Raw genomic sequence first — 89,584 nt, 5'->3', positions numbered from 1 at the left:
CCGCCGACGTTCCGGCCCAGAGAGGACTTCCATCTTAAAATTGCTACTAGTCATATTACCAACATTACTCCTACCCACTTAGCTAAGTGGGGGAGCATGTCCGGGCCTTTCGGGGGCTAATTCAAACTGTTGGAATAACCATTCTGCGGGTCAAGCGTGCGTTGAAAGAAGGAACGTAGGTCTGGTAATGGCCTGTTGACCACCGCAGACAACGTCGAATTGAAAAAACTAAACACTCCCATCTGGCGCTATCGCCAACTGCCTAATTGCGACAAGAGCCGCCTCTTCCAATCCGCGCAACTCGTCATGTGGAATGCGGCGCGGCCCTATCAGTACAATCAATCCTTCAATTTGGGAGGTGATCAAAGCAGCTCGCAACTTTCGAGCACGGATGGGAAGCTCCGAGTTCACGCCGGCCAGCATTCCCTCGATCCAAGCACGCATTTTTGCGTAGAAAACGTCCAACATCCGCATCACCGTATCGCTACGGCTGGATATTGCCCACATCTCCTGAAGGAGAGCATTTGTGCGAGGCCGCTTGTTTTCCTCAATCATGTAGCGGACGGAATATTCAAAGATTTCGATGTGATCGGTCAGGCGCTCAGGCACTCGTCGTTGAAATCCCTCATCCCAGCGATCAAATATATAGACGGCGAGCTGCTCCATCAGGAGCTCTTTAGTCGGGAAATAATAGGTGACGTTTCCAACTGTTATTCCGCATCGCTTTGCGAGCGTGCGAAACGATAGTTCGGCAAAGCCCTCTTCCACCAGGATGTTCTTCGCCTCCTCAAGGATGGCGCGCACACGTGCGTTTCCCTTGCCGGTCGTCGCCAACGCTGTTCCCGTCGTTGGCTCATTCGACTGATGAGTTTCTTCCATTGGATCCGGCCTCCCTCGGCCCGCTTTCCAAGTAGAACCGCATGCGGCTCCGCCGACTTTACCTTGGACATAAGTCCTAAAACAATTTTCGACGCAACGGAAGCACGAAAGAGCGGCAGTTGGGGCTCATGATCAGGAAGGTCCAGCAAGCAAGCGATATGACCATTGGCTAGCATACCCACTACGGAACCTCACTAAGTAATTTTTGTACGATCGTCCTATTGTTATTCTAACGTTCCTGTCCTACGTTGCGCCCCGCCCCTTGGCCGAACGCCACCATCTACCAAGCAGGCCGGCTTATCAGCACAAGCCCGAAACCAACAAACAGACAAAGTGAGACACCGATGACAATCCGCAAACTCGACAACGCCCTTACATGCGAGATCACCGATCTGAAGCTACCCGACATCAAAGCCTTCATGTCGGATCTTCTGACTTCAGAAAATAAGGGTGCGCCCATCACCTGCGGCCTTTTCAAGCAAGAGGCCGGAGAACCTTGTCCCTATACGTACGACGCGGAAGAGTTCAAAATTCTCCTCGAAGGTGAATTGTCGGTAACAAACGACCGCGGCGAGACCTACGATATGAAGCCGGGCGATATCCTATTCTTTGGCAAGGGCGAGAAAGTGAAGTTCTCATCCAAGTCAAAGGGATTGGCCTTCTACGTCGCGCAGCGCTGAACATCCAAGCACGGAGGTTACCGGTAGGCAGAACATCAGATCGATGTACTTGGCCGCCGGAACAACCAAGGCCAAATTCAATGTCCACCGTGGGCGACGCTGACGGTGGATTTGTATCAAAATCGTGGAATTGCAGTAGACAAGCCAATTCCAGGCCTCCCGGCCGTCGGCAGCAGAACAGCCATAAGATCTGGCAGAGTTCGAAACCAACTCGGCAGGCTCTCTGGTCCGCTCCGACACTAACAGATACTCGAATTCATGCCTGTGCAGACCGGAGCAGGGTCACACAGGTTTGATAGTCGCCGAGAACTGGCGCAGCTTCGGGCCGCGGCTGCTGCGTCGGCGAAACCGCCGACCGAGTTGGCGGCAGTTCTCTCTGACCTCCGAGAGCTTCTTTTGCTGGCTGTGCGCACACGTTTTGTAACCGGAATGGCATGCGCCGCATGCGGTCAATCATACGTCCTCCGAAAAAAACTCTTGACTGGCAGCGAAAAAGATATCTCATACATGTAATACGTTATTTGTTATAACACAGACGAGGCGTAATCGTGCAGCCTTCCCTTATTCTTCGAGTTGTCACGCATCTCATCCTCGCCATCTGTAGCCTGGCGATACTCTTGCCGCTCCTCTGGGTGCTTCGTACCTCGTTTGCCGACAAGGTAGTCGCTTACCAATTGCCGCCCGCCCTGTTTTTCACGCCGACGCTCGACAACTACAGGACGATAATACTCGAGATGAATTTTGGGGCCTTCTTCCTGAACAGTCTCATTATCGCGTTAACATCCACGTTGCTTGCAGTCCTCATCGGTGCCCTCGCCGCCTACGCGATGGACCGCTACAAAGCCGGCGGCAAGGCAATGCCGATCGTCATTCTGGCCACCCAGATGATGCCGCCCATCGTGTTGGTCATCCCTTTCTTTCTAATTTTCAAGAATATCGGGCTGACTGATTCCCGAACCGGCCTGATCGTCACCTATCTCGCCTTCAACCTGCCATACGTCGTCTGGTTGATGATGAGCTTCATGAAGCGCGTCCCACGCGAGTTAGACGAGGCAGCGTTGATTGATGGTTGCACGCCATTGACGGCATTCATACGCATCATTGTCCCAGCTCTTCTTCCAGGTATCGGAGCCGCCACGGTTTTGAGCTTCGTGCTGAGCTGGAATGAATTTCTGTTCGCTCTGATGCTGACAGGAAACGAGTCTAAAACCCTCCCTGTCGCGATATCAAGCTTGGTCACCCAGCAAGGTACGGCGATCGGGGCGGTCAGCGCGGCAACTATCCTTGCCATGCTGCCAATGGCGATCCTGTATTTCGCCATGCGCCGTTTCCTCGTCGCAGGGCTAAACCTTGGAGCGGTCAAAGGCTGACCGGCAAACGACCGTAACCATCCACTACTCAACCAGTACTAAGGAGATCGAAGCATGCCCCGACAGCTCAGAACTATGCTTGGCGTGATGGCCGCCTCGCTGCTTGCCGCCTCGACCGCACTTGCCGATCCCGCGGCCGTCTGTAAAGGCAAGACCTTGAACCTGTTGCTCGAGACGGTTCCTGATAGCACTGCGCTGATGAAGATCGGTCCGGAATTCGAAGCACTGTCGGGCGCCAAGATCAACATCGAGGCAGTAAACTACTCGCTTATGCATGAAAAGCTTGTGCCCAGTCTGACTGCTTCGACCGGCACTTACGACGTACTGGCAGTTGACAGCTATTGGACCGGTGAGTTTGTCACTGCCAAGTGGATCCAGCCACTCGATGACCGTATTGCCGCCGACAAGGTCGACACCTCCGTCTACTATCCGGCACTCATGGAGATAAACGGTAAGGTCAAGGGCACCACCTACATGCTGCCATTCTGGCACTACGCGATGGGCATGCTGTACCGTAAGGATATCGTCGAGGACTCTAAGTTCCAGGCCGCATATAAGGAGAAGTTCGGGCGTGACTGGCGATTGCCAGAAACCCTCGAGGAATATGCCGACGTGGCGGAATGGGCGGGCAAATTCACCGGTAAAGCAGGTGTGGCGATGGCGGGCCAGCGCGCCGATCCCGTGGTGATGGAAGCCACCAATTATCTCTTCTCGCTTGGAGGGGATTTCTACAACCGTCAGACCTGGGTCCCATCGCTGAACTCTCCAGAGGCTATAGAGGCCGTAAAGATCTACGCAGAGCTCCTAGCCAAGGCTGCTCAGCCCGGCGCTCTGGGCGCAAACTTCGACGATGTCGCCAATGCGCTGAAGCAGGACAAAGCAGTCTTCGCGATCACCTATCTATTCTTGATGCCCACGTTGCAGGATCCAAAAGAGTCAAAGGTGGTGGACAAGGTGGCGTTTGCACGCATGCCGGGTAAGGATAGCCTACTTGGCGCCTGGGGTTGGGCCATCCCGACGAATGCTGCAAATCCCGATTGCTCTTGGGAATTTATGAAGTGGGTCGAGTCTAAAGACATTGCGATGAAGCGCGCAATGGCAGGTGGGCAAGCGACGCAGGCCTGGATCTATCAAGATCCGGAATATCTGAAGCGTTGGCCGCAAATGGCCGCAGTGGGCGATGCGCTCGCCCACGCGAAGGGTCTGCCAGTGATGTCGCGCGCGACCCAACTGGTTGAAGTCTTTGCGGAGGTCATGGGCGACGTTCTCGCAAACGGTACAGATCCGGCGACTGCGATCGCCAACGCAGAGGATAAGTTTGCCGGTCTTACCAAGGGGGACCCACTGTTGAAGTGATCGCCCAGACAATGTCCTGCGGCCGGTTAAATCAGCCGGCCGCAGCGTTGATCCCATCGTGTACGGACCCATTAGCATGACAAGCATTAGCCGAACCGCTGCGACACCTTCGCGTTCCGCCCAATCGCGCAAAACGGACGGATATTCGTTCGCATTCTACAAACTATTGTTCATGATGCCGACAATTATCGTTCTAGCCTGCGTAGTTGCCGGGCCACTTATCTATTCCTTCTGGCTCAGCCTGCATGAATATGTGATCACCTACGGGCTCGGTGACCTAGTCTGGCTCCACAACTATGCTGTCATTTTGAGTGAGGATTTCGCAAGCGTATCATGGACGACGATGAAGCTGACGGCAATCGTCGTCTGTCTAGAATTCCTGATCGCTTTGAGTTTGGCACTTCTGCTAAATCAGTCTTGGCTGAAGTTCCGCGAACTGTATCTCACTGTCCTTATGCTTCCGATTCTCATGACGCCAGTCGCCGTGGCGCTCATGTTTCGCCTGATGTTCAACCCTAATCTTGGGATCATCAACTGGATTATTTCCGTCGTCGGAATTCCTCAACAGGGTTGGTTCGGCGATCCTCATCTTGCGTTAGCAACCGTCGTGCTGGTCGATATCTGGACCGAAACTTCGCTCATGCTCATCATGCTCTATGCAGGTCTCAAGTCGCTGCCGCAAGATCCGGTAGAGGCTGCGCGTATCGATGGTGCAAATGCGTTTCAGATTCTTCGCCACGTCACCTTGCCCATGCTGAAACCGGTCATCCTTGTCACCCTGATGATCCGTATGATCACAGCTCTGAAGAGCTATGACCTGATCTATATGCTCACGCAGGGTGGTCCCGGCAAGGTAACTGAGACTATTAGCTTTTATGCCTATCGTCTCGGGTTTCGGTTCCTGGACATCGGGCAGGCGGCAGCAGTTTCATTCATCCTACTCACTGCAGTAATCGTCCTGACCGTCGTTCTTCTGCGTGTCATGCGGGAGAATTGACATGACGCAGAACCGGCCACCGCGTTGGAAGCGTATGCTGGAGTGGGACAAGCGCCCCCTCCGGCTCGACAGTTTCTCAGAGGAAAGTCCGGAGGATGGATTCGCGGTTCTCCATTCGCCGTTCGATCCCGCTCCGGGGCTCAAGGTCGGACCCAAGGGCGATGTTCTCGAGATGGATGGTCGGAAGGCAGCGGATTTCGATATTCTCGACGCCTTCATCGCTGCCCACCACATCGATGTTTCCGTGGCCAAGGAAGCTATGGAACTCGACAGCACGCTTGTGGCACGGATGTTAGTAGACGTTAACGTATCACGGACGGAGCTTGAACGTCTGGCGCGAGGGATGACCCCTGCCAAACTGGCTGAAGTAGTAGGTAAGCTGTCGGCACTCGAGGTGACATTTGCCTATTCCAAGATGCGCCAGAGGCACAGCCCCGGAAACCAGGCGCACGTCACCAACGCTAAGGATGATCCGCTGCAACTCGCAGCCGATTCCGCCATTGCCGTGGCACTAGGCTTCGACGAAATCGAAACCACGATGCGAGTGGCGGGCAATGCTTGGGCCAACGCACTCGCCTGCACGGTGGGTGCGGCAGTCGGACGTGGCAGCACTCTCTTTCAATGCTCGATCGAGGAAGCAGAAGAGCTCAAGATCGGGCTGGCCGGCCTTGCTACATATGCCGAAACCGTTTCAGTCTACGGCAGTGAACGATCCTTTGTCGACGGTGACGACACGCCTTGGTCGAAAACCTTCCTGACCGCGGCCTACGCATCTAGGGGCATCAAGGCGCGCTGCACATCGGGAGCTGGCGCAGAACTGCTAATGGGCTATCATGAACAACGTTCAGTGCTGTATCTGGAGGCGCGCTGTTTGTGCCTCCAGCGAGCCATGGGCGTACAGGGGACCCAGAACGGCGGCATAGACGGCGCGCCACTAACGGCATCAATGCCAGGTGGCGTGCGCGAGTTGATGGCGGAAAACCTTCTCGCAGTATGGCTCGGACTGGAGTGCGCCTCCGGCAACGATACGAGGACGTCAGAGTCGGAAATCCGCATCGGGGCCAAGATAACCCCCTATTTGCTTGCTGGATCGGACCTTATTACCTCCGGGTTCGGCTCAATTCGCGCCTACGATAACTCCTTTAATCCGTCGTTGTTCAATGCAGAGGAAATGGAAGATTACCTCGTCCTGCAACGCGACTTCGAGGTAGATGGCGGGCTCGCCCCGCTAGAAGAAGAGAAGGCGTTGCACGCACGAAGCCAGGCCGTTGAAGCACTTGCGGATGTCCTCGATGAGCTCGGCCTCGCCACGGCCGATGCAGACATGAAGAATAGCGTCATCTTCGCTTCCGGCTCAGAGGACACGGAGACCTTTACTCCCAGGCGCACCCTTCAAATTAGTCGAGATATCGCTGCTCGCGGCCTGACAGCGCTCGATGTCGTGAAAGCGCTGGCCCTGCGCGGCCGCCGCGACATGGCCGAAAACCTGATGAGCATGTTGCGCCAACGCATAAGCGGAGACTATCTCCAGACCTCAGCTGTCGTTCGCGATGGCAGGGTCATCAGTGCGGTAAATGAGCCAAACAACTATTCCGGGCCTGGCACCGGCTACCGGATGAACCAGCCGCGCTGGGACCGTGTCAAGGCGGTTCGTGGCACTATCAATCGCAGCCACGTCTTGGCGGCGGAGGGAAATCACGAGCCCCCGACGGGTTCGGCGCAACTTTACTCAATCGGAATTGCTGCAAAGGGCGAGGATCCACACGAGGTCGTCATAGGCATTTCGCCAGCTTTCGGTGATCGACTGCATTGTACGACTGCGGGACACGCCGTCAGCGAAGTCTTAGATGCATTGACGAAGGGTGTGCTGGAAGGTGGCGGAATGCCGCGTGTGGTTCGGATCCGCCACACGGCAGACACATCCTTTCTGGGCCTGAGTGCTGCCCATCTGGCAGGTTCTGGTTATGGTATAGGCGTTCAGGCCAAGGGCACCGCGATCATCCACCAAATGGACCGGCTGCCGCACATGAACTTGGAGCTATTCTCCAACGCGCCATTAGTATCGCTGGAGCAATATCGCGCCATGGGCCGTAATGCCGGGCGCATGACCTGGGGCGAGACGCCCGAGCCGATTATCGTGACCAATAACGGGCAGGCGCTCGGCGCGCGCTTCCACCCGCGTGTCGCGTTGCTCTACGCCATCGAAACGGAAATGACCGAACCCGGCGCCGAGCCGGAAGAGATGTTCTTCGCCAGTCCGGAGCGGAATGCATGAGTTCAGATGCTCGCAATCTCTACCCCCTCTCCGAAAAGGCGCCTCATCTGGTACGTAGCAAAACGGGGCTCAGACTTGAGGATTTCACTGTCGACGCCGTGCTGGAAGGCCGGGTCGGCGCACAGGATTTGGCGATCTCGCCCGCAGTGCTGCGACTGCAGGCTGATATCGCACGCGCGACGGGCCGCGACCGTCTCGCCGAGAATTTCGAGCGCGCCGCGGAGTTGGTCGCCGTGCCGCAGGAGACGCTCCTCAATACCTATGAACTGCTGCGCCCCGGCCGCGCGAGATCCGCCGAGGAACTGCGTGCGCAAGCCGCGCTGATGCGGCGCGACTATGGCGCAACCCGGATCGCCGCCATGATCGAGGAGGCCGCCGACGTGTGCGAACGACGCGGTCTTTTCACAAAAAGATTCTAGCAAAGGGAATACAAATGGCCCAGGTGGAAGTGGTTCGGCTCGTCAAAAACTTTGGCTCTGTCGATATTATTCGCGACCTTGATTTGAGGATCGCTAACGGGGAATTCGTCGTGCTAGTTGGCCCTTCCGGCTGCGGCAAGACAACGCTACTGCGCATGATAGCCGGGCTGGAAGCTACTACGGCGGGCGAGATCCGCATTGGCGAGCGCGCGGTGACGCACCTTTCGCCGCGCGACCGTGATATCGCGATGGTCTTCCAGTCCTATGCCCTCTACCCGCATATGACCGCAGCCGAGAACATGAGCTTCAGCTTGAAACTTGCGAAGGTTTCGCAGTCGGAAATCAACGACCAGGTGAACCGCGCGGCGAAAATGTTGCATATCGACCACCTGCTTTCGCGCAAGCCGCGGGAACTGTCGGGCGGGCAGCGCCAGCGCGTCGCCATGGGCCGCGCGATGGTGCGCCAGCCCGCAGTCTATCTCTTCGACGAACCGCTGTCCAACCTAGATGCACAGCTTCGCACCTCGATGCGCGCCGAGATCAAGCGGATGCATCTGGAAGAGAAGCAGACGGTGATCTACGTCACCCACGATCAGATCGAAGCCATGACGCTCGCCGACCGTATCGTCGCCATGCGCGCCGGCAGGATCGAGCAGATCGGCTCACCGGACGATCTCTACAATCGCCCCGCCAACACCTTCATCGCCAAATTCATCGGCTCGCCGGCCATGAACCTACTTCCAGCTACGGTCGGGGACGGTGTGATTACCGTGCCGAAAGGCGCCTCCTTCCCGCTGCCGCCGGCATTCGCTCACCTGAAGGGCGAGCGCGGCCGCCAAGTCCTGCTCGGCGTGCGACCGGAGGCGTTCTACTTGGAAGCACGCAGCCCCGACTGGCCGTCATTTGCCATCACCGCGTCGCTAATCGAACCCTGCGGCGCCGAAGTCTACGTCATCGGCGACGTTGCCGGCCAAGAGGTCACTTTACGCCTACAGCCCGGCACGGCGCCGGAGCGCGGTCAGGTGCGCCGCTTCCATGTGGATGCCGGAGCCGTGCACCTGTTCGACGCGAAAACTGAGAGCAGCCTACGTCAAGGAGGCACCCCATGAGCTACACGCTTCTAAGCGGCAAGACCGCGCTCGTCACGGCAGCCGGATCTGGGATCGGCCGGCAATCCGCCCATATCCTTGCCGCCAACGGTTGCTTCGTGATGGCGACCGACCGCGAAGCCGAACTGGCAGAGGAAACCACGGAGGCTATCCGCGCCGCCGGCGGGTTTTCCGCATCGTCGGCGATGGATGTGGCGGACGAAGCCGAGGTGACCGAAGTCTTTGCCAAGCTCGTGCGCGAGCACGGCGCGCTGAACATCTTGCACAATCACGCGGGCATCCAGATCGGCGGGTCACTGGAGCAGATCAATACCGCCGACATGCGCAAGAGCTACGAGATCAATGTAGTCGCGCAGTTTGCGGCCTGCAAGGCAGCGCTCCCTCATATGCGAGCGCAGGGCGGCGGAGTGATCCTCAACACCGCGTCGAACGCCGGCGTGTTTCTCGACAAGGGAATGCTTGCTTATATAACCACCAAGTCGGCCGTCATCACCATGACCAAACAGATCGCGCTTGACTACGCCCGCGACGGCATCCGGGTGAATGCGCTTTGCCCCGGCTGGGTCGACACGCCGTTTAACGGGCCATACGAGGCGCAGCTCGGCGGCCGCGCGGCGCTGGAAAAGGTCGTGCGCGACCTGGTGCCAATGGGCCGCTTTGGTCGACCGGAGGAGATCGCAGAAGCCGTGCTCTTTCTGTGTTCGGATCGCTCTTCCTTCATCACCGGCCATGCGCTGGTGGTCGATGGCGGCGAGTGCCTCGCCGGCGGCAGCAACTCTTCGGTTTGACCAAGCAGCCAAGCACAGCAACAAGGATATTGTAGTGTTAATCAATCCCCACCCCGCCGCAGCCGGGCCTTCCGGCGGCCTGCCGCCTTTCTTCGCGACGACAGACCCGGCTCGTACGGCCGAGATCGGAGCAATCACCGAAAGTGCGCTTCTGTCCGTGCCTCCGCCAGGCATCTCGCTGAAAGAAGGCGCCCGCATCGCGGAACTCGTGTTCGGCATTGCCGGCGAGATGCGAATGCTATCCTCCGAGCGGGATTCGAACTTCCAAATCCGTCTTGCGGGCGGCGAGCAAGCTCTCCTGAAGATCACCAATGCCGCGGAGGACCGCGCCGTGACGGCGATGCAGACCGCAGCCCTTGCGCATCTTGCCGCCATTGATCCGGCGTTGCCGGTGCAACGCATCTGCGAGACGCGGGAGGGCAAACCCTGGGAGATCGTAACCGGACCTTCCGGGCAAAAACATGTGGCGCGGCTGTTGACCTTCATCGACGGCACCATGCTGCACGCGGCCAGCCCCGGCCCTGACCTGCACCGCGGCATAGGCGCCCTACTCGCGCGGCTGACCAAAGCACTGCGCGGCTTCTTTCATCCCGCGGCGGGCCATGTGCTGCAATGGGATATCAAACATGCGGGGCGCCTACGCCCTATGCTCGACTCGGTTGAGGACAGCACGCTGCGGGTCCGGCTGATCGCCCTCCTTGACCGCTTCGATGCAGAGATCGCACCGCGCCTGCCACATCTGCGCGCCCAAATCGTCCATAACGATTTCAACCCCCACAACCTCGTGGTGAATGCGACCGAGGCCACGCGGCCGACCGGGATTATCGATTTCGGCGATATGGTGCATACGCCGACGCTTTGTGACCTCGCCGTAGCCTGCTCCTACCACATCACCGACGACACCGAACCGCTGAGCCGGGTCGCCGAGATGGTCACTGGATACTACCGCGTCTTGCCCCTAGAGGAGGAGGAATTCATGCTGCTCCCGGACCTGATCCGGCTGCGCCACATCACCACGCTCGCGATCACGGCATGGCGGGCGCGACGCTATCCCGAAAACGCCGGCTATATTCTGCGCAATGCCGCGGCCTCGCTTCGGGGGTTGGACGTAGTCGACCGCATCGGCCCAAACAAAGCCGCGGAAACTCTGCACGCAGCCGCTCTTTCCGCCAAACCGGAGTAAATTGCCATGACTATGGTCAACGCCTTTGACCCGAAACGCATTTCGAGCCTTGAAGCCGAGGATGCGGCCCTGATCGAGCACCGCAACAAGGTGCTCGGCCCGGCCTATCGTTTGTTCTACGAAGAACCGCTGCACCTTGTGCGCGGCGAAGGAGTCTGGCTCTACGACAACAAGGGCAAGGCCTATCTCGACGCCTATAACAATGTAGCGTCGGTCGGCCATTGTCATCCGAAGGTGATTGAGGCCATCACGCGCCAACTCGGCACACTTAACACCCATACCCGCTATCTGCATGAGGGCGTCGTCGCCTATGCGGACAGGCTGCTCAAGACCATGCCACCAGCGCTCGGCCACACCATGTTCACCTGCACCGGATCGGAAGCCAACGACCTTGCGCTGAGGATCGCGCGCTCGTTCACCGGGCGGCAAGGCGTGATCGTCACCAGTCTCGCCTATCACGGGGTAACGGAGGCGGTCTCAGAGATCTCGCCTTCGCTGGGGGACTTCGTACCACGCGGATCGCGCGTGCGGGTGATCCCGGCACCGAATGCGCTTACAGTTGCGCCCGCCGAGCAGGGCGCAAAACTCGCCGCGGATCTCGCCGCCGCCATCGCCTCGCTGAGGGCCGACCATATAGAGCCGGCCGCCTTCATTGTAGACACGATTTTTTCCAGCGACGGGCTTTATCCCGATCCGGCAGGCTTCCTCAAACCCGCTGTCGATCTCATCCGCGCCGAGGGCGGCGTCTTCATCGCAGATGAAGTGCAGCCCGGCTTCGCACGCACCGGGGACGCCTTCTGGGGCTTCCAGCGCCACGGGTTGGTGCCCGATATGGTGTCCATGGGCAAGCCAATGGGCAACGGCTTTCCAGTCGCGGGCCTGGCTCTTCGGCCGGAGCTCGTCGACGAGTTCGGTGCCAAAGCGCGCTACTTCAATACGTTCGGCGGCAATGCGGTGGCCTGCGCCGCTGGGATGGCAGTGCTCGACGTGATCGAGGAAGAAGGACTGCAGGAAAATGCGCGCATCACCGGCGCTATTCTAAAACAAGGGCTGAAGGAGATCGCCGCGGGCCGCGACGATATTGCCGACGTGCGCGGCACCGGGCTGTTCCTCGCCGTCGAATGCGTGGAAGGCGGTGCGCCCAATGCGCGGCTGGCCGGTCGTGTAGTCAACCACCTGCGGCGTAATGGGGTCCTGATCAGCGCCACCGGGCCGGGGGCAAATATCCTCAAGATTCGCCCTCCTCTGGTCCTACGCCGGACGGAGGCCGAGCGTTTTCTCGAAGCAGCGCAGGAGGCGCTGGCATCATATTGACCACTAAAGATTTCAAGGTCGGCTTTGCAAGGCGCCATCGTCCTGTTTTTCTGGGATTTTTTGACGAAAGCACTCACAGTTCTACAGAAATTGTTCTAGCTTCGGTCAAAACGTAGGAAAGAGAAATCGAATGGAGTTCACACAACTAACGTCAGAGCCGTTGCATGAGCAAGCCTATGCCACGTTGCGCAACGCGCTTCTTACGGGGCGGCTAGCGCCCGGTCAGTCTCTGACGATCCGGGGCCTTGGCGTGAGCCTCGGGATCTCGGCCACGCCGGTGCGCGAGGCGTTGCAAAGGCTGATCGCGGAGGGGGCGCTGGAACTGACCCCGAACCGGGCCATCCAGGTTCCCGTCATGACGCGCAGCCGGTTCATCGAGGTCACTGAAATTCGTCTTCGCCTGGAACGCTTCGCCGCCGAGGCTGCCGCCGCGCGGGCCGACGGCGAGCTGTGCGACAGGCTACAGACCCTCTCGGATCGAATGCATGCGGCTATCGAGAGGGGCTGCTTTCCCGATTACCTAGCGGACAATCAGACCTTCCACTTCCTAATCTACGAGGCATCCGGACTGCCCTATCTCCAGCAGCTGATAGGGCTGTGCTGGCTGAGAACTGGCCCCTGGCTGAACCGACTGGCGCAGGAGGGTCGGTTCCTGGCCATCGCCAACGAGGAGCATGAGCATATGATCGCGGCTCTAAGAAAACAGGACGCCAATGCAGCTTCGGAGGCAACGGCCCGGGACATAAGCGAAGCCGGCTCCGTCCTTATTGAATTGCTACCATCATAGCCCCACTGGCTTTACCGGTACTCTCTTTAACCAAGTCGCCGCGGGTTGAACTCGACCAGCGGCTCTGTCGCCGCGTGCGGCGAAAGCGGATTTAGTTTGTCAACCACGATGCGAGGCGCCGAATTTACACTTCTGTCTTGGCGTCAGGGCCGGCGCATTGTTCTGCAAGCACGCGTGACGACCTGAACGAAGTGTGCGGGCATTTCGTACATCCGACAATGTCCGGCTTCGGATTGACCCATGCCACGTTCCGATCGTCTCCCAAGTACATTCATCTGAGCCGCCTGGATCCTTCCCGCCGACTATTGCTGGCACCGGCGCCGTGTTGCAACATACCTCAGTGGAGAAAATCCGTTCCGCTCCAAGGAGCCGTGTATCCCACGCTTAAGAACCAGTAAGCAGATTGCCCCCTGCTGCGCTACGAGGAATGCGGAGTAACGTGGGGTGCTCAATTTGGTGGACATTCAGGCACAAAAAGGCGGTCAGTCCGTCGATTGGCCGCCGTTTTATCATCTTGCGCGGGACGCCGCCCAGAATATACCAGTCCTTGACGTGTTTCACTATTGAAACCGGGAAATCCGAAATGGCGGACGCTTGGTGTTCTCCGGTCGCCAGTTGCCGGTCAGCCGCGGCGCCTTTAAACAGAAACCGCCCCGGGCATGGGCGCCTGGCAACATCAAGCACCGTTGCTCAAGCAGCTTCCTGCTTGTAGTCGAAGACGCAGTAGTTTTGAAGCCGCTCGGCATCAACCTCGGCGCCCAGACCCGGATCGGTGCTGACTTCGAGGTAGCCATTGCGGATACGATTTTCTGGAGCGTTCTTCAGAACCTGAACATAACCGGTGGATTCTGGCAGGTAGGGATAGATTTCCAATGGCATTGCGTTTGCGCACGCTGCCCATACCTGGAGCGATGCCGCGGTGCAGAGTGTGGAGGCGCAGTTGTGGGGTGAAACGCGTGCGTTGTAGGCTTCCGCCATCGCAGCAATCTGAACAAGTTCGAAGACGCCGCCGCAATTCCCAACGTCCGGCATAACGACATCAATCGCGCCCGTTTCAAGAAGGTTGCGGAAGCCGTTTCGTGTATAGACACGCTCACCAGCAGCGATCGGGAACTTGTAGCGTCCCGCAAGATTCTTCAGTCCTGTGATATTGAACGCGTCGAGTGGCTCTTCGACCCACATGACGTTGAGTTCCTCACAGAGGTCGAGCACCCGGAACAGCTGGTCATTGTTGATGCCGCCCGAGAGGTCGATCATGAGTTCTGCCTGATCACCAACTACTTCCTTGAGAAGCTTGATCCGGTCGATTGCTCTCGTGAGTTCTTCCGGTGAAAGCATGCGCCGCTGGACGTGAGTGAGCGTTCGCCCGGGCTGCTGCGTAGCGAAGGGGTAGCTCTTGAGGATCTTGTAGCCATCCTTCAGAGGCCGTTCCGCCGCCTTTGCCCACTCGACGGCGTCGTTGCAGTGATAGTTCCAACCGTTGGCGTATACCTGGGCCTGGTCAGCAAACTTTCCGCCGAGCAGTTCGTAGACTGGAACGCCCAATGCTTTACCCTTGATGTCCCAGAGAGCTTGATCGATGGCGCTGACCGCCGCGAAGGCGATGGCGCCGCCGCCCTTCGTCCAGAAGGAGTTGTCATAGATTTCGTGATAGACTTGTCGCGGATAGCGCGGATCCTGGCCGATGACGCGCGGCGAGTAGTCGGCGATGGCGCCAGCGGCAGCGCGGGCGCCCAGACCGTAGGCTACAGCTGCTTCGCCCCAGCCCGTGATACCTTCGTCCGTCGTGACTTCAACGAGCACCGGGCGAACACCGCCCGTTGGGATCCGGTATGCCCGGATGTTTGTAACGCGCATGGCTGCATTCCTTCGAAAGGCGGGATTTCGCTCGCCTGACCGCGCACGCGAATTGTGCGAGTTCCTCCGGCGGAGCGGCAATCACCTGATTGCCAACCGATAGTCGGCCAAACCGATCGACGTCGCAAAATCGAAGTTCTGATGACCTTATAAGATTGACTTATGGGCGCGTGCATCGATGAGAAATGTCCCTCGGTGCGAAAAAGAAAGCCCCAACACCCGCCGTTGGCACGGAAGGCGTTGGGGCCTGCGAAAGCGCGCGCATGTGGGCTGGATCTATCGCGCGGTGGTCCCGCCATCAACACTGAGCATCGCGCCAGTTGCGAAAGTCGCATCGACTGCCACAAACACCGCGAATTTGGCAATTTCCTCCGGCGAGGCGAACCTTTTAAGTGGAACCTGCGAGACAGCTCCCTGGCGTACGTCATCCGTCCCGCCGAACCATTTTAGTTCCGACTCCATCATTGGAGTATCGACCGGGCCGGGGCAGACGGAGTTGACGCGAACAATAGGAGCCAGTTCAAGCGCCATTGCCTTCGTCAGGCCCGCCAGTCCGGCTTTGGACGCGCAATAGTGCGCATAGTATTCCAATCCCTTGAACGACAGGTCGGACGCGATGGCTGCGATGCTACCACTACCTCTCTCTCGCATCCGGAGAGCGCATTCGCGCATGATATAGAAAGCCCCGTTCAGGTTGACATCGATGTGTTGTCTCCACAGGCTCGCCGTTAGAGCCTCGAGCCTTGCGGGCGTTATGATGCCTGCCGCATGGACCAGATAGTCAACTCCGCCCAACGCATCCCAAGCGCCCCGAACCGCAAGCGTCGCCTCCTCTTCCTTTCCGACGTCGGCGACGAACCCAATGGCCGCACCGCCAATCTCGGAAGCGACACTATCTAGGGCCTCTTTTCGTCGGCCGATGAGGGCCACACGGGCGCCTCGCGCCGCCAGCGCAACAGCCGTCGCCCTTCCGATGCCAGACGACGCTCCCGTTACGATCGCGGTCTTTCCCTTCAAATCAGACACGGAATCCTCCTAATTTCTGCTGTGCAGTTTCAATGCGCGAGTGCTTCGTGATCCCGTAGCAGCTTCCTGATCTGACCGTGGCAGTGGTCTGAAACCTTGGAACGGGGACGGAATTTTGGTCGGAGAAGGTAGTAGTGTGTCGGCGAGACGTCGGATATCGCCCTACCCTCGACGTGAAGCGTGCCGGAGGTAAGCCTCTGCATTGCCGTCCACGTTATGAAGTCGACGACAGCGACGCTCCCCGTCGTGGCCGCATAGCAAGCCATCGGAAAATAGCTGGAGAACTCGACACGTGGAGGTCGGAGCTTTTCCCGTATCTCCTTTGCAGCCAGGTTGCCTTCATACAGAGTGCATATCTGGTGCCCGATCAGGTCTTCCGTCTTCAGCGTTGACCCGCCCGCACTCAGGAGCCCCCTGGGATAGATGGCGAACGCTGGCACCTGGAATGTCTCGGTCTCAAAGAGACGCGAGTCAGTGGGAATCTCCGATGTGCCTTCGTCGGTGACCGCCAGATCGTGGCGCTGGTTGTCCATCTCGGAAACGATCGTCGCCGCCGACCCGGTCATCAGCCGGAATTCCTGATCCGTCGATGCAATTTCCGAAATGGCGGATGGGATCAGATACATGCCGACGTTGCTGGACGAAATGATGGATATCCGCGGGACAGCGATGGATCCCAATCGGCCGAAGCGATACCGGATATCGCCGAGCTGCTGCATCACCGAACTCACCTGCTCGAAGAGCACCTGTGCCTCAGCACGGGGCGTGATGCGTCCCGCGCGCCTGTCAAAAAGAACGGTTCCCAGCTGATCCTCGAGCGTCGCGATCGTCATGCTGACGGCAGGCTGTGTCCGACCGAGGTTCGTGGCAGCCTTTGAGATGCTTCCAGTGAGCATCACCTGATAGAACGCCTCGATCTGATGATACTTCATCTAGTCTCCCCACTCGACAAGTAGGAGATCCCTGCACCGGAAGCGCCAAGAGGATGAGCGACACAGTGTTCGCCACTGACGTTGAGGGATGCTTTAGCGAGCGCCACCCGTGCGTCGGCTTCATCACGCTTCATCTGAGCGACAAGTGCTGGAAGGCCGTCGAATTTCAGCTCCGGCCTCAGGTACTTTACGAAGGTCACGGTACAAGTCTGTCCGTATAGGTCTCCCGAATAGCTGAACACATAAGTCTCGAGCAACGACAGTCCGTCAGCTGTCACTGTCGGGCGCCTACCGAAGCTCGCGACTCCGTCATGCTCTCGCCCAGCGCCGTCTTTGAACTTCACGGCATAGATCCCGGCGCACAGCTTGCTGCCGCGAGCTAGTTCCATGTTGGCTGTCGGAAATCCGAGTGTCCGTCCAAGCTTGGCACCGTGGATGACCTTCGCTTCAACACGATAGCGGTAGCCCAATAGATCAGAAGCGCGGTCAATGTCTCCCAACGACAGGGCAGTTCTAGCTTGTTCCGAAGTGAAGGCCTCCCCCTCTCTGTCACGAGAGGGATCGATCAGCTTCACAAGCGTTCCGGCTCTTTGGCCGTAGTCACGCAGATAGGCTGGCCCACCCGCCCGTCGGTTGCCAAAGTGGAAGTCGCAGCCGACTGTGATCGCCCGAGGTTTCGTCGTCTCCCACAGCCAGTCGCAGAACTCTCTCGGAGACATTCGCGAGACCGCAGCATCGAACGGGAGCGCGAGCGTCCCGGCGGCGCCCAGCTGCTGGAAGTGCTCTTCCTTCTGCGGAAGGGAACTGAGCTCGAAAAAGCCTTCCGATGGCTGCAGAATATGTTTTGGATGCGGTGAGAAGCAGGCGACGTAATATTGAAGTCGCATGTCGATGGCCAGGTCATGCGCCGCTTGGAGCAATGCCTGGTGACCACGATGAACTCCGTCAAAGTTGCCCAAGGCGATGACGTTTCCAGTCAGCCTGTTCAACGACGAGACGCGACGTTCGGCGACAATTTCCCTGTTGGTCATGGCCCGTTCTCCCAGTATGGCGCCTCGCCAAAAATCTCAGCTAGGTAGTCGATGAATATGCGGACCTTCACAGGCAGGAACTGCCTGCTGGGATAGACCGCTGCTATGGAAATGTCGCCAGCCCCTTCATACTCGGGCAGTACCTGCACAAGCTTGCCGGATCGAATATCCGCACCAACTTCCCAGGTAGATCGTAGAGCAATCCCAATTCCAGACAGCACCGCGGCCCTGACCACTTCGCTGGAATTGGTCGCCAAGCTTGCGCTGGGTCGGTGGATAACCTTGCCGCTATCGCTCGCCATCCGCCAAGGCTCACCGTTGTGCGTGGGAAGACAGCAGTGACCATCCAAATCTTCGAACGCTGCTGGTTCGCCACTGTTCGCGACGTATTTCGGCGATGCGCAGAGGATACGTCGGACAGGTGCCAGCCGCTTTGCGACCAGTGTGGAGTCAGTAAGCTCGCCAATGCGCACGGCCATGTCGAAACCTTCGCCGACGAGATCGCTGAACTCGTCGGTCAGGATCAGGTTCAGAGAGATGGATGGGTATCGGTTGAGGAAGGCAGCCATATGTGGAGCGATGTGCAGGCGGCCAAAAGATGTGGGAGCCGACACCTTCAACGTCCCCTGCGCGAGGTCGACTTGGCCGGATATGAAGCCCTCGGCCTCCTGCAATCCTTCCAAAACCCTCAGGATTCGCTGATAGAAGCCTAGGCCTGCCTCTGTCATTGAAACCTGTCGGGTGGTTCGCTGGAGTAACCTCGTACCCAAGCGGTTCTCAAGACGCATTATTCGCTTCGAGACCACGGCAGGCGAGTAGCCCAATGCGCGCCCCGCGACTGACATGCTGCCCGTCGATGCGACTTTTGCAAAAATCTCGAGATCCCCAAGATTGGTCATGGCTTGCTCCAGCGCTGATCCATCAGATCGGGTCGGCCTCGATCGCGGCCAGTGCTGCGCGGCCAACCTCGATGTCTTGGTCGCCTGTTCCCGAACCCACACCGATGGCTCCCGCGAGCTTGCCGCCGAAGCGTATGGGAAGCCCACCCGGAAGATTGGTAACCCCACCGTTGGAAGCAATTCCTGCAGCGACAGCGAACTCAGGTGTCATCGATCCAGTCGCGTTTCGGATCGATGCGGCTGTTCGCGCTTTCGCACGAGCAGTATGCATGCTGAGGTATTTCGCGCCGTCCATCCGAAGGCTCGCGATCGTTTCGCCACTCGGGTCAACAATGAAGATGCATTGCGGCACCCCCATTTCCTGAGCCTTCTCCACGGCAGCACGCAGAGCCGCAAGCGCTCCGGACTGAGAAAGCGCGACGGTTTCATTGTAGGCTTTAGACACGTATCTTCTCCTGGTTTCGGTTAGTATCCGGCCTTGCCGTCCACGCGGTTTCGCAATGGGCGTCCGGCCAAGTCGTGTTCGACATTCTCTGCAAAGATGGACAGGCAGCGGTCGACGTAGCCGTCCGCGTCATCGCACGAGATGTGCGGAAAGATCATGAGGTTTGGAACATCCCAAAGAGGACTTGTGGCTGGCAGAGGCTCGGGATCGAATACATCGAGCGCAGCGCCACTCAGATGTCCCGCCTCAAGCGCCGCGCAGAGCGCAGCATTGTCGACGACGGGACCGCGGGCAATGTTGAACAGGGATGCTCCCGATTTCATCGAAGCGATCTGCTTCCGGCCGATCAATCCGAAAGTCTGTGGAGTTAGCGGACAACTGACGACCAAGCAGTCTGCGATAGGGAGCACGGATTGGAGGTCACCGACCTCAACCATCTCATTCGCGTCTGGATGCGGCCTCCCGCTCCGGCTAACGCCAACAATCCGCACTCCAAACGGCCGGAGCCGTGACGCAATCGCGCTGCCTAGCTCTCCAAATCCAAGAACGACGACCGTCTTGCTGGAAAGGCACGCCGAAAGCTGATTGTCCCAGCGACGCAAGCGTTGGTTGCGAATATGACGCGGAACGCCTTCACACAGCATCATGACAGTCATCGCGCCGAACGCGCCGCCCTTCTCGGCATGCACTCCACTGCTGTTGGTAAGGAAAGCACCGTTAGGCAACCAGTCCAGCGGCATGTACTTCTCGACGCCAGCGCTGGTGCAGTGCACGAAGCGAAGTGACTGGCCATGTTCCCGGAGGCGTCGCACATCGAAGCCAGAACCAACGAAATAGGACGCCGAACGCAGGACATTCAGGTCCGGCTCCTGTTCAGGATGGATGACGATTTCCGATCGACGTGCATTGGGGCCGAGCGCTCGGGAAACAGCCTCTTTCGAGACGAAGTAAGGGGACTCCGGGGTATGCTTGTTCTCGATGTAAACCAGAAAATCTCGCATTTTCATTCCCTTACGAGTGATCGAGATGATACTTGCAAGCAGTGTGCCAATTGCTGGATTGAAAAATTTCGAAAGGGGATTGCCGTTTCAAAACTTCTATGCCTACCCTAAAGGCGTTCGTAAGCCTTGCAGGAGAGATGGCCCCACGAGGGCCGCGCCGACGGAGCACCCCCCCAGGAAACTCTCAGGCAAAAAGACTGCAGGGTTTGGACAATCTGGAGAGAGACACGGCCTCGCCGCGTCCACCGAAGGGGACCTTCGACACGAAGGAAAAGCTCTCAGGTACCGAGACAGATTGGGGGCAAGGGACTGGCAAGGTCCCGCACCTACTGTTGGAGAGATTATGTCCCATATTGTGGTTTTGGGCGCCGGCATCACCGGCGTAACGACGGCGTATGCCCTTCTGAAACGCGGTCACGATGTGACCGTCATTGAACGACATCGCTATCCGGCGATGGAAACATCTTTCGCGAACGGCGGTCAGCTGTCGGCGAGCAACGCCGAGGTCTGGAATAGTTGGTCGACCGTCGTGAAGGGCATGAAGTGGATGCTCAAAAAGGACGCTCCGCTTCTGATGAATCCATCGCCAAGCTGGCACAAATACTCCTGGATGGGTGAGTTTCTCGGAAGCATCTCCGGGTACAAGGACAACACGATCGCTACCACGAGACTTGCCATCGAGGCGCGCAAGCATATGTTTGCGACGGCTGAGAGCGAAGGCATTGATTTCGATCTCGAAAAGCGCGGAATTCTACACGTCTACTACGACCGCAAGAGCTTCGATGGAGCGCAGAAGGTCAACGAACTTCTGCAGGCCGGGGGCCTCGACCGACGTGCCGTTTCGCCCGCTGAGATCAAGAGCATCGAACCCGCGCTCGTGGGCGATTTCTTCGGTGGCTTCTTCACGCCGTCGGACTCGACTGGCGACATCCACAAGTTTACTCGCGGTCTGGCCGAGGCCTGCGTTCGACAGGGCGCCAAATTCCTGTTTGACGCGGACGTTCAGGACGTAGTCGCAGGCAACCAGGTGACTGTGACGTGGAGGCCTACCGGCGGAGCCGATACCCAGGTTCGCACGCTAAACGCCGACGCAATTGTTGTCTGCGCTGGCGTAGGTAGTCGCAAATTCGCGTCCATGTTGGGCGACCGGGTAAACGTCTATCCGGTAAAAGGATACTCGATCACCGTTCATCTCGACGATCCCGAGAGCCAGAACGGTGCGCCTTGGGTCAGCCTGCTCGATGACCGCGCCAAGATAGTCACCAGCCGACTTGGGCCTGATCGCTTCAGGGTAGCAGGAACAGCCGAATTCAACGGTATCAATCGAGATATCCGGTCTGATCGCACGAAACCGTTGGTTGACTGGGTGCGGATGCTATTCCCCAGCGCATCGACCTCTCGCGTCGTTCCCTGGGCGGGACTACGGCCGATGATGCCAAACATGATGCCGCAGGTTCGAAAAGGCAGTAAGCCTGGTGTGTTCTACAACACAGGTCATGGGCATCTCGGCTGGACATTATCAGCAGCCACCGCTGACCTCCTCTCCGGATTAGTGGACGAATACTCACAAGGGCAACCGCGGAGAGTTGCCTGAGCTACCGGGGCCGGACATTTTGTCCGGCCTTTTTTTTCGTCTCAATCGCGAGTCTCAAATCTCTTGAGATTGATGGACCCGAAGATTCTCAAAGTTGAGACTAGCCAGCCCTACTGAGATTCATTGCGAAAATACGTTAAGTATCTGCTTCTACATTATTTTATAAACTGGCACACCCCTTGCACCGTCGTTTGTGAGGATCGGACAGGCCGATCTCTACAACAGAGGAGACTCTCATGGACCTCGGTCTTTTCATGATGCCGCTTCATGATCAGCGGCGCAATTTCACGGAGCTGTTGAAGCAGGATCGCGAAGCCGTTATTCTCGCCGATCGTCTGAATTTTGCTGAAGTCTGGGTCGGCGAGCATATCACCTGCTCGTGCGAACCGATCGCGGATCCGCTCCAGTTCTTCGGCTCGCTGATCCATGCCACGAAGCAGATCAAGTTTGCCACGGGCGTTCTCAATCTCCCTCAGCATCATCCTGCCCGCCTCGCTGGCCAGATCGCACAGTTCGATCATCTTTCTGAAGGCCGCTTCATCATGGGTGTTGGCCCGGGCGGTCTCGTAACGGACATGGAACTGTTCGGAACGAGCGACAAGAATCGTGCTGAGATGACGACCGAGTCCATCCGCATCATGCATGAGATCTGGTCCAGCAGCCCGCCCTACAACATCAAGGGCAAGTACTGGGACGTAGTGGTCGAAAAGACCCTTATACCGAGCCTCGGGTTCGGCCCGATGCTGAAGCCCTATCAGCAGCCATTCCCGGAACTCGCCATTTCCGTCATGAGCCCATCTTCGAGCAGCGCTCGCCAGGCTGGTGAAAATGGCTGGAGCATTGTTTCAGCGAACTTCACGCCGCTGGCCAACGTCAAGACGCACTGGGAACAGTATGCTGTCGGTTGCGAGAAGGCTGGCCGCCGTCCGGATCGCAACAAGTGGCGTATCGCGCGCTCGATCCTTGTCACGGACTCGGATCAGGAATCGGCTGAATACCTGGCGGACGAGACCTCGTCGTACAACTGGTACTACGAGTACATCGTCGAAGACATGAAGGCATTCAAGCTGCTCGGCGTTCTGAAGCCATCCATGAACACCCTCGACAGCGACATCACGGTCAAGAATTGCCTCGACTGGATGGTGATGTCCGGCTCGCCGAAGACGGTCCTCGACAAGCTCGTGACATTCGTTGACGAGGTCGGTGGTCCTTTCGGCTCCCTCATGATGACGCAGAAGGACTGGGACCGCCCTGCTCTGCACAAGCGTTCGATGGAGCTTCTGGCGACCGAGGTCATGCCCAAGCTGCGCCAGCACGTCTCCACCCTTCAGGCAGCCGAATAATCAAGCGCATCTGATATTGTCACGCGGGAGCGTCCCGCGTGACCAAAAGCAATAAAAATCGTCAAAAACGGGAATAATAGACCAACACAAAACCACTGGGAGCATTGCAATGAGTTCAGATTCTAAAGACCTCTCGAATATTCCGGCAGCACGCACTGCGGACATTCTACGCGACATCAGCTTGGACCGCCGCCACTTCATGTTCGGCACCGCGGCGATCGCAGCGGGCGCTACGCTTGGCGCTTGGACCCCACAAGCCCACGCGGCCGTAGGCGGCAACCTCGAGGTGATGGCCTGGGAAGGCTATACGCTCGAAGGCGAGACTGCAGACTGGCGTAAACAAAACAATCTGACCATGCGCGCCGCAATCATGAGCAACCAGGACGATGTAACCGCCAAGGTGGTTGGAAATAATGCGGTTCGGCTCGACCTGGCCGAATACTCCAACGGCTACAACGCAATCTACAACGAGTTGAAGGTCCTCACAGAACTCGATGTCTCCAAGATCCCGAACTACAATAAGGACGACATTTATCCGCCGTTCTTCCAGGGCAATATGTGGTTCTGGGATGGTAAGCAATGGGCTATGCCATGGGTGTGGGGCGTCGATACGATCATCGTTCGACCAGATCTCGTAAGCGTGCATGTCAGCAGCTATGAGGATCTTCTGCAGCCGGAGTTTGAAGGCAAGCTGGCGTTCGTAGACAATCCGCTTACCACTTGGCCGCAAATCGCGAAAGTCACTGGCTACAAGGACAAGTTCCCCAATCTGACCAAGGACGAGCTTGCCGATTGCTTCGAAAAGCTCAAACCTTATCGCGACCAGTGCAAGGTCTTTGCCTCATCGAACGGAGACATTATTTCGCTATTTGCATCCGGCGAAATTGCTGCTTGCTTCTGCGTCTGGGCGGCGGTGCCGCTTGAAACCATCAAGCAGGGTGTCAAGACACAGGCGATTATGCCCAAGGAAGGCGCAGCGGTGTGGGCCGACGCTTGGTTCATTCCGAAGACTGCCGAGAATATCGAATCCGCGCACGCGTTTATCAACGAGGCACTCAGCCCTGAGATTCAAGCTTCGATCAGCAGGACCGCCGTTGCAAGCTCAGTGTCTAAGAAGGCGCCGGCTTTGATGGACCAGCAAACCCGCGCTCTGTTCGACTATGACAATTTCGACAGCGCCTTCGCAGCTATGAAAATCTACGGTCAGCCCCCGAGAACCTCGGACAAGTATGCCACCTACGACGACTGGCTGCAGGTCTGGTCTGACTTCCGCGCAGGATTTTAATGCCTCCCGGCGGGCGCGATCGTCATCGCGTCCGCTGATAGCTCGCTTGTGGTTGCATCCACTGCCAACCTGCCAATGATACAGTTACAGGACTACGCCCATGGCCGCCGCTGCTGACTATGTCGATAAGACCAACGATGAAAGAACGGGAATGCGTTTGCCATCGATACCGAAGGGAACGGGGCTCGCAGTTGCGCCTCTGATGTTTTTGCTCCTCTTCTTCTTGATCCCGGTCGCGCTGTTGTTCGTGACCAGCTTCTTTACCGCGCGCTCGTTCGTTATCGAACACGTCTGGAACATCGAGAACTACGCAAAAATCTTCGCTGCCCAAGGCTTTTGGCAGGCAACTTGGGTGGGAATGAAGAACGGTTTCTTCACCGCGACGTTCTCAGTCGTTCTAAGCTTTCCCGTTGCATACTACCTCGTATACAAAACCAGGAGCAACGTCGTACTCTATTTGGTGCTGCTCTCCTGGTTCTCCAGTTACCTGGTCCGCGTCTACGCGTGGAGAACGATCCTTGGGACTAACGGCGTGATCAACTCCTTTTTGATGGGCAGCGGCATCATCAGGGAACCGCTGCAGGTAATCCTCTTCAGCCCTTTTGCTTCGATCCTCACGCTCATTCACATCATGCTCCCATTCGCACTCCTGATCCTCGTTTCGTCCCTTCGCGACGTAAAGCAGGAGTACCTGGAAGCAGCGCGTGATCTCGGAGCGAGCGGCCTCGGCGTGCTCTACAAAGTCATCCTGCCGATGTCCTACAAGGGCATCGTGGGATCTTTCATGTTCACCTTCATCCTTGCCGCTGGCGACTACATCACTCCGCAGCTTCTCGGTGGGCGTGAGGGCGTCACGAGCGGCCTGCTTATCGCGAACCAGTTCAGAAGCGCCGGAAACTGGCCTTTGGGTTCTGCGATGGCATTCGTTCTGCTCGCAACCTTTGTGGTTGTCTACGTCGTCTTCACGCAGGCCTTGAAGTTCGCAAAACTTGCGCCCGGTCGGCGCTACCACGGGTGATCGCCATGCTTAGAGCTTACCTCTCACTGTACCTGGTTTTCCTGTTCGCTCCGATCGCGATCATCGTGCTCTTCAGCTTCCACAGCACGCCAGCCTTGACCTTTCCGATCGAAGGCTTGAGCCTGCGTTGGTACGCACAGCTATTCGACAAGCCGGACTTCGTAGCTTCGCTCTGGAACAGCCTAAAAGTCGGCTTCTACACCGCGATCGCTACCACAATACTTGGCACGCTCGCCGCGCTGGCCCTCATTCGTCTGAAAGGCAAGTACAAGCAGGCTTTCGAATTGTTGAACTTCGCGCCAATCGGCCTGCCCGGCCTCTTCCTTGGGATTGCGCTGGTCACCCTCTTCGCTGCGATCAACCTGCCGCGCTCGCTCGTCACCGTCACGATCGCCCATGTTCTCTTCACGTTGCCGTTTTTCGTCGAAACGATGCGGTCGCGGATCAATTACTTCGATCATTCGCTCGAAGAGGCAGCCCGCGACCTCGGGGCATCCCAAATCCAGACCTTCCGGCTGGTCACGATCCCGATCCTTGCACCAACGATCGTTGGCGCCGCAATTCTCACCTTCGCGCTGTCCTTCGACGAGTTCATCATCACCGTCTTCGTCAGCGGAAATGACACTACGCTCCCGCTTTACATCTGGTCGATGATGCGCCGGACAGTCGATCCTTCGATTAACGCGGCCAGCGTCCTTGCACTTGCACTATCGATCGTCGTGCTGGGCGTAGGCGGGCTGACCCTTTGGCTCCAGAGAAAAAGAGCTGTCGCCCTGCGCGACGCCATCTAACAGGGGAACATCAATGTCTCAGAATATCGTCGAACTCACCAACATCACCAAGAAGTGGGGCATCTTCACTGCCCTGGACAACATCAGCCTCAACGTTCGGAAGGGCGAAATCCTTACCCTCCTGGGACCAAGCGGCTGTGGGAAGTCGACGCTCATGCGTATTGCGGCTGGCTTTGAGAGCGCGAGCTCGGGAGAGGTCACCATCGGCGGAAGGAACATGACCGCTGTCCCGCCGGAAAAGCGGCCCGTCAACATGGTTTTCCAGCGCTATGCTCTCTTCCCTCACCTGGACGTCTTCGACAACGTAGCCTTCGGGCTCCGCTTGAAGGGTATCGCGAAGTCAGCGGTCACCGAGCAGGTCAACGCAATGCTGAACCTGGTGCAGCTTCAGGACTTCTCGAACCGTTGGATCGGTGAAATCAGCGGTGGTCAGGCGCAGCGCGTCGCCCTGGCACGTGCGCTCGTGAACCGTCCCTCGGTGCTGCTGCTTGATGAGCCACTGGCGGCGCTCGACCTCAAGATCCGCCATCACATGCTTGAGGAACTCAAGCGCATTCATACCGAGACAGGCACCACCTTCATCTATGTTACGCACGACCAGGACGAGGCCATGATTTTGTCCGACCGCGTCGTTCTAATGAACAAGGGGACTATCGAACAGATCGGCACCCCCGATGAGATGTACGGTGCTCCCAAGACGCTCTTCTGCGCCAAGTTCTTCGGCGAGACCAACCTTCTTGATGGGCGCGTTCAGGATGCGGACGGCAGCGGCGCCGTTCTGTCACTTCCCGTCGGCGCGGCGACAGTGGGTACTCGGGGCCTGCGGTCCGGTTCGGCTGTGCACGTATCCATCCGTCCGGAAGCGATCAACATCTCGGCGGCGACGGGTACTTCGGAAAGCTCCAACGAGGCCGTCGGCAAGGTCGAGGACGTGATGTTTATCGGCAGCCGGGTTGTCTACAAGGTTAGACACGCCGAGGGTACGCTGTTGAAGTGTCAGGAGCCTCGCGCGGCAGCTGGTATCCGCTTCGGCGTCGGCAGCCCAGTTTCTCTCAAGTGGGATCCCGCATCCGTGGTTGTCCTCGCAAGCTGAGCCCAAGAAAGAAGGCGAGAAATTGATGTATGATTATATCGTAGTGGGCGGTGGCTCGGCGGGTTGCACGATAGCCTCGAGACTGAGTGAGAACCCGGACTCAAAGGTACTCCTGCTTGAACAGGGCGACCGCGACTGGAGCCCCTACATCCACTTGCCCGTGACGTACTACAAGACGTCCCAAAGCGACATGCTGACGCGTTATCGCCTGGAGCCACAGGCTTATCAGGGCGGCATCACTCCGGAGTTTGTCCAAGGTCGTGTCCTTGGTGGAGGTAGCTCCGTCAATGCGATGGTCTACATGCGAGGCATCCCGCAAGACTACGACCGCTGGGCCGCTGATGGGTGCGACGGCTGGGCTTACAAGGACGTATTACCCTACTTCAAGAAGGCAGAGTCGAACGAGCGCTTCGCTGGAGAAGCGCACGGTACGGAAGGGCCGCTTTCGGTTTCCGATCAGCGCCACACCCACTATCTGACGAAGGCGTGGGTGCGTGCCGCGCAGGAGCTGGGGATCAATTTCAACCCCGACTTCAATTCCGGCAACCAGGCTGGTGTCGGCTTCTATCAGGTTACGATGAAGGAAGGGCTGCGTTGCAGTGCCGCGAAGGCCTACCTGAAGCCTGCACGGAAGCGGAAGAACCTAACGGTTCAGACGAAGACCAAAGCCCTCCGCATTCTCATCGAAAACAACCGTGCCGTCGGCGTCGAGTACGTTCAGAACGGCAACGTCGTCAAGGCGATGGCAAGTCAGGAAGTTGTTGTGTGCTCGGGAGCGATCGGCTCGCCTCATCTACTGCTCCTGTCAGGCATCGGTCCAGCGGATCACCTTCGTGAGATCGGCGTTGACGTGAAGCACGACCTCCCCGGGGTCGGCCAGAATCTCCAGGACCATTTCGACATGTTCCTGATCTACGAACTGACTGGCGCCCATAGCTACGACAAATACAAGAAGCTCCGGTGGCAGGCCTGGGCGGGCTTACAATATGCACTCTTCCGCAACGGACCCGTCACCTCCAACGTCTGCGAAGGCGGGCTTTGCTGGTACGGTGCAGAAGACGACAAGCTGCCCACCCTGCAGTATCACTTCCTGCCTGGCGCAGGTGTCGAGGAAGGTTCGGATTCGACGCCGAGCGGCAATGGTTGCACCACCAACGTCTACCAGTCGCGGCCAAGATCGCGCGGATTCGTCAAGCTTCGCAGCTCGGATCCGAACGTGTTCCCGGTCGTCAATCCGAACTATCTGGCGGAAGGTATGATGTCGAGGTACTCGCTGAGGGCGTAAGAATCGGACAGGAAATCCTGCAGCAGCAGTCCCTGTCGAAGTACGTCTCGCACCCATATCGTCCCGGCGGCGTGCTGAAGACGAAGCAGGAGCGCATGCAGTTCGTCAGGGAAACGGGCCAAGGCGCCTTGCATCCGTCTGGAGCCTGCAAGATGGGGACAGACAGCATGGCGGTTGTCGATCCGCAATTGCGAGTTCGAGGCATCGACGGTCTCCGCGTCGCGGATACTTCGATCCTGCCGCGCGTCCCCTCGGGAAACCTCAACGCTCCGGCGATCATGGTAGGCGAGCGCGCGTCCGATTTCATCAAGGGCAACAAGGTCTCCATCGAATACCGGATGGCGGGAGAGTAATGTGGAACTCGTCTCGGCTGTCCCGGCGAATATTCCCAGTGAACTCTCATGGTGGCAGCAAGACGTAAGGTCTTCTTTCACGATCAAAAACCTGCCTCCGTTGAGTGGGAACATTGAGGTCGACGTCCTTATCGTCGGTGGCGGTTTCACAGGCATGTGGACCGCCCTCACCCTCAAGAAACGTGAGCCCTCGCTCCGCATTGCCATCGTCGATGCCTATCGGTGCGGCGACGGCGCAAGTGCCCGCAACGGCGGCAATGTGCACGGCTATTGGGGGGCGCTTCCGACATTGCTTCCCATGTACGGAGCGCAGAAATCGCTGGAGGCAGCCGAGCTTGGTACGCTTGCGCAACGAAAGCTCCGACATTTCGCCGAGACGCATGATGTCTGGTGGACCGAAGAGGGCTACCTCCGCGTTGCCACATCAGCAGCCCAACGCAGCAAACTAAACGACTTCATGAAAGTGGCTGAAACACTCGGTTTCCCGTCGAGCGTCAGGCGGCTGTCCAAATCCAACCTCTCGGAACTCTGCAACTCGCCTAGGTTTGAAGAAGGATTGCTTTTTGAGGAGGGGGCGACCGTCCATCCGGCAAGGCTGGCTCATTTTCTGCGAGAAGAAGTGATTTCTGCCGGGGTTCAAGTCTACGAGGATACGCCAGTCCTGCGTGTCAGTAAGGGCGAGCCCTGCCAGGTGAACACCGCTCGTGGGGGCGTAACCGCTCGGGACGTCGTTCTGGCGACCTATACGGGGACGATGTCGGTGCCATCGGTCTACAAGGCGACAACGCTCTTCTCGAGCTTCCCAGTGATGTCGAACGCGAACGAGCTCGAACTCGAACGTCTGAATTATCGCGTCGCCCGGGGCATTGCCGACTTGAGGATGTTCACTCACTACTTCCGAAGGACTCGGGATGGTCGGATCCTGATGGGCTCTGGATCCGGGCCGATCGCCATCGGCGGAAAGCACAGTGCAAGCGACCTGCGCAGCGATCAGCGGAGTGCTGACCGAGCCGCAATCGGCCTTCAGCGCTTCTTCCCGTCAATAGCGAAAGCTGGCATAGCCGCACGATGGGGCTTTCCGATCGAGGTCACCTCGGATCGCCTGCCCTATTTCGGGACGATCTCGGGTTCGCGTATCCATTATGGCTCTGGCTATTCCGGCCATGGTGTCAACGCAACAGTGATCGCTGGCGAATGCCTAGCATCTATCATCTTGCGGACAGCGGATCGATGGTCGACTTCGCCCTTCTGTAAACGCGACCGCCTGCGCTTCCCACCTGAGCCCTTCCGTTTCGTGGGCGGAGCCCTGATCCGGAACGCCATCGTTACCTGTGAGGATGCTCAGGATGCGGGCTTGAGGCAACCGCTGATCGCCCGCGGCATCGCTGATATCCCTCGCATGATCGGTATGCGCATTGGCACACGATAAATAATGTAACCGGAGATAAAATGACCATTCAGCGCTTCGAGCCCAACGGCAAGCGGCTTAGCCACGTACTCGTCAACAACGGCATTGCGTACGTAACCGGACAGGTTCCGACCGACCGCACGCAGGATATTGCTGGCCAGACCCAGCAACTGCTCGACCGTATCGATCACCTTCTTTCCGTGGCAGGGACAGAAAAGTCGAAGATCCTGTTCGCCCAGATTTGGCTCAAGGACATCAAGCGAGATTTCGCCATTATGAACCGGGTTTGGGAGGAATGGGTTCCCGAAGACGCTCTCCCCGCGCGCGCAACTGTGGAGGCCAATCTGGCAGCCGAAGAAATCCTGATCGAAATCGCGCTGACGGCAGCAGTCTAGTCGCACTCAATCCTGATTGTGAGTTGCCCAGGCTGCTCACAATCAGGTCAATCTCGCCCTCTCAGAGGGAAATCACCTTAGTGAAAGATTGTACTGCTTGAGTTTGCGGTACAGGGTTGCCCTGCTAATCCCAAGAGCATCAGCGCAAGCGACAGCATCGCTTCCATGACTGTCTATCGCGGAAAGAATGGCTTCCCGCTCCGCATGACTCGCAGCAGTCTTCGATGAGACCGGGCCTCTTTCTGTCGCATCGCCGTGGACCCGGATTGGCAGGCGGGCGGAAGATGCAGAAGCCTCGGACGCTACCTTCTGCGCTAATTTCGGCGATGGGGCTTCAGTCTGCAAAGGCACAGGCGCCAGCATAAGATCATCGGAACGGATAATCCCGCCCTCTGCGAGCCGAGCTGCACGTGTCAGAACATTCCGAAGTTCGCGGATGTTGCCCGGCCATGGATGCGCGAGAAGGTGAGACATTGCCTTCTCATCGACCGCAACTGGCCCTTCATCCGAGATCTGCTCAAGGAGATTATGGATGATCGTGATGAGGTCCGTGCGTTCCCGCAGAGCTGGCAGGTTAACGATCGTCCCAGCGAGACGATAGAAAAGATCCTGTCGGAACGTTCCCGCGGCGACCTTTTCGTGAAGGTTCTGGTGCGTGGCAGCCACGACCTGCACATCTACTGTCCGCACCTTACCCGAACCGAGAGGCATCACTTCCTGTGTTTCCAGGAAACGCAGCAGCCTCGTCTGCAGTTGAAGCGGCATATCCCCGATTTCATCGAGGAAAAGCGTGCCCTTATCCGCCTCAACGATACGCCCCGCATTGCCCTCCTTGCTCGCGCCGGTGAATGCACCACCACTGTAGCCGAAGAGTTCGCTATCGATGAGCGTGTCCGGAACTGCCGAACAGTTGAATGCCACAAATGGGCCCACGGCCCTTACGCTCTCGTAGTGCAGCGCGCGGGTGAGCGTGTCTTTGCCCACCCCTGTCTCACCAAGCAGAAGAACGTGCAACCCGCACCCGAAAACGCGCTTCAGGATATCGATGTTGCGTTTCATCGACGGGTCGTCGCCGGCGCATTCGGCAAGGGTTGTGATCTTGCGAACTGACTTCGCTTTGATCGACTTGGAAATCGATACCGAGGTCTGAGCCTGAGGAGCTGAAATCGGGCGTTTCAGAGAAACGTCGACAAGCTTGCTGCTGCCGAGTTGGCGCAACTCCCGCAGGGCTTCGCAGAGGTAGTCGATCGTCGGGTTTCCTCGGATCTTTTCAAAAACTCCCCAGATCGATCTCGAGCCGATTGCGGAATCGTCAATCTTGAAGAGGTTCCTGGCATTCTTGGTGGCACCGACAATTCGGAAATCGCTATCGATCGCGAAGATCGTCGGCGACCGCTGCTCGACATTGATCGTCATCGTATAGAACTTCCGATAGAAGTTTCGGAAGTAAGACGTCTCAAGACGATCCGCCGTAATTTGCGCGATTCCAAACACTACGCGATGAGCGAGCTGCGGAAGACCGGGATTTCGCGTGGAGAGGTTGATCACTCCAAGCACGTTTCCGTCCGGTCCGAAGAACGGCGCCGCAGCACAGGCTTGGCCCGTCAGATCGGCATAAAAATGGTCGGTGAGGTAAACGGCGGTAGGGGCTAGGTTCTTGAGAGCGGTGCCGATACCATTTGTACCACCCACCTCCTCAGTCCATACGGCACCAATCCTGTCGCTGCCGCAGTAGAAAGTCGAATCCCGGCTGCGTCGCTCGGAGATGATGACCCCATTTCGATTGGCGATATGTGCGCTGTAACCGCCCCCTTCAATCATCGTCAGGGTAGTTTCCAGCTCGCCGGTGGCCAACGCTATGTCATTGTCAAAGAACTCGCGCTCTGTTCGCATCTCCTTGGACGAGAGATCGATCAAAGTCGGCCGAGATGGATCGAGCTTGTAGTCCTGTAGACAGCGCGCCCACGATTCGGTCCGCCATGAGGCGTCAGATCGATCCGAGCCGGAAAGCACGGCCTTTTCGATAAGACGGAAGTGGTCGTCCGTATCCAGCATTGAAACAAGGCTCCTTATGCAGAAGCCAATTAGCCGGCCAAAACTGACGGCTGTCAAGGAACTGTCACCAGTCTCTCGCAGTCTCATTTCTGAGACTAATTTGAGACTGGCGCCAAGAAATACGACGAAAGTCGCAATAGCCTTTTAAAAACAAACATATGTTCGTCTGGCACGTCAGTTGCACCTCCCTTTTTGACCTCAAAATGCGGGAAATGAAGGAGATTTGCATGGCGTACACGGACACACGGCTCTTCATCGGTGGTGAATGGTGCAGCGCAAGCGATGTCAGGACGCTCGACATCGTAAACCCCTCCAACGGAGAGGTTATCGGCACTGTCGCGCACGCGTCTCGCGCTGACCTGGAGAAGGCAGTTGAGGCCGTAGTGGAAGGATTCAGGGTATGGAGCGCAACATCCGCGTTCGAGCGGTACAAGATCATCCGGAAGGCAGCGTCACTGCTTCGCGATCGTCTTGAGGAGATTGCCCGCCTCCTGACCACCGACGAAGGAAAGCCGTTGGCGGAATCCCGCCTCGAGGTAAATTCCTGCGCGGATCTCCTCGACTGGTTTGCTGAAGAAGGCCGCCGTACCTACGGACGCGCGATTCCCTCCCGCTCGATCGGCGTCCAACAGTTCGCGTTGAAGGAACCGGTTGGTCCCGCCGTTGGCTTCACGCCGTGGAACTTCCCGATGAGCCAGATCGTCCGAAAGCTCGGCCCGGCTATTTCGGCAGGGTGCTCGATAATCATCAAGGGACCCGAGGAAGCACCCGCCGCACCTGCCGCGCTCTTCCGCTGCCTCGACGAGGCCGGAATTCCAGCGGGCGTTGTCAACCTTGTCTTCGGGACTCCTTCTGAAATCTCAGAGTTCCTTGTACCCCATCCGGCAATACGGAAAGTATCGTTCACCGGGTCGGTCGGCGTCGGCAAACATCTCGCCTCACTGGCAGGTCTTCATATGAAGCGGGTAACCATGGAACTCGGTGGCCACGCGCCCGTCATCATCGCGGATGATGCCAATATCGACGCTGCCACAACCGCCCTTATCGGTTCGAAGTTCCGCAACGCGGGACAGGTCTGCATTTCGCCGACACGGTTCCTCATCCAGTCGAAGGTCCACGACCAGTTCGTCGAATCCTTCGTAAGCAAAGCCAAAGCGCTGAAGGTTGCCGACGGACTCGCTGACGGATCCCAGATGGGCCCGCTCATCAACGAGCGCAGAAGAGCCGCTGTCGAGGCGCTCATCGAAGACGCGGTATCGAAGGGTGCAAAGTTGGAGACCGGGGGTGAGCGCATCGGCAACCAAGGCTTCTTCTTCGCGCCGACGGTCTTAACCGGAGTCAACACGGACATGCGTGCAATGAACGAGGAACCCTTTGGTCCGATCGCGCTTGTTCGCTCGTTCTCCGACATCGACGAGGCCCTCGTGGAAGCAAATCGCCTCCCCTTCGGGCTTGGATCCTATGCTTGGACCACCAGCGCCACCACGGCGCGTCGTCTGGCCCACGGCATCCAGGCTGGAATGGTGACGATCAACCATATCGGGCTCGGCCTGCCGGAAACCCCCTACGGCGGCGTGAAGGATTCCGGATACGGTTACGAAGGCGGCAGTGAAGCGTTGGACGCCTATCTCAACACCCGCTTCGTGACCCACGACACCCTGTGAGACGGAGGAGCCAGCCATGATCAGAGCAGACGATTTCCGGGAGGCAATGCAGCGGTTTGCCGGACCAGTCACCGCCATCACCACGATTGAGAACGGCATCCCATCCGGCTTGATGGCAACCGCGGTCTGCAGTCTGTCCGCGGAGCCACCGTCCCTCATCGTCTGCGTCAACAAGACGGCATCGGCTCACGACACTATACTTCGCCAGGGCTTTCTCGGAGTTTCGGTCCTGGCGGATACGCAGATGGCCTTTGCAAACCATTTCGCGCGAGCGAAGGGACCCGACCGCTTCGAAGGAGCGCTCTGGTGCATGCAGGAGACGGGCGCGCCGCTTCTAGCGGATGCCTCTGTTGCGTTCGACTGTCGTATCGCACAGACCCATGATGGCTTCAGCCACACGATCATCGTCGCGCTGATCCATGACATTCTTCTTCCGAACAGCAACGCCGACCGATGCCTTCTCTGGCATCGCAAGGGCTTTGTGAGCCTGACCGCTCAGGAAGCCGAAAACGCTACAGCACAGTAAGGAGGCTACAATGGCTTTTTCAACCATCGAAGATGCGATCGCAGCAGTAGCACGCGGTGAGATGATCATTGTCGTGGACGACGAATCCCGCGAAAATGAAGGTGACCTGGTCATCGCGGGAGACGCAGTGGATCCAGCCGCCATCGCTTTCATGATGAACCATGCTCGTGGCCTCGTCTGCGTGTCACTTCCCGGCGAACGGCTAGACGAGCTGGACATGCCGCTCATGGTTCGAAACAACTCGGAATCGATGAAGACTGCATTCACGGTCTCAGTCGACCTGATGGAAGGGATATCGACAGGCATATCGGCGGCGGACCGTGCCAAGACAATCAGAGCTCTCGTCGATCCCACATCGAAGCCAGATGATTTCGCCCGCCCAGGCCATATCTTCCCTCTGCGCGCAAACCCGAAAGGCGTGCTAGGTCGACCGGGTCACACCGAAGCGGCCGTCGATCTATGCAGGCTCGCTGGCCGCATGCCTTGCGGCGTGATCTGTGAGATCGCCAAGGACGACGGGACGATGGCGCGCGTGCCTGACCTCGAGATCTTTGCAGCGACCCATGGACTGCATCTGGTTACGATCGAAGCTCTTATCGAGTACCGCCGACATGCCGAAAATGTCGTCGAGATCACTGCCAAGTCTGAAATGCCTACCCCGCATGGCAAGTTCGAGGCAATCACTTTCACGGACACGGTCTCGGGTGTTGAACACGTGGCTCTCGTGATGGGCGACCTGTCGCGCGGACCATTTCCTGTACGCATCCACTCTGAATGCCTCACGGGGGAAGCGTTCGGCTCGCTCCGGTGTGACTGTGGGGACCAGCTTGAGATGGCTCTTTCGATCATTGGCGACGAGGGCGTTGGCTGCCTCATATACATGCGGGGGCACGAGGGTCGAGGGATCGGACTTGGCCGGAAGATCGCAGCATACGGACTTCAAGACTCTGGCTTGGATACGGTTCAAGCAAACAAGGCGCTCGGCCTTCCGGCAGATGCGCGCGACTACACCGCTGCAGCGTCACTTCTGACGCAACTGGGCGTCAGTGAGGTCGTTCTTCTCACGAACAACCCGGATAAAGTTGCCGCCATGGAGGAAAGCGGCATTGTCGTGAAGGCACGACGCGGGCTGTTTGCCGCAACGCAGGCCAACAATGTTGCGTATCTGACTACAAAACGAGAGAAGTTCGGACATTTCCTCGAACCCGCTTGGGCGCTGGAAGCTGGCTGATGCTCGGGTGGGAGTGGATGGATCCGCCGGATTGGATGAAGGAAGATGCCGCGGCAATTTCCCGAGACGCACCCCTTCGCCGATTTCGCCGAGCGGTAATTCAGAAGAGTGGTCCGAGCTTGCCGATGATCGGCGGCATGAGAGATGACGGTTTGAAAGTGGCTCGAAACCATGATCCGGAAACAAGAAAGCCACGGAAACCCGTGGCTTTTCTTCACGTGCTGCCCGAACAGTTGGTTCGGATCAACGCCCGTACACTGCACGGCGGATGTCGCCACGCGACAGACCGATATCCTTCAGAGAGGCGTCGCTAAGCTGGGATAGCTGGCGATAGGCCTTACGCATTTGGAAGAAGTCGATAATCTTACTACTCGTTTTCATCACAAACCCCGTTTCGTTTCTGCGCAATTATCTAGCAGAATGCATGTGAAATGAGCAGTCGCTTGCTTGCATGGCTGACCTACGCCAAGCGATGAACTGAGCTCGATCTAGCGCTTATCTCCCCTTGGAACGCCCCGGGCCGTCGAGTGAGCCATTGGTCGTGTCACGCAACTCGGCGAATTTTAGGAGATTTGACCGTTCCCTCACTCAATTGAAACTGGCTGACCAGATCCCGCAATCGGCCCGCTTCCGACGATAGCGACGCCGCAGCTGCGGTCGATTCCTCAACCATCGCCGCATTCTGCTGCGTCGCCTGATCCATCAGGTTCACAGCCGTGTTGATCTCGGCAAGCCCGGTCGACTGCTCGCGCGCTGAGGTGGCGATTGCCTCCATCACTTGGTTGATCTCAGCAACATGGTCACTGATCGACTTGAGCGATGCACCGGTTTCGAGGACCAGCTTCACGCCGTTCTCGACTTCGATGGAGGAGTTCTGGATGAGGCCCTTGATCTCCTTGGCCGCCTGTGCGGCTCGCTGTGCGAGCTCACGCACCTCCTGTGCGACCACGGCAAAACCCTTGCCCGCCTCGCCGGCCCGGGCTGCTTCGACCCCGGCATTCAAGGCCAAGAGGTTCGTCTGGAACGCGATTTCATCGATGGCACCGATGATGTTGGAGATTTGCTGCGAGCTGTCTTCAATACGCCGCATCGCCCGTTCTGCCTCGGACACGACAGCTGCCGACCGCTGGGCGCTGACATTGGCCTCCAAGGCGACTTTGCGCGCCTCATCCGTCCGCTTCGTTGCTGTCGCGACATTCGAGGTAATCTCATCCAGCGCGGCAGCCGTCTCTTCGAGCGAAGCTGCCTGCTGCTCAGTGCGTTTGGAAAGATCCAGAGCGCCCGACGCGATTTCATTGGATCCGTTGTCTATGCTGTGCACCGTTTCCAGGACGGCGCCGATAGTGGCGCCGAGTTGCCTGAGTGACGCATTGAAGTCCTCTCGAAGCGTTTCATAGTCAGCCGCGAACTGTTCCGACAGCTCGAAGGAAATGTCGCCAGCGGCCAGCCGGCGGAGGCCATCGCCCAGAGTTTCTGTCGCTTGGCGCAGTTGATGGGCTTCAAGTTCGGCGCGCTGCTGAGCCGAAGCACGCGCTGCTTCTGCTACGCTGCGATTAGCGGCAGCGTCTTGTTCCAGTCGAACGACGTTGCGCGCATTCTGCCGGAATATTTCGACTGCAGCGGCCATTTCCCCGACTTCATCGGCCCTGCTTGCATAAGGTATATCACTGTCGAGATCTCCCTCCGACAAACGTCCCATCGCGGACGCGATGGTGCGTATCGGTCGGGCAATTCCAGTTATGGCGAATGCAACGCCCATCGCCGCGACCAGCACCGCCAGGAAGGCGATAGCGGACGTCAGCATGAAGGCCGATTTCGCGGAGGAGCCGCTCGCCGCAACAAAACTTTGAGCCTGAGTGAGGATGAAGGCGACCAGTTCCCCGACCCCCTTATTCACCATTTCAGCCTGTGGCTGCATGCTCGCTTTGAAGAAGTCGGTGGCATCCGCTTGCCTACCGTCGCCCCGCAGCCCGATCATCTGCGTGGCCATTGTACGATATTTGTCGAGTTCCAGCTTGATCTGATCGATCAACTGGCGCCCGCGTTCGGTTCGGACACCCTTTTCATAGTCGGCAATCGCCTTGTCGACGGCCGCTGTGGCCGCCTCAATTTCCTGTTTGACCGCTATCTGTTCCTTTGCCGTGCCGTTGAGCAGGTATTTCCCATAGACGAGTTCCAAGCTGAGGAAGTTGCCCTTGATCTCCCGCGCCGTCACCAACCGTTCCATCCAGAAATTACCGATCTGCTCAGCGTTGGCGCTCAGCGTCCAGATGGTACTCAGCGAGACATAAGACAAACCAATTGTGAAAATGCTGATGATCGAGAGCTTGAGAATTAGGGCCTGCTTAATGCTCGGGCGTTTCATGAGGGTCTCCGGACGTGTGTTTGAGACGGCTTGCAGTTCGCTACCAGGATACAAAGTCGCATTAGGGATATAATTTCGGGTTAACTTTAGGTCACTAGTCCTAAAATTGCGTGACTTAATAATCTGGTAACCTTCGCATGAAGTTCGCGCAAACTATCAACCCGAAGTTACTCCATGCTGTGGTTGCACCTGCTCGCGCAGCGTCTGGATGATCCTCTCTTAATGCATGTCTAAATCGGATATCGCGCCAAGCATAACCGCTGAGCCCTGCGCCGACTGGCTAAGGCTCAACGGGGTTGATTTGCGCTCCAGGCCCGGGATGGCCTTCAGAATTTTGAAAGGTGCCTGCTTACTAGTTTCACGAATGCGTCGGGCGTCTCATACATCGGATAATGTCCGGCGTCCGTCAGGACTTCCACCTCGACATTCTCGTACCACGTACCAACCGTCTGCTGTGTCTTCTCGCGGGAAGACCCCGGATCATTTGCGCCGATCACGACGAACACTGGCGTGTTGTTTCCGAGGACTTCACTGGAGAAGTCTGTTCCCGTCCACGACGCCATATAGGCGACCAAAGGACGTTCAGAGGTGCCTGCAAGGCTGGTGTCGCGCAATTCTTCAAGCCACTCGTCTTGCTTCGTGTGGCCCGTGTTCACATCAATGAGCGTCTTGCGGACTTCTGGATCGTTGATGGCGTCCTGAAGTAGCTTTCGCCGCTCCTCCGTAATCTTGGCTCCGGATGCGGGCAGCGCCGCCACCATAAGGACTGATTGCACGTCATCAGCAGCATCGACGGTGAGGCGTTGGACCGTCATCCCCGTCATTGAATGGCCGATCACATGGTATTTCTGCCATCCCAACGCCTTGGCTAGACCTCGAACGTCGCGTGCGACTTCCTCGATAGTGTACTGGCCCTTTTCGTCGAGGCGCTGGCCGTAGCCACGGCAATCCATGAATGCGACGGTGAATTTGCTGCGATCCCACAGCGGAAATGTGGGCGCATACAGCCGATGATCTCCCATCCAGCCATGAAGTGCGATCACCTTTATCGAGCCCTCGCCGATTACACGGCTGGGCTTCACATCGATATTCTCATTCATCTCAGTAGCTTCCTTTTTCATTCTTAGGCTCGTTGGCCTGTTCGGCCATAAGCGAACGAAAGGATCCAACACTTGCGGCCGCCGCGCCTGCGAGAAGCCTCACATCGTTCGACACTGTCACCAGATCGAAGCCCCACTTTGCCGCCTTGGCCGCATATGCCGGCGATCCGCAATGCAGGGCTGCCTTGATGCCGGCGTCGTGCGACGCTCTCAGGATCCGGCTGATTGCGTCGATGATCTCCGGCTCCTCGCGGTCGAAACCCGGAGGGTATTTCTTACCCGTGAGGCCAATCGTTAGATCCGCTGGCCCGATATAGATGCCGTCGAGGCCGGGCGTTGTCGCTATCTCGTCCAGCCGCTCCAGAGCCTGCGCGGTCTCGATCATTGCGAAGCAAACGATCTCTTCGTCGGCTTCACCGAGATAGTTGCCGCCGCCAGTTGAAATCAGCGCGCGCGAGGGGCCGAAACTGCGTATCCCAGTTGGAGGATACCTGACATAGGATACGAGCTGCTCCGCTTCAGCACGGCTGTTGATCATGGGGCACACGACGCCGTATGCGCCAGCATCGAGCGCCTTCATGATATGAACAGGATCGAGCCAAGCTGGCCGGACGAGCGGTGTGACTTCACTTGCCCGCATGGCCTGGAGCATGCCGACAGCTTCCTGATAGTCGACAATGCCGTGCTGGAGATCGATCCCGATGCTGTCGTATCCTTGAGCAGCCATGATTTCTGCAGAGAAGGCGCAGGGTATTGAAAGCCAGCCATTCAGTACGCAACCGCCTTTCGACCAGATTTCCTTGAGTTTGTTGGCCTTCATAGCTTCCGACTCCCGAGAACTCGTCCATACTTCTTCATCACGTCGAGGTCCGGCTCAAAACCGATGCCCGGCTGGTCAGACACCTTGATCATGTCGCCGTTCCGAATTCCCTCGACATCGGCGAGCCACGCATCCGGCTTGACGAAATTGTACTCCAGCGCTTGTACGCCTGGCCGCGCTGCCGCAACCTGCAGCGAAGCGAAGAAACCGGGTCCGAAGTAAGGAGAATGCGGCATCAGCGTCACATCGTGTCGCGCCCCCATATCGATGACTGAAACATACTCGGAAACGCCGCCCACCTTGGTTATGCTCGGTTGCAGGTAGTCGACCGCGCCCGCCGCTAGTGCCTGGCCGAATTGGAAAGACGTGCACCAGTTTTCGCCGGCGGCGATAGGAAGCCCTCGCCCGCGCAACGATTTCAGGGCCGCGAAATCTTCCGGAGGGTAGATTGGCTCTTCGAGCCACGCGAGATCGAGGCTTCGCAGTTCTGCTAAGTTCGTCTCGACGAAATTATGCGACCATGCACAGTTCACGTCCACGCAAATGCTCGTATCGGGACCAGTCGTATTCCGGCAAGCCCTGATGTCCGGAAGCGTTATCTCGTGCAGTTTGATCCTGGTAAACCCGGCGTCGAGCACCTCCTTGGCAGATTGCGCGACCAGGTTCGGTTCCCCGTACCGGACAAGGCTGGCGTAGAAAGGTATCTCCGTCCGACCCCGGCCATCACCGAGAATCTTATGGAGCGGCTTGCGCTCACGCTTTGCGAACAGATCCCAGAGCGCCATATCCACGCTGGAGATCGCAAAGATCGTCACGCCGTAACGTCCGAACATATGCAGCTGCCGCTGGGTGTTGCGGTTCCAAGTGGGAATATCGGTGATGACCTGGCCGATCAGCGAAGGAAAAATCAATCGATCGATAACAGATTTGGTGGCGTCGATCAGCGAATAGCCGAAGCCTTCGCCCCATCCAATGTTGCCAAGTTCGTCCTCAAGTTTGACGAGCGCGAACTCGAGCGTTTGCCACGCCGTCGGCATGATACCGACGCCGGTCCCTCTGAGCTTGAAGGGTATTTCGACGAGGATAACCTCGCCCCAAATAATTTTCACTGATTTTCTCCCCAGGGGTTGGGCAGTTCATTGACTGCGAAATGCCCCCCGACATAAGCCATCTGATCGCGCGGCAACTGATCGCGCCCCTTGAAGCTGGGCGCGTGATTGTCGCGGGCGTCATCTTTGGGGCAGTAGCCGAACGAGCGCGCGTGGCGGTTATTGAACATCGCCTCCGGGCAGTTGGACGCTGCATATACGACCTCGCACCTCACGTTCGGGTGCTCCAGGCCAATATCGATCAACGAAGCCAGATCACGTCCACTCGTCCACATCCGCTCGCGCCTGGCATCGACCACGAGAGGATCGGCATTTCCTATTCGGAGCAGCATTGTGCGGATTCCGAAACGGTGTGCATACATCGCGCAGGCAGCTTCGCCGAATGCCTTGCTCAGCCCATAGAAGCTATCCGGCACAATCGGCAGTTCCTCGTGCACAATAGTGTCCGCCCCAAGCATCCCGACAGCATGGTGGCTGCTTGCGAACACAAGGCGCTCGACAGCATGAATACGGCAGCTCTCCAGTAGATTGAGGACAGCGCGGTAATTGGGATCGAGCGTCTGTTCGAAGTTGAACCCTGGTCCCACCAGACCAGCGAGATGCACGATGCCATCCACATCGTGGGCCGCAAAGTCGCAAAACTCGCGGTCAGCAAGATCTCCGCGGATGCTGATTTCGTCGACGGTAGTCTCGAAATCAGCAATGTCGGTGACCTTCAGCTTGTACCGCTCGCGCAATATGGGTCGGAGCAATCGCCCGACGTTGCCACCCGCTCCCGTGATCAAGATCTTTTTCATGTCGGTCAGTGCAGCAATTGGCGAAGGAACGAACGCGTCCGTGCCTCCTTCGGATTGTCGAAGAACTCCGCGGGCGGCGCCGTCTCGACGATCTTGCCGTCGGCCATGAAGATCACACGATCAGCGACCTGCCGGGCGAAGCCCATTTCGTGCGTTACGCAAATCATCGTCATTCCGCTGTCTGCGAGATTGACCATCACATCCAGCACTTCGCGGATCATCTCTGGATCGAGCGCGGATGTGGGTTCGTCGAAAAGCATGATGCGTGGTTTCATGGCCAGGGATCTGGCGATCGCGACGCGTTGCTGCTGCCCCCCCGACAGTTGCCCTGGATACTTGTGCGCCTGCTCTGGAATCCGAACCTTTTCGAGAAAAGACATCGCGACATCGTTGGCTTCCGCTCGCGCGAGGCCGCGGACAGTCCGAAGCGCAATTGTGCAGTTTTCGAGAATTGTTTTGTGCGGGAAGAGATTGAAGTGTTGAAAAACCATGCCGACCTCGCGGCGAACCGCTTCGATCTTTTTCCGCTCGCGCGTTAACTCGACGCCTTCAACGAGGATCTTCCCCTTCTGGTGCTCTTCGAGATGATTGATGCAGCGGATCATCGTCGATTTCCCGGAACCCGATGGCCCGGCAACGACGACGCGCTCGCCCTCCCCGACTGTGAGATTAATGTCGGTAAGAACCTGGTGCGCGCCATACCACTTGGAGACGTTCTCGAATTCGACGGCACGTTTTCTGTCTGTGGTCGCAACCATGAGACTTCCTTGGATCAAGCTTTTTGAAGGGAAATGGAAGGCTTGCTCACCGGTGTGGCGCGCCGCCTCAAATGTCTGGTCAGGTACCATTCAAGCAGGCCCCAGACTCGTCGGATGGTCTCGACCATGATCAGATAGAGAACCGCTGCCCAGATGTAGACCTGAAAGTCGAACGACCGGGAAAACGCAAGTTTTGTGGCCTGCATCAGCTCGGGGACGGTGATAACACTCGCTAAGGCAGATGCTTTCAGGGAGAGAATCAGTTCGTTCCCAAGAGGGCGAAGCGCCATAATAAGGGCCTGCGGCAGCAGGACATGAAACAACGTCGTGACGCGGCTGAGACCGAGCGAGTTTGCTGCCTCTAGCTGTCCGCGAGGCAGCGAGCTGAGAGCACCACGCAAGATCTCTGCCTGATATGCCGTCGTGTTGAGCGTGAAGGCGAACAGTGCGCACAGATAGGCATCGCGGAAGAACCACCAGAGGCCAAGACTTGTTAGTTCCCCTCGGATCTGTCCCGCGCCGTAGTAGATCAGGAAGATCTGACCAAGCAGAGGCGTTGCACGAAAGAAGACGATGTAGGCTTTCGCGAGATAACGAAAGACCGCAATCTCACCATTACGAAGCAGAGCCAGAGGCAGGGCAAAAACTGCTCCAATCAGAGCTGAAGTCAGTACGAGTTCAAGGGTGACGACCAGGCCCCAAAGGATCTTAGGTCCATAGTTTGCGAGCAACTCGGTGTTCATGTGCGCCTCCTGGCGAAGCCACGATTAGACCGGACTTCAAGCAGGCCGACGATTGACGACGAGATCATCGAGATCACCAGATAGATGAGACAGGCGACGGCATAGAAGAACAACGGCTCCTTCGTATTTGCGACCGCGAGCTGTGTCTGTCGCATCAGGTCAGCAAGCGAAATGATGGAGACAAGCGACGTATCCTTGAGCAGGACGAACCAAAGGTTCCCGAGACCGGGCAGTGACAGCCGCCAGAGCTGAGGAGCGATGATGCTGATGAAGGTACGGGCGCGCGAAAGTCCCAGGGACGCTGCAGCTTCGTGTTGCCCCACTGGGATTGCTCGCATCGCCGCAACGAAAATCTCGGACGCAAAGGCCGAGAACACGATACCGAGCGCGATCATCCCGGCGATAAAGCCGCTGAGTTCGCCGAACGGGGTACCGAAGAGCGAAAGCCATGCCCACTGTATGAACATCCCGCCGCCGTAATAGATGATGAAGAGCGTCAGCAGCTCAGGCAGAGCGCGGAACGTCGTCGCAAAAAGCGTGGCGAGCCTCGCCAGCCAACGGTTCTTGCCGTTGATCAGAAGAGCCAGCCCCAAGCCGAGCAACAAGCCGAAGGGCAAGGTTGCGAGCGCAAGCCTGATCGTCAGCCACACGCCGTCAAGGAGGGACTGTCCCCAGCCTTCCGGGCGAAATGAAAGTAGGTCTAGGAGTTCCACCGTTCCTCCGATCCGTCGAATAGCCCGGCCGGAGATCGGCCGGGCGAACGACTGCAGGTCTTAGAAAATAGAGAACGGGAAGTACTTCGCGTTGATCTTCTCGTACGTGCCATCAGCGCGAATGTCGTCGATCGCCTTCTGGAACTTGTTCTTGAGCTCGGTGTCGTCCTTGCGGATGCCAACACCCTTGCCTTCCCCGAAGATTGGATCACGGAGATCATCGCCGACCAGTTCGCAGCAGGACGCGTCGCTCGACTTTTTCAGCCATGCATCAAGAAGCACCTTGTCCGAGAGAACAAAGTCCAGACGGCCTGCGGCAAGGTCAGCGCTCGCGTCGTCGACCGTCGTGTACGTCTTGATGGTGGAATCCTTGTACTTGGCTTCAAGGAAGTTCTGCTGGGTCGTCGAGCCCTGAACGCCAATTGTCTTTCCCGCAAGTGCAGCGGGCGAGATGTCCGTGACCTTCGCTTCTTTGGTCGTCATGAACTTCGCAGGCGTGTCGTAGTACTTGGTCGTGAAGTCGATCTTCTTCTTGCGTTCGGCCGTGATGTTCATGGACGCAATAATCGCGTCATACTTGTTGGCCATCAGTCCGGGAATCATGCCGTCCCATTCCTGGGTGACGATTTCGCACTTGAGCTTTGCCTTCTCGCAGAGCGCATTGGCAATATCGACGTCGAAGCCGGTGAGTTGGCCGTTTTCGACATAATTGAACGGCGGGTAGACGCCTTCGGTAGCGATTTTGACAGTTTTGTCTTCGGCATGAGCGCCTGCCACGAGCGCAAGTACAATTACCGAGGCGGATGTGAATACGGAGAGTTTCATGTTGGTAGTATCCCCTAAGAGAGTTGTTGATGACTGTGGAATTCTTCCGTCTTTTGTTGTTGCGTAGGCCCGAAGGCCTACGAGTTTGCAGCCAGCACTTCGTCCAGGCCCGACAGGAAAACGTCGGCGTGCTCGGCGGTGAAGGGAAGCGGTGGTCGGATCTTGAGAACGTTGCCCGAAGGGCTTGCAGCGCTGATCAGGATGCGCTTCTCGCGCAGGCCATTCACAACGTTGAGTGAGAGCTTTGCGTCTGGCTTTTTAGATGTCCGATCAGTTACGAATTCCATGGCCAGGAACAGGCCTGCACCGCGAACATCGCCAACGTGCTCGTACTTCTGTTGAAGCTTCTTCATGCCGTCGACCATGTAGTCGCCGATCTTGACCGAGTTCGCCATGAGGTCCTCGTCCTTGATTACGTCTAGGACGGCTTGCGCAGCTGCGATGCTGACAGTGTTTGCACCGAACGTGTTGAAGTAGCGGATATCGTTGCCGAAGCTCTCCAGCACCTCTGGCTTGGCGGCGACCCCGGCGATTGGCATGCCATTGCCCATGGGCTTGCCCATGACGACAAGATCAGGAACGATGCCATGGCGTTGGAAGCCCCACCAATGCGTTCCAGTTCGGCCAAAACCAGGCTGCACCTCATCTGCGATATAGAGGCCGCCCGCTGCCTGGACGACGTCGGCAGTCTTCTTCAGGAAACCCGGAGGGTCAGTCAGGATGCCGTCTGTCGAAAAAATTCCGTCTGCTATGAATGCGGCGAACTTGATGCCATGGCGCGTCATCTTCTTGATGGCGTCCTCGACGCGCTGCGCGAAGACCTCACCAATGTCCTCGCCATTCCCACGGTAGTCGTCTGGAGCTTCGACGACGTAGACATGCTGGCCGATCGGAACGTTGGGTCCCATCGACGGGGAGATTTCGGCGACTGCGGTAGTCAGGCCATGGTAGGCGTTGGCCGTGACAATGATTCCGGTGCCGCCAGTGTAGTAGCGGGCAATGCGGAGTGCGAGATCGACTGCTTCGCTCCCCGTGCACGTGTACATGACGTTGCTGATTTCATCGGGATACGTGGCGAGAAGGTCTTCCGAGTACTTCAAGATGTCTTCGTGCAAATAGCGAGTATGCGTGTTGAGCACCTTCGATTGCTTTGCGATTGCGTCGACTACGCGAGGGTGGCAGTGCCCTACCGAGGGTACGTTGTTGTAAACGTCGAGGAAGGCATTGCCTTCCGGGTCGTAAAGCCAGACCCCCTCTGCGCGAACAACGTGGACCGGATGCTCGTAGAAGAGCTTATAGGAAGGGCCCAGCAGCTTGCGCCGACGAGCGATCAGATTCTGCTCGTCTTGCGTCAGCCTATCCGCAGTAGTCGGATCAAAGCCGTTGATCATGAAGGCTGTTGCCGATGAAGCCGCCATTGGAATTCTCCTATTTGTTAAGGGCTGCGGCGATCGCAGACGTCGCCTGTTCGTTTGAAATGTCGGCCAAGCGATGGAACTGACGCCATGCCTGGGGGGTGTTGCGCAGGATGTATTGGCTGTTTTCCGGAAACCGCACCGCGCGCCATTCAGTGATGATGATCCGCATCGCCATGCGCACGACGACGGATCGAAACAGCAGGTCGATCTCGTGTGGTGTCAGGGCCCGAAGCGCATGGAAACCCTGGACGAATTCGATTGCCGCCTGCAGCGGATCGGTTGCTTCGGTCAACTGGTAGGCGGCAGCGACAGCAACATCGAACAACACGGGCGTCTTGACCATGTCGCCGAAGTCAATGATGCCAGCCACTTGATCCGTGTCATTGGGATCTACGACGATATTGTCGCTGTTCAGATCATTGTGAACTAGCTGGGCCCTTAGAGCAGGAACGTGCGGTTGGATGTCGTTTTCGAACAGAGAAAGCCACGCATATAGCTCGTCTTTGCCGCCGGACGTCGGGAGATCGTCGACCATCCCCTTGAGCGAGAGAACGTTCTTGAGATCCCAGGTGGAAAAGTGGTCCTCGGCCGGGTGACTGAAATCCGCGAGCGCAATTTGTAACCGTGCGAGCATTGTGCCGATGTTGTGTCGCTGAGCTGGCGTCTGCTTCGCTTTCCGCTGTAACAGGCCTTTGGAGAAGGTCACCAGGCGCACGGTGCGAACATCATCTTCCGATATCTGCAGCTGAAATTCAGGCAGCCCTTCAAGCGTTTTCACCACGCGCTGGACAGGCAATTCTGGATCCCGTCCAGCAACATGCATCAGGGCAAGCGTGTGAAGATTTGTGACATCAGGCGCCTCCCCAGGATTTACGACCTTGAGGAGGTACTCATCGCCAGAAGACGTCGCGAGACGGAAGTTGCTGTCCTTCTCACCTGACAGACGATGGGCTTCCGCTACGACGCCATAATAGCCACTCGCGATTGCAACGGCTTCAGCCTCTGAAAGGAGCTGGGAGCGAGCCGTCAGCGCGGGGTTGATCGAAGCAGCTTGCGGAATTGCCATAATTGCGGTCGCCCATATTGATATGCCGATATATTGGTATATAAACATCAAGGACGTCAACTAATTTTTCATCAAAACTTCGAGGAGCTCGATCATGGACCAGGGAGTTGCGCTGTTTCACCCGGAGCAGATGGACCTGCGCCTGTCGAAATCCTCCCAGGTCTACGAGCTTTTGCGTGAGGCAATCATCTCCTTGCGGCTGGCGCCGGACGCGCCGATCCTAGAACGCGAAATCTCAGCGCAGCTGGGTGTGTCCCGGACCCCGCTTAGGGAAGCGATCCTTCAACTCGCTACTGAGAACCTCGTGCGTATCGCCCCCAGCGACGGAACGTTCGTAAACCGAATCATCCCCAGCGAAGTGCTGCAGGGACAACTGGTGCGGGACACAATCGAAATGCGGCTGACCCGTCTGGCGGCAAGGAACTTCGGCGACACGTTCGAGAAGGATTTCGAATTGTCCCTCTTCCGGCAAAGCTCTGCGGCGAAACGCCAGGATGTGGACGAGTTCTTCGCGCTCGATAACGAATTTCACCGTCTCATCTGCCAGTGCGCGGGCTTTCCTGAAGCCTGGCAGACCATCCACGGGGCAACTGGACAGCTCGATCGCTGCCGACGGCTCGCCTTCTCTCTCGAAGCCCACTACTCGGCCGTCTACGACGAGCATGCCGCCATGTACGAGAAGCTCCGGACCCGCGATGAAGACGGGGTCGCCGAGATCTTCCAGGTGCAGCTCGATAGCACCTTCCCCTCAATCGACATTCTGCTTCGTGAGCGTCCCGATGTCGTTGCCGGAGCGGAAGCGGACTTCGATATCGCGCTGATCCGCTAGGGAGCGTGGCACAAACTATCTGAGGAGGTTTTCATGACAGTACCCAGCATCGAACGTATCGATTGCTTCCAGGTTCGATGGCCAATGCCCGAGCCGCTGGCGAATTCCATCAGCGTCTTCCGGGAACGGGCTGCGCTGATTGTGTCGGTGACGGCAGGCGGCAAGACTGGTTGGGGAGAGACATGGGCTCAGCCACTAGCGGCCGAAACCATCATCACGGGAAGCATCGGACCAGCAATTCTAGGTGCAGACGCCTCCGCGCCGCGCGCCATCTGGGACTCGATGATCCGCCTTCTGGGTCGAGACCGCAGCGGGATAACGCACATGGCGATATCGGCGCTTGATATGGCAATTTGGGATGTTGCCGCCCGGATCGAGGATATGAGCCTAGCGCGGCGTCTCGGAGGTGCGGTCCAATCATCCCTGCCGACTTATGCAAGTGGACCATTTCTCAAGACCGGAAGCGATCCCTACGCCGACATGGTTCCCGAGATCGAAGGCTACCTCGCACGCGGATTCAATGCGGTGAAGCTGAGACTTGGCGCCGACTTCAGGTCTGATCTGAAAGTTCTTGAACAGATCCGCATGAGGTTCGGCGATGACCTTCCTGTCATGGTCGACTTCAACCAAGGCCTTACGCGCCTGGACGCCGGTCGCATTTTGGGTGAGTTACCCGCTTTCGGAATTCTCTTCGCCGAGGAGCCACTGCAGCCAGATGACACCGAGGGATATGCGGAACTTGGCACCCGAAGCGCGACGCCTATCGCCGCCGGCGAATCCTTGGCGGGCGTCCGCCGCTTCAAAGACCTGATCGCGGCAAACGCACTGGCTGTCGTGCAGCCGGACGTCGCCCTATGCGGCGGAGTGACCGAGTACATGCGGATCGCCGCGCTGGGTGAGGCCCATGGATTGCCCGTGGTTCCACACGTTTGGAGCACCTCCGTTATTCACGCCACTTCCCTGCAGCTCGCGGCCCTAGCGCCGAAGGGACGGGGTTACGGTTTTCCCATGCCGACTTTCGAAATCGATCCGACACCGAACGCCCTGATGGAGCTAGGTGGAAAGGTTGCGGTGAACTCCGACGGGACGATCGATGTCCCCGACAAGCCGGGCACAGGCCTCGACCTCGACGCGGAGCGTCTCTCACCTTTCACCAAATCCCGCAGCTTCGTCGACCGCCAATAGCCGCTCATAGAAAGAGGAACTCATGGAACTCACCGTAGACAGCAGCACCCGCATTCACTTCCTGATCGGCGATCCTATCGCCCAGGTCATCGGCCCCACTCTCATTTCTCAAAAAATGTCGGACGCTGGCTTCAACGGGGTAATGCTGCCACTTCACGTCTCGAAAACGGACCTCCCGGCGGTCCTTCAAGGTTTCGACGGTATCCAGAACCTGGACAGCGTTCTGATCACCGTGCCGCACAAGATCGCGTGTGTGAGCCATTGCACATCACTCTCGTCTCGGGCCGAGAAGCTCGGTGTCGTCAACATCATGCGAAGGAAGCCGGACGGTACCTGGCATGGCGACAACTTCGACGGCCCGGGTTTCGTCAAGGGACTCGAGAACCATGGCCACGTCGTATCGGGCAAGAAGGTCTACATGGCCGGAGCCGGCGGGGCCGGATCGTCGATAGCTGTCAGCCTTCTCGACGCCGGAGTGGAATCCGTTGCGATCTACGACAAGAACGAGGAAACGCTTGGAAAACTGTGCGAAAGCCTCGATCATTTTTATCCGGGCCGCGTCAAACGCTCGACCCCACAAAGCGTAGGCGGGTATGACATAGTGGTCAACGCAACTTCGATGGGCCTTCGCGTGGGCGATCCCCTCCCGGTCAACCTTGATGGCGTTAGGCCTGGAACACTTGTGGCAGATGTGATCACCAAGCCTGCGGTGACGCCATTCATGGAAGACGCACTTGCGCGCGGGTGCGAGGTGACCTCGGGCACCGACATGCTGGATGGACAGATCGACCTGCTTTTCCGTTTCGTGATTGGCGAAGACATCCCCTGAAAGGGCACTCAGGCAGTCAAATGAGCCAAAACCCCGGCACACCGCGGTGCGCCGGGGTTCGGCTTGATATACTGGTATTTCGAAGTTTCCAGACTATAACTACCGTCAAGATTGACACGACTTCGCAAGGACCACCGCAAGGATGCAGCCCGTATTTAGCGCCGACCAGCTCGACAGCCGATTTTCCAAATCCTCGCAAGTCTACGAACTGCTACGCAATGCGATCATATCGCTGCAATTGCTTCCAGAGAGTGCGCTCAACGAAAAAGACATCTGCGCTCAGCTCGAGATTTCCAGGACGCCGCTCCGCGAAGCCATTCTCCAACTTGCGAAGGAAAACCTGATCAAGATTGTTCCGAGCGACGGAACCTTCGTCAACAGGATCGTATTACGAGAAGTCCTTCAGGGTCAGCTCGTGCGCGATACGCTCGAGATGCGGGTGACACGTCTGGCTGCCAGGAATTTTCAGTCTCAGTTTGAGAAGGAGTTCGAGCTTGCCCTTTTCAAGCAGCGGGCTGCGGCCGAGCGCAAGGAGGTCGACGAGTTCTTCGCACTAGACAACGAGTTTCACCACATCATCTGCCGTTGTGCTGGCTTTGGCGAAGTCTGGCAGACCATTCACTACTCAACTGGGCAACTCGATCGCGTTCGCCGCCAAGCCTTTGCTTTGGAGCAGCAGTTTTTCATGGTCCTCGAGGAGCACGAGCAGATGTATGAGAGCTTGCGAGCCCGCGACGAGGAAGGTATCGCCAAGGTCTTTCAGATTCAGCTCGACAGCACGTTCCCTTCAATCGAGATTTTGCGCCGTGAAAGGCCAGAACTTCTATTGGGCGGAGAGGACTTCAACGTGAGCGACATTCGGTAACGTCCGTCGCTTCGGTGGATTTCGGCGGTCCGGCGCCACACGTTGTTTAGCCAGAATTTCAATCGCCCGCTTCTCGGAAGGTGAAGAGGCGGGCCTATCTTCCCGCCCCCTTCTGCAGGTCACGCTCGATCGAACTCGATAAGCAAGCCGCCTTGCGGTAAACCGAGAGGGCTCGCAATCTCATTGGCAATCGCTTTACGTCCAGCCACTTCATTGAGCGTAAGATGACCGCCTCCAAAGGTCGCCTTGTCGAGAAGGCCTCGAACGAGGTTGGCATCCGTCTATGTGGGAAGCGTTCCGCCTCGCCCATGACAAGCAGGTCTGGGCTCGGGTCCTGCGCTCTTCGGACCGACGTGAACTATTCCGCCATCATCCATTCGGCGATTGAACCGCCCACTGCCGCTATCGTAGAGATCTCGACGGAGGGAACGCCGAAAACGCGACCCGCAATTGTTCCCTGTCTCTGCATTGCAACATGCCCGTCGATGGCCATGCACAGCTCGACGGTCGCCGGATTCGCAAGGACGTCACTATTCCGCCGTAACTCATCATCCGACATTCATCGGGGCATCGCCCGTAGAGCGAAGCGACTAGAGCGTGTCGCAGCTTACGTGATTAAGGATTCCATTGAAGACTGATTCACCTGGCCATGGAAGGAGGGAGGGTTTCACCGCGGTTCGTCAGCAAGATGATGATCCTGCAGCGGTTGTAGGGCTCTGTCGCGCCGGCCACGCAGGTCATGCCCCAGGCGGTGGTAAATTGAGGGCGCATAGCGAGTGGATTGCCGCGCATGTTGCCGGCAATGGCGATGTGACGCTGAACGAATTGTGCGCCGAACTGGCGGGGCGCGGTGTGATGGTCCATCGCGCCCCGATTGGCCGGTTTCTCCAACGGCTTGGGCTGAGCAATCAGAAAAGCCCTGATGGCTACCGAACAACTGCGACCGGAGATCGCGCGCGCCCGTGACCTGTAGATCGAGCGACGCCGACGCTTCTTCAACAAAGCATTAGCTCGGCTCATCTTTATCGACGAGACTTCAACCAGCACCAAACTGACCAAGCGCACTGGATGGTGCCACAAAGGACAGCGTTACCAAACTTCCCCAGTGGCGCCACGTTTAAAGACGCCCCGCCTCGATGATTTGTTTCAGGAATGCGCGCGTCCGTTCCTGTGTCGGCGAACCGAATATTTGTGCCGGTGGTCCGGCCTCGAGGAGCCTGCCTTGCTCTAGAAAAACGACGAGGTTTGAGACTTCTTTTGCAAACTGCATTTCGTGGGTAGCGAGGATCATCGTCATCCCTTCCGTCGCCAGATCACGAAGAATATCGAGAACCTCTGCGACAAGTTCTGGATCGAGTGCAGACGTAATCTCGTCCAACAACAGGGCCTCCGGCTCCATCGCGATCGCACGCACGATCGCAACCCGCTGTTGTTGGCCACCTGATAGCTGGTCCGGGTAATATTTCGCGCGATGCCCCAGATTGACCCGTTCAAGTAACTCTACAGCTCGCGCCCGTGCCTTTTCGCGCGATTGTTTCAGGAGCTTGATCGGCCCGGTGACGATGTTCTCCTCGACAGTCAGGTGTGGGAACAAGTTGAAAGACTGGAACACCATGCCAACTTTGCGACGAAGCTTGTTCAGGTCAACGCCGGGCCCGGAAACAACGTCGTCGTCAACTCGTATTTGTCCATTGTCGATTGGATCCAGTGCGTTCAGGCACCTCAACAGAGTACTCTTTCCTGAACCCGAAGCACCTATCAGAGTGACGACTTGGTGCCGATCGACCTCTAGGTTGATACCTTTCAGAACCTCGTGCTCGCCGTAGCTTTTTCGAAGGTCATCGATTTGGATGAATGCCATTTCAACCTCTCAAGCGCTTGTTGGCCCGCGCTAGTCTCCAATCGACGTAGCGGGTCTGCGGTATGGTGAGGACGACGAACACAATCGCAACGACCGACACCGAGGATAGATTGAAGCTGGAAGAGGCGTAGAATTTCGCCTGGTTGAAGGCATCCAGTGTTCCGATAACATTGACGAGTGACGTGTCCTTCTGGAGGGCGATAAATGCTGACAGGAGCGGCGGGACGACGAGGCGGATGGCCTGAGGCAAGATGAACCATCGGAGCGTTTGAATGTAACTGAAGCCAAGGGAGCGGCTGGCAGACCATTGCGACGGATGAATGGAAGCTATCCCCGAGCGATAGATTTCCGCAACATAGGCGCTGTATGTGAGCGTCAGAGCGATGATTGCGAACCAGTCCGGGGACAGGCTTGCAAGGACAGGCAAGTTGGTCAGAGGCAAACCAAACCCGATAAGATAGAGCACTATGATCGCCGGTACTGCGCGCATAAGGTCGATATAGGCAACAGCCATGAAGCGGATCGGAGCGCCGGCCTTCCCGGGAGCCATGCGTGCCACGGCAAGGACCAACCCGATTACCAGCACCAAAATCTGCGAGATAAGCGCCAGCTTAACGTTGACGGCGAAAGCCTGGAGCACGTCAACAGCGCTTTCGCGCATCAGTTGCCATTGGAGGAAGGTCTGCTGGAGCTTGCCATCATTCTGCAACAGCAGCTGCAAGAAGCAGAAAACGGCAAGTACTGCGAGAGTGAAGCCAAATGCGATCAATGCGTCTTGGCGCGAGGCGGCCGCGGAGGAGCGCGCTGCCAGAACGTCATCGGCGCGCGTCTGACGGCTTGCGCGCAGTGCCAGGGTCATCGACCAACATGCCATAAGCAGTACCAGCGCTCCTGCTGCCATGGCAACGACGATCAGCCATAGGCTGACCGTCTTCAAATCAGGATCCGTGATACCATTCCTGACAGCGCCCCCGAGTGCGGCGATCGTGAACAGTAACACCAGGGAAACTCCGAGCGCGGTGGAGGCAAGCGGCACTGCGCGCGGAGCGGGGCTAAGCCGTGGCATGGGAGATCCTTTTGTTGTCAAGGCAGTTGCCACACTGGCACACTGTTTGGATCTTTCCCGAAGAGCGGGGCGAGATAACTGGCGGACAAGGCGGCAATTGTGCCATCTTTCATCATGTCGCCAATCACATTGTCGATCGCGGCAGAATTTTTCGAGTTCTTCGGTGTGACTGCTCCATAACCCTGTTCGACGTCATACTGGCCTATGACTTCGGCCGCGCCTTTCGTGCCGGCAGTCGCTGAGAGAACCAACGTCGTGTCCGAGATTATCGCATCGACCTGTCCGGCTAGCAGTGCATTCACCAGATCGGGTTGTGTTTGATAGAGCGCGGGCTGCCGGCTCGGCTTCAATGTGTTGATGACCCAGTCCGACCCCATATTGCCTTGAATGACGCCGATGTGCTTCGATCGGATGTTTGATGCCGTGACGTCAGTGCCGGCCTTGACGGCAACACCGAGGTTTGAGTTGAAATAGGGTTGCGAAAAATTGAATATTTGCTTGCGCTTTTCGGTGATCGTCGTTGTAGCAATCGCGACATCGTAGCCTCTGGCGGTTCCGGATATGTACTGGTCCCAAGCAAGATTAAGTAATTTAAGGTTCTTGAGGCCCGCACGGTGAGCGATCTCGGCAGCCATGCAATATTCGAAACCGTCCTGGGTGGAGGCTGGTGACATGCCGTTGTACCAGCCAGGGTTAGGCAGGACCGTGGCGACGATCAAGGTATCCGGCTGGTCGGTGGCAAGGTTCAATGATCCTGCAGACCCCATGGGCGCGCACTTGCCATAGGATGGAGCCGAGCCATCGGCGAGAGCATGGCCGGCGCCTAGGACTGCAATCATCATTGCTACGAGAATCTGCTTATGTTTCATGTGTTCCTCCCATGGAGTTTCTAAGTCAGTGCCGTGAACGTGCTCGATCTCCGGCGGCCAAAAGGAAATGCTCAATCAGCGATCGGAAATCCTGTTTTGAGGCGTTAGGCGCCTCGGGGTGCCATTGCACACCAACCATCCAATGGTCGCCGGCGTTCTCCAGAGCCTCGACAAGGCCGTCGCCGGCCTGCGCGGCGATGGTCAGTCTGTTACCGACCCGGTTCACGGCCTGGTGATGCGCGGACTGAACGGAAATTTGCTTGTCGGCATAGATGCTGGAGAGCCGGGAACCGTCTGCAATCTGCACGAGATGTGAAACCATCACCGAGTTTTCGTCGTTGCCGACATGGATCGTGTCGGAGCCTATGTCCTGGACGAGGTCGCCGCCGCGCAAAACGTTCATCAACTGCATGCCGCGGCAGATCCCAAGAACGGGAATGCCGTGTGCTTGAGCCGATGCCATCAGATCAAGTTCGAACTTGTCCACTTCAACATTCAAGCCGTAGATGGTGTCGGACGTGGCCATCTGTCCGTAACAACTGGGATCAGCGTCGGCCCCTCCAAGCACAAGCAAACCTTGTTTGCCGTCGAGCAGCGCTGCCGCTTTGTTGCCCGGACAGGAAGTTTCCAGAAACGAGCCGTTCGCTCCACATGCGGCGAGCTCGCTAAGGACGTTGTCGGCCAGACACGTCAATGCGGTTTTCAGAGTGTCGCTCGCGCCGGGTGGCATTAAGGAGCCAGCGACGAGAATCTGAAGTGCACCAACGTCGTCAGGCTCCGGGTATGAAAGGGTTGCTTTTGTCATGACCATCCCTACTATCTAAGCAAAATGCTAAACATCTAAACTCTAGAGGTCAAATGAAATTTGTCGACCCGCGCAGTGTCGCTTCTGTTTCGACACCCAGCCTCGTGGCAAAGCGCGTGCACGAAGCGATCGTCAGCGGAGAACTCCGACCCGGCGCCCAGTTGCCGTCCGAAGCGGAAATGGCGCAAGGTTTCGGCATCGCATTGATGACTGTCCGGGCGGCGCTGACGGCATTGCGCGACATGGGCCTGTTGATGACAGTGAGGGGACGACACGGGGGAAATTTCGTCGCAGACGACGTGGGAGACCGCCTGACCGAAGCAGCGAGGAAAGCCCCGCTGGACAAAGTTCTGCTGCGTGACCTCACAGACTGGAGGCGCGCCGTTTCGGGTGAGGCCTGCTTTCTGGCCGCCGAACGATCGACGCCCGATCGCCTATCGCAGATCCGGTCCGCAGAACAGGAGTATAGCTCGTCGGAGGTGCAGTTTCCTGAGCTGCGGTTTGCCGACGTCAGGCTGCATGTCGCCATTGCCGAAGCGTCGGGTTCATCTCGGCTGGTGAGGGCGGAAATGGAGCTTCAAGTTGCTCTGACAGACGTCATACTGTCGACCGATCGCCCCGTTCGAAGCCGCAAACTGGCCTCATATGATCATGGTCCGATAATCCGAGCCATAGAGGCCGGGCAAGCTGCGCAAGCGCGGGAAGCGATGATCCGTCATGCTGAGGACACATTTAACTGGGCTGCACTATTGGTATAATTTGAGCTTGGTCATCCAATTAAAAACGGTCACCGGAGCCGGCCGACGGTGGTTTTCACCGCCGGCCTGCACTCCGTTATCGAGGCGGTGTTCGAGGCTAGAACGGCAACACAGCTTTCCTGCGCTGTGTGCTGATCCAACGCTGGACCGTGAATGCCTCGATGGCGCCCTTGGGGCCCCATTTTCCGCCTCCGCCCGATGCTCCAATTCCAGAGAACGGGCAATGCGGTTCATCGTGGACTGTCGAAGCATTCACATGCACCATTCCGGCATTGATCCGCTCGGCAAGAAGCTCGCCGGCCTGCGCGTCGGCAGTGACAATGGCCGCCGTCAGTCCGTAGTCGCTGTCGTTCGCCAGTTCGATAGCATGTTCCGTGTCATCAGCCGGCACCACACAGGTGACAGGTCCGAAAATCTCCTCGTACCAAATGCGCATCTGCTGCGTGATACCGGTTAGGACGGTCGGCTGATAGAAGGGGGCTCCCGCTTTCCCTCCACAGCATACGACGGCGCCAGCGTCGCGTGCTTCGTCAACCAGTGCCTCGATGCGCTGGAGTTGACGAGCATTGATGATGGGACCAATGACGGAATGGGGATCGTCAGGGGGGCAGGGAGCGAACTTTCCGACCTTGTCAACCAGTCTTCGGACGAACTCGTCGTAGATGGTCTTTGCGACGATAACCCGGTCGGTGGACATGCAGATCTGCCCTTGATGCAGGTAGGAGCCGAAGAATGCCAGATCGACGGCGTGGTCGAGATCGGCGTCTTCCAAAACGACAAGCGAATTCTTGCCCCCGAGTTCGAGCATGACGGGTTTGAACTTGCGAGCGCAGTCGACCGCCAATTGCTGCCCGACATTGGTCGATCCGGTGAAACTGATGCCCGCGACCCTCCTGTCGTTTACGAAGGTGCTTCCCACGTGGGGAGACCCTTCGCGCCCCGTCGTGAGCACGTTGAATACTCCCTGTGGAAAGCCGGCATCCGACAGGAGCTGCGCCAACATCAGTCCGCCTGAAATGGGACTGTCGGCGGATGGTTTGAGAACGATCGTGTTGCCAAGTGCGAGTGCATAGACAAAACCGCGCAAAGAGAGGTAGAGAGGGAAGTTCCATGGGGAAATGACCCCGATGACGCCACGCGGCCGCCGGACGGTGCGATTGATGCGTCCCGGAGCGTTGGAGGGCAGCGTTTCTCCAATCTCTCGTGTCGTCAGCCCAGCCGCCTCACGCAAAGCGACCGGAATGAGCGAGCATTCGTACATCGCTTTTCCAAAGGTTGATCCGGTCTCGGCGATGAGTGCTCGAACAAACTCGTCACGACGCTCAGAGAACAACTCGGCAGCACGGTAAAAGAAGGACGAGCGATCCGTGGGGGATAGTTCCTCCCAGGCCGGCTGGGCAGCAGCGGCCGCGGTGACAGCGCGCTCGATGTCTGCCGGCGTCGCGTCTGCGATCATCGCGATGGTTCGACCGGAGGTGGGATCCTGATCCTCGAAGTACGCGGAACCCGACGGACGTGCCCAGAGGCCATTGATGAACAGCTTCTGTTCAGGCGGCGATGAGTTCTCTTCGATACTTTTCCAATAAAACATTTCGTGCTCCTCCTTTTTGAATAATCGCCCAGCGCGGCTCTGCCGGCGCGACTTCCAAGGGGTTGTCTCACCCCTTGGTTCGACCTCTGTTTGCAGATGCTCAGGCTGCCGCGGCGCTGGAAATCGACCCGTCTGCACGGACACGTTCCAGGACGCTGGAGACTGCTTCGATAGCGCGGTCCGCCTCGCTCTCCGTGATGACGAGAGGCGGAGACATAACCAGCACGTTCTCGTTGGCCATTCTGACGATGACGCCGGACTCTCGCTTGATGACGTCAGGAATTACGTTATCGGGAAGAGGCTGGCCTGTCTTTTTGTCGGCCACAAGTTCAATGGCGATGCCGAGACCAGCATGCCGGATCTCTCCAACGCTAGGAAGATCCTTGATCCGTTGAAGGCCGTCGGAGAAGTATTGCCCCATGACGTTGGCCCGCTCGACAAGCCGTTCCTCCTCGAGAATCCGAAGGTTTTCGAGGGCGATCGCGCAGGCAACCGGATGTCCGCTGTAGGTGTATCCAACCGGGAAGCCATGGCCTTCGCAAACCGCGTCGGCTATCTCGCGGGTCATCAGAACTGCACCGAGCGGAATGTAGCCGCTCGAAATCCCTTTCGCCGTCACCAGGATGTCGGGTTTGACATTGTACTTGTCTGCGCCAAACCACGAGCCGATACGGCCGAAAGCCGTTACGACTTCATCAAGGATCAACAGGATCCCGTTCTTGCGAAGGACCTGTGCGACACGCGGCCAGTAATCGTCGGGCGGGATGACCATGCCACCGACACCCATCACAGGCTCTCCGATCATGGCAGCAATGTTCTTTGAGCCAATTCGGGCGATGGTGGCTTCCAGTTCGGCGATACAGAAATCCGTTGTGGATTGCCCATTATAACGCCACGTCTGGAAGGGCTTGGGAGGAGTGAGATGGTGTACATGTCCGATACCTGGCCCAACGCCGGCCTTCAATCCGTCAAAGCCGGTTGCCGTGCCGCCCCCATAGGCAAGGCCGTGGTAGGCATCGTTGCGAGAGAGGATCCAGGTACGCTCTGGCTCGCCGCGGTGGGCATGGAAAAGCCTCGCGGTCTTGATCGCGGCATCATTGCTCTCCGAACCGCCGGACGTGAAATATACAACATCGAGGCCCGTCGGGCTGAGGGTCGCGAGTTTTGCAGCCAGGGCAATCGCCTTGTCGTTGGAAAACTCCCAGAAGGCGGTTGCATATTCGAGCGTTGACATCTGTTTGGCAGCGGCTTCCGCCATTTCGGGACGCCCATGACCGATCTGGGCCAACCACAGACCGCCCGTCATATCAAGATATTCCCGTCCGGCGACGTCCCACAGGTTGCACCCTTTGCCCTTGACGAAGATGGTTCGGTCCCGCGTCTCCAGCGGCAGAAAGGTATGGATCATGTGCTTGGAATCAAGCTGACGCAGGCGCTCATAGTCACTCATTGTTTTCACTCCCATGTTGAAATTTGCCGCACGTCGGCGAGCGCGACGGGCAATTGCGTTGAGATCTCGTTGGATCATGCTTCAGCGGTGGCCGCTGCGAACGTTTTGTCCAGCCGGTCATACAGTGCCGGATTTGTCCGACGTATGCGCAGCGCGGTCACTACACCTGCCGCGGCGATGACTATGACGAATGCCGGAAACAACGTCACGATCACGCTTTCGCTTCCTGTGAGCAGCGGAAGGTTTCGGGACACCTGTACGAATGCAGCCGTAAGAGCGAGGCCGGCTATCGCAGGAGCAACGAATACACGCAGCGCCGAGTGTTCGCCTGGCAGTTTGGCGAAATACGCAATGATCGAAATCGAGACCAGGACCTGGATCGCGAGAATTCCGATACCCGCGAATGCGACCATCCAGGAGAAGACGACGGCATAGGGATCGGCATTGATCAGCATAAACCCGATCAGGATAGCCGCAACCAAGACTGCCTGAATGCGGCCGGCGACATGGGGCGACGCATGCTTTTGATGGATGCGAGCAAAACCTGCCCACAGGAGACCATCCCGACCGAGAGCAAAGAAATAGCGGTTGAGTGTGTTGTGGAAGGAGAGGAGACAGGCAAAGAAGCTCGTCAGCAGCAACATGTTCATGGCAACGATGGACCAGTCGCCAAGTGTTCCGGCGATAGCACTGAAATAAAATGACTCCATCGATGCGTTCGCCTTGGCGGCGACGCTCGACGCGCCATAATATTGGACTACGGCCCAACTGACGAGCGCGTAGAAGAGGGTGATGATCGTGACGGCCGCAATCGTGGCACGCGGTATCGCCTTGTCAGGATTGGAAGCTTCTTCACCGAAGATTACCGTTGCCTCAAAGCCGATAAAGGCGCTGACCACGAAAACGAGAGTTACACCAATGCCCGGTGAAAAAATGTCGCTTGGCTTCAAGCCTGCCGTCGTCAGTCCCTCGGGACCGCCACCGTGGATTATGACCCCAACCGCAAAGAGGCTCAGGATCAATAGCTCGGCGATCATGCAGAAGCCGAGGAGACGTCCGGAAAATACGATGTGTCGTTGGCCGCACCAGGAAACGATAAGAAGAACTAGGAGTGACCATACCCACCAGGGCACACCGACGCCGAGCGGCGCAAGCGCTGCGTGCGCGAACAGGCCCAGCGAGGCATAAATGCCGATCTGGATTGTGAAATACGTGGCGATGGCGAGAAAGGCGCCGGCCACGCCAAGGGGGCGTCCGAGGCCCCGAGAGATATAAGTATAGAAGCCACCGGCGCTACTGACACTCCTCGCCATCGCAGTGAATCCGGCAGAGAAGATCAGGTAAAGAATCCCGACGAGTAGAAACGCCCCGGGCACGCCGATGTTTCCGAAAGCGAAGGCCGGCGGCGTAGCTCCTACAACCGCAGCCATAGGGGCCGCAGCCGCCACAACGAAAAAGACAATATGCGCCACACCAATTGAATTGGACGCGAGCGAACGCTTCTCAGCGACCGAGCTTCCCATGATAAACCTCCGAAGTTCCCGTTTATGGTTCTATTCTAGGTCTGGAGTTTGGGACTACGCTCCGGTCAGGTCTATTGCGGTTTGTGACAAAATTGCGATAATTTGCGCCAGGGCCCGCGACGGAGGACACGATGTGCCTGAGCTAACGTTGAAAGGTTTGGACCGCAAAAACGCGCTGATCCGCGTCTTTGTCCTGCAGGTTATCATCCAGGGATTGGCTGGCGAGGGCGACCGGCTGAATGCCCTCCTCAAGCGTCACAACCTTTCGGATGCGCGGCTTGGCAATCCTTACGCAACTGTCGATCTCTCTGATTATTTAGCATTCTTCGAAGATGCATCAGCAACCTTGTCGGACCCAGTTCTAGGGGCACGATTGGGAATGAATTTGCGGCCAGGAGACTTTTGGCCGATCGGCCTGATCTTGATGCAGGCTGGGTCAATAGGCTCTGCGCTTGGCCACTTCTGTCGGTACGCGCCGGCCTTCCAGACGGGGTCGAGCTTCTCGTTGCAAAGCTCCGCCGACGGATTGGTATGCAGCTATGATGTGCATAGTGCGCCCTTCGACCAGAACCTGTTCAGGCAAGACAACGAGTTTACACTCGCTTGCATCTGCAGCCAAATACGGACGGCCTTCGACAAAAAGTGGAAGCCTTTGGAGGTCCGCTTTAGACACCTGTCAAACGGTCAAGACCGACTCCTGGAACGTTTGTTTGATGCGCCCGTCTTTTTCGGGCAGACTCACAACTCCATGGTCGTGGATCCCCGGGAAGCCGAACAGCAGCATCGAAAGGAAGATCGGGAGCTGATAAGTATTTTGAACCAGCACCTCGGGACTCTCGTCGTCGCAAGCAATAGCGAGCTTTCCGCAGCCGAGCAGGTTCTGGCACTCATCCATGTGAAACTGGGAATTTCCAGCGTTGCAATCCCTGACCTCGCCAAGGAAATGCGGATGACTGCACGGAGCCTGCAGCGAAGGCTGGAAGAAGAAGGAACGACTGTCCGCGAAATACTGCAGGAGCACAGGAAGCGGATGGCCGAGAATTATCTCAGCAGAGGAGACATGACGATGGACGAGATATCGGTCGCACTCGGCTATGCTGAACCGTTGATATTCGCTCGAGCGTTCAAATCCTGGACCGGGTATAATCCAGTGCGTCCCGGCGGAAGCAGGACGCGATCTTAGCGTCTCGAGTAGCGTAGCGCTTCTTGCCCGCCAATCACAGCTTTTCGACGTTTAATCGCATCTGACGGATCACCCGAAGAAAAACCTCCAGCTCCTCTGGATCGACGCCAGCAATGAGCTGCTCTTCGCGCCTTACGGCTATGGCAAGAATGTTGTCGTGGAGGGTATAGCCCGTTGACGTCAAGCGCCAGTTTCTCCGGCGTGGATCGCTTTCGGATGCTTGGTTGCTTTCCACAAGTCCCTGATCGTTCAGCGTTGTCAGCGCTCGACTGACTGCAGCTTTATCAAGAGACACGAAATCGCAGATTCTCGCCGCTGGAATGTCGGGCTCTGCGGCAAGCATTGACATTGTTCGCCACGCGACAATGCCGACTCCGAATTTTTCAAGGTAGGTGTCAGACGCTTTGCGGGTTAGGGCATTATTGATGGATGACAGGAAGTAGGGAACGTAGGTTTCAAGATCGAGCACTGTCCTGTCGTGAGGCCCCAACTTCACCGGACTTGAAATTCTCGTCTTTCTGCTTTCCAATATCTCTTCGGTCACACGGGTTCCTCTAGGCCAGCCCTCCCAAGCTGAAACCCGCAGCCTTCAGATCATCATAGGTTGGCCCCGGACCAGCTGCGAGAATCTTGCGAGCCTTAATATGCTCGGCCGGATCATTGACGGTCTCGACTGCTATAAGCCTTTCCCGGCGAAAACGAAATGCAGCAATTTTTCCGCCTGATAGGACGGTATGAGTATCGTCGTGAGGCAGCGCAAGTCCCGCAATCTGCAGCTTGCACATTCCCTGGTCGGACCAGAACCATGGTCGACGATCATGAGGAACCGGCCTGCCTAAAATCGACAGTGCAACACTGCGGCCGTGGTCGCTTGCGTTTTGCACCGATTCCAGGCGCAAGTTTCTGCCTTCGCGGGGGCAGTCGAACGACGCGCAGTCGCCGATGGCAAAGATCCCGTCGTCGGATGTCCGCAAATGAGAATCAACACATATTCCAATCGTCGTATCGAGGCCGCACGCGGCGGCCAGTTGGTCATTTGGTTGTGCGCCGGTTGCGATCAGAACTATGTCAGCAGGGATAATCGGGCCGTCACGCAGTTGAACACCAAACACGATCCCTTCGCTTCCAACAATGCGCTCGATTTGAGCGGAGAGGCGTAAATCCACCCCCCGTTGTCGCAGACCGTCCGCCAGAGTTTCGGAGGTAATACCTGAAACCGCTCGCCCAAGACATCGCTCACCTGCTTCCACAACGGTGACTTGATGCCCGAGCCCTGCAAGAGCGGCGGCTGTCTCCATCCCTACAAAACCAGCACCGATCGCAACAATCCGTTTGTGGCAATCAAGCATTGTTCGAAGGCGCGTGGCGTCAGCCACGGTTCGCAGGCTGAGAACGCCGTGCAAATCACCTCCGGGAAGCGCCAGGGTACGAGCGCGGGCGCCTGTGGCAAAGATTAGATGGGTAAATGACAATCGCTTATCTTTGGAGTCAATCACCTCTCGTTCCATGCGATCGACGGCGATTATCGGTCGATCCGGCTCAATCGATATGTGCGACTTTTCCCAGAATCCCGAGGGCCGCAGCGCAAGGATATCCTCGCGACCATCCGACAAATAGGCCTTTGACAGTGGGGGGCGTTGATAAGGCAAACGCCCCTCATCGCCGAGCACGACGATCTCATCGTCAAAGCCTTCGGTGCGAAGGCTAACCGCCGCCTGTACTGCCGCCTGGCCGGCACCGATAATAAGGACACGTCGCTTCATATTTGCATCTCCGGCAGATGGACGATCAGTCCATCCATTTCCTCATTCAAGCGGACCTGACAGGATAGTCGGCTTGTGCTGCGTGGAGCTACGGCGGCACATTCCAGCATGTCGGTTTCGCCGTCTTTGCGGGAGCCCGCGCGCGCAATCCACTCACTATCGACAAAACAATGACAGGTGGCGCACATCATGGATCCACCACATTCGCCAATGATGCCCTCAACGCCGTTCGCCACTGCAACGTGCATGACTGTGTCCCCAGATTGCCCTTCACATTCGATGCGGCGACCGTCGGCGGTTACAAATACAACTACAGGCATGGTCTCCCCCTATGCTGCAAGAAAGCGGACCGGCAACTTGTCCAACGCCCGGATTGCATTGTTCGGTCGCCAGACTGGCGCACCGACCAGCTCTAAAGATCGAACGGCTTTGGCGAGTTCCGATAAAATGGCCTCTCCCTCCGCTCGGGCGACGTTCTGTCCGACACATCCGTGTATTCCGGCGCCAAAGGCCATGTGACCGGTTACCTTGCGCGAAATATCGAAACGCATGGGGTCATCCCAATGGTCGGGATCAGTGTTCGCAGCACCAAGTACACAAAGGACTTTGGTGCCCTCCGCGATCTTAGTACCGGCGACCTCGGTATCCGCAGCAGCCGTTCTACAGAAGGTGTGAACGGGGGACGTCAACCTCAGCGCTTCCTCAAAAACTGCGCGGGCGCGGGACGGGTCTTCGCGAAGAAGAGCATACTGATCCGGATTGTTTGCGAGACACCATAGTGCGTTTCCGATTCCAGTAACGGTGGTGTCCACGCCGGCCGACAACAAGGATCTGACAAGCATGCCCGCTTGTTCTGGTGTGATCTCTCCGGCGTCAGATGCAGCATAGATTGCTTCACCAAAGCCTCCCGGCAAGAGCTTTTCACGGGAGCATTGGTTCGTGATCCAGGGGACTATATCGGCGGCCTTTGCAAGTGCGTCCCGACGCAAGTGGTTGTCAGGTCCAAGGGCATTAAATACCATCGCGCCATAGTCAGTCATTCGTCGAGCATCACGTTCGCGAAGGCCGACGGCGCGCGGGAAAACATCTGTCGGGAAGGCTTCCGCAAGGTCGACGACCGCATCGAACGGGGCGCCACGGTCGAGGAGTCGGCGAATTAAATCCTTAGCCGATCGCGCAAAATCCTCCTTTAGCTGCATAACCGCTTTCGGCGATAGCGCCCGAGCCATCACGGCTCTGGTTAGCGTGTGCGCGGGCGGATCGACCTCAAGAATGATGCTGGGCGGGCGCCATGGCTCGACGAGGCCAAAATCCGTGAGCCCGACGCCGCGCGAACTGACAAATCGCTGCCAGTCGGAGAATATCTCGCGCGTGACGGCAAAGGTACCACTAGCAAGAACCGAGTATTTCGGGATGTAGACGAGGGGCCCTTTTTGCCTCAGTTCGGTATAATATTCGTGCGGGTCCCTTAAAATGTCTTCGTCATAGGGGTCGATATCCCAAAGCGGAATTCCTTTCGGGCATTCAACGGCAGTGTGGCCTTCAACTAGCGGCATGAACTTCCTCCCTGATTTGCAACCTGTCCCTAAGTTGTGCGCGTGCGTGGATGCACTGCACCGGGCGTGCCTCGACAGGCCCGGCAACTTTAAGTGTTTATTCGATGGAACGTCGGCTCTGAACGACCGCCTTCGTCGGCTGTGTCGCCAGAGCAGGAGCCCGAGTCGTTGGCTAGGTGACGACCGCGCAGTCGATGCGGTGGACAACGAATACAAACGCCGACTCTCTCGAACCGCATCGTGCTGTCTCCTCCTGCACGAGTTGCGATCACAACACGATAGTTAAGACATATGAGTTGCGATGTCAACTTAGATGCGGTCGGCGACATGAGGACCTAGTCAGAGCCGGCAACTACGTTCCATCTCGCTTCGCTGAGATCGCGCGCCTTTGAGGCCGACTGCAAACCAGTCCCAGCCTACGCTCCGACAATCGAGAGGCGGCTGCCCAGCTCCGCTGGCCCCGTTGCGCGGGACCGGCGAGACCTACGTCGGTGTCCGTCGGCTAGTGGCTGTTTCTGTATCGTCCCATCGACAAACAAAGAAGTCCGGGCGACTTGCCGCTCATTGTGAAGCGCGATCTCTATGCCGCAAAGCGCTTCTTTTGCCAGGCTTCTGGCTCACCGGCGGGCAGGCCGTCAATGACCAGAGCGATCTGATGGGCTTCACTTTGGACTTCAAAAGGTTCGCAAAGCGTGAAACACGCCCTTTAAGAGGGGAATTGCGGCCAAACCATCTCGCGACAAGCGCGTATCCGCCGCACTCGGTTATGCCGAGGCGACGGTGTCTTCAGGGGATTCCAATCCTGGACAAGCAGTAACCGCTTCATCAGAAGCGCGGTGGGCATCAGCCATGCATTGAAGGCGGGGATGTGGATCCACCCTCAGCTTCGTCCGTTCGACCTGATGCGAGCCGTGGACTCCGGCGTGAAAACAAGGCCATGACTTTTTCCCATCAACTAATGTAGCTGCATATCACAATGCTACATCGGATAGCCTGTCGATTGCCGACCAGATGCGCTTTGCATATCGAGGGTCGAAAAGCGCGTGATATCCTCCTGTATGCCAGAAGACGACGGGGCCTTTCAGCTCGTTCTTCGAAGCCAAATCTATGATCGCCGCGACAGCTTTGCCGCTGTAGACGGGATCGACTAGCACGCCCTCTGTCGTTGCCAATAAGTCGATCGCTTCATATACGCCGGTGGCGGGTAGCCCGTACCCATCGCCGAGATAGGCCTCGGTAATGTTGATATGATCGCGTGTCAGCTCAAGATCTGCGTTTATCAGGCGAGCACCACCGCGGGCGTGCGAAAGATATGTGCCAACCACATCGGGATAAACGTCTTCTGCTACGACAACGCCGCGGATTTCGCTTTCAAAACCATGGAGTGCATTTCCAAGGACTAGCCCGGCGTGGGTTCCGCCCGAGGAACTCGCGTGAACGATTGTCCCGACAGTCCGCCCGTGCTCACGCATTTGTTCGCGCAGTTCGTTGTACGCCAGAGCAAACCCTAGGCAGCTTCGTTCAGAAGCACATCCTATCGGCAGCCGATAGACTCGCTCCCCGGATTGTTCGAGTTCGCGGACAACTGTCTCTGCTTGCCGTGCAAGTTCAAGCCAACTGACATTGCCGACAAATCGAAGGTCCGCGCCCAAGAGGCCATCGAGCATTAGATTGCCAACAGGCTCGTGCGGCTCATCATGAGAAAGGAGCAGCGTGCATTTAAGCCCGAGGACTGCGCTAGCCGCGGCAACTGCACGCGTAGCATTGGAAAGGCGCGAGCCTTCCGCAACCAGGTGCGTTGCGCCGCTCGCCACAGCGTGGGCCAGTTCGACTTCGAGCTTGCGGACCTTGTTGCCGGCGAGACCGACGGAGCCGATGTCGTCCCGCTTGCACCAAACCTCGACACCGATCGCCTCACTGAAGCGTTCGAGATGCTGTACTGGCGATACAAACCCGCGCAGATCAAGGCGAGGCAAACCTTTAAGCGTTTCCAGAGTAGTCATCCAAAATCCTCTACACATCGTCAGATGAGAACCCTATACACAAGGACAGATACTGAAATCCGGACAGTAGATACGTGGCTTCTGACAAAATGACTGGCGGGAATGGCACGGGGAGCGATCAAACGCTTCCGCCGGAGTCGATCGCCATGAAGATCGTACAATTGGCCGAAGTCACCTCTTTCCCGATGGATCGGCACAGCTGGGGTCAATTCGTATACTCCGTCGCAGGCGTCATCGAGCTCACCGTGAAGGGAAGCCGCTACGCGGCACCGCCCGATTTCGGCGTGTGGCTGCCGCCAGAGACCGAACATCTGGCCTGGGCCGGCCACGAGACCTCATACCTCTTGCTAGACATCGAACAGAGACTCTGCGACCGCCTGCCGCGTAAGGCCAGTGTTCTCTCCGTCGGGCCCATCGCCAAAGCGATCCTCCTAGACCTTAAAAGGCGTGGGATAGGCGAGCCTGGAACTGCAGATGATGCCCGGTTGATGCGCGTTCTGGTCGATCAGCTAAGTGTAGGGTCGCATCTCGAGAGCTTCCTGCCTCTGTCGGAAGATCGCGCACTGAAGCAGGTGCTGGAATCCCTCTGTCAGAACCCCGGCGACGGCCGCTCTCTTGAGGAATGGGCAAGCCACGTTCACAGCACGGAACGCACCTTGGCCCGGCGCTGTAAACGCGATCTTGGGATGAGCTTCGTGAAGTGGCGACAGCGGCTTCGCCTCTCCCGGGCAATTGCCATGCTTTCGGACGGCCTTTCCGTTCAAACGGTCGGACACAAGCTGGGTTACAGCACGACCTCGGCATTCATTGCAATGTTCCAGGGGGCGATTGGTGCGACGCCGAACGCATTCCGAGGTAGCTTGCGGGAGGAGGATGAGGGGTTCCGGTGAACCGAGGATGCCATTTTAGGCCGGGCAGTCGACAGGCGTCGTCTTTCGAACCAACAGGGATCAAATGTCGAACGGGGGCCGAAGCCCCCGCGAAATGTCAGAACTTGCCGTTCTGGTTTTTCCATTCTACCTGGGCTGGGATGGTTTCGATCGTATCCCAGTGCTCGGCAATCTTGCCGTTCTCAACCCGGAAGAGGTCGTAGAACGATGTTGCCTTGTCCGCGAATGTGCCTTCGCTGACCGTCAGGACAAAATCGCCCTTGCCGAGCACCTTATGGACCTTGACATACCTCATGGTGACGCCGGCATCGGCCATCGCCTTCAGGGCTACGCCAAGACCAGACAAGCCGTCGCCGATCTGCGGGTTATGTTGTGTGTAGTTGTCGCCGTCGAAATAGCCCGTGAGCTTTTCCATCCGGCCGTTGACCAGAATGTCATCGACGAAGGCTGCAACTAGCGTCTTGTTGGCTTCTGTTTTGTTGAGGTCCCTCGCCTCCGTTGGTCCGTCGATCATCGTGTGGCCGCTGGCATTAGGGCCGGCCGTTTCTTGAAGATTGTCCCAATGTTCGACGATCTTGCCATTTTCGAAGCGGAAGATGTCGAAACCGATCTTCGGTCCGAAGAAATCGTAGTCAGTGTGGGAGAAAACGAAATCGCCGTCCTGGAACACTCGCACAGTATTCACCTTGGCCGCCCCCTTCGGAAGGGCAGCAAGCAGTTCTCCGAAGCCCTTCAAGCCGTCGGCCGCACCAAGATTATGCTGGATGTACTTATCAGAATTGATCACGCCGACGGGCTCGGCCGCACCGGTTTCGATAGCTTTGAGAAGGTCGACGACCTGCTTTTCTTGGTGGGTCATTTGGATCTCCGTTGCATGAGCGGAGATAACCGGCAGGCTAGCTCCGAGGGGGAGGATTGCCGCCATCGCTAGCACGAGGCGGCGTGGGAATGTGGTTTCCATGATATGTAACCATTTCTGTAGCATATAATATGTATCTAACTGTGTTACATATTAATGTAAAGCCGTGCTCGGCGAAAAAACGGATTTCGTTCACCCGGCTGACTTGATGTCTAAAATATCGGTGGCGAGATCAGCGATGGTCGTGCGCGAGAGCTCGTGTTCCATCGCGGTTTCGACCGTGGCAAGACGACCGCGCAGGACCTTGCTGATGTTCCGCCCGACCGGACATTGAGGGTTGGGTTCCTGGTGCAGCGGGAAAAGCGTGAAGTCTTCATCGATTGCCCGATGCACGTCGAGCAACGTGATCGAGGAACCCGAGCGCGCCAGCAATGCCCCGCCCCCGCTTCCCATCTGGGAAATCGTCAACCCTGCCTTGGTCAGTTGGGAAAGGAGCCGCCGGATGACCGTCGGATTGGTGTTCACGCTCGATGCGATTAGCTCTGACGATGCAGGGGACCCCTCCTGAGACTGAAGAAAGGTCAGGATGTGCGTGGCAACTGCAAAGCGCGTATTCATGGGGTCCTCAATGTGTGCCTTATACAGGCACACATTGCATGTGCGCAAGGGAGCTCGCCGATACACGGTCTCGATCAATCTAAGAAGCGACATCTGTCAGGCTGCCAATTCCGCTGCTGAGTTTGAGCGCTCACGCCGCATGAAACAGACCTAGTGGGATTGGTCCCGTCTCCACCTCGGTGGCATCTCGTAGCCGCCGAGCCTGTCATGGAGGAGTTGAGCAAAGCGAAGGGTCGTGCGATCTTCGAGGAAATCGCCGACAATCTGGGCTCCAGCGGGCAGCCCGTCGACGAAACGACGTGTCGGCACGACGGTTGAAGGCAAGTTTGCGACGGTGACGACCCCCGGCCACAGGAGATTATCAAGATAGGGCCGCTTTTCGCCGCTGATCTCAATCGTCCGTGCAAGTTGTTCTACATGATCCGCACCATGATGATCATGTGGAAAGGCAACCGTCGACATGACGGGGCAGATCAGGACATCAAACTCACGGAAGTAGGCCGCCCATTTTCTTCTCATCTGTTCGCGATGCTCAAGATGGCCTTGCCAGGTCCTCAAAGCTTGTGTCGTGGCGGCGGCGATCCACTCCCCGTAAGGGCCGTGATCACCGCCAACTGCCTCTCGTGCTGCGATGCTGGCATCGTAGATCTTCTGTGGCGCGCTTGCGCAAAACTCGCCGAACAGCGTCTTGAAATAAGTACTTTGGGAAGCGGAGGGATCTATATCGGGTCGTGCGGCTCGGACATTCGCACCCAACCTCTTGAGATCTTCTACCAGTCCCTCGATGGTGTCGCCATATCGGGTATCGACGGGGTAGCTTTTTTCGTCGAGCCAAACGGCAACCCGGAAGTCTTCAAGCCGCTGGTGGCGGGTTTCAGGAAGAGGCCAATGATTTGCATCACGCGAGCTGTCCTTGGGCCGTGAAATGACGTTGAACAGAAGTTCGAGATCGTGGGGATCCCGCGCCATCGGTCCCGCAACCAGCATTTCGGCTTTGCGCAGAGAATTCGGACCTGGCGGGACATGACCTTGCACGGGTACCACGCCATAACTTGATTTGTGGCCATAAACGCCGCAGAAGTGCGCCGGGCATCGTATTGACCCTCCGACGTCGCTGCCGATTTCAAGAGGTGTCATGCCCGCGGCAAGCGCGGCCGCGGCTCCGCCTGAAGATCCGCCGGGCGTCCTGGCAAGATCCCAGGGATTGTTGGTCGAGCCATAGATCGCATTGTAGGATTGATGATCACCTGCGCCTTCTGGCACGTTTGACTTACCGAAAATGACGGCGCCGGCCTCGCGAAGGGCGGTGACGACCTCCGAGTCACTCTCTGGCATGTAACCGGATAGATGCGGCAGGCCTCCGGTGACGGGCATGCCAACGACGCTGAAGACGTCCTTGATTGTCATAGGCAGTCCGTGCAGGCTGCCCGTGTCCTCACCACGGCAGCGCGCCTCGTCGGCCAGTCTTGCCTGGTGTCTGGCTCTGTCCTCATCGAAGGCCACGATCGCATTGATTTCGGAATTTACAGCGCACACCTGGTCGAGATGCAAGTCGAGCAATTCGACCGCGCTTATCTGTCCGCTGCGCATTTGCCCTAGCATCTCGGTCGCTGTTTGGAAAACGCCCGATCTGGTCGTTCCGCTGTCTTTGGGATTCACGTTGGGCTCCATTTCGTTTAGAGGGTCAGACGATCAGGAGATCCGTCAGCCGGGGATCTGCCGAAAGCACTGAGGAGTTGCCCGAGATCGCGGGACGGCCATGATCCAGAACTATGACCCGCCTGCAGATGCTCATGGCCAGTTGAGGGTTTTGATCGACGAGAAGCAGCGCTATGCCCTGTTGGGCCGACACCGCGACAAGGACATCGACAAGCAATTCGACGATTGACGGCTGCAATCCCTGGGTCAGTTCGTCGATAATGATCAGCCGGGAGCCCGTCATCAATGCACGTGCAATCGCAACCTGCTGCTGGAGGCCACCAGAAAGCGTCCCAGCGAACTGGTGAGAGCGCAACGCCAAGTCAGGAAAATAAGAGAAGACGTCAAGCGAACAGCGCCGGTATGCGTTCATTCTGGCCAATCGAAGATTCTCGTCGACGGTCAAGCGTGGAAAGACGCCGCGCGTGTCGGGTAGGAAGGTCACGCCTGCCCTGGATAGTGCCGCCGGCGACCGCGGTGGCAGGGGAACTCCGTCAATTGAGATCGTACCGCGGCTTCGATCGGCGAGGCCCATGATCATCCTGAGGAGTGTCGTTTTACCCGTTCCGTTGCGGCCAAGTAGCGCCAGAGTTTCACCTTCGTCCAAGGTAAGCGAAACCTCATTGACGATCTCTATGTCCTTGTAGCCCCCAGAGAGTTCCCTAATGTCGAGCAACATTGTCACCTCTGTCCGAGATAGGAGCGTCGAACGTCGGGATCAGCGGAAACCTGATCCATCGTTCCCTCTTTCAATATGCGGCCCTGATGCAGGCAGATGACCCTGTCTGCGAGCTTCCTCACGAGTTCCATGTCGTGTTCCACGCAAACGATCGCGCATCCGGTCCCCTGTCGCAGCTCTTTCAGATCCTCAACGAGCAGTTCGGATTCATTACGAGCCAGCCCGGCCGCCGGCTCGTCAAGCAGAAGCAAGTCCGGTCGCCTTGCCAAAGCCATGGAGATTTCGAGCATGCGGCGTTCACCGAGGGATAGCTTTCCTACGGGCACGTCTCCGCGCATCTGCTCCAGTCTCCGATAGCGCTCCGGCTGCACGTCGCATGCGCTTCCCTCTTGCCGCGCAAGCGCCATGTGGTCGCCGACAGTGAGTTCTGGAAATAGGCTTGGCACCTGAAATGTGCGTGACAGCCCGACGCGTGCTCTCGTGCTCGAAGACGTTCCAGTCACGTAACTGCCCCTCAGGAGGATTGTGCCGTTGCTCGACGGCAATTGCCCGGAGATGGCATTGAGCATGGTGCTCTTGCCTGCACCGTTCGGTCCGATGATGCACACGATCTCGGAGGACCGGATAGATAAGTCGAGCTTGTTGATGATGGCCGATCCGCCCATACACACAACAAGATCACGCGTCTCAAGACAGATATCAGTTGTGGCTGTGTCCTGAGCCAATCGTGGCTTGCGGAAGTCCGGCGGCTTAATTGGAGCGACATACTCACCTTTTTCGAACAGGCCGACGATACCGCGCGGCATGAAGAGGACGCTGAGCACAAAAAGGACACCGAGAATGAGGAGATAATAGTCCCCGACCGAACCTGCCAGAGCGTCCTGACCGTAGACTGCAACGAGGGCGCCCGCGAAGGGTCCAACCAAGGTTCCTCGGCCACCCAGTGCCACCCAGACTAGCGCCTGCGTCGACAACAGGATGCCGACTCTATCAGGCGTGACGGTGGTGATGAGAGGAGCTGCCATCGCTCCTGCGAGCGTCGCGATAGCGGCGCCGATCACGAAGGCGACAACACGTGTTGAATGGGTGCCGATACCCAGATGTTCGGCCTGCTGCTCGTTGAGCCTGATCGCCGTCAGGCGGTTCCCAAGTCTACGGTCGAAGACGCACATCTTGGTGGCGAGAACTACCAACGTGATCAGCGCAAGCGCACTCCAATAGTATAGATTTGCGTCGCTTGGTGGGGCGACAAACAGACCGTTGCTACCGCCTGTAACGCCAACCCATGTTATGGCTATCTTTTCGGCGAGCAATGCCATGGCCAGTGTCAGCACGGCCATTGTCGATGGGCTGGAAGCGCGCCGCAATCCCGCCCCCCCAATGGCGGCGGCAACGATGCATGAGACCGCGAGCGCCCCGAGAACACCCCAGCCCGCCCAGATGTCTGACTTGGCTGCCAACCCGATGCCATAGGCCCCGCAACCGAAGAAGATCGCCTGCCCGATCGTCACTATACCCGCTCGACCCCATGCGACATCAAGGCCGAAGGCAAACAGACCGTACAGCAGCGCCAAGGCCACCAGTTCGACTTGAAAGGGGCCGACTAAAAAAGGGACCAAGGCAAGCACCGAAGCCCCAAGCACGGCAGTATAGCCCCCGTTGGACATTAGTTTAGGCATCATGGTGACCATTTCATCTACCCGATTGCACACCCCAAACGACCGGCAATAGACTGGTCGAGAATCTCGATGCCGTGGTTCGGGATTGGCTGGCACAATTTACAGCACGTCTCGACCGGTCAGCAGGTCAGCCCAGAGGGCAAAACGCCTGCATTCTCCGCGATCTTCCAGGTTCCCCCCGGCAGGATCTCGCAGACATACATGGGGTAATCGACCCCGCGAGATGCTGGGGCGACCTTGAGCGCACCCTCACTGAGGATCGACCGCACTTCGAGGTTATCAAAGGCTTGGAGGACCTTGGCGGCATCGAATGATCCGGCGCGCTCGATTGCCGCTGCAATGAAGTTCCAGCAGTCGAATGCTGATGACGCGACCGACGGTATAGGTCCCTCGCCATATGCCTCCTTATATTGCCGGACGAACTCAGCGTTGCGTTCGTTGCTGATTTCGGGCGTGTACCTCGCCACTGTGAACTGGCCATCAATGGCACTGCCAAGCGCAGGATAGAATTCGGGCTGCAGCGAAATTCCGGTGACCTTCGTCTTCACCAGAAAGCCGAGACTCTCCGCGGCCTTGATGAAGGCAATCGCATCGCCGCCGACAACGCTGGAAAGCACCACGTCGGGCCCGGCCGCCTTAAGCTTCGATATGACACTGGACCAGTCTCCCGTACCCAAAGGAGCAAACTCTTCTGCCAGGACCGTGCCGCCGGCCGCGGTGAGCTTCGTCTTGGCATAATTCGTATAGTCCCGCGGGAACTGATAGTCGCTGCCCACAAAAGCCCACCTCTTGCCGAAACGACTCGTCATGAAGGGTATGATCGGATCGATCATTTGCGAAACGGTTTCGCCGAGGGGAATCATGCTTCCGCCACAGCTGTCGGCCTTGGTCGCGGCAGTTGCATAGTTGCCCGCTTCCAACTGAACAAAGGGCGTGCGATAAATCGAAGCGATCCCGCGGACGGCAGTTGTCTCGTCGTACGTTACGGTGCCGACGACTAGATCTACCTTTTCTTGCTGGATGAACTTCTTGGCGATCATGCTCGCCATAGATGGCTGGGACTGATTGTCCTGGGTAACCATCTCGACCGGCTTTCCACCCAGTCCTCCAATGGCATTAATCTTGGCCAGCCCGAGTTCCAGCCCACGTCGCATCGCTTCCCCTTCGGGCGAGATCGGACCCGTAAGTGGTGCAATGAAGCCGATCTTTAAAGAGCGGTCTGCCGTGAACCCGCTGGCGAGAGAGGGCCTCGTCCAAGTTCCGTTAACCCCAGCCATCACAGCGGTGCCAACAGCTCCCTTCAATAAGCCGCGCCGCGAGATACTGCTGGACCCAGTCATATCAGATCTTATAAGTTTCATGTCATATTCCCCTTTTTTTTAATTTCAACGTTATGCCGCGCGGCCAGATAGTCACGATGATCACAAGCAACGCCAACAGAATTCCTTCCGCGATCGTCACCTGGAATTGCCATTTGAGGATTATGAGCAGCAATTGAACGATCGCAGCTCCGATGATAGGGCCCTTGATGGACCCTTGACGTGCAATCAGGACGCTAAAGAACGCCGGAGCGATGAAGCTCAACCCCATAGTCGGGGTGATAGAGAGCGTTGGAGCAATCAGAGCACCAGCAAGGAGTGCCATCGCTGATGCGATTGCAAAGACGAGCGTGAACACATGCTGCGGTGCGATGCCCAGAACCGACGCCATCTCGACATTGTCGATGGAGGCCCGGATCCGCAGACCAATGTTTGTCTTGTAGACAAGAAGAATGACAACAATGACTGTCATCAGCATGCCCGCGCTGGCAAACAAACGGTAGAGGGGATAGGTGACACCCAGGATTTCAACCGACGCCGTCACCGGCATGTTGACGCCCTTCTGGGATATGGAGAAGGCGACCGAGACTAGTTGCTGCAGGACAAGCCCTATGCCCCACGTCGCAAGCAAAGTGGCTATGAAGCCCCGGTGATAGACCCATCGCAGCACGAAGCGCTCGAGGATAAAACCGAGGCAGAGGCCGATGAATATAGTGAACCCGAGCGCGGCAACGAACGGCATGTCGCGCATTGCATACATGCAGTATGCACCGACCATGACCATGTCGCCCTGCGCAATGTTGACGATCTTGAGCTCCCCCATGATGAGCCCGAGGCTTAGCGCGATGAGCGCTAGCGCTGAAAACGCCCAAAAAAAATCCAGGATCAACTGAACCAACACGCCTTCGCCCCATCAGCACACACCAGCCTCTTGCGGTGTTCTGAACGCTACCACTCTCGGAAATGACCATCCCCCCCTCGAATGGGGGGGTGCGATGAGGTATGAGGTGGCGTGAGGTAAAATACGTCCGGATCACGGATCTTGTACGGCGGGGTTCTATGTCAGGCACCAGAGCAGGCTAGAGGCGAAGCGGGAGGAATGATGGCGGTGGTTCCCCACATGAAACTGGCGCCGCGGGCGTTGAATTTCGAGGACATGGTGCGCCTCCGGCTGAAGCAGCACCTGACGACAGCGTCCAGCATGCGCGTCACGGTCATCACTGCGCCTGCCGGCTACGGAAAAACAGTCACGTTGCGGCAATGGCGTGAAATTCTACTGGCTCGAGGGGAACGCGTCGCCTGGATCGAGCTCGACCAGCGCGATGATGATCCATCGTCGCTATCGCGCATATTGCAACAATCAGTCATTGGAGAAGGGCTCCCTGCCGACCGGGGGTCCTGGCGCGCCAACCTCGACGCGTCGATCGACGGCATCTCGCATCTGCCAGGACGGGTTTGGCTACTGCTCGACAATCACAGTTTCGACCCTTGCGACGGCGTGGACGAAGTAATTTCTCACCTCATCGATAATGGGCCGGATTGCCTTCGCATCGTAATTTCCGGCCGAAGGCGGCCTCGGATACCGGTTACCAGGCTGCGTATCGCAAACCAGTTGCTCGAACTTTCGCAGGAGCAACTTCGCTACGATCCGGAAGAATCGGCCCGATTTCTGAAGATCGAACTCCCAGCGGACATGGATCTCCTCGACCATGAACTAATCACGGCCATGACGCGTGGCTGGCCCGCCGGCTTGAGGATGACGGTGACTATGCTCGGCCGTTCGAAGCGAGCTAAGGACGCTCTGGCAGCCCTGGCACAATTGCCTGCGGAGTTCGCAGAGTTTTTCGCGGAATGCCTGGCAACAGACCTGACATCTCATCAAGTAGCCCTGCTGGCTCGCACATCCATGCTCGACGAATTGAGCTTACCCTTGTGTCGGGCCGTGGCCGGCGCCGCAGGCATCGAAGATCTCTTTCGCCGGTTGCGATCGGGAGAACTTTTCGCACATTGCGTCGATGAAGGCGGCACCCGATTTCAGCTTCATCCACAGTTTCGCCAGTACTTGCAGACCTATCTGAATGAAAGGCTAAACGAAGACGGAAAGCTACAGAACGCCCGCGCAAGCGCCTGGTTCGCGCAGAACGGGGATTGGCAACTCGCCGTGCAGCACGCCTTCTCCGCCGGAAACACTCTTAAAGCAGTGGAGTGGGCGCGACAATGTGCGCTCGAAGAAGTCGCGAAAGGCAATCTCTCCATGGTTATCGGTTGGCTGGGGCAGATTTCTGTGAGCCAGTTGATGGGGGATGGCGCATTGCTGGCGGCAGCGGGCACGGCTTATGCCCTAAGCCTGAGACTGGACGATGCGAAGTCAATCGCCGGCATGATCGAAAATCTGATTGCCGCGTCACCGTCCGATCCCGATCTCTACGAACTTGCAGACTATCGGAAAAGCCTGTTGATCTTCATCGCATACATGTCAGACGACGGCACGGCGCTACTAGCTCTTGCCGATGAATTCCGCAGTTCCGTGTCGCAGGCCTGGTCTGTCCTCGTGGTGGGCAATGCCACGATTCATGGTCACTTGATCGGCGGCAACATCGCTCTTGCCCGCGGTTCCCTACAGCCGCTGCCCGTCGAAGCCGACCAACCGGCGCTGTCTTTTTCCGTCGTTTGCCGAAGTTGCCTCCTAGCTCTGTGCGACGTGGCCGAGAACAGGCTTGACGAGGCAGAACCTCGGCTCAGACAGGCATATGACTTGGCGCAGAGGGTCGTTGGGATCAATACGGCGCCCGCTGTGCTGGCAGCCAGCCTGCTTTCCTTCGTGCGCTACCAACGTAACGATTTATTCGAAGCGGAATTGCTGCTTTCAGGTCATCTCGATCTCATTGAGCAAACATGCCTTGTTGAAGGTTTGATCGCCTGCTATCTGACTTTGGTACGGATCATGGTATCCCGCGGCGACTGGAAATCGGGATATCAATTGCTTGAGCGCGGCGACGCGTTAGGTCGAAAGCGAGACTGGCTGCGCCTTAGAACCGTTTGCATCGCCGAGCAGATTCGCCTCAACTTGCTTCAATCTCGCGTAACACAGGCGCGTACGCTGATGACGGTTCTCCGGGGCATGATCCAGGCCCGGCCAGCGACCGACAGGTCACCAACATCGTTTGGTTGGCGATTGTTGAGGATGAGTGAAGGCCGACTGCTCGCTGCCGAGAACAAGCCGCACCGCGCGGCAGAGATTTTCGAGCGTCAAATGCATGAGTTTGCATGGGACGAGCAGGCAGGTTTGGAAGCAGGCATCGAATACAGCGTCTCGTTGCTGGCGATGGGCAGGCGTGGTCCAGCGATCGAGGGGATGATCAGTCTCCTGGCGCGAACCGAGCCGGGCGATATCATCCGCCCCTATATCGACAGCGGGGCGGGCGCGATCTTCCTCGTAAAGTCCGCTATCGCCTACTTGCAAAACAACGCCAGCCGGCGGGTTTCGCCTGAATACCTCGACCGACTGGCATCGGCCCTTGCGTTTATAACCGTCGAGCGGCCGCACTCCCACGCTGAGCCGTCGTTGGCACCGGCCCTGACAAAGCGGGAGCGCGAGTTGCTCAATCGCGTGCAGCATGGAATGACCAACAAGGAAATAGCGACCGACCTCGATATCGGCCTGGAGACCGTCAAATGGCATCTAAAGGCCATTTTTAAGAAACTGAAGGTCAGAAATCGAACGGAGGCTGTTTCGGTGATCCAGGCAGGCGTTATTCCCGATCAATAAGAAGATGGGGGATGAGTGCTACTGGTTGGCAGTTGAACGGAATCGAATCGCAAAGCGATAGTCGATGGTTGCTGAAAATTCCGCCTCTTGATGTTCAGTGGAACGATGTGAAGATCCGGCACTTATCCGAGCCTTAGACTATGCCGAGCCGATTCTCTGAAACCCGAGATTTCCGGCAAAGCCGGAAAGTAAGTTCGTCACAATATCCAACCGCCGCTGTTACAATTTAGGCGGAGACCAGCATGACCATGACACCAGCAAGAGCTCAATTCTTTCGCAAGGCATCGACGATTGGCTACATTAGGCGTGCGCGCGATTCCTCATAAAATACCTGCTAGTCAATCACGCCGCGATGGTGCGGACGTCACGTCTAGGTTCAGCGGCCTGAGCGGGTTCGTGGTCGAGAGTGAACTGATTGACCAGTTCGCGCAGCCTGCTGCCTCAGACGACAATGACGCGGCCGCCGCTGTGGATTGCTCGTCCATCGCAGCATTCTGCTGAGTGGACTGGTCCATCTGATTGACGGCCGCATTGATTTCCGCCAGTCCAGTGGACTGTTCACGCGCGGACGTGGCAATTGCGTCCATCAATTGATTCGGCCGCCGATTTGCGGACGGTATAGAGATTGTAGATGCGATCAGCCTTCCGACATTGGTCTGAGCTTGGCGCTACAGCACAAGCATAGTGTTTCGGTTCTTGGAATATGGAGAATGCGGCGGGATGCCTCTCTGCCACCGGTCGTCACTATGCAGAATGGTGAACGCCTCTGACGGCATCGGATCGCGAAACTGTTTGCGCGACGGGAGATTTCCGCTTTCCGTCGGTCTGTTGCGCCCTCCAATCTCGACTTCGCGATGAGCAATGTCGAGCCGCGCTTCTGTCGTCACAAAGGGATGCGAAATCCGTCATCTGATCGCCAGAGCCTCGCGAAATGATCAGCGATGAAGATGGCTGTCCATGTACCAGCAGAAATACGTATGATCGGCCGGTCGCCCTTCGCCGCGAGCCAATCCTCAATCGGTCGGGTCGCGGCTTCCATTGCTTGCACTAGAGCCAGTAGTTCCTCGCCAGCCTGAGTGAGCCGATAGCGATTGGGAGCGCATAGGCAGCGTTCGCTTGGTAGCTTGTTCGAGCGCGAGGACCCGTCGCCCAGCCGTCGCCGCGCTCAAGCCAAGCGCACGTGCCGCGGCCGAAAGTCCGCGGCCATTCGCTACATGATAGGGAATATGGAGATCTTCCTAGCTAAGGTTTTTCATTTCTGAAAAATACCCTTCGAATTTGTTAGCTTTCGTCGTCACCTAAAAAATAGTATTTCAAACTCGAAAATTAAACTTGGCTTGGTCTAAGTATATTTCGCTGCAGGCCCGTAGTAATGGAGGTTCTTATGCTTACACGTACCGAACTTGGGTCACTTTCCGTGTCGAACATGGCGTTCGGTGCGATGTACCTAGGTACGAAGACCAATCACGGAACTTCGATGGCGTTGCTTGACACCTACCTCGCGGCTGGTGGTAATTTTATCGATACTGCGGATAACTATACTTTCTGGGTCGACGGTGGAAAATCCGGCGATAGCGAACGGCTTATCGGCGAGTGGCTCGCCAACCGTGGCGGTCGCGACAAATTGGTTATAGCCACGAAGGTCGGCGCAAGGCCAACGGAAGAAGGTGCGTTTCTCGACAAGGCAGAAGGGCTATCGTATGAAGCTATCATATTGGCAGCGGAGATGTCATTGGAGAATCTCGGCACTGATTATATTGATCTCTACTATGCCCACGTTGATGACCGTACGGTTCCAATTGAGGAAACACTTCGGGCGTTTGATCATCTAGTCAGAGCCGGCAAGGTGCGTGAGATTGCGTGTTCGAACTATACCGCCTGGCGTGTTGAGCAGGCCCGAGCGACGAGCGCGGCTCATGGCTTCGCTTCCTACGTCGCCATCCAGCATCGTCATAGCTTCTTCAAGCCGGCACAGGGGATCAAGCTAGGCCTTGCCGACGCGCTTGGTGAGAGGGGCGGACACGGCGTCGAGAATGTTGTCGGATCGGAATTGATCGACTATGTCGAAGCTCACCCGGGCTTTCGTATTGTTGCCTATTCGCCACTGTTGCAGGGCGGTGTCGCCGACCCGAATCGTCTAGCAAAAAATTATCTCACTGCCGATAACAATAAGCGACGCACCGTTCTCGAAGAAATTGTCGCCGAGACGGGCGCTACGGCAAACCAGATCGTCCTGGCCTGGATGATGGCGACGCGTTCAGCTGTGATCCCACTAGTAGCCGCTTCGAAGCTGAATCAGCTTGAGGAAAACCTGAAAGCATCCAAAGTGATTCTCACTGCGGAGCAGTTGGATAAACTAAATGAAGCCGCATGATCTCTTGCGGGTTGTTAACCCCAGCTTGAGATTTGGGTGCTGAAAAGGCGCTCCGATTTGTTGGAGTGCGGGTTTATGATTCTCAATGTCATGGCCGAAAAGCTGAAGCGCCAGTCGAAGGACGATTTCAAGGGGCGGCAATTCGAAGCATGGCTGATCATTCAGGCGGTGTCGTGGTATCTGCGTTACCCGCTGAGCTATCGTGACCTGGAAGAAAAGTTCAAAGAGCGAGGCTTCGACGTGGATCACAGTTCGATCAATCGCTGGGTTTTGGCTTATGCGCCGATGATCGAAAGGCGGCTGAGACGCTTTCGGAAGCCGCATTGCGGTTCAGTTCGCATTGACGAGACCTATATCAAAATCCGTGGCCAGTGGCGCCAACTTTACCGCGCCATCGACAAATACGGCGATCCAGTGAATTTCCTGCTGACCGCAAAGCGTGATCTCGATACTGCCAAACGCTTCTTCCGCAAGATGTTGAAGGACGAACCGTTGCTTTCACCCGGCAAGATAGGCACCGATGGCACCGAAACATTTCCGCCTGCGATCAGGGATAGCGTCGAGGAAAAGCTGCTCACACCGGACCCGGTCCAATACGTCACCAAGCATTTGCAGCAAGGCATTGAAAGCGACCATTTCCGGGTGCAGAAGCTCATGCCGAAGGTCGGCGACTTCCGAACGTTCGACACTGCAAGGCGGACTATCGCCGGGTTCGAAGCCATGCTGTGGCTGCAGAAGGGCATCGGCTTTTCCGGTGGCTGGACTGTTAACACCAGAATGACGCACGCCTCTTCGGACTTCAAAAAGTTAATAAAGCGTGAAAATGCAGCCCGTTACGGCATAACTGCGCCCGCCGAAAAACTTTGCGACGCGCCCGGGCACGCCTGCATCTAGCAGCCGGCCTCAACGTGCGGGAAGCCGCCGCGCGGGTAAAGATTGGCAAGACCGCGCTCTAAAATGCCTTGAAATCGGAAGGGAAATGAAATGGTGAACCGCGACCGACTGTTCCTGCTGCGTCCGGGCTTCAATGACCCTGCTTATCCAGGCCAGCAGTTTTATTGCTGGCACTGCGCCCTTATGGAGGGTGTCTTGGCCTCCTTCCCGAATTTGGCAAAGAAGCTCGATGTTGAACGCATAGAATGGCTAAGGCCCAGACGAGGCGTGGCCGCCCTTGTAGGAGAGCAAAACCAGTCCTTGCCCTTGCTGGTTTTAGCGGAGGGGGATAATTCGCCTCATCAAACAGGGGTTCACGAGGGGCGCGTGTTCATCGCTGAAAAAGACAAGATCCTTGCCGCGCTATCGGAACGGCACGGCTTTCCGCAACCACATCCATGACCTGCGAAAAGCCGTTCTCACTTCATTCTGAAAAGTCGGACAGATTTACCACTTTCGTGTCGTGACGCCTCATAGCCTGGGACCGTTGCTACCGGCAAAGGGGCATCCATAGTTGTCTGGCGGCTTGAAGGCGATCTAGCGACAGATCCGGTGTGTTGGATACCAAGTTGCACATCCACTCGTCATGAATCAGATCGGACAATCGAGCATCGAACAGGCCATCGACGGCGGCTTGGACGACGACGTTCCTTAGATGGAACGAAAAAAGAATGCAGGCATCGCAGACTGCGACAAGGCGCGATTTGTCCGTTTTCTGGTTCGATATGGACAATGTCCACTTCACCGTTAATTAGCAATTTTCGCGGACAAAACTTGTGGATGCCATCAAACGTCCGTTTGTCGGACAGTCATTTTCCAGTTCGCTGCACCTGAGCAGCGAAGGGCGAAGATCAGAGAATGGCACGAAGAGCATTACTGAGCGATTCATGGTGGCAGCAGGCGCCAAGCATCCCGGATGACGGACCAATCCGACCTCGACCCCATCATGCGGTAGAATAAGGCCTCGAACCGGTTGGGTTTCGCCTGCGTTTTGGCCGCCCTGCGTTATCCGGGGCGGCCGCTTGCGGACAGCGAGGTCCTGTCGCTGGGCATGCTCTGGTTTCTGGCACGGCAGATCGGTGCCGATCATCACTGGAACGCGGGGAAACCGACATACCCGCGCTTTGAGCCATCCTACGCGAAGCCGAGCCCCCTTGCCGCAGTTGGTGCGGATCAACTCGTGCTAGCCTCGACCCACTTCACCCTCCTGAAACCCACGATCCGGGCCGAGTTCGGCGATGCCTTCGGCTTCGTGGACAGCGCAGCAACCGTTACGGCGGAAGTCGCTTCGACCCTGAGGCGCGAGGGCCTAAGTGTACCCGAAGGCGAAGGCGGCTCGACGACGTACCTGTTCACCGGGAATCTGGAACCCACCGCGGTCGTTCCGGTCTCATCCAGAGACGGCCTCTAAGTAATGATGTTAGAGTTGCCGAATACTTCGCTTGAGATCAGCGCGCCGGTTGGAAATACGGAGCGTCAGCAAGGACGAACACTCATGCGACGTTGATACGGCAGACTCTGTCACGGTTCGGGATGGCAAGATACCGCCGACCAGAATGACATCGTCTTGAGCCGTTCGCCCCACGCCATGGCCGCTCCGTCGCCTGCACAAAGAGCGATATATCCATCTGGCCTGATGACGATAAGCGTCGGTTCATCAGATGAAACGCCGAAGACCCTATGGATATCGCTCACGTCTTGAGGGTCGCGTGACGGCACGGCGCGATAGGCCTTATGTTCCGCGGTCCGGTTGGAAAGGATCGAAAATCCCTCCTGCAACAGGTGGCTGTTGAGCCAAATGGCGGTGAAGTGCGTGCCGCGGATCAGATCAAACAGGGAAGCATCATCACCGCCCTCAAGGCGGATGGTCGCACCCGGCGCACGATCTCCCGCCTGAACACGACCCGATGTGCGCCGCTGGTCTACTGCGAGTGCCGATCCCCTATAGTTATGTTCAGTATTGAATATATCCTGCCTGATCCGCTTTTCAGCCAAGTCTGCGCTCTCAAGGTCGATCCCAGTCGCGATCATCTCCTTTGCAAGGACACCGACGACGCCCGCGCCGATGGGGCGACGCTCCTTCTCGTAAGTGTCGAGCAGTGTCGGATCGTCTCCGCCGAACATGGCTGCCAATTTCCATCCGAGATTATAGGCGTCCTGAACACTCAAATTCAGTCCCTGGCCCGGCGACGTTGGAGGCGAGTGAGCCGCATCTCCAACAAGGAATGTCCGCCCGACGCGATAATGGTCGGCAAGTCTCGCACTGGGCACATGGCTCGTGATCCATCGGAGACCTGAGAGGTTAACCCCCGGCCAACCACATCGCTCATCGAAGAGCTTTTGAAGCAGACCCAATGACAGCTCATGCTGCGGCAGGTCGATCGGGATTGGAGCCACAAATTGGAAATATCGACTGTGAGAAAGCGGGCACATCGAAATACGGGCATTGGGCTTGTCCGGCAGAGACCAGTTCATCCAATATCTGTCGCTCAGTCCGTCGGCGAGCACGTCAGCGACAACATATCGTTCCTCACTCATTGTCTCGCCCGAAAAGCGGACGCCGATAGACTTGCGGACAAAACTTCGCGCGCCATCCGCACCGATAAGGTACCGACACGTCACTCTTTCCGCTCCCGATGGGCTGTCCAGAAGCGCATGCACACCTTCCTCACTCTCCAGAAGACGAATGAGCGGTGTGCCATATTCGACACGCACGCCCAGGCTTGCCAATTTTGTGCGCAGAATTTGTTCGAAGCGCCACTGCGGGATCAACAGGGTTTCGGTGAATGGCCGCTCTATGCCTGGATTCTCGATGGTAATACCGAGAAGGTCATAGACACACTTTTCCCACTTCAGGGTGGCTCCCTGGTAACTTTGCCAGCGCGGGAACTGTGACCCGCCTGCGAGAACCTCATCGATCACCCCGATGTCGCAAAGGATTTCCAACGTCCTGGGCTGCAGCCCCTTAGCCCGGGACGCCCGTTGAGGCTCCGCTTCCTTTTCCACGATGCGAACATTGATGGAGCGGCGTGCAAGTTCTATCGCTGCTATCAGTCCGGCGGGACCTGCACCAACAACCAGAACGTCCAGCTCCCTGACGGGACCGAGAGATGTCATGCTTGCCTCTTCCGATGTCGATATTCTATCATCGATAGATGAATGTCCCTATCGTTGATAGAGAGTCAAGGTTGGAATGGCGATAAGGCTCACCAAAGAGGAGATTGTAAGCGCCGCGCTCACGGTGCTGGACGAAGTTGGGATCGATGGCCTCACGACGCGGCGTGTCGCCGACCAGCTCGGGATTCAGTCGCCAACGCTCTATTGGCACTTCAAGAATAAGCGCGCGCTGCTGGATGCGATGGCGTATCGTATGATGGGAGAGGTGGCCAGACCGGACCCGGCCGATTTCCCCGATTGGAGATCGTGGCTGAGAGCCGAGGCTGAGGCGTTTCGAACGGCCCTTGCACGCTATCGCGATGGCGCGAAGGTTCATGCCGGATCGTCACCTGGACCTGAGCAGGTGTCTGACATTGACCATCATATCACGTATTTATGCAACGCTGGCTTTTCGCCGGGAGATGCCGCTCGCGCGCTTTTCGTGCTTGGACGCTTTGTCGTCGGCTGGATGATCGAGGCCCAATCGGGCGAGAGCCGGATGCTCCCCAGAGAGATTTTGGCGCAGGCGCCGTTTCTGGAACGCGCGGTTGCCGAAGTCCCGCAAATCGGAGGTCCTGACACGTTCCTCTGGGCCGTGGACACCTTCATAAAGGGTATGTCTCGGCACCATCCGAACGATCGGCTCTAACCGCGCCGCGATCGACGAGCCGAACGAGGCAGCGATGAGTCGTTACCCGACCCGCTTTCCACCTCCTTCACTGCCACGGCGCCGCCAGTCGCGCTCGCTCGCAGGGCGGCGGCGATCATCCAGGAGACCACCTTCTCCTCATTAGGAAGGCCTCCCGCGCGCGAATCGAAGGATTTCGCCACTGCCTCGATAGCGATCGCGTCACGTGCCAGTACCTCTTCGTCGAGGATTTGTGTCGGGAGAAGGCTGGCGATCTTGACCAGGGCGGAAAGGCGCAAACCCGGCGTGTCGGCTTTGCGGAAGAGCGGCTTTCCGTATTTGCGTAGAAACAGCACGGTTGCTGCTTCGCACGCGATTTATAATTAGACGGTCTTCCAGTTCCAGACGCCTGAGGTGTCGGACCCGCCGAAGGCGGTGTCCATCGCGTCGCGCAGGATCGCGGTGTCTATGCGCTGGCCGCGTTCGAAATGGGGGATAAGACGCGGCGCTGCCGCACGGATGGCCACGACGCTGCGGATGGTGGGGGCAAGCCGAAGCGGCGCGGCCTGAAGGGCCGCGATCGAGGACAGGTCGTTCATCGAGAAAACCTCAAGAAAGAGCGGAAACGGGACGAGCCGTGCGGTGCTCTCTCTCAACCGCTCCGGCTCAAACCCGTCCCGGCCGACCTCTCACTCTCCGGTACGTGGTCGCGTGATGTTTCCGCAGCGAAGCCGAACCTGACTATCGCACTCTGAGCCCACCGGCTGACGATTGGGCGTGCCCCTTTTAACGCGCGCTGGCGACAGGTCATCGGGAGATCGCCTTCCGATCTATCCGTCGGGTGAGGCATCCGCGTTCAGCCCAAGGACAACCCCACCGCCGGCGTGATATGGGCTGCCCGGCGCGCCGGGAGCACCGAGGTGGCCATTCCCGCAGCCACGGTCATGACGGCGACGGCGCTCAACGAGGCCCACGGAATGACGAGCGAGGCCTGGGCGAGGATCGGTTTAATAATGGTCTCGTAGCCGACAAAGGCGAACGCGACGCCTATCGTCGTTCCGAGCATCGTGGCGACGAGCGACAGCAGCATTCCTTCGATCAATAACATCTGCCGCAACTGCCTCCGCGTGAGCCCAAGCGCGCGCAGCAGCGCGTTCTCGCGGGTGCGCTCGAGAACGGAGAGCGCCAGAGCATTGGTGATGCCGATCAACGCCACCGCCACGGAGATCGCGAGGAGGCCGATAACTGACCACGTCAGGATGTTCAGCTGCCGGTCGCCCGCCGCGCGGGCCTGGAGATGATCCTCGATCTGTAGACCCGCGCCATCGGCCAGTCCATCGAGTTCGCCGACGAGCTTCAAGGGATCTTCGCCCTCGGCTGCCCTGATCCAGACGACTTGCGGTTCCGGATTGTTCGTGAGTTGCGCCAGGGTCTCAGGTGCGACCACGCCAGCCTGGCCCCAGCCGCCGAGGAAGACGACTTTCAACACGGCCTGCCGATCACCGATGCGCACCGTGATCCGATCGCCGGGCCGGATGCCCAGCGTCCTTTGGGACGAACGGAAGGCTTCACGGTCGAGCCTGATAGTGCCCGGCTCCGCCTGAGCAAACGTTCCGCTGTCGCGCGCGATCTGAACGGCGGCCGGCGCCGCGACGATGGCGATGGGTGTATCCCAGCCGCTGATCTGTGCTATGGCCCCATACACCGGAACCGCCTGATCGATGCCGGGTGTACGGCGCACCCTGTCGAGTAGATCGGCCGTGGTCGGACGATTGAGCGAGGTCAGCGCGACATCAATGGGAAACCGGGTGTCGCGGTGAGCATCTATCGACGTGCGCCACGTTACCATCCCGGCAACGACCGTGGTCGTTAGACTGACGCCGGTCAGCAGCGCGGCCGTGGTTGTAGCGGTACGCCTCGGATTGCGCACGGCGTTCTCGGTCGCCAACCGACCGATCGGGCCAAGACGCGTGCCAATGAGCCTGATCAAGCCGGGCACGAGGAGGGGGCCAAGGCACAAGACAGCGACGAACGTAGACGCGCCGCCCACGACCATCGACACCCTGTCGCCCTTCGCCATCGCGATCGTGAGCATGGCAAGGCCGGTGATGAGAAGCAGAGCAACAAGTGTCAAATGTTTCCGGCCAACGCCTGTGCGCAGATCTAGCGCGCGATGAGGGCGTAAGCCTTCAATCGGGCTTACGCGACCTACATTTCGGATCGGTAACCAGGAAGCCGTCAACGTCACGACAAGCCCGATAACGAACCCGGCCAGCAACCATGGCACAGGCAGCGCAGGGACGCCCATCGGTGTCAGCGGCGCGAGCACCGGGATGAGGGCGACCAAGCCGTAGCCAAGCCCGACGCCGGCCACAATGCCAGCTGACGATGCAAGTGCACCTACGATGGCGGCTTCGAGCTGGACGGATGTCAGCAGTTGTCGCCGGGTCGCACCGATGCACCGCAGCAGGGCGAAATCACGAACGCGCTGCGCGAAGAGGATGGAAAAGGTGTTGGCGATGACAAAGCTCGATACGAAGACCGCGACGCTGGCGAAGGCCAGCCCCATCAGGGCGAACGCGTCTGTTCCCTTGTTGAGCTTGGCGAGGCTTGCAGTGACGTAGGATTGCGCCGGTATGGCAATCATGCCATCCGGGAGGTGTCCGACGCTCCCACGAATGGCGACGCTGCCAACATGGAAGCTGGCCTCGTCGCGCCAAGCCACATATTGCGGCCAGGTGAC

78 protein-coding genes, 4 pseudogenes and 2 riboswitches (1 of these 84 running past the window's edge) are annotated in these 89,584 nt (G+C 57.7%); of the genes and pseudogenes, 36 read left to right on the top strand and 46 right to left on the bottom strand.

Annotated elements, in window-relative coordinates:
- Positions 1-228: 228 nt before the first annotated feature.
- The gene (locus EFQ99_RS29750) at positions 229-879 is read right to left on the bottom strand and encodes a TetR/AcrR family transcriptional regulator (protein ID WP_126924735.1); all 651 of its coding nucleotides are present in this window, start codon (positions 877-879) and stop codon (positions 229-231) included.
- Positions 880-1,223: 344 nt separating this feature from the next.
- Between EFQ99_RS29750 and EFQ99_RS29745 the strand changes: the two genes are divergently transcribed.
- The 11 genes from EFQ99_RS29745 (at position 1,224) to EFQ99_RS29695 (ending at position 13,157) form a co-directional block, all read left to right on the top strand.
- Positions 1,224-1,559: a cupin domain-containing protein gene (locus tag EFQ99_RS29745; RefSeq protein WP_126924734.1), complete on the top strand. Its 336-nt coding sequence runs from the start codon at positions 1,224-1,226 to the stop codon at positions 1,557-1,559.
- A 548-nt stretch (positions 1,560-2,107) separates the two neighbouring features.
- Positions 2,108-2,929 carry a carbohydrate ABC transporter permease gene (locus EFQ99_RS29740; RefSeq protein ID WP_126924733.1) on the top strand — a complete coding sequence of 274 codons (822 nt, stop codon included), beginning with the start codon at positions 2,108-2,110 and terminating at the stop codon, positions 2,927-2,929.
- 54 nt (positions 2,930-2,983) lie between these two features.
- Positions 2,984-4,285, top strand: coding sequence for an extracellular solute-binding protein (locus tag EFQ99_RS29735; RefSeq protein ID WP_126924732.1), 1,302 nt, complete (start codon positions 2,984-2,986; stop codon positions 4,283-4,285).
- A 76-nt stretch (positions 4,286-4,361) separates the two neighbouring features.
- Positions 4,362-5,282, top strand: coding sequence for a carbohydrate ABC transporter permease (locus EFQ99_RS29730; RefSeq protein WP_126924731.1), 921 nt, complete (start codon positions 4,362-4,364; stop codon positions 5,280-5,282).
- A gap of 1 nt (position 5,283) precedes the next feature.
- Entirely contained in the window at positions 5,284-7,557 is a 2,274-nt protein-coding gene (locus EFQ99_RS29725) for a propanediol/glycerol family dehydratase large subunit (RefSeq protein ID WP_126924730.1), read from the top strand.
- Positions 7,554-7,976 (top strand): diol dehydratase small subunit, encoded by a 423-nt coding sequence (locus EFQ99_RS29720; RefSeq protein WP_126924729.1) that lies wholly within the window; start codon positions 7,554-7,556, stop codon positions 7,974-7,976. The genes EFQ99_RS29725 and EFQ99_RS29720 overlap by 4 nt, the downstream gene beginning before the upstream one ends.
- Positions 7,977-7,990: 14 nt before the next feature.
- The gene (locus tag EFQ99_RS29715) at positions 7,991-9,085 is read left to right on the top strand and encodes an ABC transporter ATP-binding protein (protein ID WP_126924728.1); all 1,095 of its coding nucleotides are present in this window, start codon (positions 7,991-7,993) and stop codon (positions 9,083-9,085) included.
- Positions 9,082-9,873: an SDR family NAD(P)-dependent oxidoreductase gene (locus EFQ99_RS29710; RefSeq protein WP_126924727.1), complete on the top strand. Its 792-nt coding sequence runs from the start codon at positions 9,082-9,084 to the stop codon at positions 9,871-9,873. Before EFQ99_RS29715 ends, EFQ99_RS29710 begins: the two co-directional genes overlap by 4 nt.
- Complete coding sequence (locus EFQ99_RS29705; protein ID WP_126924726.1) at positions 9,830-11,056, top strand: phosphotransferase; 1,227 nt, start codon at positions 9,830-9,832, stop codon at positions 11,054-11,056. Before EFQ99_RS29710 ends, EFQ99_RS29705 begins: the two co-directional genes overlap by 44 nt.
- A gap of 6 nt (positions 11,057-11,062) precedes the next feature.
- Positions 11,063-12,370, top strand: coding sequence for an aspartate aminotransferase family protein (locus tag EFQ99_RS29700; protein WP_126924725.1), 1,308 nt, complete (start codon positions 11,063-11,065; stop codon positions 12,368-12,370).
- 130 nt (positions 12,371-12,500) lie between these two features.
- The gene (locus tag EFQ99_RS29695; RefSeq protein WP_126924724.1) at positions 12,501-13,157 is read left to right on the top strand and encodes a GntR family transcriptional regulator; all 657 of its coding nucleotides are present in this window, start codon (positions 12,501-12,503) and stop codon (positions 13,155-13,157) included.
- Between the two features lie 690 nt (positions 13,158-13,847).
- Here EFQ99_RS29695 and EFQ99_RS29690 read toward each other — a convergent pair.
- The 7 genes from EFQ99_RS29690 to EFQ99_RS29660 all read right to left on the bottom strand — a co-directional run bounded on the left by EFQ99_RS29690 (position 13,848) and on the right by EFQ99_RS29660 (position 20,348).
- Positions 13,848-15,014 (bottom strand): mandelate racemase/muconate lactonizing enzyme family protein, encoded by a 1,167-nt coding sequence (locus EFQ99_RS29690; protein WP_126924723.1) that lies wholly within the window; start codon positions 15,012-15,014, stop codon positions 13,848-13,850.
- A gap of 276 nt (positions 15,015-15,290) precedes the next feature.
- Positions 15,291-16,040, bottom strand: a complete 750-nt coding sequence (locus tag EFQ99_RS29685) for an SDR family NAD(P)-dependent oxidoreductase (protein WP_126924722.1) — start codon at positions 16,038-16,040, stop codon at positions 15,291-15,293.
- A 29-nt stretch (positions 16,041-16,069) separates the two neighbouring features.
- Entirely contained in the window at positions 16,070-16,972 is a 903-nt protein-coding gene (locus EFQ99_RS29680) for a LysR family transcriptional regulator (protein ID WP_126924721.1), read from the bottom strand.
- Positions 16,969-18,003 carry a bifunctional riboflavin kinase/FAD synthetase gene (locus tag EFQ99_RS29675; RefSeq protein WP_126924720.1) on the bottom strand — a complete coding sequence of 345 codons (1,035 nt, stop codon included), beginning with the start codon at positions 18,001-18,003 and terminating at the stop codon, positions 16,969-16,971. Before EFQ99_RS29675 ends, EFQ99_RS29680 begins: the two co-directional genes overlap by 4 nt.
- Positions 18,000-18,902 carry a LysR family transcriptional regulator gene (locus tag EFQ99_RS29670; RefSeq protein ID WP_126924719.1) on the bottom strand — a complete coding sequence of 301 codons (903 nt, stop codon included), beginning with the start codon at positions 18,900-18,902 and terminating at the stop codon, positions 18,000-18,002. Before EFQ99_RS29670 ends, EFQ99_RS29675 begins: the two co-directional genes overlap by 4 nt.
- Before the next feature lie 22 nt (positions 18,903-18,924).
- Positions 18,925-19,347 carry a GlcG/HbpS family heme-binding protein gene (locus tag EFQ99_RS29665; RefSeq protein ID WP_126924718.1) on the bottom strand — a complete coding sequence of 141 codons (423 nt, stop codon included), beginning with the start codon at positions 19,345-19,347 and terminating at the stop codon, positions 18,925-18,927.
- A 20-nt stretch (positions 19,348-19,367) separates the two neighbouring features.
- Positions 19,368-20,348: a D-2-hydroxyacid dehydrogenase gene (locus EFQ99_RS29660; protein ID WP_126924717.1), complete on the bottom strand. Its 981-nt coding sequence runs from the start codon at positions 20,346-20,348 to the stop codon at positions 19,368-19,370.
- A gap of 119 nt (positions 20,349-20,467) precedes the next feature.
- A riboswitch (glycine riboswitch) is annotated at positions 20,468-20,558 on the top strand.
- A gap of 1 nt (position 20,559) precedes the next feature.
- Positions 20,560-20,646, top strand: a riboswitch (glycine riboswitch).
- A 45-nt stretch (positions 20,647-20,691) separates the two neighbouring features.
- Between EFQ99_RS29660 and EFQ99_RS29655 the strand changes: the two genes are divergently transcribed.
- The 9 genes and pseudogenes from EFQ99_RS29655 (at position 20,692) to EFQ99_RS29615 (ending at position 30,913) form a co-directional block, all read left to right on the top strand.
- Positions 20,692-21,942, top strand: coding sequence for a D-amino acid dehydrogenase (locus EFQ99_RS29655; protein WP_126924716.1), 1,251 nt, complete (start codon positions 20,692-20,694; stop codon positions 21,940-21,942).
- Between the two features lie 236 nt (positions 21,943-22,178).
- A complete protein-coding gene (locus EFQ99_RS29650; RefSeq protein ID WP_126924715.1) occupies positions 22,179-23,285 on the top strand; it encodes an LLM class flavin-dependent oxidoreductase in 1,107 nt (368 codons plus the stop codon).
- A gap of 109 nt (positions 23,286-23,394) precedes the next feature.
- Positions 23,395-24,570, top strand: a complete 1,176-nt coding sequence (locus tag EFQ99_RS29645) for an ABC transporter substrate-binding protein (RefSeq protein WP_126924714.1) — start codon at positions 23,395-23,397, stop codon at positions 24,568-24,570.
- A 100-nt stretch (positions 24,571-24,670) separates the two neighbouring features.
- On the top strand, positions 24,671-25,588 hold the full coding sequence (locus EFQ99_RS29640) for an ABC transporter permease (protein ID WP_126924713.1): 918 nt from the start codon (positions 24,671-24,673) through the stop codon (positions 25,586-25,588).
- A gap of 5 nt (positions 25,589-25,593) precedes the next feature.
- A complete protein-coding gene (locus EFQ99_RS29635; RefSeq protein ID WP_126924712.1) occupies positions 25,594-26,379 on the top strand; it encodes an ABC transporter permease in 786 nt (261 codons plus the stop codon).
- A gap of 13 nt (positions 26,380-26,392) precedes the next feature.
- Positions 26,393-27,472 carry an ABC transporter ATP-binding protein gene (locus EFQ99_RS29630; protein ID WP_126924711.1) on the top strand — a complete coding sequence of 360 codons (1,080 nt, stop codon included), beginning with the start codon at positions 26,393-26,395 and terminating at the stop codon, positions 27,470-27,472.
- Positions 27,473-27,497: 25 nt separating this feature from the next.
- A pseudogene (locus tag EFQ99_RS29625) lies at positions 27,498-29,110 on the top strand (GMC family oxidoreductase).
- Position 29,111: 1 nt separating this feature from the next.
- On the top strand, positions 29,112-30,539 hold the full coding sequence (locus tag EFQ99_RS29620) for an NAD(P)/FAD-dependent oxidoreductase (protein WP_126924710.1): 1,428 nt from the start codon (positions 29,112-29,114) through the stop codon (positions 30,537-30,539).
- Between the two features lie 20 nt (positions 30,540-30,559).
- Complete coding sequence (locus EFQ99_RS29615; protein ID WP_126924709.1) at positions 30,560-30,913, top strand: RidA family protein; 354 nt, start codon at positions 30,560-30,562, stop codon at positions 30,911-30,913.
- Positions 30,914-30,985: 72 nt separating this feature from the next.
- Here the strand turns inward: EFQ99_RS29615 and EFQ99_RS29610 are convergent, their stop codons facing one another.
- Complete coding sequence (locus tag EFQ99_RS29610; protein WP_126924708.1) at positions 30,986-32,968, bottom strand: sigma-54-dependent Fis family transcriptional regulator; 1,983 nt, start codon at positions 32,966-32,968, stop codon at positions 30,986-30,988.
- A gap of 227 nt (positions 32,969-33,195) precedes the next feature.
- Between EFQ99_RS29610 and EFQ99_RS29605 the strand changes: the two genes are divergently transcribed.
- From EFQ99_RS29605 to EFQ99_RS29595, 3 genes are read left to right on the top strand one after another with little or no spacing between them, the layout of a single operon-like run.
- Positions 33,196-34,632 (top strand): NAD-dependent succinate-semialdehyde dehydrogenase, encoded by a 1,437-nt coding sequence (locus EFQ99_RS29605; protein WP_126924707.1) that lies wholly within the window; start codon positions 33,196-33,198, stop codon positions 34,630-34,632.
- A gap of 16 nt (positions 34,633-34,648) precedes the next feature.
- Positions 34,649-35,158 (top strand): flavin reductase family protein, encoded by a 510-nt coding sequence (locus tag EFQ99_RS29600; RefSeq protein ID WP_126924706.1) that lies wholly within the window; start codon positions 34,649-34,651, stop codon positions 35,156-35,158.
- Positions 35,159-35,168: 10 nt separating this feature from the next.
- On the top strand, positions 35,169-36,389 hold the full coding sequence (locus EFQ99_RS29595; RefSeq protein ID WP_126924705.1) for a bifunctional 3,4-dihydroxy-2-butanone-4-phosphate synthase/GTP cyclohydrolase II: 1,221 nt from the start codon (positions 35,169-35,171) through the stop codon (positions 36,387-36,389).
- A gap of 243 nt (positions 36,390-36,632) precedes the next feature.
- Here the strand turns inward: EFQ99_RS29595 and EFQ99_RS29590 are convergent, their stop codons facing one another.
- The 12 genes from EFQ99_RS29590 to EFQ99_RS29535 all read right to left on the bottom strand — a co-directional run bounded on the left by EFQ99_RS29590 (position 36,633) and on the right by EFQ99_RS29535 (position 48,103).
- The gene (locus EFQ99_RS29590; RefSeq protein ID WP_126924704.1) at positions 36,633-36,770 is read right to left on the bottom strand and encodes a DUF1127 domain-containing protein; all 138 of its coding nucleotides are present in this window, start codon (positions 36,768-36,770) and stop codon (positions 36,633-36,635) included.
- Between the two features lie 163 nt (positions 36,771-36,933).
- Complete coding sequence (locus EFQ99_RS29585; protein ID WP_126924703.1) at positions 36,934-38,754, bottom strand: HAMP domain-containing methyl-accepting chemotaxis protein; 1,821 nt, start codon at positions 38,752-38,754, stop codon at positions 36,934-36,936.
- Between the two features lie 326 nt (positions 38,755-39,080).
- Positions 39,081-39,875: an alpha/beta fold hydrolase gene (locus EFQ99_RS29580; RefSeq protein ID WP_245441606.1), complete on the bottom strand. Its 795-nt coding sequence runs from the start codon at positions 39,873-39,875 to the stop codon at positions 39,081-39,083.
- A complete protein-coding gene (locus EFQ99_RS29575; RefSeq protein ID WP_126924702.1) occupies positions 39,856-40,674 on the bottom strand; it encodes an HpcH/HpaI aldolase family protein in 819 nt (272 codons plus the stop codon). Before EFQ99_RS29575 ends, EFQ99_RS29580 begins: the two co-directional genes overlap by 20 nt.
- A complete protein-coding gene (locus EFQ99_RS29570; RefSeq protein ID WP_126924701.1) occupies positions 40,671-41,783 on the bottom strand; it encodes a mandelate racemase/muconate lactonizing enzyme family protein in 1,113 nt (370 codons plus the stop codon). The genes EFQ99_RS29575 and EFQ99_RS29570 overlap by 4 nt, the downstream gene beginning before the upstream one ends.
- Positions 41,780-42,580, bottom strand: a complete 801-nt coding sequence (locus tag EFQ99_RS29565; RefSeq protein WP_126924700.1) for an NAD-dependent epimerase/dehydratase family protein — start codon at positions 42,578-42,580, stop codon at positions 41,780-41,782. Before EFQ99_RS29565 ends, EFQ99_RS29570 begins: the two co-directional genes overlap by 4 nt.
- A 5-nt stretch (positions 42,581-42,585) precedes the next feature.
- On the bottom strand, positions 42,586-43,338 hold the full coding sequence (locus tag EFQ99_RS29560) for an amino acid ABC transporter ATP-binding protein (protein ID WP_126924743.1): 753 nt from the start codon (positions 43,336-43,338) through the stop codon (positions 42,586-42,588).
- A 14-nt stretch (positions 43,339-43,352) separates the two neighbouring features.
- Complete coding sequence (locus tag EFQ99_RS29555; RefSeq protein ID WP_126924699.1) at positions 43,353-44,081, bottom strand: ABC transporter permease; 729 nt, start codon at positions 44,079-44,081, stop codon at positions 43,353-43,355.
- Positions 44,078-44,794 carry an ABC transporter permease gene (locus EFQ99_RS29550; protein ID WP_126924698.1) on the bottom strand — a complete coding sequence of 239 codons (717 nt, stop codon included), beginning with the start codon at positions 44,792-44,794 and terminating at the stop codon, positions 44,078-44,080. The genes EFQ99_RS29555 and EFQ99_RS29550 overlap by 4 nt, the downstream gene beginning before the upstream one ends.
- Before the next feature lie 60 nt (positions 44,795-44,854).
- Complete coding sequence (locus EFQ99_RS29545) at positions 44,855-45,619, bottom strand: transporter substrate-binding domain-containing protein (RefSeq protein WP_126924697.1); 765 nt, start codon at positions 45,617-45,619, stop codon at positions 44,855-44,857.
- 77 nt (positions 45,620-45,696) lie between these two features.
- A complete protein-coding gene (locus EFQ99_RS29540; protein ID WP_126924696.1) occupies positions 45,697-47,037 on the bottom strand; it encodes an aspartate aminotransferase family protein in 1,341 nt (446 codons plus the stop codon).
- A 10-nt stretch (positions 47,038-47,047) separates the two neighbouring features.
- A complete protein-coding gene (locus tag EFQ99_RS29535) occupies positions 47,048-48,103 on the bottom strand; it encodes a phosphotransferase (RefSeq protein ID WP_126924695.1) in 1,056 nt (351 codons plus the stop codon).
- A 94-nt stretch (positions 48,104-48,197) separates the two neighbouring features.
- Between EFQ99_RS29535 and EFQ99_RS29530 the strand changes: the two genes are divergently transcribed.
- The 4 genes from EFQ99_RS29530 (at position 48,198) to EFQ99_RS29515 (ending at position 51,811) form a co-directional block, all read left to right on the top strand.
- On the top strand, positions 48,198-48,932 hold the full coding sequence (locus tag EFQ99_RS29530) for a GntR family transcriptional regulator (RefSeq protein ID WP_245441605.1): 735 nt from the start codon (positions 48,198-48,200) through the stop codon (positions 48,930-48,932).
- Positions 48,933-48,965: 33 nt separating this feature from the next.
- A complete protein-coding gene (locus tag EFQ99_RS29525; protein WP_126924694.1) occupies positions 48,966-50,117 on the top strand; it encodes a mandelate racemase/muconate lactonizing enzyme family protein in 1,152 nt (383 codons plus the stop codon).
- 22 nt (positions 50,118-50,139) lie between these two features.
- Positions 50,140-50,946 carry a shikimate dehydrogenase family protein gene (locus tag EFQ99_RS29520; RefSeq protein WP_126924693.1) on the top strand — a complete coding sequence of 269 codons (807 nt, stop codon included), beginning with the start codon at positions 50,140-50,142 and terminating at the stop codon, positions 50,944-50,946.
- Positions 50,947-51,088: 142 nt separating this feature from the next.
- Positions 51,089-51,811 carry a GntR family transcriptional regulator gene (locus tag EFQ99_RS29515; RefSeq protein ID WP_126924692.1) on the top strand — a complete coding sequence of 241 codons (723 nt, stop codon included), beginning with the start codon at positions 51,089-51,091 and terminating at the stop codon, positions 51,809-51,811.
- A 639-nt stretch (positions 51,812-52,450) separates the two neighbouring features.
- On the opposite strand, the gene EFQ99_RS29510 is transcribed toward EFQ99_RS29515, so the two are convergent.
- From EFQ99_RS29510 to EFQ99_RS29490, 5 genes are all read right to left on the bottom strand, one after another.
- Positions 52,451-52,858 carry a hypothetical protein gene (locus EFQ99_RS29510; RefSeq protein ID WP_126924691.1) on the bottom strand — a complete coding sequence of 136 codons (408 nt, stop codon included), beginning with the start codon at positions 52,856-52,858 and terminating at the stop codon, positions 52,451-52,453.
- Between the two features lie 70 nt (positions 52,859-52,928).
- Positions 52,929-53,672 carry an amino acid ABC transporter ATP-binding protein gene (locus tag EFQ99_RS29505; RefSeq protein WP_126924690.1) on the bottom strand — a complete coding sequence of 248 codons (744 nt, stop codon included), beginning with the start codon at positions 53,670-53,672 and terminating at the stop codon, positions 52,929-52,931.
- Between the two features lies 1 nt (position 53,673).
- The gene (locus EFQ99_RS29500) at positions 53,674-54,672 is read right to left on the bottom strand and encodes an amino acid ABC transporter permease (RefSeq protein ID WP_245441604.1); all 999 of its coding nucleotides are present in this window, start codon (positions 54,670-54,672) and stop codon (positions 53,674-53,676) included.
- Between the two features lie 83 nt (positions 54,673-54,755).
- The gene (locus EFQ99_RS29495; protein WP_126924689.1) at positions 54,756-55,607 is read right to left on the bottom strand and encodes an ABC transporter substrate-binding protein; all 852 of its coding nucleotides are present in this window, start codon (positions 55,605-55,607) and stop codon (positions 54,756-54,758) included.
- A 25-nt stretch (positions 55,608-55,632) separates the two neighbouring features.
- Entirely contained in the window at positions 55,633-56,412 is a 780-nt protein-coding gene (locus EFQ99_RS29490) for a gamma-glutamyl-gamma-aminobutyrate hydrolase family protein (protein ID WP_126924688.1), read from the bottom strand.
- Positions 56,413-56,465: 53 nt separating this feature from the next.
- On the opposite strand from EFQ99_RS29490, the gene EFQ99_RS29485 reads away from it, so the two are divergent.
- Positions 56,466-57,170: a FadR/GntR family transcriptional regulator gene (locus EFQ99_RS29485; protein ID WP_126924687.1), complete on the top strand. Its 705-nt coding sequence runs from the start codon at positions 56,466-56,468 to the stop codon at positions 57,168-57,170.
- 97 nt (positions 57,171-57,267) lie between these two features.
- Here EFQ99_RS29485 and EFQ99_RS29480 read toward each other — a convergent pair whose 3' ends face one another.
- The 3 genes from EFQ99_RS29480 to EFQ99_RS29470 all read right to left on the bottom strand — a co-directional run bounded on the left by EFQ99_RS29480 (position 57,268) and on the right by EFQ99_RS29470 (position 61,734).
- Positions 57,268-58,761, bottom strand: coding sequence for an aldehyde dehydrogenase family protein (locus EFQ99_RS29480; protein ID WP_126924686.1), 1,494 nt, complete (start codon positions 58,759-58,761; stop codon positions 57,268-57,270).
- 100 nt (positions 58,762-58,861) lie between these two features.
- A complete protein-coding gene (locus tag EFQ99_RS29475) occupies positions 58,862-60,211 on the bottom strand; it encodes an aminotransferase family protein (RefSeq protein ID WP_126924685.1) in 1,350 nt (449 codons plus the stop codon).
- A gap of 74 nt (positions 60,212-60,285) precedes the next feature.
- Entirely contained in the window at positions 60,286-61,734 is a 1,449-nt protein-coding gene (locus EFQ99_RS29470; protein WP_126924684.1) for an APC family permease, read from the bottom strand.
- Between the two features lie 133 nt (positions 61,735-61,867).
- On the opposite strand from EFQ99_RS29470, the gene EFQ99_RS29465 reads away from it, so the two are divergent.
- Entirely contained in the window at positions 61,868-62,917 is a 1,050-nt protein-coding gene (locus EFQ99_RS29465; protein WP_126924683.1) for an AraC family transcriptional regulator, read from the top strand.
- Between the two features lie 34 nt (positions 62,918-62,951).
- On the opposite strand, the gene EFQ99_RS29460 is transcribed toward EFQ99_RS29465, so the two are convergent.
- The 5 genes from EFQ99_RS29460 to EFQ99_RS29440 form a co-directional block, all read right to left on the bottom strand.
- Positions 62,952-63,461 carry a MarR family winged helix-turn-helix transcriptional regulator gene (locus EFQ99_RS29460; protein WP_126924682.1) on the bottom strand — a complete coding sequence of 170 codons (510 nt, stop codon included), beginning with the start codon at positions 63,459-63,461 and terminating at the stop codon, positions 62,952-62,954.
- 10 nt (positions 63,462-63,471) lie between these two features.
- A complete protein-coding gene (locus EFQ99_RS29455; RefSeq protein WP_126924681.1) occupies positions 63,472-64,680 on the bottom strand; it encodes an NAD(P)/FAD-dependent oxidoreductase in 1,209 nt (402 codons plus the stop codon).
- Complete coding sequence (locus tag EFQ99_RS29450; protein WP_126924680.1) at positions 64,677-65,000, bottom strand: 2Fe-2S iron-sulfur cluster-binding protein; 324 nt, start codon at positions 64,998-65,000, stop codon at positions 64,677-64,679. Before EFQ99_RS29450 ends, EFQ99_RS29455 begins: the two co-directional genes overlap by 4 nt.
- A gap of 9 nt (positions 65,001-65,009) precedes the next feature.
- Positions 65,010-66,236 carry a cytochrome P450 gene (locus EFQ99_RS29445; RefSeq protein WP_126924679.1) on the bottom strand — a complete coding sequence of 409 codons (1,227 nt, stop codon included), beginning with the start codon at positions 66,234-66,236 and terminating at the stop codon, positions 65,010-65,012.
- A gap of 971 nt (positions 66,237-67,207) precedes the next feature.
- Positions 67,208-68,239, bottom strand: a complete 1,032-nt coding sequence (locus tag EFQ99_RS29440) for a 1-aminocyclopropane-1-carboxylate deaminase/D-cysteine desulfhydrase (RefSeq protein ID WP_126924678.1) — start codon at positions 68,237-68,239, stop codon at positions 67,208-67,210.
- A gap of 146 nt (positions 68,240-68,385) precedes the next feature.
- Between EFQ99_RS29440 and EFQ99_RS29435 the strand changes: the two genes are divergently transcribed.
- Positions 68,386-69,129 carry an AraC family transcriptional regulator gene (locus tag EFQ99_RS29435; RefSeq protein WP_245441603.1) on the top strand — a complete coding sequence of 248 codons (744 nt, stop codon included), beginning with the start codon at positions 68,386-68,388 and terminating at the stop codon, positions 69,127-69,129.
- 97 nt (positions 69,130-69,226) lie between these two features.
- Here the strand turns inward: EFQ99_RS29435 and EFQ99_RS29430 are convergent, their stop codons facing one another.
- The 7 genes from EFQ99_RS29430 to EFQ99_RS29400 all read right to left on the bottom strand — a co-directional run bounded on the left by EFQ99_RS29430 (position 69,227) and on the right by EFQ99_RS29400 (position 76,879).
- Positions 69,227-70,090, bottom strand: coding sequence for a nuclear transport factor 2 family protein (locus EFQ99_RS29430; protein ID WP_208722837.1), 864 nt, complete (start codon positions 70,088-70,090; stop codon positions 69,227-69,229).
- Positions 70,091-70,180: 90 nt separating this feature from the next.
- Positions 70,181-70,606 carry an Rrf2 family transcriptional regulator gene (locus EFQ99_RS29425; protein ID WP_126924677.1) on the bottom strand — a complete coding sequence of 142 codons (426 nt, stop codon included), beginning with the start codon at positions 70,604-70,606 and terminating at the stop codon, positions 70,181-70,183.
- A gap of 150 nt (positions 70,607-70,756) precedes the next feature.
- On the bottom strand, positions 70,757-72,265 hold the full coding sequence (locus tag EFQ99_RS29420; protein WP_245441602.1) for an amidase: 1,509 nt from the start codon (positions 72,263-72,265) through the stop codon (positions 70,757-70,759).
- 25 nt (positions 72,266-72,290) lie between these two features.
- A complete protein-coding gene (locus tag EFQ99_RS29415; protein ID WP_126924675.1) occupies positions 72,291-72,983 on the bottom strand; it encodes an ABC transporter ATP-binding protein in 693 nt (230 codons plus the stop codon).
- Between the two features lie 2 nt (positions 72,984-72,985).
- On the bottom strand, positions 72,986-74,674 hold the full coding sequence (locus EFQ99_RS29410; protein WP_126924674.1) for a branched-chain amino acid ABC transporter ATP-binding protein/permease: 1,689 nt from the start codon (positions 74,672-74,674) through the stop codon (positions 72,986-72,988).
- A gap of 107 nt (positions 74,675-74,781) precedes the next feature.
- A complete protein-coding gene (locus EFQ99_RS29405) occupies positions 74,782-76,023 on the bottom strand; it encodes an ABC transporter substrate-binding protein (protein WP_126924673.1) in 1,242 nt (413 codons plus the stop codon).
- Between the two features lies 1 nt (position 76,024).
- Positions 76,025-76,879, bottom strand: a complete 855-nt coding sequence (locus tag EFQ99_RS29400; RefSeq protein WP_164736462.1) for a branched-chain amino acid ABC transporter permease — start codon at positions 76,877-76,879, stop codon at positions 76,025-76,027.
- Positions 76,880-77,083: 204 nt separating this feature from the next.
- On the opposite strand from EFQ99_RS29400, the gene EFQ99_RS29395 reads away from it, so the two are divergent.
- Entirely contained in the window at positions 77,084-79,750 is a 2,667-nt protein-coding gene (locus EFQ99_RS29395; protein WP_164736461.1) for a LuxR C-terminal-related transcriptional regulator, read from the top strand.
- Between the two features lie 342 nt (positions 79,751-80,092).
- Here the strand turns inward: EFQ99_RS29395 and EFQ99_RS29390 are convergent.
- Together EFQ99_RS29390 and EFQ99_RS36340 are read right to left on the bottom strand one after the other, a co-directional pair.
- Positions 80,093-80,346: pseudogene (locus EFQ99_RS29390) on the bottom strand (methyl-accepting chemotaxis protein); the annotation flags it as partial.
- Between the two features lie 417 nt (positions 80,347-80,763).
- Positions 80,764-80,976, bottom strand: coding sequence for a helix-turn-helix domain-containing protein (locus EFQ99_RS36340; protein ID WP_425376293.1), 213 nt, complete (start codon positions 80,974-80,976; stop codon positions 80,764-80,766).
- Positions 80,977-81,134: 158 nt separating this feature from the next.
- On the opposite strand from EFQ99_RS36340, the gene EFQ99_RS29380 reads away from it, so the two are divergent.
- From EFQ99_RS29380 to EFQ99_RS36335, 4 genes and pseudogenes are all read left to right on the top strand, one after another.
- Positions 81,135-82,124 carry an aldo/keto reductase gene (locus tag EFQ99_RS29380; RefSeq protein ID WP_164736460.1) on the top strand — a complete coding sequence of 330 codons (990 nt, stop codon included), beginning with the start codon at positions 81,135-81,137 and terminating at the stop codon, positions 82,122-82,124.
- Between the two features lie 75 nt (positions 82,125-82,199).
- Positions 82,200-82,945 (top strand): annotated as a pseudogene (locus tag EFQ99_RS29375) (IS6 family transposase).
- Positions 82,946-83,111: 166 nt separating this feature from the next.
- Entirely contained in the window at positions 83,112-83,459 is a 348-nt protein-coding gene (locus EFQ99_RS29365) for a DUF3088 domain-containing protein (protein WP_126924738.1), read from the top strand.
- Between the two features lie 571 nt (positions 83,460-84,030).
- Positions 84,031-84,468 carry a hypothetical protein gene (locus EFQ99_RS36335; RefSeq protein WP_126924669.1) on the top strand — a complete coding sequence of 146 codons (438 nt, stop codon included), beginning with the start codon at positions 84,031-84,033 and terminating at the stop codon, positions 84,466-84,468.
- A 110-nt stretch (positions 84,469-84,578) separates the two neighbouring features.
- On the opposite strand, the gene EFQ99_RS29355 is transcribed toward EFQ99_RS36335, so the two are convergent.
- A complete protein-coding gene (locus EFQ99_RS29355; RefSeq protein WP_126924668.1) occupies positions 84,579-86,174 on the bottom strand; it encodes an FAD-dependent oxidoreductase in 1,596 nt (531 codons plus the stop codon).
- A 76-nt stretch (positions 86,175-86,250) separates the two neighbouring features.
- Here EFQ99_RS29355 and EFQ99_RS29350 point away from each other — a divergent pair, with 76 nt between their 5' ends.
- Complete coding sequence (locus EFQ99_RS29350) at positions 86,251-86,862, top strand: TetR/AcrR family transcriptional regulator C-terminal domain-containing protein (protein WP_126924667.1); 612 nt, start codon at positions 86,251-86,253, stop codon at positions 86,860-86,862.
- A gap of 233 nt (positions 86,863-87,095) precedes the next feature.
- Here the strand turns inward: EFQ99_RS29350 and EFQ99_RS35700 are convergent.
- Positions 87,096-87,440, bottom strand: a pseudogene (locus EFQ99_RS35700) (hypothetical protein); the annotation flags it as partial.
- A 257-nt stretch (positions 87,441-87,697) separates the two neighbouring features.
- Positions 87,698-89,584: the 3' portion of an ABC transporter permease gene (locus tag EFQ99_RS29340; RefSeq protein ID WP_126924666.1), read on the bottom strand. 573 nt of this gene lie beyond the right edge of the window; 1,887 of the gene's 2,460 nt are visible here — the last part of the coding sequence; its start codon lies off the right edge, out of view; it ends in the stop codon at positions 87,698-87,700.

Origin of the sequence: Rhizobium vallis (assembly GCF_003985155.1) — a bacterium.
Lineage (GTDB): Bacteria > Pseudomonadota > Alphaproteobacteria > Rhizobiales > Rhizobiaceae > Rhizobium > Rhizobium vallis.
This window is presented reverse-complemented; position numbering and strand designations above follow the sequence as displayed.

Bases quoted from the DNA above. Each gene is read 5' to 3' on its own strand.
- EFQ99_RS29750 (WP_126924735.1), bottom strand. From the start codon at position 879: ATGGAAGAAACTCATCAGTCGAATGAGCCAACGACGGGAACAGCGTTG.
- EFQ99_RS29745 (WP_126924734.1), top strand. From the start codon at position 1,224: ATGACAATCCGCAAACTCGACAACGCCCTTACATGCGAGATCACCGAT.
- EFQ99_RS29735 (WP_126924732.1), top strand. From the start codon at position 2,984: ATGCCCCGACAGCTCAGAACTATGCTTGGCGTGATGGCCGCCTCGCTG.
- EFQ99_RS29730 (WP_126924731.1), top strand. From the start codon at position 4,362: ATGACAAGCATTAGCCGAACCGCTGCGACACCTTCGCGTTCCGCCCAA.
- EFQ99_RS29725 (WP_126924730.1), top strand. From the start codon at position 5,284: ATGACGCAGAACCGGCCACCGCGTTGGAAGCGTATGCTGGAGTGGGAC.
- EFQ99_RS29720 (WP_126924729.1), top strand. From the start codon at position 7,554: ATGAGTTCAGATGCTCGCAATCTCTACCCCCTCTCCGAAAAGGCGCCT.
- EFQ99_RS29715 (WP_126924728.1), top strand. From the start codon at position 7,991: ATGGCCCAGGTGGAAGTGGTTCGGCTCGTCAAAAACTTTGGCTCTGTC.
- EFQ99_RS29710 (WP_126924727.1), top strand. From the start codon at position 9,082: ATGAGCTACACGCTTCTAAGCGGCAAGACCGCGCTCGTCACGGCAGCC.
- EFQ99_RS29705 (WP_126924726.1), top strand. From the start codon at position 9,830: ATGGCGGCGAGTGCCTCGCCGGCGGCAGCAACTCTTCGGTTTGACCAA.
- EFQ99_RS29700 (WP_126924725.1), top strand. From the start codon at position 11,063: ATGACTATGGTCAACGCCTTTGACCCGAAACGCATTTCGAGCCTTGAA.
- EFQ99_RS29695 (WP_126924724.1), top strand. From the start codon at position 12,501: ATGGAGTTCACACAACTAACGTCAGAGCCGTTGCATGAGCAAGCCTAT.
- EFQ99_RS29690 (WP_126924723.1), bottom strand. From the start codon at position 15,014: ATGCGCGTTACAAACATCCGGGCATACCGGATCCCAACGGGCGGTGTT.
- EFQ99_RS29680 (WP_126924721.1), bottom strand. From the start codon at position 16,972: ATGAAGTATCATCAGATCGAGGCGTTCTATCAGGTGATGCTCACTGGA.
- EFQ99_RS29675 (WP_126924720.1), bottom strand. From the start codon at position 18,003: ATGACCAACAGGGAAATTGTCGCCGAACGTCGCGTCTCGTCGTTGAAC.
- EFQ99_RS29670 (WP_126924719.1), bottom strand. From the start codon at position 18,902: ATGACCAATCTTGGGGATCTCGAGATTTTTGCAAAAGTCGCATCGACG.
- EFQ99_RS29660 (WP_126924717.1), bottom strand. From the start codon at position 20,348: ATGCGAGATTTTCTGGTTTACATCGAGAACAAGCATACCCCGGAGTCC.
- EFQ99_RS29655 (WP_126924716.1), top strand. From the start codon at position 20,692: ATGTCCCATATTGTGGTTTTGGGCGCCGGCATCACCGGCGTAACGACG.
- EFQ99_RS29650 (WP_126924715.1), top strand. From the start codon at position 22,179: ATGGACCTCGGTCTTTTCATGATGCCGCTTCATGATCAGCGGCGCAAT.
- EFQ99_RS29645 (WP_126924714.1), top strand. From the start codon at position 23,395: ATGAGTTCAGATTCTAAAGACCTCTCGAATATTCCGGCAGCACGCACT.
- EFQ99_RS29640 (WP_126924713.1), top strand. From the start codon at position 24,671: ATGGCCGCCGCTGCTGACTATGTCGATAAGACCAACGATGAAAGAACG.
- EFQ99_RS29635 (WP_126924712.1), top strand. From the start codon at position 25,594: ATGCTTAGAGCTTACCTCTCACTGTACCTGGTTTTCCTGTTCGCTCCG.
- EFQ99_RS29630 (WP_126924711.1), top strand. From the start codon at position 26,393: ATGTCTCAGAATATCGTCGAACTCACCAACATCACCAAGAAGTGGGGC.
- EFQ99_RS29615 (WP_126924709.1), top strand. From the start codon at position 30,560: ATGACCATTCAGCGCTTCGAGCCCAACGGCAAGCGGCTTAGCCACGTA.
- EFQ99_RS29610 (WP_126924708.1), bottom strand. From the start codon at position 32,968: ATGCTGGATACGGACGACCACTTCCGTCTTATCGAAAAGGCCGTGCTT.
- EFQ99_RS29605 (WP_126924707.1), top strand. From the start codon at position 33,196: ATGGCGTACACGGACACACGGCTCTTCATCGGTGGTGAATGGTGCAGC.
- EFQ99_RS29600 (WP_126924706.1), top strand. From the start codon at position 34,649: ATGATCAGAGCAGACGATTTCCGGGAGGCAATGCAGCGGTTTGCCGGA.
- EFQ99_RS29595 (WP_126924705.1), top strand. From the start codon at position 35,169: ATGGCTTTTTCAACCATCGAAGATGCGATCGCAGCAGTAGCACGCGGT.
- EFQ99_RS29590 (WP_126924704.1), bottom strand. From the start codon at position 36,770: ATGAAAACGAGTAGTAAGATTATCGACTTCTTCCAAATGCGTAAGGCC.
- EFQ99_RS29585 (WP_126924703.1), bottom strand. From the start codon at position 38,754: ATGAAACGCCCGAGCATTAAGCAGGCCCTAATTCTCAAGCTCTCGATC.
- EFQ99_RS29580 (WP_245441606.1), bottom strand. From the start codon at position 39,875: ATGAAAAAGGAAGCTACTGAGATGAATGAGAATATCGATGTGAAGCCC.
- EFQ99_RS29575 (WP_126924702.1), bottom strand. From the start codon at position 40,674: ATGAAGGCCAACAAACTCAAGGAAATCTGGTCGAAAGGCGGTTGCGTA.
- EFQ99_RS29565 (WP_126924700.1), bottom strand. From the start codon at position 42,580: ATGAAAAAGATCTTGATCACGGGAGCGGGTGGCAACGTCGGGCGATTG.
- EFQ99_RS29560 (WP_126924743.1), bottom strand. From the start codon at position 43,338: ATGGTTGCGACCACAGACAGAAAACGTGCCGTCGAATTCGAGAACGTC.
- EFQ99_RS29555 (WP_126924699.1), bottom strand. From the start codon at position 44,081: ATGAACACCGAGTTGCTCGCAAACTATGGACCTAAGATCCTTTGGGGC.
- EFQ99_RS29545 (WP_126924697.1), bottom strand. From the start codon at position 45,619: ATGAAACTCTCCGTATTCACATCCGCCTCGGTAATTGTACTTGCGCTC.
- EFQ99_RS29540 (WP_126924696.1), bottom strand. From the start codon at position 47,037: ATGGCGGCTTCATCGGCAACAGCCTTCATGATCAACGGCTTTGATCCG.
- EFQ99_RS29535 (WP_126924695.1), bottom strand. From the start codon at position 48,103: ATGGCAATTCCGCAAGCTGCTTCGATCAACCCCGCGCTGACGGCTCGC.
- EFQ99_RS29530 (WP_245441605.1), top strand. From the start codon at position 48,198: ATGGACCAGGGAGTTGCGCTGTTTCACCCGGAGCAGATGGACCTGCGC.
- EFQ99_RS29525 (WP_126924694.1), top strand. From the start codon at position 48,966: ATGACAGTACCCAGCATCGAACGTATCGATTGCTTCCAGGTTCGATGG.
- EFQ99_RS29520 (WP_126924693.1), top strand. From the start codon at position 50,140: ATGGAACTCACCGTAGACAGCAGCACCCGCATTCACTTCCTGATCGGC.
- EFQ99_RS29515 (WP_126924692.1), top strand. From the start codon at position 51,089: ATGCAGCCCGTATTTAGCGCCGACCAGCTCGACAGCCGATTTTCCAAA.
- EFQ99_RS29505 (WP_126924690.1), bottom strand. From the start codon at position 53,672: ATGGCATTCATCCAAATCGATGACCTTCGAAAAAGCTACGGCGAGCAC.
- EFQ99_RS29495 (WP_126924689.1), bottom strand. From the start codon at position 55,607: ATGAAACATAAGCAGATTCTCGTAGCAATGATGATTGCAGTCCTAGGC.
- EFQ99_RS29490 (WP_126924688.1), bottom strand. From the start codon at position 56,412: ATGACAAAAGCAACCCTTTCATACCCGGAGCCTGACGACGTTGGTGCA.
- EFQ99_RS29485 (WP_126924687.1), top strand. From the start codon at position 56,466: ATGAAATTTGTCGACCCGCGCAGTGTCGCTTCTGTTTCGACACCCAGC.
- EFQ99_RS29480 (WP_126924686.1), bottom strand. From the start codon at position 58,761: ATGTTTTATTGGAAAAGTATCGAAGAGAACTCATCGCCGCCTGAACAG.
- EFQ99_RS29475 (WP_126924685.1), bottom strand. From the start codon at position 60,211: ATGAGTGACTATGAGCGCCTGCGTCAGCTTGATTCCAAGCACATGATC.
- EFQ99_RS29470 (WP_126924684.1), bottom strand. From the start codon at position 61,734: ATGGGAAGCTCGGTCGCTGAGAAGCGTTCGCTCGCGTCCAATTCAATT.
- EFQ99_RS29455 (WP_126924681.1), bottom strand. From the start codon at position 64,680: ATGAAGCGACGTGTCCTTATTATCGGTGCCGGCCAGGCGGCAGTACAG.
- EFQ99_RS29450 (WP_126924680.1), bottom strand. From the start codon at position 65,000: ATGCCTGTAGTTGTATTTGTAACCGCCGACGGTCGCCGCATCGAATGT.
- EFQ99_RS29445 (WP_126924679.1), bottom strand. From the start codon at position 66,236: ATGCCGCTAGTTGAAGGCCACACTGCCGTTGAATGCCCGAAAGGAATT.
- EFQ99_RS29440 (WP_126924678.1), bottom strand. From the start codon at position 68,239: ATGACTACTCTGGAAACGCTTAAAGGTTTGCCTCGCCTTGATCTGCGC.
- EFQ99_RS29435 (WP_245441603.1), top strand. From the start codon at position 68,386: ATGAAGATCGTACAATTGGCCGAAGTCACCTCTTTCCCGATGGATCGG.
- EFQ99_RS29430 (WP_208722837.1), bottom strand. From the start codon at position 70,090: ATGGAAACCACATTCCCACGCCGCCTCGTGCTAGCGATGGCGGCAATC.
- EFQ99_RS29425 (WP_126924677.1), bottom strand. From the start codon at position 70,606: ATGAATACGCGCTTTGCAGTTGCCACGCACATCCTGACCTTTCTTCAG.
- EFQ99_RS29415 (WP_126924675.1), bottom strand. From the start codon at position 72,983: ATGTTGCTCGACATTAGGGAACTCTCTGGGGGCTACAAGGACATAGAG.
- EFQ99_RS29410 (WP_126924674.1), bottom strand. From the start codon at position 74,674: ATGGTCACCATGATGCCTAAACTAATGTCCAACGGGGGCTATACTGCC.
- EFQ99_RS29405 (WP_126924673.1), bottom strand. From the start codon at position 76,023: ATGAAACTTATAAGATCTGATATGACTGGGTCCAGCAGTATCTCGCGG.
- EFQ99_RS29395 (WP_164736461.1), top strand. From the start codon at position 77,084: ATGGCGGTGGTTCCCCACATGAAACTGGCGCCGCGGGCGTTGAATTTC.
- EFQ99_RS29380 (WP_164736460.1), top strand. From the start codon at position 81,135: ATGCTTACACGTACCGAACTTGGGTCACTTTCCGTGTCGAACATGGCG.
- EFQ99_RS29355 (WP_126924668.1), bottom strand. From the start codon at position 86,174: ATGACATCTCTCGGTCCCGTCAGGGAGCTGGACGTTCTGGTTGTTGGT.
- EFQ99_RS29350 (WP_126924667.1), top strand. From the start codon at position 86,251: ATGGCGATAAGGCTCACCAAAGAGGAGATTGTAAGCGCCGCGCTCACG.